This is a genomic window from Cohnella lupini, from assembly GCF_003386205.1.
GTDB lineage: Bacteria > Bacillota > Bacilli > Paenibacillales > Paenibacillaceae > Cohnella > Cohnella lupini.
Genome location: NZ_QRDY01000001.1, coordinates 634,388 through 749,730 on the forward strand (window position 1 = coordinate 634,388; position 115,343 = coordinate 749,730).

Below are 115,343 nucleotides of genomic sequence, written 5' to 3' on the forward strand. Positions count from 1 at the left end.
GCTTTGCAAAATGCTTGAATATCCCGATGCGTCTTGGAGCGGAGCGATCGCCGACGCAAGGTTCGATGTCAATCCGGAGCGTTTGCGGGCTGGCGGGGTAGGCTTGCAGGTGTTCGCTTTGTATTTGCCCGATGAAATTCCGTCCGATCCGGAATCGATATTCCGCGCCGCCGAATTGTTTTGGAGCGAAGTGCTCACGGTTCGAGGGATAAAGCTCGTTCGTAGAGCGGGAGATATCGAAGCCGCCATTCAAGAAGGGAAAATCGGCGCGATCCTGTCGCTTGAAGGTGCCGATGGGCTTCAAGGAAAACTGTGGGCGCTTCGTCTGCTGCATAAATTGGGTTTACGTCTATTGGGTCCAACATGGAATCATGCCAATTGGGCGTGCGACGGGGCATTGGAGCCTCGCGGAGCGGGATTCACGAAAGCCGGACGACAATTGGTTACGGAATGTGAAAATTTGGGTATCCTATTAGATGTATCTCATTTATCGGATCGGGGCTTCTGGGAGTTGGCGGATCGCGCCAAACGCCCTTTTTTCGCGTCGCACTCCAACGCCCGTTCGATTAAAGACAATCCTCGAAACTTAACGGACGAGCAAATAGAAGCTATCGTATCGGCGGAAGGGATCATCGGGGTTACTTTCGTCCCCTGGTTCGTGACTTCGCGGGAACCGGCAACGATAGATGACGTCCTGCGCCATGTGGAGCATATATGCTCGCTCGGGGGGGCGGGGCATATCGCTTTCGGCTCGGATTTCGACGGAATCTCCCGGCATGTACAAGGGCTGGAGCACCCGGGCCGATACCCGGATCTGATCGAAGCGTTGTTGAAACGATATCCGGAGAGTTTCGTAGAAGATATGGCAGGGAAAAACGCCATCCGTTTTTTTACAAGAAATCTATCTAAGTGAACTGTAAGCCTGACATCTATCTCGATAAGGCATTGATTTCATCTCAAAGTGTTATGCGTCGGTTACACGAATATGTCTTGCAATTTACGTTTGTAAAACATAATATTTATGAGGGTAATAAAAAATATTATTAGATTATTCTGTCGAAATCGAACGAACCAGAGATTAAGAGGAGATGGGCACTGTGATCAGTCAACTGTCATGGAAAATTGGCGGCCAACAAGGGGAAGGCGTGGAAAGTACCGACCGTATTTTCTCCACCGCTTTGAACCGACTGGGTTACTACCTGTATGGGTACCGGCATTTTTCCTCGCGGATTAAAGGCGGACACACGAATAACAAAATCCGCATCAGCACGAAGCCGATTCGAGCGATTTCCGATGACCTGGATATTCTTGTTGCATTCGACCAGGAAAGCATCGATTTGAACGCAGGAGAGCTTCGTCCGGGCGGAATCGTCGTGGCCGACGCGAAATTCTCGCCGACGATCCCGGATGGCGTGCAAGCGCGGCTTTTCGCGGTACCGATTACAGCCATAGCAGAAGAGCTTGGCACCTCCCTCATGAAAAATATGGTCGCTTCCGGTGCATCCTGGGGGCTTCTCGGTTTACCGATGGAAGTATTCAATAAAGCTGTAGAAGAAGAATTCGGACGGAAGGGTCCGGCTATCGTAGAGAAGAACGTCGAAGCGGTTCGTCGCGGCGCGGAATTCGTCTTGGATCAAGCCGGCGGCCCGCTTGACGAGTTCAAGCTGGATGACGCGGACGGGCAACAAAAGCTATTCATGATCGGCAACGAGGCGATGGCGTTAGGTTGCGTCGCGGCAGGCTGCCGACTGATGGCCGCTTATCCGATTACTCCGGCGTCGGAAATCATGGAGTATTTAATCAAGAAGCTTCCTAAGTTCGGCGGCACCGTCGTTCAAACGGAAGATGAAATAGCCGCGGTAACGATGGCCATCGGTGCCAACTACGCTGGCGTTCGCACGATGACGGCCTCGGCCGGGCCGGGTCTGTCTCTCATGATGGAGGCGATCGGACTTTCGGGAATGACGGAGACTCCTTTAGTCATCGTCGACACGCAGCGCGGCGGGCCTTCCACGGGGTTGCCGACGAAGCAGGAGCAATCCGACATCAACGCGCTGATCTACGGCACGCACGGCGAGATCCCGAAGCTGGTCGTCGCGCCGAGCACGATCGAAGAATGCTTCTATGATATGATAGAAGGCTTCAATATCTCCGAGCAATATCAAATTCCGGTTATTATCGCGACGGATTTGCAATTGTCTTTAGGTAAACAAACTTCGGAAGCGCTTGATTACGACAAAATCGTGATCAACCGGGGGAAGCTATTATCGGGAGAATTGCCTGCCAACGAAGATAACCGTTTGTTCAAGCGTTACGAGCTGACGGAAGACGGAGTGTCTCCGCGCGTGCTCCCGGGAATGAAGAACGGAATTCACCATGTTACCGGTGTAGAGCACGATCAAGAAGGCAGACCTTCCGAGAACGCGTTGAACCGCGAGAAGATGATGGACAAACGTTTAGGCAAGATCAGCGAGCTTCGCGTCACGAACGCGATCAAAGCGGATGCGCCGAACGCGAAACCCGACCTGCTTATTATCGCGATGGGATCTACCGGCGGAACGATCGAGGAAGCGCGCGCCCGCTTAACGGCGGAAGGGATCACGACGAATCAGATCATGGTTCGCCAGATGCATCCGTTCCCGGCGGAATTGCTGCAGCCGCATCTAGACGCGGCCAAACAAATCGTCGTCTTGGAGAACAACGCGACAGGACAATTGGCTAACTTGATCAAACAGAACAACGGATCCCATGACAAGATCCGCAATCTCCTCAAATATGACGGAACGCCGTTCTTGCCTTCGGAAATTCACAAAGCCTGTAAGGAGCTGAACTAAGATGGCTACATTCAAAGAGTTTCGTAACAATGTAAAGCCGAACTGGTGTCCTGGCTGCGGCGATTTCTCCGTGCAGGCGGCGATTCAGAGAGCGGCGGCGAACGTCGGACTCGAGCCCGAGCAGTTGGCTGTCATTTCGGGAATCGGCTGCTCCGGCCGGATATCCGGTTACATCAATGCGTACGGACTGCACGGGATCCACGGCCGTTCGCTGCCGATCGCGCAAGGCGTAAAGCTGGCTAACCGCGAGCTTACCGTTATCGCTTCCGGCGGAGACGGAGATGGCTTCGCGATCGGCATGGGACACACGGTTCATGCGATTCGCCGTAACCTCGACGTCACGTACATCGTCATGGATAACCAGATCTACGGGTTAACCAAAGGCCAAACTTCCCCGCGCAGCGCGGAAGGCTTCAAGACCAAATCGACGCCGGAAGGCTCGATCGAAACGACGCTATCTCCGCTGGAGATCGCATTGTCCGCGGGTGCTACGTTCGTCGCTCAATCGTTCTCGAGCGATCTGAAGCAATTGACGATGCTGATCGAGGAAGGCTTGAAGCACAAAGGCTTCTCGCTGATTAACGTGTTCAGCCCTTGTGTAACGTTCAATAAAGTGAACACCTACGATTGGTTCAAAGAAAATATCGTTAATCTGGAGCAATTCCCGGATTACGACCCGTCCAACCGGATCGCGGCTATGACCAAGATCATGGAAACGAACGGCATGGTTACCGGTCTGATCTACCAGAACAAAGCACGCAAAGCCTACGACGAATTGATCGTCGGATTCAAAGAGGAAGGGCTAGCTAAGCAAGATATCCAGCTATCCCGCGCAGACTTTGACAAACTGTTGATGGAATTCAAATAAGCATCCCATACGTGAGGCGCGCGGGTTTGTCCCGCGCGTCTCTTGCGCTATACTGGGAGTAGGAAACTAAACAAAGGTTGGGATAACGATGTCTTCATCTTCGACGGAAAGCAAGAAAGTCCCAGTAGGCGTTTCAGCACGCCATATCCATCTCACTCAAGAGCATGTCGAGCTTCTATTCGGAGCCGGCGAGTCGTTAACGGAATTCAAGCCGTTGTCCCAGCCGGGGCAATTCGCCGCCAACGAAACGGTTGCCGTATACGGACCGAAAGGTTCTTTCCCTAAAGTACGCATCCTGGGTCCGGTCCGCAAAGCGACTCAGTTAGAGGTGTCCCGGACGGATGCCTTCTCGTTAGGACTTCAGCCGCCCCTGCGCGAATCCGGCAGCATCGATGACACGCCGGGCATTCGCATTGTCGGGCCAGCGGGGGAAGTTAACGTGGACAAGGGCGTTATCGTCGCGGCACGCCATATCCATTTCCACACATCGGACGCGGTACGCTGGGGGATCACGGACAAGCAGCTGCTCAGAGTTCGCGTAGGCGGCGAGCGTGGAGTCGTGTTCGAGCAAGTACTGGCTCGCGTCTCCGATCAGTTCGCGCTTGACATGCACATCGACACTGATGAAGGCAACGCCTCCGGCGCAAACACCGGCGACTTCGGTGAGATTATCGAGTAGTCTTGAAAATGCATCATGCGAGCAGAGAGAACTCGAGTACAACAATCGGCGGAGATCCTCCCGATTTTCGCGGTATATTCACGTTTGAAACCGCTGTTTCCCCAATAGCGGGGAATGGCGGTTCATGATATAATACGAAGGATTGACTAGGAGTGGGCGGGAATTCCCCGTGTTTACTTAGGAGGGGAAATGGAAATGGCCAAAGAATCCAAGGATTTCAGTAAATACTTCGATTTCTCCGGTGCCAAAGTCATTTCCGAGGACCAAAGCGGCAAAACGATCCGTCTGAACGGACGGGATATTCATATCGTCTCCGAGCCCGATTACAGGCAGGAGAAGCAACGGGGCAAAGAAGAAATTCAAGTCCATTATGAGAATGCCGTTCCGGAAGAGCTGAAGCACCTCGGAGTTGGGAAAAAATATTTGATTTATACTTACGGCTGTCAGATGAACGAGCACGACACCGAGGTTATGCGCGGTTTGTTCGAGGAAATGGGTTACGTATCGACGGAAGACCGCATGCAAGCGGATGTTATTCTCTATAATACTTGCGCGGTAAGAGAGAACGCGGAAGATAAGGTATTCGGCGAGCTCGGACACATGAAGGTGCTTAAGCAGCAGCGTCCCGAGCTCATCCTCGGCGTCTGCGGATGCATGTCTCAAGAAGCGTCGGTCGTGAACCGGATCATGCAGAAGCACGCGCATGTCGATATGATTTTCGGAACGCACAATATTCATCGCTTACCCCACTTGCTGCAGGAAGCGCATTACGGCAAGGAAATGGTCATCGACGTGTGGTCCAAGGAAGGCGACATCATCGAGAACTTGCCTAAGAAACGCACGGAAGGCTTGCGCGCTTGGGTGAATATCATGTACGGCTGCGATAAGTTCTGTACGTATTGCATCGTTCCCTATACGCGAGGCAAAGAGCGTAGCCGGTTACCGGAGGACGTCATCGCGGAAGTTCGCGAGCTCGCGCGCCAGGGCTTCAAGGAAATTACGCTGCTCGGACAGAACGTCAACGCTTACGGCAAAGATTTCACGGACCGCGGTTATCGTTTCGGCGACTTGATGAACGACATCCATAAGATCGATATTCCTCGCGTTCGGTTTACGACTTCGCATCCGAGAGATTTCGACGATCATCTGATCGAGGTTCTCGCTAAAGGCGGCAATCTAGTAGAGCATATTCATCTCCCCGTTCAATCGGGCAGCACGGAAGTGCTCAAACGGATGAGCCGCAAATATACGCGCGAGCGCTACTTGGAGCTGGCCGAACGGATACGCAAGGAAATACCGAACGCGGTGCTGACGACCGACGTAATCGTCGGTTTCCCGGGCGAAACGGAAGAGCAATTCGAGGATACGATGTCGCTCATGAGAGAAGCCGGTATTACGTCGGCTTACACGTACATCTACTCTCCGCGGGAGGGTACGCCGGCGTACGATATGACCGACGACGTTCCGCTCGAGGTCAAGCAGAAACGGCTTGCCCGGTTAAACGCATTGGTGGGAGAGTTGTCCCTTAAGCATCATAACGAGTTAATCGGACAGGTTATAGAAGTGCTGGTAGAAGGCGAAAGCAAAAATAAATCAACCGTGTTATCCGGCCGTAGCCGCTCGAACAAGCTCATTCATTTCGAAGGAGACAAGGAATGGATCGGGAAGTTCGTGCAAGTGAAGGTGACGGCGGCGCAAACCTGGTACGTGAAAGCGGAAGTCGTTAGCGAGCCGATGGCGGCTAGCTTTGCAGGATAAAGAACGAGTAGATCGGGAGGAATAAGCAAATGTCAGCACATGCACATGACCATGATCACGACCATAACGAGGATGGCAGCGGAATGCCGTCGTTCGATAACCGCGATCTGATCGTTCGCGAGGATATATTAGCGAGAGCCAAGGAATTGGCGCAGTTGATTACGACGTCCGAGGAAGTCGAAATGTATCAGCGCTCGGAGAAGCTGATCCAGACTCACGACCGAGTCCAAGGGCTGATCGCGACGATCAAGAAAAAACAAAAAGAGCTCGTCGCGTTCCAGAATACGTTCAAGAATCCGGCCATGGTGGAGAAAATCGAAGGCGAGATCGATACTATCCAAGACGAGTTGGACAATATCCCGATCGTGCAGCAGTTCCAGCAGAGCCAAGTAGACGTGAACTACTTGCTGCAATCCATCGTATCGGTCATCCGCGATTCGGTTGCAGAGAAGCTGGACGTCGAGGCCGCTTCGCCGGCCGAAGATCCGGAAGAGTGCGATTAAGCAAAATTTAGATAACAAAGAGAGGGCCACGCGGTTCGCGTGGTCCTCTCTTTGTTAAACTATCAGAAGAATATATACTCATCTGATAGCTCGATACAAACGCATAATTCACAACGGTCCCAAAGAAGTAGAAGGCCTATTTACTTGCGGAAAGGCTATTACCGGCTATTCGACGATGCCGATGCGGTGAGGCTCAAAGTGAAATTCCTTTGATCGAATTGCAACTGATGCTGGTGATTGGCATTCAGCTTCCACTTTTGCAACCATAAAGAAGGCAAGCGAATGCGATCGTCCGATAAGTTGGCGGGGATATGCAGGCGGAAGCGAGCGATATTCCTGCCTTGCCGGACTTTTATGATCGTTCCTTGTCGTTCGGGAATTCCGAGTCTGGATAACAACTCATAACCGACGGATAACGTTCCGGCTCCAAGCGTGCTAGTCATGAGTATCGAGGTCGTCTCGCTAAGAGGCGAGGGCTTGACGGTGAGCGATTGATCGCTTGGATTATAGGTAAGGGTATATCTGCGTAAAGCGGTAAGTTGGAAACGGCGAGCTAGCGAGAAATTCATTTCCATGAAGTCGGCGAAGCATTCCCTGCCTTCAAGGAACTGAAGCTGGATAGCTTGTTTGATCGTCCCGCGTTTCAACGTAATCGTCGCATTACGAGGGATGGCAAGCAATTCCGATGCCGAATCGAAGCAATTAAGAGTTAGTACGACAGTATTAACGGGTAGCTTGGCGATAAACAAATCTAATTGTCCGCTTGCCATAGAGATGGGACACACTCCTTCAAGGCAGATGAATCTCAGAATCCTTCTACTTTATGCGAGGCGTGCCGAGCTTGTTTGTACCATCGTCCTGCACGCGCAAAAAGGACTCCCCGCGAAAGAGGGAGTCCTTAGAAGATGTCCGTTTATGCTTCCGTTTTATTTTTCTTGATCCGAGGTCGTATGGCGGGAAGCATGGGCCGAATAGAAACGATAACAAGCGTAGCCACAACGGCTTTAATGGCATCCCCGGCAAGGAACGGATATAATCCCGCCTTCAGCGCACCGGATAGCGTATCGTACTTGGCATCGTCTACCGCGTGAGCGAGCCAAGGAATGCCCGTCGTATACAGAATCAGAGACCCGAAAACGAAAATGCCGAGAAGCAGAAGTCCTTGCTGAGCTCGAGTAAGCGTTTTGCGTTTGGCGAACAAGTAGTCGCTTACTAGCCCGATGAGAAACGCGGCAACCGGGTACATCCATATGTATCCTGCCGACGGGCCCGTGAGCTTGGCGATGCCGCCGCTTCCTCCGATGAACGGAAGGCCGGTCGCGGTTAGGGCTACGACGATGAATATGCTCCAGAAACCGTATACGGCACCGAGTAATCCCCCGGCGAGCATAATGGCGAACGTTCCCATGGAGATGGGAATCGGCGTGAACCCCAAAGGGATCTTGATCAGAGTCGCGACGATAAACAAAGCGCCGAATAAGGCAGTGTAGACGATGCCTCTGATCCATTGATTGTTGGTTCTGCTTACGGATTGCGTCGGTACGGAAGTGGATGAGTTAGTCATTGTCAAAAAGCCTCCTAAATGTTAACCTGTAATCAGGATAATGGTTAACAATTGAGATTGTAGCACGTGATGGACGGATTGAAAAGAGGGATTTTGCAAAATGAGGGTAGCGGAGCCTGAAAATATCGTGTTGAAAGACGTATCGGTATTCGGAGACAATACGGATGGCGAACTATCGGTTCGTCTGGAAGATATCAATCTGGTTATGGCGCCGGGAGAGTGGCTATCCGTCGTAGGCGTGAATGGAAGCGGCAAATCGACGCTTGCCAGATTGCTCGCGGGTCTTCAAGCGGACCACGTAACCGGAGAAATAATAAGAGGATTCGCCGGACAGAGTTGTCCGATCGTGCTGCAGCAGCCTAAGTCTCAGTTATTCGGAGAGACGCCTCGCGAAGAGGTCGTATTTGCTTTGCAGTGGCGGGGCATTGCGTTAGAGAATATAAACGCTTTAGTAGAGCGAGCCTTAAATAGGACGGGATTAACCGCCGTTGCGGATTCGACGTGGGATCGGTTGTCCGGCGGACAGCAGCAGCTTGCGGCCATCGCCGCGGCTACGGCTGGAGAAACGAAGCTGCTTGTATTGGACGAAGCGACATCGATGTTAGATGATTCGAATCGGGATGCGGTTATGCGGATAGCTCGCGATTTAAATAGGAACGGAACCGCCGTTGTATGGGTGACGCAGCGATTGGATGAGCTTGAACCGGATTCTCGCGTTGTGGCGATCGGCGGGGGGAGCGTTATTTTCGATGGGGAATCTCGCGAATTTCTCTATGGAATATCGGAAGAGTTGGTAGAAGCGAAAGAGGCGAGAGGACGAAGGTCGGTATCCCCTTGCCTCAGGGCGGGTTTAAGATTGCCATACCTGGCTGCCATGGCGATGGAGCTCAGAGATATAGGGAAACTAAATGATCCGTTGCCGATGACGGCGTTAGAGTGGGGAAAGGTGTTGGAGAACGTTGGCGACGAGGGGAAATAGAGAGAATCAAGATCACTCGGCATCGGAAACCTTGCAGCTGGACGGGATCCGTTGGCGTAGAGGAGCGGAGAAAGAGGAGTATAGTCGTTCAACGGGCTTGCGACTCGCGCCGGGGACGATAACGTTAATCATGGGGCCGAACGGTGCGGGAAAATCAACCTTGTTAGAGAAAATAGCGGGATTGAGACCGCCCGAAGGATTGCAAACGATTTACGGTACTGAGGCTTTGTGGATATCGGGATGGACCGGGAGAAAGCGTCTTAACGAGCTGGCGCTTCGTCGGTATGGCTATGCGTGCCAATCGCCGGAAGAAGGATTATTTGCAAGGAGCGTGCGGGAAGAGCTCGATTATTCGCTGAAACCGTACAAAGTAGCCGAGGAAAAGAGAGAGGAATTACGAGATTCGGCGATAAGGGCGGTCGGTTGGGAACCATCGGGTTGGTTGACGAGAGATCCCTACCAAATGAGCGGCGGGGAGCGTCGCAGATCCGCTCTGGCTTCGGTATTCGTTACGCCTAGCCCGTGGCTTCTGTTGGATGAGCCGACCGCCGGTCTCGACGGAGCGGGACACGAGACGGTTGCCCGCGAATTGGCGAATTTGAGAGAGAGCGGCAAAGGAATCGTGCTCGTCTCGCATGACTCCGATTGGGCGATGGCCCTGGCGGATGGCGTCTTGCTATTAAGCAGAGACGGATCGCTTCGATTCTGCAGCCGCAATGAACTGCTCGAGCATCCGGAATGGCTGGAAGACACGGGGATGAGCATACCGGAATGGCTGCGCGTGGCGAATCTGTTATGCAGAAGCGGAGTTTCTTCGGATAAAATATGGAATCCCGCGGCAGTGGCAAAAGCTTGGCCGACTGCTCCGATCAGGAGCGAGGGGATGTTGGAAAAGGTAGAAGAGGAGGCTTCTAGACAGAGTGAGACGGTAGTGCGCGCGGAGAAAAAGAAATCGCATCGCTTGAAGGGGTTCGATCCTCGTTCGGTTTGGTTATCGTATGTGCTTATTTCGACCGGGCTTCTGGCGTTGGCGGATTGGGTCGCGTTAGGCGTTGGCGGTCTGATCGTGTGTTTGCTTCTATACGCGGGACGAGTATCGCTTAAACGCTGGCATTCGATGATTTTGAGCTTCGTGATTTTCTCGGTGCTGACTTCGGCGATTTTTGCTTGGGGCGCCAGCGGAGAGGGCGGAGCGTTCGAAGGCGGAGCTTTCTTGGCAACGTTGCTCACTTTCACGAGAACGCTGTTTATCCTATTGCTGGGGCTGGCGATTCCGCTCGTTATGTCTCCGTTGTCGTTAAGAAGAGCGCTGGAACAGCTGCTAACGTTCAGAGGAAAGCTGCCGAAACGGGCGCAACAATTGACCTTGATAGTCGCGCTTATGATGAGATTCGTGCCCGTATTGCTGGAGCTGTGGGAGCGTTTCGTGCGGATTTTCTTATCGCGAGGGAAGTCTATCTCCCGTAACCCGATAGCGATCGGAAGGAGGCTTCGGGATGTGTCTATCCCGTTCCTGCTTGCCTTGTTCCGATTAGGAGACGAGGTTACGCTAGCTCTGGAAAGCAGGGGAGTCGGCTTGGACGCTCGGCCGACTCAGGGGACGAGGCTGAGATGGAAGAAGAGGGACTATGGATTCGTTCTCGGAGCGTTAGTCCTAGCAGTTGGCTTGTGGGGGTTCACCAATCGCTAGGTTGATGCGGCGCCGATTGGCTGTCTAGTTCTGTGTTGGCGCGGAACCGAATAGGAATTCGGTTTCGGCGGGTTTGTTCTTAAGTATCGGATAACCGTCGTATGATCTCTTAGTGTAGAATAGGGATGAGAAAAGACGGAACGGTTCTCGAGATTCATTTTTCCGGAGGGAGCGGCTCGGATGTCGGTAAAGAGAAAGTGGGGCGTCGTTATCGCGCTTGCGGCATTGATCGGGGTGTCGGCATATTTCTATGCTTTCCGCGTGATGGCGGACGAGGTCGTCGTGTATGCGGTGACGGAGCAAGGGGAACAGGTTCAGGGCTCGAAACGAGTCTTCACGGACAAGGAAACGGTCAAAACCTTCACTTACGCCGCTAGATTCGCTAATAAGCAGCCAGGAAAAGTCGACATCGCGGCACCGGATTATCGGTTCTATCTGAACGATAAGAAATACAACCTGTGGCTCAGCGAAAGCTACCGGAAAGGCACGCTCATGAAGCTGCCTAATTCAGGAACGATCTATACGATAGGCGAAAAGACCGCAAACAAACTCAAGAAAATTCTCGGGGTCGGGAAGTAGCGATGGTTGGAGCGGGAGAGGCAGTAGGCGGAGCGGGGAAACATGGGATGAGAGAAAGATTATACTATGGCTGCGCGATCGTTGTCGTCGTTATTCTGGGAATAAGCTCGCGGGAGTTCGCGGCGGAATTACCGGTATTCGTTGCCGAACATTTCGGGGATGGCTTGTGGGCGAGTATGGTTTATCTGGGGTTTCGGATGCTTGACGTTCGGCGGAGTAGGATGTGGGCACTTGGGTTGAGCGCCGCGTTCTGTTGCGGAGTGGAAGTCAGCCAGCTGTATCAGGCGGAGTGGATTAACGAGATTAGAAGCACGACATTAGGTGCGTTGATCCTGGGGCAGGGCTTCCTCGCCGTGGATTTCGTGAGGTATGGTTTGGGGATTGCGGTGACTTTTTTAGTAGATTGGTTTATGAGAGTCGGGCGGGATTAGTTGCAGGGAAGCTTGAAGAGCCGATTTGGTTGCGAAAGAAATGAACAAAAATAAGGAGTATCATCGTTGGGAAGCTGAGGTAGACGCGAGGAAGATGGCAGTGCTATGATCGAAGAAGGACATACTCCGAAAGAATCGTGAGGTCATTCCTATCCAAAGCGATAGGTGGCCTCTTTTGTTTTTAAATAGTTGCAGAAGGATGGGGGAGATTCGGGTATGGAAATTTGGTTGGGAAAGAGGAATGAGCGGGAATTGGTGGTGCGATTCGGTTATCACGTGGAGTGGTGGAATCGAATGGTCAGGTTTGGTGGGAGCCGGTGGCTTCCGAAGGAGCGGGTGTGGATTATTCCGTATACGATGCAACAAGTCGAGCGGTTCATTGATTTATTTAGAGATGTGGAAGTAGGAGTAAGCCAGGATTTACAAGCGGAATGTTATCTATTAAGTCCTAATAGTCGAAACAAAGAGGTTATGGATGAGGATCATCGTAAAGTAGATTTGGAAAATTCACATTGGAGCTCTTACGTGGAAAGCAAGCTGATTTTCGAATTGAAAGTCCGCGGGTATAGTATGAGAACGATCAGAGCCTATTGCGGACATGTCGAGAGGTTCTATAGGTATTACGAACAGAATCGGAAGCTATCCTCGCTCGACTTGATGCCGTCTTATAGCCATCATTTATTAAGTGATGAATTATCGCATTCTTATGTAAATCAAGCTATTAGCGCGATAAAGTTCTACCTCGATAAGGTCTGCGGCATGCAAGGTGAAAGCTTTCCATATGTTCGTCCGAAAAAGGAGCAGAAGCTACCGAATGTTTTAGGACAAAACGAGGTTCTGAGGTTGTTATCCGTCGTGGAGAACAGAAAACACAGAGCCATTTTCTACATCATATACTCCTCCGGATTACGCGTGGGCGAAGTTGTTCGACTAAAAGTAGCTGATATGGATCGGGAGCGCAAAACCTTGCATATTCGTCAGGGAAAGGGCAAAAAGGATAGGATTACTATTTTGTCGGATGCGGCAGTGGAAGTTATTAACCAATATATTCTAATGTATAAACCTGAAGTTTGGCTGTTCCCGGGTCAGGACTCTAAAGGACATCTAACCGAGAGAACCGTCCAGAAAGTGTTCGAACAAGCTGTTAAAGCTTCAAAGATCGATAAAGCCGTGAGCGTGCATTCGTTGCGGCATTCTTTTGCCACTCATCTCCTCGAAGAGGGAATAGACATTCGCTATATTCAAGAGTTGCTGGGACATAGAAGCATTCAAACGACCGAAATCTATACCCATGTAGCGGTGAAGGACGTTCGTAAAATCGTGAGTCCCTTGGATCGAATCATGAAAAAGCAGGATAATTAGTGCAAATGTGGAACAGATAAGGTGGCTAGAATAAATTGGGATCACTTGAGTGATGTAAGTGACATGAACATATTCGCACACTATGTATTCGCGAAGTACGCAAACATATGATGCGGTAAGAGTTGTTGAAGTTCGTAGAAGAGAAGTTATGCGAAACCACTTTCTAGCTGGGGGGGGGTTGAAATGAGTAGAATCGGTATACTCTTCGTACTCTTTATTATTTTTTCAAATCAGAATGTATATGCAGATTGGGAACATAGATTTGTTGTTTATTCAGGAGATTTATATGTTGTTACCGATGACAAGATTGAGGGAGAAAAGATTGAAAAGAAGATAGGTAAAGTGACAAGATATTCAGATCGTGAGGGAACCTATAGGGGAAACTTCTCAAATGTATATCCTAAAGGCACGGAGTATTATTCAATTATAGGAATAGGTACAGGGACGGAAATTGCAATAAAAACAGAAAATGGATTCGTCAAAGCAATAAATAATGGAAAATATGAATCAATAAATCTAATTGATGATTTATATTTTTGGATAAAAATAATTTTTGGAATAGCTGGATTAACCATAATAATATTCATTTACAAGACATTAAGACTTAAACAATCGTAAGTGAAAGTGGCATCGCATAACACAATATTCACGCTTCGGGGCATTCGCCCCTCGGTCCGGACCGGAGTTAGAAGAGGATTCGGGGTAGTAATTGGCAGTAACAGGGAAGCATAATCAGCCGGACACATCCCACCACCTAACCGCATCGCGGCCAGTCGCTTCGCTCCTTTAAGGTGGTAGGACGTCGTGAATACACGAACGTTAGACGAAACTCTTGTAAAGCCTTTAAAAATCAATATAGATAATTCAATTTCTAGGAGGATATCTTGAAGAAGCCTTTAATAATTTCAATTGCAGCAGTTTCAGGCGGGGGAAAGACTACTGTAATACAACTTCTTAATAACGAATTAGCCAATTCAATAGCTTTATTTTTCGATAATTATGATTTTGAAGGTCCTGATAACCTAATTGAGTGGGCTCATCAAGGAGGAGATTATAATGAATGGAAATTGTCTCCCTTAATTAACGATTTAAGAATAATATTAGATAATAAAGACACTCAAAATGATTACATATTACTTGACTATCCATTTGCGTACTTAAATAAAGAAATGAATGAATTTATTGATTTGACTATTTTTATTGATACCCCTCTAGACGTTGCAATGGCTAGACGGATTTTGAGAGATTTTAATTACTCAAGTGCCGAGGAAATTAGGCTTGATATGCAATCATATTTGTCTGGAGCAAGAGAAGCATACCTTGCCATGTTAAATTCAGTGAAACCAAACTCCGATGTGATAATTGATGGTACTCAAGGAAGGAATGAATTGGTAGAGAGTATTAAACAACAGATCACGAACCATTTGAAAGTAACTCATTGAAGCCAAGAGCTTCGTCTAACACCGTATTCACGCATCGGGGCATACGCCCCTCGGTCCGGCAGAAGTTAGGAGTGTATTCGATGAGGCAATTGGCAGAAGCAGGGAAGTAGATTCAGCCGGACACACCCGCACCACCTAACCGCATCGCGGCCGGTTCCTTCGGAACCTTAAGGTGGTGGGGCGTCGTGAATACAAGAACGTTATCGGAAATCTCCGAGTGCGAAAGAGCAATTGAAAGAATAAAATAAAGACAAAGAAATGAATAAACAATCTCGCCAAAGAATAATTAAATCAATACTAATCAAAGTAACTAAATTAGTCGCGAGTGATCCGAAGATCAGAGCAACCTTCGGCGCCGCGGCTTTTTATGATGAACTAGATAGAAGAACTCAAAGAGAAATGAAGAGCAGAAATTGAAGGACTGGGTTATAATACCAATTAAGACCGTAATTAAGACCGTAATTAAGATCGTAATTAAAGAGCAATATTGAAGATATGAAGAGCGAACTGTAAGTTGATCAAGAAGTCGGAGACATCCGATAACACCATATTCACGCTTCGGCAGACGAGCTGCCTCGGTTCGCCCCAAGTGGAAAGTGCTGTTAGTGGAGTCAGGCGAACACACCCGCACCACCTAACCGCATCGCGGCCGGTCCTTCGGACCTTAAGGTGGTGGGGCGTCGTGAATACAAGAACGTTAGCTGAAATCTCTGGTAATTGAAATGAGGGATAAAATGAGGAAAGTACTTAGATTATTTAGTTACTACAAATACAAGTACAAACGACCCCGATTTTTTATTGTCTTTTTTAGTTTTTTTTGGATCATTATTATAGGCATGACATTAGTTTCATCCATATATAATAAAAACGTTTTAATTTTTTTGAATGGCAGTATTTTATTAATTATTTATCCATTCCTAATAAGGTTGCTAGTTTATATAATTGCAAAGTCGAATGGTTGGAAATAGAAGAACTTGAATTAAAGGACTTGAATTAAAGGACTTGAATTAAAGGACTTGAATTAAAGAACTTGAATTAAAGAACTTGAATTAAAGAAAGTGATTTGAATTATTAATATTTAGAATTGAAATTGTATTTGGTAGTAATTCAGAGAAGTCAGAGACTTCAGCTAACACCATATTCACGCATCGGGCCATTCGGCCCTCGGTCCGGCCGGAGTTAGAAGCGGATTCGGGGAGGCAATTGCAGTAGCAGGGAAGCGGAATCAGCCGGACACATCCAACTCCCTAACCGCATTGCGGCCGCCCTTCGGGCTTAAGGGAGTTGGACGTCGTGAATACAAGGAACGTTATCCGAAAGATTCGAGAGGGATGATTAAGATCAAATTAACAGTCTGGACAATTTGAAAGCCTTCAATTGCTCATATTCAAAACAGTATTTGAAGACCGGAGATCAAGAGCGTATTTGAAGACCGGAGATCAAGAGCGTACTTGAAGACCGGAGATCAAGAGCGTATTTGAAGACCGGAGATCAAGAGCGTATTTGAAGACCAGAGATCAAGACCGTATTTGAATGACAAAGAAATTAAGACCGACCACAATTGATAGACAATAATAGCAGTTACCTTAAATCGAGATGACAGGATCTTTTGTAAGTAGCTCGAGAGGTCGAATCCTTCGGATAACACCATATTCACGCTTCGGGACATTCGTCCCTCGGTCCGGCAGAAGTTAGAAGTGAATTCGGGGAAGGATTTTCAGTAGCGAGGAAGCGGAATCAGCCGGACACACCCGCACCACCTAACCGCATCGCGGCCGCCCTTCGGGCTTAAGGTGGTGGGGCGTCGTGAATACAAGAACGTTATCCGAAACCACCTTTAATAAAAAGGAATGATTTTAACTATGATTTGGGAGTCATCTTACTGGAAAGATGATTTGTTAGCATTGTCTAAGAAGCTAAATAAAGTCTATAAAACTAAAGAATATGATGAACATCTAGCTGCTCGTTTTGAAAAAGATATAATGCTTGCGCTTTACTCGGTAAGAAAACTATCCGAGGCATCAAAACTCTCGGTAGGAACCATTGAAAAGAATATTAAAGTCAAAGCCTATAAAAATATTAAAAACGTAACGAGAATGAATTGGCATAGAATTGAAGAACTTTATGATTTACAGAATCCAATGAAAGAAGATATCGGGATTCAGAAATTATATAATCAAGTGATTCATAGTTATATATTTTTTATATCAACAGATGATAATCAAATAATTAATGGGTTTTTCTTTAATTCGGATAAAACTCGAAATGACAAGTTATATTATCTTGATTTAACTGATTTTGATAACCTAATTACAATGGTAGGTAAAGATTATCCAACTGAAGCAAATTTCATTTATGATGAGAAGATTAAAGATTATAAAGTAAATTCAAAATAAATACAGCAAAGAATATTTAGTAAATCGAAGAAGAGGTGGCATCGGATAACACCGGATTCACGCTGCGCGGCTACGCCGCTTGGTCCGGACCGTAGTAATCGAAGCGGATTCGATTGAAGTATTTCAGCAGCAGGGAAGCGGAATCAGCCGGACAACCCTGCACAGCCTAACCGCGTCGCGGCCGCTCCCGATGGTCGCTTAAGGCAGTGAGGGTTCGTGAATCCAAGAACGTTAGATGAAATTACTGCTAAATGCTAAATAAAGAAAGAAATGGTGAGTAATAATGTCGGTTGCTAACTACAAACTAAATAGTTTATTTCAACAGTTAGAAATCATCAAAGAAAGTTATGTTGATCTTAGTTCTTCAAGCTTAAATAAGGAATCAATAATGCCCTGGACAGAACATAAAAAGACTTATGAAGAAATTGGACAACACATAAGTGAAGAAAAGTTTAGTCGAATGCAATCTGAAATAATAGAAGAAGTAATTTGTTCAATTCTTGAAATGATTGATGGATATAAGGACTTAAATTTCAAGGCAGACATAATCGATAAAGAAACCGGGGAATCAATAATAGCTGGAATTCAACTGCATGATAAATATAGGGATTATATAGAAACCAAAGAAAGTTGAGGGTCAATCAAGAAGGCAGTAACTTCATCTAACACCATATTCACGCATCGGGGCATTCGCCCCTCGGTCCGGCAGGAGTTAGAAGTGGATTCGGAGGGGAGCTTTCAGTAGCAAGGAAGCGGAATCAGCCGGACACATCCCACCACCTAACCGCATCGCGGCCGCCCTTCGGGCTTAAGGTGGTAGGACGTCGTGAATACAAGAACGTTATATGAAATTACTGCAAAAACCTTTAATAAATCATCTTAGGAGATATTTAAATGTTTGAAAATTTCAATTTTAAACCAGGTACAGTAACTTACAATCCCTATAAATTAAGCCCTGACGAGATGACAGATATTAAATGGTTAACTGAAGATATGCTGCAAGTTAAATATCCAAATAATTATATAATAGATGTAGGATGGTACGGCAAATCTTTTACACTCAATGGAGTATTTATTATTTATATTATAAAAGATCAAAAATGGGATAACCCCGTATTCAAACAAGATTATAGATCAGTGACAGAACTATATGAAGGAATGAAAATAACTATCCAAAGAATTACACAATTAATGAACCAATAAGAAATAAAAACTTGCTTGAAATCTCGAAGAAGGCAGTAACTTCATATAACACCATATTCACGCTTCGGGCCATTCGGCCCTCGGTCCGGCAGAAGTCAGATGAGGATTCGAAGAGGGATTTCAGCAGCAGGGAAGTAGATTCAGCCGGACACATCCCTCCACCTAACCGCGTCGCGGCCGCCCCTCCGGGGCTTAAGGTGCAGGGACGTCGTGAATACAAGAACGTTAGCTGAAATCAATGTACAGTTCAAATAGAAAAACTTAATTGAAGTGATTCAGATTTTTGTTTTTACCTAAATTGGTTATTGTTGTAATCTCGAGTAGAGGTGATGATAATGACAACTAATTTTGGGAATGTCTCGAAGGACTATGCAAAGTATCGTGATCGCTTACCGGAGATCTTATTTGAACAACTTCAAGCCAAAGATGTTCAATTCGGAAATAAAGATGTAGTTGAGTTAGGCTCTGGAAGCGGGATCTTCAGCAGGGACTTAGTGAAATTAGGAGCACGAGTAATTGGAATTGAGCCATCACAAGAGCTGATTAAGGAAGCTGAAGTTCTGGATGAAGAAGAAAATATTAAATCAATAACTTACATAAGAGCGCAGGCTGAGGATTTTAATATTGAAGGTAAGTACAAGTTGTTTTGTGTGGTAAGAGCCTGGCACTGGTTCGACAGGATAAAAGCGATTCAGAATATTAAGACAAAAATGCAGCCAGAAGCAGAGCTAGTTGTAATTAATTCAATATTTTTACCGAATTCGAAAGTTGCACAAGAAACCTTTGAGGTACTTACAAATAACCATATCGAATTAAAGCCTGCCGGATCAAATGCTGAAGTGAAAGAGCGTAGAAATGGCTTTCCAATAAACTGGTTTCAAGAATGGAAGAATAATTCATTACAACTAATTGATGAATGGCAGCACGACTATAATTTAATATTTACTCCTGAAGAATGGTGTGGAAAGATTCGATCAATTTCATGGCTAACAAACGAATCAGAAGAGACTAAAAATAGAATTACTAATGAATTAATGAAGAAGTTTGAGAGTACAGTACATCAATTAATAATTCCACATAGATATTCGGTAGTGATATTAAGGCTAGTGTAAGCGATTCAAGGGATGACATTGACTTCAGCTAACACCATATTCACGCATCGGGACATTCGTCCCTCGGTCCGGCCGGAGTTAGAAGTGGATTCGAAGTTGAGAATTTCAGAAGCAGGGAAGCGGAATCAGCCGGACACACCCGCACCACCTAACCGCATCGCGGCCGTCCCTTCGGGACTTAAGGTGGTGGGGCGTCGTGAATACAAGAACGTTAGAGGAAATTCCCGCAAGAGCTAAAGTGCAAATTAAATAATAGACCAAGCATGTTAAGTCACAAGAATAATAAGTTCAAACATCATAACTAAGCATTATAAGACCAAGCATCATAAGACCAAGCATCATAAGACCAAGCATCATAAGACCAAGCATCATAAGACCAAGCATCATAAGACCAAGCATAATAAGAACAAAGCATAATAAGAACAAAGCATAATAAGAACAAAGCATAATAAGAACAAAGCATAATAAGAACAAAGCATAATAAGAACAAAGCATAATAAGAACAAAGCATAATAAGAACAAAGCATAATAAGAACAAAGCATAATAAGAACAAAGCATAATAAGACCTATATACAATAGATTCTATGAAGGTATTTCAAAGAAGGCGAGAACATCCTCTAACACCATATTCGCGCTGCGGGCCATTCGGCCCTTGATCTGCCCGAGGCATTTTCGAGGAAGTGAATCAGGCAGATACATCCATTCCCCTAAGATAAGAGCTATCTAAGGGGAATGGACGTCGCGAATACACGAACGTTATAGGAAATCGGTGCAAACAGATAAAACTAAAGGAGATTTTATGCTTACAGAAAACAAAGTTCGCATTGTTAGATTTGCAAATGAAGGTTTTGATATTAAGAGAGATACAGGTGCATTCTCATTTTATGATTTGGAAGTAACCGATTATTCGCATGATTACACTTTAATTAGAAATAGAGATCGAATTCATAGTCAGTCAATCGATGGCTGTTATTGTCATTTTTATAAGTTCAATGTTCAGAGTATTCAGGATGGCGGGATACTCGCAAGTCGTCAAGGACACAAAATTAATATTGGATATTTAGCTTTGGATCATGCAGTTTACGCAAGAAATATGAGACCTGATAAAGATAAAACTAGAATAGTTAGAGTGAATAAGGAGATTAGAGACCCATCGAATGGAAATACCCATACTTTTCAAGATGATTCCTACATGGACTCGTATGCTTGGGTTCGAATGAAACTATCATTATTAATAGAAAGAACTAATGAGTATCTAAGAACGAATAAAACAGACATTGTGCCAGAGCACTTAAGTGAAATTTTTCTTACCGGAGATGATCAAAGATCTATGGAAATCAAATGAAATTAAGATTCAAATTCCAAATAGGATGTAAAGCTTTAATTAAATAGATTTTGCAGTAATTCAGGAAGGCACCGACATCCTATAACACCATATTCACGCATCGGGGCATTCGCCCCTCGGTCCAGCCGGAGTTAGAAGTTGATTCGGAGGGGAACTTTCAGTAGCAGGGAAGCGGAATCAGCCGGACACACCCGCACCACCTAACCGCATCGCGGCCGGTCCTTCGGACCTTAAGGTGGTGGGGCCTCGTGAACACAAGAACGTTATCTGAAAGTGTGAAGCAAGATTAGAACCAATAAAAATCTTAAGTGCGAGGGAATCATATGAGTTGTATCTTTTTCAGAATTATTGCTAGAGAAGAGCCAGCAGAGATTATATATGAAGATGATGATGTGATTTCATTTTATGGACTTCATGATATGGCGCCGGTGCACGCTCTTGTAATACCAAAGAAACACATAGAGAACATAATGGATATTGAAGATCACGATGAAAGCATTATTTTTAAGTGCCATATAGGAATAAAGAACGTGGCAAGAAAACTCGGAGTTGATCAAGCTGGATTTAGAATAATAACGAATACAGGAAAGCACGGGCAACAAGAGATTTATCATCTGCACTATCATTTGATTGGCGGTAGGGAATTAACCTGGCAGATGTAAAGAACAAGAATTATCTAAAGTTCTAGAGATGAATAAGAGAAAAAGATATCATTTTGAAGAAATAAGAGATTTGTGGGTAACTCAAGAGCACCTTCAGATAACATCTTATTCACGCTTCGGGGCATGCGCCCCTCGGTCCGGCCGGAGTTAGAAGCGGATTCGGGAAGGCAATTGGCAGTAGCGAGGAAGCGGAATCAGCCGGACACACCCGCACCACCTAACCGCATCGCGGCCGCCACTTCGTGGCTTAAGGTGGTGGTGGGGCGTCGTGAATACAAGAAACGTTAGATGAAATGGCCAAGAGCGGAGGAAATAAATGTCTAACATACAACTTCAAAGTCAGTTGGATTTACTTAAAGGATCATTGGTTACAGAAATTAATCCGCTTAATCCAATAATTATTTTTAACGAAGAAGCTGATGGTTTTAAGTCATTAGTAATTGAATCTGCTTGGAGACTTACAAAAGATCAAGAAATTCTTATTGGTTATTATGAATATAATCATGAACAAACTAAACAATTATGTATCAATAATTTTAAAGAATATTTGATAGGAAAGAGGATATTAAATATTGACTTGAATGAAATAATAGGAGATATCTCAATTAAATTTGAAGGGGATTTAAAACTAGAATTATTTCATACAAGCTCAATGTTTGAAGGATGGCAGCTTTATGGAGAGAATGGATTCTTACTTCTTTCATTACCTGGAGGAAGAATAACTTATACAGAATAACGTGTCTTTGGGTATTCAAAGAAGTGGCCACTTCATCTAACACCATATTCACGCATCGGGACATTCGTCCCTCGGTCCGGCCGGAGTTAGAAGCGGATTCGGAGGGGAGCTCTCTGTAGCAAGGAAGCGGAATCAGCCGGACACACCCGCACCACCTAACCGCATCGCGGCCGTCCCTTCGGGACTTAAGGTGGTGGGGCGTCGTGAATACAAGAACGTTAGGTGAAAGCTCCGAAATTCCTAATCCTATCTTGAATGGAGTTGTAACTAGTTATGGATCTTCATTTATTTGAAGAAGCTCTTAAAGCATTACAATTTCCAAAATCAAGCGAAGGATTATCCTTGAATATAAAGGCGTTTTTTATTAGTAAGAAAATTCCCAATCATATTATTGAGTTTTATGAAAGATTTTCTTTTATACATTCAATAAGATTTGGTTCCAACTTTTTTTATAAAGCCAACGATTTAGATGAAGAGAATAAGGACATGCCTAACAGTAAATGTATAGAGTCAGGACTATTAATTATTGGCCATGGACTGAATGGTGATTATATAGTACTAAATTTGAAAAGCAGTCATATAGGATTTATTTATCATGATGAACTATATGAGAATGAAGAATGTAGAATTGAAAATATTTATATAGATATGGGATTAAGCTTAGGAGAATTTTATAATAAATCATTTAATGAAAAAGGCTTTCCAGTAGACGGATATCAGGCAGAAATTTATAAGAATAATCTGGTGTAATTCGAAGAAGCGGGGCCATCACCTAACACCATATTCATGCATCGGGACATTCGTCCCTCGGTCCGGACCAGAGTTAGAAGTGGACTCGGGGATGAGCATTTCAGTAGCAAGGAAGCATAATCAGCCGGACACATCCCTCCACCTAACCGCATCGCGGCCGCCCTTCGGGCTTAAGGTGGAGGGACGTCGTGAATACAAGAACGTTATGTGAAACCTTAGAAAGAATTAGTAATCATTTAGAAATCTATACAAGAAATCAAATTTCCGTTCTGAAAGGGAGTAAGCATGAAACGCTGGAGAATTATTATATTATTGGTGACGTTCTTTATGATATGTGGAATATTTTATTTTTTAGATACAAGAATTTGGATAAATAAATATGGAATGAAAGGCAATACTTTAGTATTTGAGAATAATGTTTATTTGCTTAAAGACTCACTTTCAGAATCAGATACTAGCAATCATGGCAAGACAATCGGAATTGCAGTAAACGAAAAAAGGTCTATCACAAATTACATTTGGCCGAATTGGATTTTAGAGTATAAAAATGATAAATATCATAACCATATTTTTGTAAGAGGCATAATGGACATGGGGAACGTTTACATAAAACAGGCCTAATCAAAAGCTATAAACTAAGTAATATAATGATAATATTTGGGTCTATTCAAGATGTCTGAGGCATCACATAAACCAGCTAATCAAAGTCAATACAGAGGGTTCCTGCGCAATCGTATGACACAAAATGACGCACTCAAATAAGCCTTCCCGGAAATAGAAGACATATGGTAAAATGTTCCTTATATCTACTTGCCAGATGTGTTAAATGGCGTATTTCCGCTCCAGACGCCGAAAATCATGCGTAAAAGCTTGTTTGCAGTAGCGACTTTTGCTAGCTTGCCTTGTGAGCGTTTTAACTGGTAATATCGCGATAGAATTTCATTTCTCGGACCGTTAACTTGCTTCGAGATTCCGGCAACGGTAGCTTGAAACAAAGCGGTACGGAGGTACGTTGAGCCCCTCTTTGAAATGCGATTCTGATTGGCCTTAAAGGTTCCCGACTCGTAAACAGATGAATCCAGCCCGGCAAAAGCGGTCAACTGTTTAACGGAAGGGAACCTTTTTATATCGCCAATCTCGGCTTGGATGGTAGCCGCTGTGAGCGGGCCAACGCCTGGAATGGAGCGAAGTAACACATGCTCAGGAAAGGAAGAAGCGAGCTGCAGCATGTGTTTTTGAATGTCCGCTAGTCCAGCTTGATGCGCTTGTATCAGAGAAATGTAGTTCTTCATCCCGATCAAATGAGCACCAGAAGCCTGAGGATCCGGTAGACTTTCACTTGCAAGAGTAAGGAGAGCAGTTAGCTTCTTTTGGTTCCAGGCGAGCCCTCGGCGATTGTGCAATAGAATGCTCAGGATGTCGGCGTGACTGGCATCTAACAGGGCTTTGGGTGTAGGGTAAGCAGTTAATAATTGAAGTGAAGTTGGGTTACATAGGTTCTGAAAAGCCTTGTCATATCCGGGGAAAACGAGATCCAGAACAGAGCGGAAATGCAGTTGAACACTGCCATACAAGGACATGCATTGGTAATGTTGTCTGCACAAGGCGCGGAGTTCAAGTATTTTTGAGTCAAGTTCTTGAACCGGAGAAACCTCCTCCAGGTAGAAGGCTTGGGCAATCCGCAGGGCATCGATGGGATCTGTTTTGACCTTACGTGTGGCCTTCTTCTTCAGTTGATAAGTCAGAAGTGGATTCAGCACAACAACGGGATATCCTTTAGCCGAGAAGAAAGAAACAAGCGGCTTGGAGTAATTACCGGTAGCCTCGAGCACAACGTGAGGACGTTGCTGAGTCATCTCCTCGAGCTGATCTAGTAAGGGGAGTAACGAAGAAACGCCTTGAGGCGAATGAGAAAAAGGAAATGGTTTACGAACGATGGCACCATAAGCAGAAAAGGCAGCGGCAACGCTTTTGTCTTTGGCCACATCAATGCTAAGAATAGGCTGTTGCATATAACCTCCTTGTTAACCAACTAGGACCCGGCGTAATCGTTCTCCACAGGTTGGCACGGTGATACGGGCTCGAAGCCCAACCAGCTAAATCGGGGTATGAACGTTACTTAGGCTGAAACACTTTATGCGAAGAGATCTAAGTCCCAACACCGCATACGTTTTTACCCAGTGGTGATTTTCTTAGTATAAAAGAAAAAGCTCAACCCCGACTTGCTGGGATGAGCTTAATATACCAACACCATATTCACGCATCGGGGCATTCGCCCCTCGAAGCGGATTCGGGGATGAGAATTTCAGCAGCGAAGAAGCGGGATCAGCCGGACACACCCGCGCTACCTAACCGCATCGCGGCCGTCCCTTCGGGACTTAAGGTGGTGGGGCCTTGTGAATACAAGGAACGTTATGTGAAATTCTATCTAGGGCTTTTGAAACTAAAAAATGATAAAATGAAATCAAAAGTCGTTTGGAGGGATCCAACGTGAAATGGAATGACGTTCAAAACATATATCCAGATCAATTTGTTAAGTTTGAAATTTTGCATTCCATAGAACATGACGATAAAGAAATTATTGATGAAGTTGCATTGATCGGGCCGGTTAAAGACGAGGATGCTACTCGTGAACTTCTCAATTGCAAGAATAGAACTCTGGTTTATCACACATCTAAAGACAAAATAGAAGTCATTATAAGGAAGAACATAGGATTGAGGAGATATCTTTAAATGCAAATTGAATTTAGAGACGGGCTCCTTTTTACTGAAGTCACGATTCAATATCAAGGCCAAAGTAAATTAATTAAGAATGTAGTCATTGATACCGGTGCAAGTCACTCATTAATTTCTCAAGACGCTGTAGATGACATTGATATAAGGGCAACTAAAGATGATCATTTCATTACAAGTTTTGGAATTGGCGGGGAAGAACATGCCTTTATTAAGAAAATCGATTCTATAGAAATCGGAGACTTTGTGGTCAAAGATTTAGAGATCGATTTTACTTCTTTTAAATATCACAATATAAATGGACTATTAGGCCTGGACATCTTACTTGAAGGCAAATTTAATATTGATTTATTCAACTTAGAGCTAAAACGTCTGCAATAGTATTGCAGATTTTTTTGTTGGTATTTCAATGGAGAGATAGAACTTCACCTAACACCATATTCACGCATCGGGGCATTCGCCCCTCGATCCTGCCAGAGTTAGAAGCGGATTCGGGGGTGAGATTCCAGTAGCGAGGAAGTAGATTACGTTAGATGAAAGACACGCAACTGATAATTCAATCCAATCCTAATAAGTAGGTGAAGTTATGAATTGCAAATTATCGGATCTTAATTTCGTTTTTGTAGGTTTTAAGTTTACGGGATTATTTTCAGATTACCCTAAACTCATTCCTCAAGGTCTAAGTGAAATTAAAGATAAAGAGCAACAAATTATTAATCGATTAGATAAAACCATAATTCTATATGAACCTTGTAAAGGCGAAGACCATAAGATCGGATATTTTTATCTTGGATGGATCATGACCAAAGAACAATTAACATTGCCTGATGAAGCCAATCTAATAAGAATCAATGGGAAATATGCAACATCGTCAGGAACAATAGATCAAATGGAAGAGATATATTCTAGAATTAATAACTGGATTAGGGAGAAAGAATATAAGCCTATCTGGCCAGAGACTTTATATATTGAAATATACGAAACACCATTAGGACCTGAAATTACATTGAGAGAAGAAGTACAAGTTTACTTACCTATTGAATAATGCAGATTGGAAGCGAATCGAGGAGGGCATGTCCTTCATCAAACACCATATTCACGCATCGGGGCATTCGCCCCTCGGTCCGGCCGGAGTTAGAAGTAGATTCGGGGATGAGCATTTCAGTAGCAGGGAAGCATAAGCCGGACACATCCTTCCACCTAATCTCATCGCGGCCGCCCTTCGGGCTTAAGGTGGAAGGATGTCGTGAATACAAGAACGTTATATGAAATCGTGCAAGTGCTAATTAATGAGGTGATTCGGTGAAGTATTTTATATCAGATGATCATTGGGATATCGATGGTTACTGGAAACAGTTAAGAACTTTATCTAATAGATTCTCTAAGGAAACATTTGAATTTATAAGTACACATTCTTTTCACGATGCAAGCGTGGTTGAGTTAAACATTAGTAATACCTCTTTGATAAGAAGAACATTAGATCCTACATTGGGGCAAGTGCTTATTAAACACATTCTGAGGGAGCAACTTCGATGAAAATTGGATTTTTAGTTATTGATATGCAAGCAATTCACCTAGAGGACATAGAAAAGAAAATCATAAGTAGAGCTTGCGAATATATCAATTATGTTTCGGATTTAATTCGTGAATCAAATCATGTTGTTATACATATTCAAGACATCGAAGGTATGACAGAGTCGAATAAAGATTTATACGATACAATTCCAGATATTCATATCAGGGATAAAGATTTAACTTTAACTAAAGAAAATTCAAATGCATTTTGGAAGACAGAACTTGAACAAATTCTAATAAATCAAGGTATTGAATGTATAATTATAGCGGGAAACGCTGCGGAGCATTGTGTCTTGTTTACCTATAATGGGGCTATAGAAAGAGGATTTAATGCTGTAATTTTACAAAATGGAATATTAAGTACAAAAAATGATGCAATAACTTCAACGTACAGAGATAGAAATATAATCTCGTATCCAGTAATTAAATATTTAATAAATAAATGAAATGTGAAAGTAACTCAAGATGGCCCCAACAGCATATACTATATTCACGCTTCGGGCCATACGGCCCTCGGTCCGGCAGAAGTTAGAAGAGGATCGGAGAAGTATTGGCAGTAGCAGGGAAGCAGATTCAGCCGGGCACATCCTTCCACCTAATCGCATCGCGTCCGCCCTTCGGGGCTTAAGGTGGAAGGACGTCGAGAATATAAGAACGTTATGCGATATGCCTCAATTTAAGGAGTACAGGAACTTGCACATAATTGAACAACTAAAATCTCGAAGTGTCTTTTTTGACAAAGGGCTAACCGATAACGAAATTGAAAATATTCAGAAGAGATTCGAGATTCAGTTTCCACCAGACCTTTTAGAATTCCTATCTACTGCTTTACCGATCTCAAATGGATTTATTAACTGGCGTAATAGCTCGATTGAAAATATAAATGTAATTAAAGACAAGCTTAAATTGCCTCTTGAAGGAATTCTTTTTGATATTGAACATAATTCATTTTGGTTTGAAGGATGGGGAAGCAAACCGAATAATTTGTTGGAATCGTTGGAGATATGTAAAGAGAAGATGAATCAAGCCCCCCAATTAATACCAATTTATTTCCATAGATTTATACCCCAAAATCCGTTTGAAAGGAATAATCCAATTTTCTCTGTCCATCAAACAGACATAATATATTACGGAGAGAACTTATTTAATTATTTGGAAATAGAATTTGGCATTAAGGGCTATAAAGATATCGATTTTGAATCAATAAAGACGATACCGTTTTGGACAGACATTGTGGGGTAAAGTAAGAGGCACGTCGCATAACCATATTCACGCCTCGGGGCATTCGGCCCTTGGTCCGCCAGGACATCGGATCTTGCTAGCGCAGATCCGAGCGGACACACCCGCACCGGCTAATTGCGCAAGCGCAGCCGGACCTTCGGTCCTTAAGTCGGTGGGGCGTCGTGAATACAAGAACGTTAGATGAAATTGACCGGAAGGCGTGATGGACATAAAAGACAATTTTAAACCAATATTGAGTTTGATAGGATTAGGTTTATTCATAATGACTCTTGCAACTCATCTAAGTTTTAGATTTGCAAATATATCGGATGTAGGATTAGGCATGATGCTCTCTCTTGCTAATGCACTATTGTTAATTCTCACATTGTTATGGAGCGTAATGGGGATAATAGAATTTCGGATATTGATGAGGTCGCGCAAGGATATCAAAGCTAAATTTGATAACGGAAGAATAAATAAAGATGAATATACGAACATATCGAAAAGACATAAATTTAATTTAGCTATAAACATCAGTTATTTATTAATTGTCACATCTCAGTTGGGATATGTTATTAATAACTGGAATGAAGTAAACATATAAATTCAAGCATTTGGAATGCAAATCAATTAAGTGGTCAACATCAGCTAACACCATATTCGCGCATCGGGCCTTCGGCAGTGGGATTTCGGAGAAGTCAAAGCAGCCGGACTCAACTATTCCCCTAAGATAAGAGCTATCTAAGGGGAATGGACGTCGTGAATACAATAACGTTATGTGAAATCTATGCTAATGGAAGTGATGATCTTGAAAATCTTAAAGAGCCTAATGATATTGTCTTTATTAATATTATGTTTAGGCTGTTTAAATCAAAATGTAACAAGCGAAAATATGGGAAGCAATGTGTCTGAATTATATATTGAAGCCTATGAGTCAATCATGTCCTTAGATTCTGCACTTAGTGAAAACATAAAATATATATCACTTAACATGGATAATTTAGAATCGATTACAGACATTAATAGAAAAGAAATAAATGACTATTTTAAGGGGAAATATAATATTGAAATATTTAATTCCTCATTCAAAGCACTTGAGGAGAAAGGATTTGTGAAGGAAGGTAATTATATCGAAGGAGTACTCCTAAATATAGATTCTGTTGATTATAAATCTAATACATCCGTTAATATATCTGGATCAAAGTTTAGGTCAGGCTTAGGGGCAGTAGGAGTTGAAGTAAAGTTGAATTTTAGGAATGGCAAATGGATATCAGAAACAAATAGTACCTGGATTAGCTAACTCAAGAAGGCATAGACTTCACATAACACCATATTCACGCATCGGGTCGACTTCGTCCCCCCTCGGACCGGCCGGAGTTAGAAGAGGATTCGGGGATGAGAATTTCAGCAGCAAGGGATTTAGCCGGACACATCCTTCCACCTAACCGCATCGCGGCCGGTCCTTCGGACCTTAAGGTGGTGGGGCGTCGTGAATACTAGAACGTTATCTGTAATGCCACAAGAGTCGAATTTCGAAATGAGGAATAATAATGATCCTTGATGAATCATCTTATCAATTAGTCAAGAAGATAAAGGATGGAGATATTAAACAACATCCTTTATTCATCGAACTATCCAATTGGATGAATCAAGAGTTTGGTTATAATATCCTTTGTTGCGGTTACCATCATGAGAAAATAGATTCGAAACCTCCATACATGATAAACCGACTAGATATTTATTCGAACGATAATGAGGCTTTAATTAGAATGCAGCAAGATGGCTTCAATATGAGAGAATACGGAAAAAACTATCCAAATGAAGAGAAAACTCTAAGCTACTTTTTGAATCTAGTCAGTAAATATAGTATTCCAAAATTTTCTTTTTTAAGAAGACCAAATTATTATTCAACCTTAGATAAGACTGAACGGGATAAGATATTTATTGAAGAAGATAGATTATTTGTCATTGGTCACTCATTTGAAATGGCATATAGAGAAGAATTAATTTCAAGTTTTTCGAAGCAATTAGAAGAAGAAATCTTCAAGCATTTTACCAGTATAAAGATTTTCAAGATTGATTTCTTCTTTGGCTCCATATATGTCTTTTATAAATCTATTGAAGATAAAGAAAAGTATGATATGGACAAAACCTCAGAGGAGATAAAGGAATGTTGTTTTCAATTTATCAAGGACAAAGACGAGTATAAGTACATTTCATATGATAATTTATCATTTGTCACTGATAGTGATGAACTAGTACAAGCAAAGCACAATGGTTATTTAAATTATTATAGATGATATATTTAAGCGCTGAATGTTATTCAGGAAGAGTGGCACTACAGATAACACCATATTCACGCATCGGGGCATTCGCCCCTCGGTCTGACCGGGGTTAGAAGTGGATCAAAGGTTGAGATTCCAGTAGCAAGGATACAGATTCAACAGGACACACTCGCACCACCTAACCGCATCGCGGCCGCGGACCTTAAGGTGGAGGGGCATCGTGAATACAAGGAACGTTAAGGGAAATTGCCCAGGAGAAAAACCATGTGGATACCGTACGAACAAATTAAGAAGCATCCACCTGATTTTAAGGTCCAATATAAGTTGTATTCTTTTGATGAAGGTGGAAGGAGAAATTTACCACTTCAAGGATATAGATCTGATTTTTCATACGATGGCGACAATATTAAAGATACAGGGATATTTATGATTCATCCTGAGTTTGAAGATGATAATAAAGAAGTGGTATTAGATAATAATATCTTTGTTCCTAAAGTAGGAACGGCAAGAATGTGGATTATTATTCCGGAAATGAGAAGACAAGTTCATCAATATAGAAGGAAGGATCTAAGAGAGTCGGAGAAATGCAAGTTACTGAAATTATTGGACTACATATAAATACTCAAAAATTGATATAAGAACATTTAAGAACAAGGCAACTTCGCCTAAACCATATTCACCCATCGGGGCATTTGCCCCTCGGTCCGGCCGGAGTTAAAAGTGAATTCGGAGAGACAATTGGCAGTTGCAAGGAAGCATAATCAACCGGACAACACCCGCACTACCTATCCGCATCGCGGTCGTCCCTTCGGGATCCCTGAGAACTCATATTAAGGAGCAATCCAAGATGCCTTATACTAAGCCAGTGATACGAGAGCCTTACTATGATTGCCCTGTATGGATTGAAAGCGAATTAACTCGAAATGAAGTTACTTATTTGACTTCTGAAAGTAGTAAACATGATGTGGAACTATTCTTATTACACTTGTTTGGATACAACAATATAGACATTAGTCAATCCATACAAAGTTCGTTTGAAGAATTGTTTATGCTAGATGAAGTTGCCATCTTGGGTGGAGTTGCTTTCATTAAGGATGAAGAAATATTTATCATGCCCAGCTGTTGTTGTGGGCTGGAAGATTGGTCAAAAGTAATTGAAGCAATTAACAATAGAGAAAGTCCATGGTTGGGACACGATCCTACACCAGGGATTACGTATCATGAAGATTATTTACTTGTTTGGTCAGATGATCCTCAGACAGATAATAAGGACAAGTACAACATTCGGTTTACCTTTTCTGAGATTATGGACAGTCTTGAAATAACCAGGGAAGATCTTCGTGGATTTATTGAACGACCATTATTTCAGTGGCTTGAAAGAAGAGATAAAGAAATAGCAAATAATATGAAATCTAAAATGTATAAATGGTTCTTAATGACTTGATGTTGAAAGTGAATCAAGAGGTCAGGAACTTCAGCTAACACCCTATTCACGCATCGCAGCCTTACGGCTGCTCGGTCCGGCAGGAGACCGATGTCGATTCGATGAGGCATTTCAAGCAGCAGAGAAATATTTTCAACCGGACACAGCCGCACCACCTAACCGCATCGCAGCTGCCACTTCGTGGCTTAAGGTGGTAGGACGTCGTGAATACAAGAACGTTATCTGAAAGATAGGTAAACCTTTAGAAATAACAGAGCAAAGGATGAGAAAAAATGGATGAAGTTTATTTTTTAAGACACTATATATCGACTCTTAAATATCGGAGTTCAAAAGCAATTTTGAATACACCAATAAATTATTACAATTTTGATCTAGGAAGTGGAGTCAGAACGCCTATAGAAATTTTGAAACACATGTCGGATGTCATTAGATATGCTCAAACCGTATTTGATGATCGAATACAAATGGTCGAAGAAATAAGTACTTGGGATGACGAAGTTAATATATTCTTTAAAGAACTTTCCAAACTGGATGAATTAATTGAAACAACGGGGATACCTCAAAGAGAAAGAATTATTGAACAACTTATACAAGGGCCTTTATCAGACGCCATGACGCATGTCGGACAATTATCAATGATAAGAAGGATGGCTGGAGAACCGATACCAAGAGAGAATTTTATTAAGGCTGAAATCAGAGTTGAATAAATAAGAGATTGTATGACAACTCAAGAAGACCGATCCTTCAGCTAACACCCTATTCACGCTCCGAGTAGTCGGCTCTCGGTCCAGCGGGAGTTAGAAGTGGATTCAGGGATACAATTGGGGCAGCAGCATGGTAGTTGATTCAGCTGGAAACATCCGCACCACCTAACCGCATCGCGGAAGCCCTCCGGGCTTAAGGTGCAGAAACCGGTTAAGTGCATTTGAAACATTTATAGGGGGGGTATAAGTGAATTATATTATTAAACACTTAGTTTCCTTTTTATTACCAGCCACAAATGCAGTCTTAATTCCATATCTAATTATTGGGGATTCAATAAATTCAGACTTAAATCTTAAGTCTGTTCTTGGGGGCTTAGTAGTAATTACAGGTTTGATTATCCTAGTGTCTACGATCCGGACTTTTATTCTTATCGGTAAAGGCACATTAGCTCCATGGAGTCCAACTATTGAGTTGATCGTCGGAGGGATATATAGCTATGTAAGAAACCCAATGATCTCTGGCGTATTATTCATTCTAGTTGGGGAGAGTTTGGTTTTTAACTCACGAGGACTAATGATTTGGTCATTACTCTTTTTTATAATCAATCATATCTACTTCATTGCTTCAGAAGAGCCTGGATTACATAAAAGATTCGGAAAAGAATATCAAATTTATATGGTAAATGTACCTAGATGGATACCAAGATTTAAACCGTGGAAGCCTTAATAAGATCTACAAGATATTGAGAGTTTATCGAAGACCGGCATCTGATAACACCATCTTCACGTTTCGGGACTTTCAAAGACAATTAGAAGGGAGCCAAGTCCATGACAATTTCTTCAGAAGTCGAAATTATTCAAATGCCTGAATTGAAGTTTGTTGGAATTCCAGTAACATCAGTATTTGCGAATCATGAACCAGAAAGAATTGAAAGAGCAAAGCAAGCTTTCATGGAACGGACAGAAGAGATAAAGAGAATTGCGAAGGCTTCTGAATATGTTTGTTTGAGTTTTGTCTCCGAAACGTTATTTACATATTTGATTTGCATAGAAGTAACGGAATTAAAGGAAGTTCCAAATGACATGATAGGGTTTATAGTCCCAGCTCATAAATATGGGAAAGCGAGATCAGATGGAGATACGTATTCAGTTATACATCAATATTTGAAAGAACAGGGGTTGAAAAATAATAAGAGAGCATTGGCAATGGAGATTTATAAATTTGAAGATCCACAATGGCCAAATAAAGTAGATGTTTATATTCCAATAGAAGAATAATTTTTGATAGGTGTTCAAGAGGGCAGCTACTTCAGCTAGTAACCGCTCGCAGCCGTTCCTTGTGAACCTTAAGGTGATGAGGCGTCGTGAATACAACAACGTTATGTGAAATATCGCAAGAGAGAAGGGACGACAGGAATGCAATTATTCATATTTATAATGGGAATTATTGTATTGGTTTTCGGAATATTTTTTGGCTTTGCTAGTGGAAACTTAACTTTACTATTGGCAGGATTTGTAGCGGGGCCATTACTCTTAGGTATTGCAAAGATCATACAGATTCTTGAAGGGTTAGATCATAAATTGCTTCGAATCCCTTATAGCTTAGATCAAGTATGGAAAGTAATTAAGTCTTCAACGATATACGAAATGGAGTCAAAAGATTTTGAAGTCCATCCAAACGTAAAAGGCAATACACAGTTTCCACTAGTCCTATTAGATGATGAATATTATTTGAAAGCTAGAGTTTTTAAGAAATATTTTAAAGAAGAAGAGAATGAATATCTTTTTGAACTGCCGAAGCAAGAGCCAATAACACTTCAAAAATCATATTCTTATTATCCAGGTGTAGAACTATTTGATTTTCGAGATCATTTATATGTATTACTTAAGAAGATTAATGTTTATCCGAATATAGAAGGTAACAAAGTGACGCTTGAGTATTTCAAAGATGAGCGATATGTCAGCTAACTCCGTACAAACGCCTGGAATCGAGCAGAAATAAATCTATCTAAAGGAGTACGAGTAAATGGGGTGGAGTGAATTGAGAAGAATTCCAAATGAATATGATGAAACAATAAAAGAAATGGATGAGAAAATCATTGACTTAATTACTTCTCATCGATCTTTAACCCAAGGCAGAAGATTTTTTCCATCAATCGAGCAAATAAAAGAATGGTCATTAAGATTTCAAATGGATGAATCTCAAATTAGTTTCTTAATTCATAATTTACAAGATCAAGTTAGACCCCTTATTCCGGATGAACTGGGTGAACTTCAAAACGTAATATCAATTATGAAGAAGTCGATTGTAGAGTTCTGTGAATATACCCTAACGCATTCAATGCAATATAAGAATGTGAGCATTGTCTTTGTGGACATTAGGCTTCAAAATGCGGATGAACGTGAAGTTCATCTTAAGCCTAATTTATTACTCGAGATTATAAGTGATCAACAATTTGTAGTTCGAAGATATGGTAGCCGTGGGGGAGGTGCACAAACTGAGATGCAATTCATTATATCTCCGCCAATACCAGAATCCCTTGTTAACTTAGAATTCTCCTTAGTTCCAAGTGCAGTTTTCTTGGAGAGAAAAATACAAGAAATAGTTCTGGATAGACAAATTGATTTTTATTAAAAAGGTGATTTATGAAGCAATTAATTCGTTGGACTCTTTCGATTCTGATTATAGTATTCGTTATTGCTATTCTAACTTGTCCCTCAAAGAAAGATTATTTGGAATGGCTTTCAGATAAATACAATATTTCTTGTACGTCGACACCAGAGGTTATTGTCTGCCAGGAGAACTCAAAGAATATTGAAATACATTCAAGACATATAAGAACTGCCGGAATGTATATGAAGGTTGAAGATATTTATTCAAGATCAAACACACAGTATGAAATTAAAGTAATAGGATTATTCAATATTTTTATAGATTATTCACGCATAATTATTCGGGACTAAATCGAAGAAAATTCGAAGAGGACATCACCGGAACGGGCGAAGTTCGGAGGAAAACATTTCAATTTTATAAGGAGCCAATTCGATGAGTCCTCCCAAGCATATTGTTTCAGCTGCAGCAGTTGTTATTAATAATCAGAATGAAATATTACTTATTAAAGGGCCAAGAAGAGGCTGGGAGATGCCTGGGGGACAAGTAGAAGAGGGCGAGTCTTTAATTCAAGCCGCAATAAGAGAAACAAAAGAAGAATCAGGAATAGACATAGAAATCATTAAGTTCTGCGGTATTTTTCAAAACATCGGAAATTCAATTTGCAACACATTGTTTTTGGCCAGACCAATTGGTGGAGAGTTGATACAAACCTCAGAAAGTTTAGATTCCGGTTTCTTTCCGATAGAAGAAGCTCTCCAAAAAGTAGAATGGAAAAATTTTAGACAACGGATAGAATTATGTTTACGACCTGAAAATCATCTATTTTGTATTGTGTTTAATGATGATAAGAACATTTGAATGTATTCAAGAGACACCCGCACCATCTAACCACATCGCGGACGCCCTTCGGGCTAAAAGTGCTGGGACCTCGTGAATACAAGAACGTTAGATGACATCACCGAATGCTATTTTGTGAAAGTAGGAGATCTATGGAGTCATTCGAGATCCAAATCAATAATAAAATTATGGAACACGAAGTGCCAAATTTACGAGAGTCAGTTGGATGGGATAGAAGAGAAAGTGACTATCCTTTACTGTTTGAAAGATGTTTGTTCTGGGGGAGTTTACGGAATGAAGAAGGGGAATTAATTGCTTTCGGGTACATTGCAGGTCCTGGAATTGAACATGGATATTTAGAAGATGTGATTGTACATCCAGATTATCAAGAAAAAGGTATAGGAAACAGTTTAGTAAAGACCTTGTTACAAGAGGCTCATATATATGGAATCTCAATAATAACAGTGACGTATCAAGACAAGCACAAGGCTTTTTATGAAAATTGTGGGTTCACCGCCTGTGCGGGTGGTGTTTGGAGAAGAGAGTAACCGCATCGCGGCCGGCACTTCAGACCATAAGGTGGAAGGTCGTCGTGAATACAAGGTTATTTTGAAAGAGCTGAGATTGTTAAAAAGACAGTTAGGGGGGATCTAGATAGATGCTAGCGGAGGTACAATATAAAGTCCTAACCTTGTGTATGATCCAAGATGGAAATCAAGTATTACTTCTAAATCGTCCAAAACATTTGGGGTTTCCAGGTTACCTAGCTCCTGGAGGCAAAGTGGATTTTCCTGAGAGTATAGTTGATGGGGCAATCCGAGAAGTTAAAGAAGAAACAGGATTAATTGTTAAAGAAATTATCTATAAGGGATTGAATGAGATTTGTGAAGTCAATTCGGGACTTCGATATATGGTCTTTAACTATCTCGTGACTTCCTTTGAGGGAGAATTACTTGAAAATCCTCCAGAAGGGGAATTAGTTTGGATAGATAAGGATCACGTTAGTGATCTTCCAATGCAGGATTGGTTTCGAAAGCGAATACCATTGTTTTTCAAGCCAGGAGTTTTTGAACAATCTACAATATGGGATGAAAAAAATAATAAGGAGTTAAAGAAAACCGATAAACATTATTTTGAGGGTCAAATCGAAGGAGTCAGCTCCTTGAAATAACACCATTTTAACGCTCGGAGTATTCGCCCCTCGGTCCGGACCGGAGTTAGAAGTAGAAATAAGTTCCAAATTTGAGGTGGTTAATTTGTTGACAGAGAAAATCAGTGCAAAGGGTATACTGCTTATTCTTTATTCAGTAATAATTTTCTTTGTTGGAATAATTTTTGTTCCAACGGATTTCCTGTTTTATATGAAATTGATTATTCGAGAATTCTTTATAGCATAGGAGTAATAACAATTATTACAATTGCAATTTGGATTCTATTAAATACATGGGATAAAGAAGACCATTCCAAAAAGGCTAAGTAAGTTACTTAGGGACGACATACAAGCTAGGGCTTTCCGGCCCCAGGTCCAGACTGGATTTAGATGTGGACTTGGGAAGGCAATAAGGAGGGTATTCATAGGTGCAGAGGATAAAAATTAATTACAATTTATACTCATTTTGTTTGGTCTTAATGTGTATTTTAAGTTCTTCTTATTCTCTGTATTCTAATATTCATAATACTTGGTTAATCACCCCTCCTAATTACATGATATTGATTTTATGTATTCTTGCGTTCGTGTTTGGTATTAAAGGCTTCAAGAATAATACAAAGTGGTGGCAAAAGACGGGGAGTAGTATATCGGTTCTTCTATCATTTGTAATGTCAATAATTCTATTATTGGTAATTCTTTTTACTTCATATTTTTCCAGCGGGCAGAAAATCATTAATACAATTCACTCACCTGATAATGAATTTACTATTGTGTTTTATAGTTGGAATGCCGGTGCGATGGGGACCTTTGGAATAAGGGGAGAATTATTAGGTCCTCTTTGGTTTAAGAAAAGAATCTATTATCAAGTGAGGACAGAGAAAGTTGATGTGGAATGGATAAATGCCCATGAAATATCCATAAATAATTATATATTAAATTTAGATAAGGGTGAAACCTACGGATATTCTAATTCATGAATATAAGAACGTTAGATAAAACCGATGCAAAGGATGAAGATCATGGAAAGATGCGTGTATATTATCTCTGGCCCTGCAGGTGCCGGTAAATCCACAACATCCAAGATTATCGCAGAGCGACTAACCAGAAGTGCATATATTGAGGGTGACTTGATCGATCACATGGTAATTGGCGGCCATGAAATGCCGTGGTTAAGTACATATCATAGTGATCTGATTTGGTTGAATATTTCATCGTTAACCTTGAATTATTTAAAGCATGACCATGATGTTGTGATTGATTATGTAGCATTCTTCAGTAATGCAGACATGATCAAGAAGAAGATAAACGATAGAAAAATAACAATTAAATTTGTTGTCCTCATCGTTGGCGAAGAAGAACTACTTGGTAGAGATGCTGAACGAATTCCGGAACATCAAATGGGCCAAAGATGTATTGAAGGATTAAAAGAGATTTTACAATCAAACCCTCCTGAAAAACATTTAATAACAACAACGGATATGGAAGTTGAGGATGTCGTGAATGAAATTATGAATAACCCAAGATTTATTGTAAAAAATTAAAAGATATACTCAGCCGATAGAGACATTTATGAAGATAGAGGGATGATGGAATGAATCCAATTTTATTAGACTTTCCAACTCAATTTACAACGGACAGGTTACTAATTAGAATGCCCCTCCCTGGTGACGGTAAGATTGTGTACGAAAGTACGATCTCATCCATAAATGAGCTTAAGGAATGGTTGCCTTTTGCACGGAATGAACAATCTGAACATGGCAGCGAAGCAAATATAAGAGAAGCACATGCAAAATTTTTAAAGAGAGAGGATCTCAGACTTTTAATTCTTCATAAAGAAACAAACCAATTCATCGGTTCCTCAGGGCTACATTTGCCGGATTGGAATATACCTAAATTTGAAATCGGATACTGGATAGATTCCCGAATGAGCGGTAAAGGATTTATGACAGAAGCGATTCAAGGTATAACTGATTTTGCTTTTAATGAACTGAAAGCAAGAAGAATAGAAATTCGGTGCGACAACTTAAATGAAAAGAGTAAAGCAATCCCACAACGATTAGGCTTTCAATTAGAAGGGACATTAAGAAATGATGGGTTCTCTGCTGATGGAAGTAGACTAAGGGATACTCTTATCTATGCGCAAATAAATAAAGAAAAAAGTTAAATAAAGGCTGTGATAGAGATGGAAATATCATTTGTTGAGAGAGTGATTACTGATTTTGTTTATAAAGCGATGATCTATGATGTCATCATTTTAAGTCAATATCAGGGTAGAGGATTAGGAAGATTATTATTTGAAGGCATAGTAAACCATCCGCAAATTAAAGAAATTGAAAGAATTGAATTATATTGTTCAGGTGACAAAGTAGAATTCTATAATAAATGGGATTTCAATAAAGTAACTGAAATGACGAATTTCATGAGAAGAATAAATAAACCAATGTGAAACTATTCAAACTTCGGGGACAATCAGGTCCTCAATTTCTTGGTATGTGGCATCCACCAATGACATAAACTTACTATATCTGATTAAATGTGCAAACCCTGAGGAGGAACCAGGCGCATGGAAACGTTCGGTAGAGGATGTCTCTGGCTTATTCTTGGTGCTATTGGATTGCTGGTTCTCGCCTTTATCACACAAAGTACTATCAACATTCCATGGTTCATCTTTATCCCAATTGTGATACTTGTCTTCTGGATGGCATCGAAGAAAAGAAAAAAATGAATTTGGGAAGTCTCTATTGCAATCCGGTTAAGCTAATACAATCACAACTACCATTACCATTTTTTAGGGGGTGATGGTATATTTGTTTTACGAGTGATTTGAAAGAGGAAAAAGAGGTGATTTCTGTGAGAATTTCAGTCCTTTTAATGGCAGTATCGTTCATTTTCCTAAGTGCTTGCGATTCAAGAACAATGAAAATAACTGATCCATCAAAAATAAAATTTCAAATGCAGAAAGTGTTCAAATTTTATATAGTTTTCCTGCGATCGGTTATACTATGATGCCCGAAGGAACGAAAACGGGTTCGATAATTATTGAGAACTGGTTAGAGGATGGAACCTATCGATTGGTTAAAGTTTTTTCTTACCATGTTGAGTCTGAAAAATCTGATTTTTATCTAAGTAGCAATGAGTTTGAAGTACGTTAATACACGGTATGGCAATTCAATACAAATTCATAAGAGAGCTCATTAGGAAAAGAAGGGATTGAATAATTGATGCATCAGAGTGATAAGAATTCTGAAGATTCAATATCCTGGTTTCTTGAAGAAAAGCAGTTTGAAACTATTCGAGAGGCACACGAATGGGTTTATAGTGGTGCTTATAACGAGATAGGCTACTTATTTGATGGATATAAGACCAAGGACTCTAAATTGGCTTATGCACTGTTGTTTGAATTAGTAAGATTAAACACATTTCATGGACATCGACAGGATGTTTATTGTGACCAGGAATATTTAGCGGGTTCAATGATCTATAAAGTCTGGGTTAAGAATAAAGCATATGACTTCCCTAAATAAAGTCGAAGGTAACCATAATTACGATTATTAAATAGGAGGGGAAGAAATGAAGCTTTTCATAACAAGCATTCTCACTTCATTATTAATAAGTTTGACTTCATATTTTATTGGTGGCGAATCCCTGACTTTGAAAGTTAACTTCTATATTGGAATTAGTTTGTTGGTAATCGCAATGATAATGTCGGGATCATTAGTAAGTGGTGATCGCATGAGGGCAAATTTCCATACAAGTACTCCAGAAGACAGGAAGCAAAACAACAAATGGACAGGGCGATTAATAATAATTTCAATTCCATTCATTACTGTTTCAGTACTCTTATATTTTCTCTAAATAATTGAAAGATATAAAAGATTGTTCATAAGGAGAGTAAATTATGGCTACTTGGGTAACCCATTTTAGGATTGCTGAAGAATTTATAAAAAGGGATCTTCCGATTTCAAAAATTGAATTCTTAGTTGGTAATATTGGACCAGATTGTGGACTGATCGGCGAGGACGGTAACCCTAATCCTCCAAAAGAAATTACTCATTTTAAGATTGAAGGCAAGATAGATGCTGAGTCATTTTATAATCAGTATCTTATAGAATCCACAAGAATTACAAATTCAAAGGAGTCCTATTATTTAGGATATTATTTTCATTTAGTTACGGACGAGGAGTGGATAAAACTCACAAAATATAAGAAGAAGGAGAAAGTATTTCAAAATATTTTAAATACACCGGAATATACTTCACTGGTTAAGAGAGATTGGTATGGATTGGATTTTTTGTATCTTAAGAAGAATAAAGACAGTATATTTTGGACTGACTTTCAGTCGATCAAAGAATTTCCAGAATACATGAACTTTTTTCCTTTTGGGCAAACGAGTAAACAGATCAAAAATATTACCGAATTTTATCAAAATAGTTCAATCTCCGGAGATCATGATTTTATTTATCTCACAGCAGATGAGATGGATAAGTTTGTTGAAAATACAGTTCGAGTATTAAAAGAGAAATTGATACGGAAAATGAACATAAATATATTTTGATTATGAAGCAAATACATAAATACGCAATCAAGAGGCGCTGACATATGAAGCGAATTAGAATAATTGGATCGTTCGGTAGCGGCAAGACAACGCTTGCTCGGTTAATTTCTGAAGAAGCGGATATTACGTATTATCAATTGGATAATATCGTTTGGGATCGAAGCGAAGAAGTACAGAAGAGATTTCCCGAAACAATAAGAGACGGAAAATTGAATCAAATCATTAATTCAAGTAGTTGGGTGATTGAAGGTGTTCATATTAAATGGACTCAAGAAAGCTTTAATGACGCGGATTTAATCATTATTTTGATACCCCATGTTTTCTTAAGAGATTATAGGATTATTAATAGATTCATTAAAACTCGCATAGGGTTGGAAGAATCAAATTACAAGCAAACCTTTAGGAATTTATTTAGAATGATATATGCTTGGAATCATAATTATGATATGGATGGCGTTCTTAAGATTACGGAACCATACGCGGATAAACGGATTTTCATAAAGAATAGTAAAGATGCATTAAATTACATAAAGCAAATGATGCTAGAACGCCATGAATTCGAGAAAGTAACGTGTACAGCTAAATAGTTTTTGGAGGGAAGCACACTGAAAAAGGGAATCTATTTTATAATCGCAACAGTCTCGGCTCTATTTATATTATCAAACAATCATTTAGACCATTCTCTTGGAGATCGTATTTTTAATATTTTAGGTATATCTCCTTGGACGGAAAAAAACCAAAGTGGCTTACATTTATCCGTACTATTAGGGTTTATTATATTGATCGTGGGGGTTGTAGGTACCACTAGATACTATCGCCCAAGATACCCAAAGGTTCTGAGTCGAATAATCATTGGCTGCATCGCCTTTGTATTTGTTTATCCGATTGCAACAGAGAAAGTTATGCTTCTAATTAAATACAATACAAGCGGAATAGAATCAGTGGATTATTCTAAAAAAAATAGTCGATGTAACTTTCAATCGGAAGGTGATAGCGTGAAAGCTAATTGTTCTTTTACTATTTATAATTACGGCGATGAAAATAGAATTACAATTAGACCAATATTAACGGAAGTTGACTTCGAGTCAAGGGAACTATCTATCCCAACTCATTCTAAAATTAATATCGGAACAGAATTTTATGGTAAGCAGCGCAACGGAACAGGATTTGCTGGATCTTCTCAAGATATAGCGGTTGAAATTGAAATGAGCGGAATAAAGAAAAAGTATAAATAGTATCCGTAGAAGACTGGACTTCACCTAACAACATATTCACGCTTTTGATCAGCTGCCCATAGAAGGGAAGAGCTCATGAGACACGGTGAATTGCTTGGAATGGGTAACACGGCCAATGTATATCGTTGGGGGAAAACGGAAGTCATTAAAATTTTTCATAATCCGGACAAATCATGGAATGAAGCAAGTAAGGAAGCGGAGAACGCAGAGATCATTAACGACTTAAACCTGAGAGCACCTAGATATTCGGGCACGGTGGAGTATGAGGGAAAGTCCTGCCTGATCTATGAGAGAATTGACGGACAGACGATGCTAATGCGAATAGAACCGACGGTATTTAGTATTTCTTATCACGCCAAACAAATGGCGCAACTTCAATATGAAATTCATCAAGTCAAAGTCAAAATTCAGCCGAATCTAAGAAATGAATTATTCAATAAAATATCTGCTCAAGAACTAATTACCGACGATGAGAAAGATATGGTTAAACGCATTTTAGACCAACTACCTGAGAGTAATCACATTTGCCATTATGATTTTCACCCTGGAAACATTATTTTATCTTCTAAAGGACCGGTCATCATTGATTGGTTGAATGCCCTGATTGGTTATGAGGCAGCAGATGTCGCAAGAAGCTCGATGATGCTTCAATCTCATGCTATGCCTCCTGATGCTCCTGAAATGTTGATAAGAAGAGAGTACCGAGAGTTGTTCCACGAGGAGTATTTGAAAGAGTATTTAATGTTATCTGGTAAGAATCATGAAGAGATAAATGATTGGATGGCGCCAACGTTAGCCTATCGAATCGATGAAATGGAAGGTTCTAATCAATTTGAAATATTGACGAGATTACGATCGTTATTAAATAAATAAGGCGGAGAACCCATGACGGAAAAAATCAATATTTACGAAATAACGAAAAATATTAATGAATATGCGAATTTTATTATTGGTGAAGTAAATGATCATGTTGTTCGGGCTGCAGTCATTGATGGAGACTTTCATTGGCATAAACATGATAATTGCGATGAATTATTTATAGTAGTCGAAGGAGAATTGTTTATAGATTTCGAAGATAAGACGATTTCATTAAAGCCCGGCGATGTCTTTACGGTTAAAGCGAATATCATGCACCGGACAAGATCAACGAGAAAAACGGTAAATTTATGTTTTGAGAAAGCCGAGAATGAAATAAACGGAAACTGAAAAAATGAGAGGAAGTAAGCTTTGGGTTATATTATGGAGCTTAGGAAGATCGTCGGTACAAGGCCTTTAATAATGACAGGAGCATGCACAATAGTAATCGATGAACATGACCGCATTCTTTTACAACTTAGAACGGATAATGGTTTGTGGGGGTTACCTGGTGGATCACTAGAGCCTGGAGAGTCTATGGAAGAAGTGGCGAAGAGAGAACTATATGCTTTTGAAGTATTCAATGTTATAGTCGCTTATATTTGCAGGGAATATCAAGGCGATATTTGCTTGGACGAAGAAGAAGTAAAGGAAATAAAATTCTTTCCTATTCAAGATATACCGAATGAAATAAGTCCTCCCGATTTACCGGTTCTCAATAAGTTCTTGAAAACATTGACAGGGGGATCTCAATGAAGTTCATTGTATCTGCAAGCGTAATTGTCCTTAATGAAAATCATGAGATTTTACTGATGAAAGGGAGAAGAGGCTGGGAAATGCCTCAAGGATGTATTGAGGAAGCGGAATCAATCCGACAAGGAGCCATTCGAGAAGTCAAAGAGGAAACAGGAATAGATATTGAATTGCTTAAGTTTTGCGGAGTCTATCAGAATATTTCGCGGGGAGTTTGTAATCATATTTTTACAGGAAGGCCGGTAGGAGGGACGCTTGCAACAAGCAATGAAAGTGAAGAAGTTGGCTTTTTCACACTGGAAGAAGCTAATAAGATGATTACCTGGGGAAATTTTAAGGATAGAATTCAAAGAGCTTTGGATGAAAAAGAACATCCGTTTCTAATTGAATTTTTGGAATAATAAGTTAGACAGATCCGAATCGAGCCCTGACTTCGCTTATAACGAGGTCGGGGCTTTTTGCCGTTCAAATCGCTCGTCGATCGCGGCATCTAATAAACATACAGGTAATGCGAAGGGTGTAGGGTGCCATCTTAGGGCGAATGTCATTATCATGACACTATAACGAACGATGTTCGTTACGCAAGACTAGCAAAAGAGAAAACTATCCCGATGGGAGCGTGATCCGGCAAATGGAACAGACGTCAATCATGGTCGAGGAAACCCGACTTCGGAGAGTGAAGCAGGCTTTGCTTGGTATGCAGCGCTATTCCTGGGAGCAGGGAGTTGCCGCGCAAGCGATGCTCGAGCTCGGAGATGAAGAAACGGCTTATCTGTTGGCGCGGGATGCGGTCATTCGGCAAGATTCTTCAGGCAAGCTCGGCGTCATGAACGATGCCTATTCCGTTACGGATTCGGCGGCGAACGGGGAAGCCGTGCTGAGAATCGCGCAGACTACAGGGGATTCGTTATTCGCTTCCGGTGCTGCCAGAATGCTTGATTGGTTAATAAAGACGGCGCCGCGAACGGATGATGGCGCGTTGTATCATGTCGTGGATAAACCCGAGGTGTGGGTCGATTCTTTCTATATGGCTCCGCCGTTCTTGGCGTACGCGGGTTATCACAACCATGCCGTTCTGCAAATGGAGGGTTACCGAACTCGGTTATGGAATCCCGATGCCAAGCTGTTCGCCCACATCTGGGATGACGGGGAGAAGAAGTTCAAACGCGACGCGCATTGGGGAGTCGGAAACGGGTGGGCTGTCGCGGGTATGGTCAGAGTACTGGCAGAGCTGCCGGATAGCATGCAAGCGGATAAGGACAGGATTACGGGATACTTGAAAGCGACGATCGACGGATGCCTTGTCCATCTTCGCGAGGACGGGCTGTTTCACGACGTATTGGATGACCCTGAATCGTTCGTTGAGACGAATACCGGCCAGATGATCGCTTACGCCATCTATCGCGGAGTGAGCATAGGAGCGCTAGATGTAACGTATACGGCTCATGCCGAACGAATGAGAAACGCGGCGATCGCGAAGGTGGACGATCGCGGATTCGTGCAAGGCGTGTGCGCGGCACCGTTCTTCGATCGGCCGGGCACGGCGCCGGAAGGTCAGGCCTTCCATTTGCTAATGGAAAGCGCGGCGCGGAAAGGAATGAACCTATGAGCATGGACGTCATTTGTCTGGGAGAGCTGTTGATCGATTTCGTGTCGACGGCCAAGAACGTTTCCTTGATCCATAGCCCCGGTTTTGTTAAAGCGCCCGGTGGGGCTCCGGCCAATGTCGCGGTGGGAGTCGTTAAGCTCGGCGGCAGCGCCGGGTTTATCGGCAAGGTGGGGCAGGATCCGTTCGGCCACTATCTGAAGCAAGTGCTGGATCAATTGAACGTGGACACTTCTTATTTGGCGTTCGATGAATTCGCCAGAACTACGTTATCGTTCGTAGCGCAAAATCCGGAAGGGGACCGGGATTGCATGTTCTACCGGAATCCGGGAGCGGATATGCAATTAACGCCGGCGGATATCACGGAAGATTACATTCGGTCGGGCACGATCTTCCATTATGGGTCGATCAGCTTCGGCAGTCCGAGTAGCAGGGAGGCGACAATACGAGCGCTGGAGATCGCGCGAGCAAGCGGGCTCTATATCTCGTACGATCCGAATCTGAGAATGGATCTGTGGAAGGACCATGAAGTTGCTAAACGGGACATCAATGCGGGCTTCCAATATGCCGACTTGGTCAAGATCAGCGAGGAGGAGTACGAGTTTATAACCGGATGCCGCAGCGTGGAGGAATGCGGAAGCTACATTCTCGGTCAAGGCGCCAAGCTTGTCATCGTTACCATGGGCAAAGACGGCTGCTACTTCACGAACGGCAACGCCAGCGGTTACGCGGACGGCTTTCCGGCGAACGTCGTCGAGACGACGGGAGCGGGAGACGCGTTCGTCGCGGCGATGCTGAGTCAAATCGGAAAACTCATTCGATCCGGCGAATCCAAGAAAATAGAGTCGGAGTCCGAGCTTCGCGGCATGCTGAGGTTCGCGAATGCGGCTGGATCGATCGCGACGACGGGGTTCGGGGCGATTCCGTCCTTGCCGACGCTTAAGGAAGTTGAAGAATTGCTAGGCTTGTGAATTGCCGATAGGGGAGCGAAAGCCATGAAAAGCCTGATCGTTGACGCAGAAGGGAACCTTTCCGTCCGGGAGATCTCAAAGCCGCAATACGGAGAGTACCAGGCGCTCGTGCGCATGGTGAGCTGCGGAATCTGCCGCGGTACCGATACGAAGCTCATTCACCGTGAATTCAAGGGCTTCGTTGCGTATCCCGCCGCGCTAGGACACGAGGGTGTCGGCCGTGTCGTCGAGCTCGGCGAGAAAACGCGATACCTTAAGAAAGGCGACCTGGTGCTGCTTCCGTTCCTCGAAAAAGAGACCGACGGCGTGTTTCCGGGTTGGGGCGCGTTCTCGGAGCTCGCCGTCGTTGCCGACTCTCGGGCGATGCTCGAGGATGGCAAAGGACCCGGAGATCCGGCTTTCTCGGAAGCGTATTACGCCCAGCAAGTTCTGCCCGCCGATATCGACGTCGTCTCCGCTCCGATGATCGTTACTTTCCGGGAGGTGCTTAGCGCTTGCCATAGATTCGGGTTCCGGCCGAACGCGAGTTTGATCGTCTATGGAGCGGGACCAGTCGGATTATCGTTCTTGAAATTCGCCAAGCTGCTCGGTCTGGGGCCGATCATAGCTTCGGTAACTTCGGATGCGAAGGTTGAGGAAGCGTTAACTACCGGGGCGGATTATGCGTTCAATAGCAGGAGCTGCGATATCGTAGCCGAAGTCAGGCGCATTTGCCAGGGCGGGGTCGATTTCGCCGTCGATGCGGTGGGCAAAACCGACATTATCAACCAGAGCATGGAGCTGCTTGCTCCATATGGGCATATCGGCGTTTACGGAATCTCGCCCAACACGAGCATGGCGCTCGATTGGAGCAAAGCCCCATATAACTGGCATCTCGATTTTATCCAATGGCCCTCCAAGCTGGAAGAAGCCGAAAGCTATCGTCAAGTCATGAACTGGATTGAGCTCGGCGTGCTTAATCCCCGAGAATTCGTATCGTCCGTGTTCGGATTCGATCGTATTCAGGAAGCGTTCGAGCAAGCCGAACAAGGCAGCGGGCTAAAGAAAACGATCATTACGTTCGATTGACGGATTTACATTCATGCAGATAACGACAAATCGAGGAGGAATTATTATGCCGACTTCCCAACTATTCGCCGTATTGCCCGAGGACTTCGTAACGACTCCGGATGCGATGGGTATTCATCCGGAGAGCGGGGATCTGGTCGTCTCTTGTCCGAACTTCGCGGATCAGTCCCGCCCGGGTTGTTTGATTCGGATCGATCGGGACAGGAACGTGAGTAAGTGGATTGAGGTGCCCGTGCATCCGGATACCGGCGTCGCTTGTCCGATGGGAATCGCCTTCGGACCGGACGGGGACTTGTATATCTGCGATAACCAAGGCTGGTCGGGCTCCGAGAACGGAAAGTTCAAAGGAAGGCTGCTTCGCCTGCGCATCGAAGGCGACCAAGTCGTCAAGACGACGGTCGTCGCGGAAGACATGGAGCATCCGAACGGCGTGCGCATTCGCGGTTCTCATATGTACGTCACGCAAAGCACGCTCAATTTAGTGAAAGATCCGACGGGCTTGCTTCTCAGCTGCGTGTATAAGTTCGGATTGGACGAGGAAGGCATTCAAATTACGAACACGCTGGCTGATCCTCATATGCTGACGACATTCTTGACGCTCAACGAGAACGATCAATATGGCGCGGACGGCATCGAATTCGACTCCGAGGGCAATCTCTACGTCGGTAATTTCGGCGATGGAGCCGTTCACAAAATTACGTTCCATCCGGACGGAAGCGTGAAGGACAACGTAGTATGGGCCAAAAACAACGAGCAGCTGCAAACGACGGACGGCATGGTTATGGATTCGGCGGGTAACCTGTATGTCGCCGACTTCTCCGCCAACGCGATCGCGAAAATCTATCCCGACGCGACGATCGAACGTTACGCGGTAAGCCCCGATTCCAACGGTCTGAAGGGCGAGCTTAACCAACCGAGCGAACCGATTATCTGGAACGGAACGCTCGTAATTTCCTGTTTCGACCTGGTCAGGGGACCCGGTAAAGTAAATACCGGACACGAACTACCCGCCACCCTGTCCGAATTGAGCCTATAAGGGAGACCCTCATGAAAGCCAAAATATTAATTACTCCCAAATCATTTGCCAATTACAAAGATTCGGTTTATCCGGACATCGTCTGTCAAGGCTACGAGATTATTGAAAACCGTCTAGGACGCACGATGACGGGAGAGGAGATCGTAGAGCTGGCGTCGGAAGAAGTCGTCGGGATCATCATCGGCATCGACCCCTTGCCTGCCGGTGTATTGCGCCGCTGCAAGGATTTGAGAGCCGTCTCCAAATATGGCATGGGAACGGACAATATTGATTTGGACGCGGCTCGAGAGTTGAACATCGAGGTTCAGATCGCCGCAGGAACGAACAACGTTTCCGTCGCCGAGCATACGATCGGCCTTCTATTCGCGGCTGCCCGCCGTATTCCCAAGAACGTAGCCGAGGTGAAGCTTGGCCACTGGGAACGGATGATGGGCATCGAGTTGACCGGCAAGACGATCGGAGTGGTCGGAGGCGGACAGATCGGACGCGAGGTCGCGATTCGGGCGAAGGGAATCGGCATGCGAGTGCTCCTGTACGATCCGTTTCTCCAAGCCGACGCCGAAGCCTATTTGACGAGCAACGGAATTCGGCGAATCGAGCAGCTTGAGGAGCTGTTGGCTCAATCCGACGCCGTCTCCTTGCACGTGCCTTATACGCCGAACACGAAACATTTAATAAATGCCGAAACCATTAACCGGATGAAGCACGGGGCTATGCTGATTAATACGTCGAGGGGGGAACTGGTGGACGAGGAGGTTCTATACGAGGCTCTCTTGGTGAACCGGATATCGGCTGCAGCCCAAGACGTATTCTCGGTCGAGCCTCCCGAGATAGGTAACAAGCTTGTCGGATTGGACAATTTTTTCCTGACTTCCCATACCGGAGCATATACGAAGGATGCCGTCGAACGGATGGCCACCGTATCGACGCGTAATCTGCTCGAAATGTTAGGTCGAACGACAGAAAGGAGACTCTGACGGGATGCTAAACTTGACGAAAGCCGATCGGCCGACGCTTTATTTTATCGGAGTGACGACGGGTCAATCCTCGATTATGAAATTGTTCCCGCTCTGGGCAGAAGCGCTCGGAATCGGGAATGCCGTCATTAAAGGCATCGATATCGGAATTCACGCGGATCCGGCGATATACCGGGAAGCCGTGACTTTTATTAAGAACGACGAGTTAAGCCTGGGCGCGCTCGTCACAACGCATAAGATCGACCTGTATTATGCGGCGAAGGATTTGTTCGACTACTTGGATCCGTATGCCGAGATGTTCGGAGAGCTATCTTGCATTTCCAAGAAGGACGGGAAATTAGAGGGTTATGCCAAGGATCCCATCTCCAGCGGCTTGTCGCTTGAAGCCTTCGTGCCCGAACGCTATTGGGAAAAGCACGGAGGAGAACTGTTCGTCATGGGGGCAGGAGGCAGCGCTATTGCGATCTCCGCCTATTTGCTAGATCCGCGCAAAGCTAGCCGACCGTCAAGACTCGTCGTTACGAACCGCAGCAAGCCGCGGCTGGATGAAATCAAACGAATTATGGATACCGTTGCTCCAGACGTTCCCGCGCAATACTTTCTTACGCCGCAAGCGACGGACAACGATAATGTCATGATGACGGTGAAGCCGCACTCCCTTGTCGTCAATGCCACAGGTTTAGGTAAAGATCAGCCCGGTTCGCCGATTACGGACGGGGCAGCCTTCCCGGCCAACAGCTTGGCATGGGAGCTGAATTACCGAGGGGCGCTCGATTTCCTGCATCAAGCGAAGGCGCAGGAAGCCGCGCAACGTCTGTACGTGGAAGACGGCTGGATCTATTTCATTCACGGTTGGACGCAAGTGATCGGCGAAGTTTTCCATCTCGAATATACCCCCGAGAAGTTCGCCGAGCTGGAACGAATCGCCGGCGGACTTCGATAATCGATTGCGCCAAGAGGAGGCAGACAGATGAGTCAAGCTAATGAAAAAGCCAATAGGATAGCGACGCTTCCATTCTCGGCCCATTTCGATCTCGCGAGCGGGCTGTCGAACGATTATTCGTCGACGAAACGCCCGCTCTCGAAAATGTTGGGCATGTACTCGGACGCTGAAGCCTTTCAAGTTCTTGTCGAAGCGGGCGATCCGGACGTGTACGAATTTTACGAGCTTACGATGCCCGATTCCGCGAATGAATTGCTGTTCGGCACGAGCATCGTTTATCCCGGCCGAGTCGGACGGGAATATTACATGACCAAAGGCCATTTCCATACGATCCTGGATACGCCGGAGGTGTACTACTGCCTCAACGGCCAAGGCTACATGCTGATGGAAAATCCGGAAGGCGACTGGAAGGCCGAGCGTTTCCTCCCCGGGCAAGCCGTATACGTACCGCCGCGTTACGCGCATCGCAGCATCAATACCGGAGACGTGCCGCTCGTAACGTTCTTCGTATATCGCGCGGACTCGGGGCACGATTACGGAACGCTCGAGACGAAAGGGTTCCGCAAGCTGATCGTCGATCGGAACGGCCAACCGGAGATCGTCGATAACCCGAAATGGAGCGGAGAAAGGTAGGAGACGATCTATGGAATATACGTACTTGGGAAGAACGGGAATGAAGGTTAGCAGGCTGTGCCTGGGAACGATGAATTTCGGCGTGTCGACGGACGAGAAGGAAGCGTTCCGTATGATGGACGAGGCGCTCGACGCGGGCATCCAGTTTTTCGATACGGCAAATATCTACGGTTGGGGGGAGAATGCAGGCGCAACGGAATCGATCCTCGGACGCTGGTTCGCGCAAGGAGGAAACCGACGGGAGCGGGTTGTACTCGCGACGAAGGCCTATGAGAAAATGAGCGATCCGCTGGATGGACCTAACGACTGTAAAGGCTTGTCCCTCTACAAGCTTCGCCGCCATCTCGAAGGTTCCTTGCGCAGGCTTCGGACGGATCATATCGAGCTCTTCTATATGCATCATATCGATTGGCGAACGCCGTGGGAGGAGCTTTGGGAAGCGCTGGAAGGTGCGGTCCGTCAAGGAAAGGTCGACTATATCGGCTCCAGCAACTTCGCGGGCTGGCATCTGGTCAAAGCCCAAGCCGCGGCGAAAGAACGGAAGTTCATGGGATTGGTCGCGGAGCAGCATATTTATAGTCTTCTGAACCGAACGCCTGAGTTGGAGGTGCTGCCTGCGGCAAGCGATCTCGGCCTCGGGATCGTCGCTTGGAGTCCGCTTGCGGGCGGAGCTCTAGCAGGTAACGCGTTAAACCCGAACGTAAGCCATCGAACTTCGCAGCAGGCCCATGTGATCGCTAAGCATCGGGCTAGCTTGGAAGAGTACTCCGCCTTATGCCGGGAACTCGGCGAGAAGGAATCCAACGTCGCGCTGGCGTGGGTGCTCGCGAATCCGGCCTTAACCGGCCCGATAATCGGCCCGCGCACGGTAGAACAGCTTCGCGACGCGATCCGCGCGACGGAGATCCGGCTTGCCGCGTCTACGCTTCAAAGATTGGAAGAATTGTTCCCGGGACCGGGAGGAGCGGCTCCGGAATCGTATTCCTGGTAGTATAATAGAGAGAAAAGCCGACTGCCGGGGGGACAGCTTATGCTCGCTAGCTTGAAAAACGGGTACTTGGAGCTATCCATCCGATCTAAGTTTCAGCTATGGTTTCTTCCGCTGCTGATCATCACCTCGGGGAGCATCGGTTTTTTCTCCTATAAGACCGCGTCCGATCAAGTGTTGCAGAAGGTGTCGCAAGCGCAGGATAACATATCCTCTCAGACGATTTCCCATTTGGACTACTTGGCCAAGGATATTTACGATATTTACAACTACCTGTCTCTATCCTCGGAACTGCACGACCTCCTGTCTCCGGAGCCCAACTTCAATTCCGGAATCATCGTGAATAACATGATCAACCGGCTCCTTAGCACGCGGCAATTTTTCCAATCGCTGCTCATTTTCTCGGAAGGCTTTCCGACGATCAAATACAATAGCTTGAACAATAACGAAATCATCAGCTTTAAGGATTATAAGAAGAGCGAGATCTACAGGGATACCGTAAATGCCGTCGTTAAAGGAGCCTGGGGGGTAGAAGAAGGCTCTTTCAAGCTATTTATCGGCGATGAGCGGCGCAAGGTGTTTTACAGCAAGGTGCTCGTCAACCCGGGAAACTTCAACAAGGAAGGACTATTGGTCATCGGGATGACGGAAGCCGATTTCCGCCAATCGTTCGGCCGCGCGAAGGATAACGTGGAGATCGTCGTCGTGAACGGCGACGGCACGATTTTGTCGGATTCCGGGGGCAAATGGAGCGGACGCTCTTTCTCGGAGCTTCCCTATTACGATCATCGCGGGATCGAGCAGGTGAATTGGAACGAACATGACGACGAATGGCTGATTTCGCACTCCTCCTCGGAGGTTACGGGCTGGCACGTGCTTGTCATTCAGCCCCGAACGGAAGAGCTTATGCAGTTGAATTCGATTCGTTGGCTGACGATCGGATTTGTTCTGCTTATTCTGCTCATTAACGCTCCGATCAGCTGGACGATCTCGAGGTTGTTTTTGAAGCCGCTGAAGAAAATCTTGAAGTCGATGCGCGAAGTGCAGGCAGGCGATTTCAACCAACAGGTCGACGTGAAGCTGAGGGACGAGATCGGGCAGCTCGGCAAAGGCTACAATATTATGGTTTCGAAGATCAGGGAGCTAATCCAAGACGTGTATAAGTCGGAGCTCTCTAAGAAGGAATCGGAGCTGAGGCTGCTTCAATCGCAGATCAACCCGCATTTTCTCTACAATACTCTGAACTCTATTACATGGATGTCCTACCGGGAGGGCGCCGATAAAACCGCGGAAATGATTCAGAAGCTGTCGGACTTCTTTCGCTACAATCTCAGCCAAGGCGCGGACATCATTACGCTAGAGAAGGAAATTACGATCGTAGAAAACTATTTGTACTTGAGCAAAATTCGATTCGCCGACAAGCTCACTTATTCCATAGAGGTCGACGAAAGGCTGGCGGAGACGCCTATTCCCAAGCTGATCCTCCAACCGATCGTAGAGAACGCGGTCGTTCACGGCATCGAGCCGTCTGACGAGCAAGGGTACATTCACGTTAAGGTTTCTTTGTCCGGCGAATCGTTGCTTATCGTCGTTACGGACAACGGAATCGGGATCGTTCCCGAGACGCTGGCAAAGCTACGTAACTCCATTCAGGCTAAGGCAAATCCGAGTAGCATCGAGGAGGAAGGAAGCTTCGCTCTGCGTAATGTTCGGGACCGACTCTACCATCATTTCGAAGAGGGAGTCGAGATTGATATCGTAAGCAGACGGAACGTCGGAACGACGGTCAAGATGCTCATTCCGATTCGCAAGTCAGACGAAGCAAGGGGCGATTGCGATGTTTAAGCTGCTGATCGTGGAAGACGAAGCGTCCTTTCGCGAGGCCATTCTGACGATGATAGATTGGGAATCCGAAGGAATTCGCGTGATCGGAACCGCGTCGAACGGCCGGAAAGCGATTGAAGCGATGGAGGAAGAGAAGCCTGATATTCTGTTGACGGATATTCGTATGCCGATGATGTCGGGTCTGGAGTTAATCGAGGAAGCGAAGGCGCGCGGAATCGACTTGATTCCCGTTCTACTAACCGGATATAGCGAATTCGAATATGCCCAGAAGGCGCTCAAGCTCGGAGTGTTCGATTATATTTTGAAGCCGTGCAATCCGAAGCAGGTCAAAGAGGTTATCGGTAAGGTCAAGGACGAGCTCGTACGCGAACGCAGCAAGGCAAATCAGGTGGACCGGCTGGAGCGGCAATGGACGGCGAACGCAAGAATGGTTACGGAGGACAAATTGCTTAAATGGTTAAGAGAAGCTCCCTGGAACGGAGAGGAGAGGCTCGCGGAGATTAAGGAGTACGGAATTCGTCTGGAGGATGCTTCCTCGCTGGCGATCGTATTCCGCTTCGATTCCAAGGAGCTTAACGTACTGGCTTACGGGGATAAGGACTTGGGACTTATCCGTTACGCTGCCTCCAATATTATAAAGGAGAGCATCGGATACCGATTCGAAGGCAGGCATGAGCTATTGACGCTCGACGATCGGTTTGTTCTTCTCGCTAACGTGCCGAACCAGTTGGACAGGGTAGAGCTGCAGGATAGCTTGGAGACCGTGCAACGCAACTTAAGCTCGTTCTTGAAAGTAACCGTGAGTATCGGCGTCGGCTCCGTTACTGCCTTGCCCGACCTTCATATTTCTTACAAGGAAGCGCTTGAAGCTTTGACGAGAAGGTTTTTCCACGGAGGCAGCGGGTTGTTCGTTGCCTCGGAGCAATCGAGAGAGTCTTCGAACCAAGCGGAGGCGTCCAAGTTCCGATCGGACTTCGCCGAGCTGGAACGGGAAATTCGTCGGCATATCGCCGAAAGCAATTACGCGGAGTTCGTCAGCGAGGTGGAGGAGTGGCTGGATAGCTTCCGGGAACAGGAGCTGTCCGTATCGCGCATCCATCTTCATACGTATTCGTTGATCGATAGCCTAATGAAGGAGATCGGTTCCAGTCCCGACGAGAGGATCCGGTCGTGCGTAGGCCAATTCGAAGCATGCGTGGATCAGGTACAGAAGCTGGAAACTTTCGAAGAGCTGTCTACGTTGATTACTCGGGTCATCCAGAGGTTCGTGGAGCTGATGAACTCGAAGAAAGCGGTACACAAAACGATTCAGTACGTAATCAATCTGATCAATGAGAAATATAGCACCAATCTAACCTTGAAATCCATCGCGGAAGAAGTATTTATATCCCCTTCACATCTCTCTACTTTGTTCCGCCAGGAAATGGGCATTAATTTTCTGGATTATTTGCACCAGCACCGGATCGACAAGGCCAAACAACTGCTCAAGGATTCGGGCGAGAAGGTCTATTCCGTCGCCCGCAAGGTCGGCTACTACGACGAAGCCCATTTCGTGCGGTTTTTCAAGAAATGGACGGGATTGCTGCCCTCCCAGTACAAAAAACAGAACGGCTTCTAATAAACGTACAGCTATACAAAGTAATGACGGGTTATTCGTCGAATACGCCTAATTTATACTGAAGTAGCAATCCGTTATCACATTACGATTAGGTGGAGGGGTTCATCTTGAAAAAGCATTTGAACGCGCTTGCATTGATTATGGTTATTGTCCTGGTCGTATCGGCTTGCGGGAATAACAACGGCAATTCGAATTCAAGCCCGAGCAAGGCTTCCGATCCGGCCACAACGGCCACAACGGCCACAACGGCAACTACGGAAACGCCCGACAGCAACAAGAAAGTAGAATTCAAGTTCTTCAGCAATAACCCGGACCGTACGGGCGGGCAAGGCTTGGCGGAACAGAAGCTGATCGACCAATACATGAGCGAGAATCAGAACGTGAAAATCACGGTCGAGACGCTGTCACCGGATCCGCAATTCCAAGACAAACTCAAAATCTATAACGCGTCCGATAACGTTCCCGACGTTACGATGATGTGGGGCCAGAAGCGTTACCTTGATCCCCTTGTCAAGAATAACGCGCTCGTTACGTTCACGAAAGAAGACTTCGCGGGCCAAGGCTTCATCGATGCCGCGTTCGACAGCTTTACGCTCGACGGCAAAATCTACGGAATTCCGAAGAATACGGACTTCCTCGTACTGTTCGTGAATAAGAAGCTACTGGCGGACAACGGTCTTGAACCGCCGAAAACCCAAGGCGACCTGTTCAAAATCACGGAGAAGCTGAAAGGTACGGATATCGTGCCAATGGCGCTTGACGGACGGGATTCCTGGCCGCTTGCGTTGTTGTTCGACGCCGTAGTGGCTCGTCAGTCCGGCGGATTCGACTTGTACCACAAAGCGATTGACCGTACGGGCTCGTTCAACAACCCCGACGTCGTCGCTTCGGCCAAGACGATCCAGGAAATGGTCAAATCGGGCATGTTCGGCGAAGGCTTCCTGAATCTCGATTACGGCGGAGCGAGAAACTTGTTCGGCCAAGGCAAAGCCGCGATGTACCTGATGGGAGAATGGGAAATGGGCATTTCGTCGGATGCTAACTTCCCGGAAGACGTTCGCAACAACATGATTGTCATCCCTTGGCCGGCTTCCGACGACGGTAAGGGCAAGACGACCGACCTGCTCGCATGGTTCGGCGGCGGTTATAGCGTAGCCGCCAAGACGGAGAACTCGGCCGAAGCCAAGAAGTTCGCGATCTGGCTATTCAAGAAGGAGAATTGGGCGAAGACCGTATGGCAGAACGGTATCACGTTCCCTGCGCAAAATTACGACGAGTTCAAGACGGGTAAGGAAACGCAAGTGCAGAACGATCTAACGAATATTTTGGGTTCTGCCACCATATTCAGCGGCGCGAACTCGCAGGATTTATTCTCGACTTCAACCGCTAAGAGCTACCTGGATGCGATTACGGAAATGATGGCTTCCAAATCGACTCCGGAGAATTTCGCGGAGAAAATCGACGCTATCGCCGATAAATCCTACAAAGAAATGAACCCGTAACACGATCTTCAAGAAAAATCGGAGCAAAACCACTCAGACGTTTTGCTCCGTTTTTCAAAAGGAATGGTGAGCATGAACAAACTATGGATGGAAAAACGGAATATCGCGGTGTTGATTGCTCCCGGCTTGTTGTTCATCATTGGCATGGTTCTATTGCCGACTGCCGTTGCTTTGTATTTAAGCTTCACGAATTACGACGGCGTCGATTATAATCTGTTCAACTTAAGCAACTACAAAGAAATTTTTCTCCATGACTCTATTTTCTGGGACGCTCTTCGAAATTCGATTCTGCTCGGCATTGCTTTTGTCGTCCTGCAGCATCCCATCGCTGTTCTGATGGCCATATTGACGACGCACGCGGGGAAATGGGAGAGACCGCTGCGGATATTAATCTTTATCCCTTCTATTATCTCTACGTTCGTAACCTCGCAAATGTGGGTAAGCTTGCTGAACGTACAGTTCGGATTATTAAATAGAATGCTAACGGCGGTAGGGCTGAGCTCATGGAAACAGGATTGGCTCGGCAACCCCGATATTGCTATATACTCCATTATTTTCGTCGCGATGTGGCAAGGCTTCGGGTATGCTTATTTGCTTTACTATGCCGGTATCAAAGGAATTCCGTCCGAGCTGTACGAAGCGGCGATCGTCGACGGGGCTAACAAGTGGCGGTATGGCCGAAGCATTATCCTGCCGCTCCTGATGCCGGTCATCCGCATTAACTTCGTTCTGGCAATCGTGGCAGGCTTTAAGCAGATGGAAACCGTATTCCTGATGACGGGAGGAGGGCCTTCCAATAGTACGCAGTTCCTTGGAACCTACTTGTACTCTAGGGCATTCCGCGACGGCCTCTTCGGTTACGGTAACGCCATTTCGATTCTATTCATCGTTTTTTGTCTCGTCGTTACGTTGATCATGAACCGTTTGTTGAAGAAAGACGTAGGTGAATTCTGATGGTAGCTTCTATGTTTAACGCCGGGGTTCTTCGCAGGACGATTCTCGTCCTTGGTTTATTGATCATCGTCGTGCTGCAGCTGTTTCCGCTCGTATGGCTTGTAAACTTCTCTCTATTGAAGAGCGGCGATTTCTTCGGTAGCGACGTCTTAAAATGGCCGAATCCTTTCCAGTGGGTGAACTATAAGAACGCGTTTACGCTCGGTCATGTCCCTGCTTATTTGCTGAATAGCGCCATCGTCGCCGCGATCGTCATCGTAGTTACGGTCATCGTATCCCTTATGCTTAGCTACGTCATCGCGCGTATCCAGTGGAAAGGGAACGTCGTATTGTCGGGGCTCGTCATGGTCTGTCTCATCGTTCCGATCTATTCCACGCTGTTACCGAACTTCTTCATCTTTCAGAAAATTAATCTAATAGACAATTACTTGTCGCTCATCCTGCCTAACATCGCGTTTCTGATTCCGATCAGCGTATTCATCTTCATCGGCTTCCTGCAGACGACGCCTCGAGCAATCGAAGAAGCTGCGGTCATCGACGGGTTAAGCCTACTGGGGATCGTGTTCCGGATTATTATGCCGATCTCTAAGCCGGTTATCGCTTCCGTCGGCGTCTTGGCTTTCCTGAACACGTGGAACGAGTTCATCATGGCGATCACGTATATCAGCTCGGACAAATACAAGACGCTTCCGTTTTCGTTGATTCAATTCACCGGGCAATACGCATCCAATTACGGAGCTCAGTTCGCGGTCATGACGCTGATCGCTTTGCCTTCCGTCGTCCTCTACATGCTCTTTACCGATCAGATTACGAATAGCTTGACTGCTGGCGCGGTTAAAGGGTAGTCGGCTGCGGAAACTCGTTTGGGTTTCGGATCAGGGGGTATTATCTATAGCGAATAGGACCGCGGTGTTTGCCGAGCGGTCCTGTTTTTTTATCCTTATCTGATAGCTCGATACTAATGTATACTGCCGTCCCAAAACCCCATCCATTTCAAATTACGATGTGTTTCAATGTACTTTTGGAGTACGTTCAAGAATTAAGCTGGATAAAGATGTTTTTTATTCCTATTGGTCTCCGATTGTGCTATTCCTTTCCTAAATACGATCAATAGTGATGTTCTTCATCCTACTTTGATTGCAAAAGTGCTCAATAGCTCCAATAACGATGATTACCATTCGTATTACCTTATTTTCACCTTTTGATAGCTCACTTTTGAGCAAATCATATCCCAGGGCATGCATTAATATCGAAGCAAGGACGGCGAAGCTGTTTTGATTAGGCAAAACTTGGAATAAAGTGTATTGACATCCATTCCGTTCCGCGCGATCATTAATATAGATGGTAAAAGTTTGTAAATTGGAAGGGGGAAATTGATATGAAGGTTAGCTCAAAGCATTTATTTTTATTGTTTGTAGCAACCATCTCGATCGTTCTTGGAATAGTTTTCATTATGAATAGTGCGAAGTGGGGCTTTAATAATGCTGAGATATTCTTAGTAAATCGAGGTGGTATGGATACAAACCAATTTAACATTATTATTAAGAGCAAGATAGAATCATATGAATACCTAGGAGCGATTTTCACATTATTGGGCGGAATGTTCTTGTTGTTTACAATTTTAAGCAAGGACTTTGTCATTGATAAGATTAATACTGATGAAACAAATAACGAAGGGAATTTAAATGTTAAAGAAATTGAAGAGTAATAAAATAGATCGATGGACTTCGTTATTACTGTTTAAGGATGATTAGATGATAAGATATAGAAAATATCTGATTTTTATCGGAATACCCCTCATTTTAATCATGCTCTATGGACTTACATACATCCCACATAAAATCATAAATATGGAGCCATCAAAAGTCTCCAGCATTATAATTTTTAACGGTGACTCGGGTTATGAAACAGAAATATCGGATAAAGAAGCGATTCAACATATTATCAATAACTTAAACGGAATTACATTTCAGAAAGATAAATGGGCTTTTATATATACGGGTTATAGCTTTAAAACAACGATCTTTAATAATAAAGGGAAGCCGATTAGAAAGCTGACAATTAATTCATCGGATACAATTCGGTATAAAGGTTTTTTCTATAAGACTAGAGGACGTCAAATTGATTATGAATACATTAGAAACTTAATTGAAAGCCTGCCTAAGAAAGTGCCTTGAAAATTGGGAAATGATAAATCGCAGGAGGTATAGGATAATTGATTCTATGGATTAATGGCGCATTCGGAGCTGGAAAAACGACAATCGCTTATGAATTAAATAGAAGAATTCCTAACTCGTTTATTTATGATCCTGAGAATGTTGGATACTTCATAAGAAAAAACTCTCCTAAACAAATATTGAAAGATGATTTTCAAGATCACCTTATTTGGAGGGAATTTAATTTCTCCATGCTCCAAATGATATACAAAGAATTTCCAGGAACCATTATTGTACCTATGACTCTTGTAAACCCTGTTTACTTTGATGAGATCGTAAATAAGTTAAGGATGGATGGAATCGAACTTAATCATTTTACATTACTTGCGGATCGAGAAACTTTATTAAAGAGATTGAAAAGTCGCGGAGACGATAGTCATTCTTGGCCGGCGAAACAAATAGATAAGTGTATAACAAGCTTGACTCAGGACATGTTTAGAAATCATATACATACAGATCACTTAACACCTGAAGAAATACTTGTTCGAATAGGTGTAGAACTCGTTAAGGAGCATAATTATGTCTGACTACTATTGGGACAATCAAATTGATTATCTCAGAAATACGCGTTGGTTATATTACAATGATGATTATCTTGAATTTCTAATACATAGAGTTTGGAAAATTAACGAACCCGTTAAGATTATCGATTATGGTTGCGGATATGGCTATCTCGGTCTTAAATTGCTTCCGATGTTACCTGAAGGTTCAACCTATACCGGGGTAGACAAAGGTAAAGACTTGATTAATAAAGCAATTGAATTATTTACTAATCTACCGTATCACACTGAATTTATTGTAGGGGACGTTGAAGAATTAAATATAGACTATAAGTATGACATTGCGATGTGCCATGCTTTTTTATTACATATGGACGAGCCAAAATCTATTCTTAAGAAGATGATTCAAAGCGTAGCTAATAATGGGAAAATAATATGTTTTGAGCCCCACTGGATTGCTAATATGGCCAATTTCGGATTTGATGGATTAGCTCAATCTAAAGTAATTCATTTAGGGATACTTCAGAAATTGTTTGAAGAAGATGCTAAACAAAGTGGTAAGGATGGAAATGTCGGAATGAATGTACCGATACTGCTAAGCCAATTAGGAATAAAGAATATAGATTGTAGAGTTAGTGATCGAGTTAATTTTTTGGATCAGAACATGGAGAAATTTAATAAGGAAAGACTGTACCATTCTCTAAGGGAAGAAGGGATTGGTCAAGCGCCAGGTGATTATAACGAAACCGTTGATAATTTGAAGAAGCGGGGATTGGCCGGGGAAGAAGCAGAAAAACAATATGAAGCTGAATTATTATTATCTCAACAATTCGGTGAGAGTTCATGGTTAACTTATGCTCCGAATATGAAAATATCGTTTGGAACCGTTATGAGATAGTGGAAGAGGATATGATAAAGTTGCGGTAGCAACTCTGGCTTATTGGGAGACATTTCGCATACAGTGTTACTGGATTTTCGTGAAAATATATGTAAGTTTGATTAGTAAACGATATTCAACATCAATTGTCAAAGTAGGTGGAACCCATTAAGGAAATTCATCCATTACAACTCTGCTTCGATAAAGAAAGACGTGAAATTGAAGTGCTGGATGTAGTGATTATGGATACTGATACATTGTTAATCGAGGAGAATCCGATCTTCAGCGAGCAAGTTTCATTTGGAGACATCATTAAAGTCAGGCAGGAGGAAGAAGTATATTATTACATAGAAACCTTACGAAAGTCGGAGCTGATCAGACATTCTTGGTTACTAAGTCAAGAGATTAGCGATTCAGCGGAATTAGTCGTTATTAAGGATCGAATAAACGATATTAAAGGAAGAACCGAGCAAGTCTTCGGGGGCTTACTTGTCATAAATATCTCGTTAGAGCACGAAAGTGAAATCGTTGACGAAATAAATAAGCTAATAAAGAAATTTGACCGATAAAACGACCTGGGGGAAAAACATGATAAACATGAATAATATCTATCTTATTTCGGACATTCCTGGTTATACGCCTCAAATCAGCCGGTTGCTGTCGATGATGAATTATGCAAGGTACACAACGTTAGAGTCCGCAAAAAATTTATCCGTCGATCAACTGGATTTTTTATTAGATGCCGAGAGCAATTCCATAGGCGCATTGTTATTGCATTTCGCCGGAGTTGAATATGCCTATCAAGTGGCAACTTTCGAGAAAAGAGAACTGAACGAAGAAGAGATGTCGATCTGGGGGCCGGCGCTAGATCTTGGTGCAGCAGGACGTGAAAAGATTAGAGGAAATGAATTAAGTTATTATGTGGATAAGCTAAATGAAGTCAGAGAGCGAACATGCGAATTATTCAATACCGTCGATGATGAATGGTTATATAAGCAGGAGGAGTTTTGGCATAAAAAACAAGCTAATCATTATTTTATGTGGTTCCATGTCTTTGAAGATGAAATCAATCATAGAGGTCAGATCAGATTGATCAAGAAGAGACTGAAGGTATAAAAGAAGTCTAGTAACTATTGGGGCTGATTACACGGCAAGGTCTATCCTGAAGTTCGATGATGTTTTATCAAAGAATGCATTGAAAAATATAAAAAGAGTTAAACGGTAAGTCGCGAATCCTAGGAAAGTTCTTCCCTTCGAGTCGCGACTTTATTTCTATTCACTTGAGAGCAGAATTAGAAAGTTTGGGTTATACTACCAATTAAGAGGTGACCCGAATGGACAAGTTTACTAAGGTTCACGAAACGCAACCCGACAAACCTATAGTTCCAAACGACGCTAATGTCGACAATTTATTAGCCGGATACCAAAAAATCGAAGCCGGCGGCCCCATAAGGAAGATCGATTTCCAAGCCATGCCTGCTCCGGTTAGATACTTCGGTTATTTCTTCTTCACAGTGATTATCGTAGCGGTTCTCTTCTTCATTGGAATTAGTATTTTTAAGTGAAGAACGGGACCATGAAGGGATGAACTATAATGAGGATTAGATATGCTATTGAATCTGTATTGTTTGGGATATTGATTTTCGTAGGATCGGTAATCTGGAAGGTTGTTGGCGGATATATCCGTACTAAAAACGATGTGCCAGACATTCTCAGCAGCTATGTAAACACTGATCAATTAAACCATACAGCTACCGTATCATTTGGAGAAATTAATAAAATGGATTCGATTTACGCTGTAGGCGGCGCTGTTGTAATTAGCGGAATTTATTATGTAACGAGATTGTTGCTTGCCAAGCAATTAAGGAAACGGTAAAGTCCGATAAATAAAAGCCACTTCTGTGAGGTGGCCATTAGAAAATATCGGTTAGGCGTTTAATCGCTTCTGATTATGATGCGCGACTGTTACAAGGGCTACGTAAATCGGTTGGACGTTAAACTTCTTGCCGAATTCAAACTTATAAGTCGTTGTCTGAACATTATTCGTTTTGTGAAAGGGCGAAGTGATGTAATGAATCGTTATTTCACTGTCATCGAATCCGGTGCCTCCCGTCTCCATCTTAACCTCATAAATAGAATCAAGGTGAATCGAGGCGACTCTTGTCTTCTTGCCGGTGACGCCTTGATGATCAATGAGAATCAACCTATCCTCGGTAAACATAAACGTATCGCGGATTAGTCTGAAACCCATCTGAATTTTCTCTTGCGGCATAAGATATGAGCCATATTGAGTCGTTAGTTCCTGTACAGATACTTCGGAATAATTACCAAACATTCCGCTTAGAAAGCTAGCCATTTCGAATTCCCCCTGATATATTAGCGTTTAATTAAGACTATTCCCTATCTCACTAATACATTTCGCTAATAATATTAATTATCCTTTATATGGAACTGTAACGGAAGTGAAAAGGAGGGGTAAAATGGTAATAAGAATAATCCCATTGATGATTCTGTTGCTTGTAATAACTACCGGCTGTAGTGAAGGCAAGAAAGCACCGAAGTCTTCAATAGCATCCATTACACTGGAGTGTCCTCAATCAAAGTCTAATCAATCGTGTGGGAACAAATCCTTCAGCGATCCTCGGTCCATTCAAGTTTTTGAAGTTGCATTAGACAGTAAAGTCGAATTACAAGGCGAACTAAACTACGTTGCTGAATTCGATATGACCTTAGAGATGTCGGATAAAACGAACAAAAAATATCATTTATCGTTAGGTTCCAATAGATCCAATAACGCCTTGCTGGTTGACCAAGCGAATACAAATCAGGGTTATGAAATCCCGGTGAAAAACGCGAATGAAATAAGAGATCTGTTAGAGTGAAGTATAGTTCAATATGAGAGTGAAGCGGTGAACAATCGTATGGATCAATTCGAGCGGGCCAAAGAGCTATTCATTTTATATCATGGAAACACTTTTCAAATGTACCGTGAAGGGGTTTTGGAAGAATATAAGCAGTTCGACGTGCAGCAACCATTGGAGAAGCAATGGTTCGAGGAACTGGTCGAGAAGTATACTAAGGAATTATCGATAAGAGACTGGACGGCGGCAGACAATCTAGCGCAACTTGCAAGTAGTTATAAAGATAAAGCCATACTCGAGAACGTGGTTTCTTTTGTCTCCAGACATCTCATGAGCTCTGACAGCATCGTGAAATTAATGTATGCCGAACGTATCGTCGAAATAGTCAAAAAGATGAAGAAGGAAATCGCAATCGAACTCGTTCATAAAGCTTATAAAGCAGCTGCGATCATTCTGGAGGACATCATGATTAAGCCGCTGATCGTCGATCCGGGACACGAATTAGCTAACTATAATCTAACTGATAAAAAGTCGCTAAATAACCGAGCCAAGAAAAGCATCGAAGAAATTAAAAATGACTTGAACTGAACGAAAAATGAGACGAATAAGGAGCGTGTTAATATGCTGTTTTTTATTATTATATTAATTGCCGGATTAGCTGGAATAATAGGAAATCAATATTCGGGGAACAAAAGAATGGAGTCTATTCAACGATCATTGGACGATATCAATCAGAAATTAAGAGATTTGAATCCGCCATCCAACAACGTCATCGACATTGGCACAAAGCTGAAAAAGGACGACTGAAGCGATCCGAAGCATCCCTAAGGAGTCAATAGATAGCGATGAAAGATCCAGTAATCATTGAACCCTATAACGAGGAATGGCCGGAAGCTTTTACTCGACTTGGCGGCCGTATGAGACAAGTCATAGGACAGTCAGCGATAAGAATCGATCATATCGGTTCAACGGCCGTTCCCGGATTGGCTGCCAAACCGGTACTGGACATTCAGATTTCTATAGTCCGTTTTGACGAAATAGATTCCGTAAAGACTGCTCTTGAAGAACTAGGGTACCGTTATCGACCGGAAAATGATGACCTTACAAAGAGGTATTTTCGAGAGACGTAAGGAATGAGTAGAACGCACATTCATGTCAGAGAACATGGAAGCTGGTCCGAACAATTTAATTTGCTATTCAGGGATTATTTGAGAACTCATGAGATCGAAAGAAATGATTACGCCCAAGTTAAAATAGATCTAGCAAAGAAGTACAGAGATCAAAGAATCGCCTATGTTGAAGGAAAGACCGAAATGGTATGGCATATCATGCAAAAAGCCAATGTATGGAGTCAGATTTCCGGCTGGAAGCCGGGAATATCGGATTGTTGAGAAGTCTTAAAGAATAGAAGGTGACTATTTGCTTTATCACATAAGCGAAGAACCTGATATCGAGCAATTTGTTCCGAGGGAGTCCGGAAGTCTTCCGCATTTGTCCCCAGTCGTCTGGGCGATGGATGAAGATCACATCATCAATTATCTGTTCCCGAGAGACTGCCCGAGGATCGTATATTCGCTGTCGCCAGAGGTAAATGACGACGACCGCAAATTATTTTTCGAGCACACTCTATCTCAAACGATTATCGCAGTCGAGAACAGTTGGTATGAACGAATCAGAAACACTGGGATTTATAAATATGGCTTTGATCCGTTTGGATTTGAACTGCTGGATCGGAATGCGGGATACTATATTGCCAAACAAACCGTAAAACCGATATCAATCGAACGAATAGATGATCTGATCGGTACGATTATTTCGCTCGGAGTCGAATTGAGATTTACGCCAAATCTGTGGCCGCTTAGAGACGCAATACTCACATCTACGATAACTAAATTCTCCATCATCAGATTTAGGAATGCTCTCCCTTTGGAATCCGTCGATTGAGAGCTCAAGGAGGCTGGTATTGAATGCTCCATTCTATTCGCAAGGCGGAAGAACATCATCTAGCCGGACTTTCGGATTTGTTTGTCGAGTTTATTGACGCAGAATCCAATTTAACGGCAATGAAGAAGCAATTAGACCTCATTTCAACAAATTCGGACTATTATATAGCGGTAGCCTGTGACGATAAGGAAAAGGTCATCGGAACATCGATGGCGATAAAATGTATGGATTTGGTCGGGAATTGCAAACCGTTTCTCGTCGTAGAAAATGTTGTCGTTGCTCCCGGATATAGAGGAATGGGGATAGGTAAGTCGTTAATGGAAGCAGTCGAGGAATTCGGCCTTCAAAACGATTGCAATTATATTATGCTTGTATCCGGGAATAGTTGGTCGCAAGCTCATGATTTCTATAGATCGATCGGATATTCAGACGAACATGCAGGATTTAAGAAACGGTTGATATACAGTTGAGTTGGGCTTAAGTTCATAGAGGAAATGGCATATCCTTTGAAGGCGAGGCTAACCGTATGAGTAACACGGATAAGAAGAATAAATTCGAAGAAGAGATTTTTACGTACAGAGTCACTAAGGATCAGAAGGTGTTTATCAGTTGGCAAGGGAAGCAGATCATGACACTCGCGGGCAAAGCCAGCGATAAATTCATAGCCAAGATTCAATTGGCTAGCTTCAAAGAAGCGCAATTAATAATGGCGAAGGTCACGGGCAATTTCAAGCACGGAAACGAGAAGTGAATGGGGATGGGGATTTGAATGCGGAATTGGCTTCGCAAAAATAAAACGCCGTTCTATTATATTCTCATCTTTGCGTTGGTGGTTTACTTCTTATTCTTCCCATCCTTAACTCCGGAACTCGCAGTAAGAAAGAGTCTATTGGTTTCCCATCCGATACACGCGGTTTCGGCAAAGGTTGATAAAGGGAAAATCGATGACGATCCTCGCTACGGGGATTTGTATTATGTCAGTAAGGCCGAATTGTCTTTTGTTTACGTGAAGAAAAATCGGTTAGGCTGGTACGTCACGACAAGCGGAACTGGGCCTTGAGGTAACCGTGCATTGTGAAGGGAGCTAGAGATGCTCATCTATCTTATCTTTTTCGTTTGCTTTATTTTCTCTTTGATTGCCGTATTCAATCATCTGGATGAAGAGTACTCGAAACAGTTTCTAATGACCGTAGTTGTGTATTCCGTATTATTGAGTATCGCCAGATTGAATTCCAACCTCCATCTCGTAATGAATTCTTATAGCTCGACGCCGGTTCTTATCCTGGTTATGGTCGCATTGGCAGCTTACATGGTCAATCAATATCGCCAGACGGACATCCGTTGGAGATGAAGGCGCTAGATTTACAAATAAAGTAATTTACACGCGAACAAATGTTTGGTAAACTATGTTTGGATATAAATTCCAATCATGGAGGCTGACTTAAAATGGGAAGAGTCGTATTGTTCGAGATGAACAGTCAAGACCCGGAACGTGCATCGAATTTCTATTCCTCCGTGTTCGGATGGAAGATTGCGGAACCGAATTGGGGGTATCATTCGGTAACCACCGGCGACGATGCGAAATCAGGTATTAACGGCGGGATATCTAAAGGTCCTAACGACTATCCACATGGTATCAGAGTCCAGATCGAAGTTGACGACATAGACACGGCTATCGCCAAGTCCGTTGAAGCAGGTGCGCAGATCGTAAGGGATAAGATGGATTTCGACGGATTTTATCTTGCGTATCTAGTGGATCCGGTCGGTAACGGAATTGGACTAATTCAGAATAAATGAGTTAACCGACAAGACGGATAATGCGAATGCGAGGTGCTTACAATTGATTACTTATATCGCTTTACTGCGGGGGATCAACGTCGGCGGAAAAATGATTAAGATGGACCAATTGAGGCAAGTATTCGAATCGTTGAAATTAAACAACGTAAGAACGTATATTCAGAGCGGCAACGTTTTGTTCGAGTCGCAGGAAGATCGCGAGCAACTGATCCGTTCGATCGAGCAGGCAATCGAGAAGTCCTTTTTCCAGGTTACGGTCGTACTCAGAACGGTTAAGGAGCTCGAAGAGGTCGTCTCCGATACTCCTTACCGTGTAACCGATTTAGCGGAAACGGATTCGCTCTACGTCACCTTCTTAGCGGAGAATCCATCTGCCGAAGCTATTGATCGTTGCTATTCATTCAAGAACGAGGTAGACGAATTCACCATCGTCGATCGTGAAGTCTACATTCTGATCCACAAGAGCTATGGCACTTCCAAGTTCTCGAACAACTTTTTGGAATCGAAGCTGAAAGTAAAGGCTACGACCAGAAATTGGGCAACGGTTAATAAATTAATCAGTATGGGTAAGGAATAAACGGAACAGGCAATAATAGTACATTGTTAATAAACCGAAACCGAGTACCGGGTTACCGCTCTTCTGCGGGTAAGCCCGACTCGGCTTTTTTACGTGCACGGAAACGGCGAACCTTCATCAGATTGCCGCACATCTTGTCGTCGCAATATCGTTTGGAACGGTTACGGGTATCATCATAGTAAACCCAGAGGCAACTCGGGTTATCGCAGATTCGAATACGCGAGGCTTCTCCTTCAGTCAGCAAACGCGCGAAGGAAGCGGCGATCTCGGCTTCGATTTGCTTCCAGTGACGTTCGACCGGGGCATAGCTTAACTCGTAGCTCCCGTCTTTGCTGGATAGTTGGCGGATGACCGCTCCCTTGCCCATAATATTGTTCAATGCAACGAGATCTTCGGGGCTTGGCGATTGATGATCTACGAAAGCTTGCACCATGCGATGCAGAAAACTTCGTAATCGCTTGAGGGATTCTAGTTCTTCTGGAGAAGGCGACTGGTCAACGATAAGCCGGTGGGCGTTCACCCATTGATTCAACCATTCCGAATTGTCTAATCGGTCGTCAGCGGTTCCGTCACCTCGCCAGTCATGATGCAAGCTATTCAAAAAGTCGTCCCACAGCATTGTTATGACCCCTTATCTATAGTCACGATCAGCAAATGGCTTCTAGTGTGCGTTTTCTCATTGTAACACCTGTAATATTGTTTTGCTAGTTACTTGACCTGACTAGATACTCGTGATAAATTACTTTCGTAACCATTTAAACTAAAATTGATAGTTACCAAATTAAAGGAGGCAGACGTATGACTAAACTCGAATTATTGATGCAAGGCTGGGACGCCATCTACGAGAAGGAAGATTGGTATCCACCGTTAAAGGACGCATTAGATGGCGTTACTTCCGAGCAAGCCGTCTGGCGACCGGCGGGGGAGCATGTAAACACGATTTGGGAATCCGTCAATCATCTGACTTATTACAAGGAACGATTACTTAAGCGTTTGACCGGAGAGGAAAGCGAATATCCGCCGGGCCTAACGAACGATGATACTTTCAGGGTGCCATCTACTTCCGAGGAAGATTGGCGGAAAGCCTTGGCTAAGCTTAGAGCGGTTCATATCGGAATCCGGGAAATCATTTCGAACATGAAGGAAACGCGTTTAGAAGAGAAAATCCCCCGTACACCGATTGGTTCTTGGATTCATAGTCTGATTCTGCATGGCGCTTATCACACCGGACAGATCGTATTCCTTCGCAAGCTTCAAGGTTCGTGGCCTTCCCGTCGGTCCTTCGAGTAAAGGAAGGCGCCAAGCTTAACGAAATTTTAGCAAAGAGATCAAAGCCACGCAGACTAAAATCACTCGAGACGCAATAAGTTGTTCTATAGGGATTTATTGCCAAGAGGAACATTAAAATTAATTAATGAATGTGCCGAAAGCATGAAACTTTCTGTTTAGCCCTTTCGTCTAATGGCTAAATGGAAAGTGAAGGCTGCCGTAGCGGCCCCTGAAGGAGAGAATGCGGTTATGTTAAACAAAATGCTAATCAGCTTCGCCGCCGTATTATTCGGGTTCATGTCTCTCGGATTTATTAAAGCCAATACGACCGATTATTCGCCTGTTCCGAGAGATTCGGATACTCGTGCCGCTTACGTCGATAGAATCTATCAAGAGAACGGTAAAACCTATATCGACGCCGATTTCATAGATTGGTACGAAGGCGAAGAAGCCAATAAGGTATTCCGGGAGAGAGAGCAAGACCCGGAGATGACCGAAACGCCGGACGGTTATTACATCGTTAACGACGATACGAAACTTACGAAGCTTGAGATCGCGGACGACGCGAAAGTGTTCATGCAATTATATAATCGAACAGGAAATATCGAAGAAGCGGATATCGTATGGAACGAGAAGATTACCGCCGACAAATTCTTATCCTTGTTCGCGGATGATTCCGAAATGGACATGAAACAATTCCCATATCATCTGACGGTCGAGAACGGCATTATCGTCAAGATCACGCAACAATATATTCCATAATATGTGCACATAAATAAGCCAACGCCTGAAACCTGGGGTGTTGGCTTTTATTTATAACCAGTTATAATGGGTAATATAGGGATTTTATTTGAAAAAAGGATAGGAAGTGAAAACATGGAATGGTTAATTTGCGGTACTTTAATATCGATTCTCTTCTACTATGCCTTTAGAGCGTTTCGTTCGAAGAAAAAATGCGGTGAAATTCTTGCGTCTTTCGCCGAGGGAGTGAACATCAAAGTTATGTTGCTCGGGTCTCTCCTGTTCTCTACGTTTAATTATTTCGTTATCCCGCTTTTCAATAACCATTATTGGATAGCCATATTGCTAAGCGGCGCCATATTTATTCCATTTTACTTTATATTCGAGAAAAACTACTTGGGTAGTCTAGGGTTCAAGGTTGGTTACCGGTTCATTCCGAAGGATGATATAAGTCATTATATCGTTAGCGAGAAGAGATGGATCGAGATTGAATTCGTTACGAAGAGCGGACATAAGAACTTCGTCATGCTGAAGAAAAGGAAGGTAAAGGCGGATATCGTAAAAATATTGCAGGAGCATTATCAACATGGGCAAACAAGCATTAGCGCTTATTAATTTGGATGGATGAATGACCTAATTGCACCGCGACCTGCAACAAATGATCCTCTAAGGCGTCTAACCATACAACGCCTCGCGGCCATGCGAGGAGAATAACCTCTGGAGGATTTATTGATATGAAGCTTTTGCATCGAACTTGGGTTATTTTATTGTCGATAGCCCTATGCGTGACCCTGCTCGGAACATCTATCTCTTATGCCGCTAAGCCCGCTTCTATCAGCATCTATCTAGACGGAAACAAGATCGATTCGGACGTACCGCCGTATATTATTCCTAAAGCGAACATCACGATGGTGCCTCTAAGCGTAATCAGCAAAAACCTCGGAGCGGGAGTATCTTGGAAGCAGAGCACGAAGACTGCCACGATTACGAAGACCGAGCTGGTGCTGAACATGACCATCGGCCAGAAGTTTGCTTTAGTGAACGGGGAACGCGTAGATCTGGATGCAACCGTACAGGCGATAAACGGTCGCGTTATGGTTCCCTTGCGATTCGTGAGCAAACAGATGAAGCTGAACGTCACTTGGTATCAGTCCGCCCAAACGATCAAACTTCAGACTTTGGGAGGACTGTCGGATAACGCGTTGAAAGGTGCTTGGGTTTCGACCGTATACAATTTGGACTGGCCATCTGACAAATCTTATGGAAATTCGGAACAACAGAAGCAGGAATACGTTCAAATGCTGGATGAACTTCAGGCCATGGGCATGAACACCGTATTCGTCCAGGTTCGTCCTGCCGCGGATAGCTTCTACCCTTCGAAGTTGGTGCCATGGTCAAAATACTTGACTGGCAAACAAGGACAACAACCGGATTACGATCCGTTGGCGTTCATGATCGAGGAAACGCACAGGCGCGGAATGGAGTTTCATGCCTGGTTCAATCCCTTCAGGGCGAATACGGGCGAGAAGGGAATAGCTGATTTCGCGCCTAACCACGTCGCGGTAACCCATCCGGAATGGATCGTGCAATCCGGCTCCAAGATGTATATCAATCCGGGAATACCGGCAGCGAGACAGCATATTATCGATGTCATTATGGAAGTCGTCGATAACTACGAAATCGACGGCGTTCACCTGGACGATTATTTCTATCCGTCAGACGGCGTCTTCGCGGATGATCCTACTTATCTCGCCTATAACGAGAAGAACATCTTGGACAAAGCCGATTGGCGGCGCGATAATATCAATCAATTCGTGGAGCAGTTGGGAGTGGCGATCCATTCGGCCAAACCGCAGGTTCGGTTCGGAATCAGTCCGTTCGGCGTATGGCGCAATCTCTCGAAGGATTTCTCCGGATCGGATACGAAAGCAAGCGTCAGTGCCTATGACAGCATGTATGCCGACGTACGCACATGGATTAAACAAGACTGGATCGATTACGTCGTTCCGCAGATTTATTGGAGCATGACTTTGGAGATAGCCAGATACGACAAGCTGGTCGATTGGTGGGCGAACGAAGTTAGGGGAACGAACGTTGATCTCTATATCGGGCACGCGCCTTACAAGCTCGGGACTCCGGAAATAGGCTGGAGCAAGCCGGAAGAAATCATCGATCAGCTTAAATTCAATACCAATTATTTCGAGGTGAAGGGTGATCTGTTTTTCAGTGCCAAGGATCTTCGACGTAATCCGCTCGGACTTATTCCATTGCTTCAAAGTTATTACCAAGTAAAATGATTTAACGACATCGCGCGAAAACCCCTGAATCTATCTCCCGACAAGGCTGTCGAGGGAAATCATTCAGGGGTTTATTTTTTATTGCTAACTACTTCAGCTTCATCTCCAACCATTGCCGCATGACCGCGAATACTTCTTCCCGCCGGGTTTCGTTATGCAACTCATGCTTGAAGTCCGGCCATTCCCGCCATTCGGCCAAGGCGCTCGTTCGATCCGCGAACTGTTTGCTGGCGTGAATGGACGTGACCTTATCATCGCCTCCGTGCATGAGCAACAGAGGCACTTTCAATTGGGCGGCATTCGATAAGGCCCATTTGCCCGCGCCTTGTACGCTGAAGAAAAATCTGGCCGTAATTTGTCCGTGTCCAAGCTCGTCGTTTAAGTAACGTTCGATCATGGCCGGGTCCGTCGTTAAATTCCCCGAGTTGAGAGGGCGATTGTTCGTAAATGCCGGGTAGAATTGCTCGACGATTTTGCCGATAACCGCTTGCAACGTTGGCGGCTTGAATGCGAGCCTCAACCAAGGTCCAGTGACGATGGCACCTGCGATGTCGGGTTGTTTTCTGAGCAAGTAGTTCAGAGTGACGTTTCCGCCCATGCTGTGCCCGTATAAGAATAGAGGGATGCCGGGGTATTTGCGCTCGGCTTCCGCAAGGAGCAGATCGATGCCCTCAAGCAGGCTCTCATAAGTAGGAGTGTGGCCGCGTTTACCTGTCGTAAGTCCATGACCTCTTTGATCGAATCCGATCATAGCATACCCTTCTTCGATAAGCATCTCCGCAACATGGGAATATCTTGCCGCATGCTCTCCCATTCCGTGCACGAGACCAATGACAGCCTTCACCTCGACCGAGGGTTCCGGAGACCACTCGTAGGCATGCATCGATGTTCCATCCGCCGTAATCCACTTCATGCTGTTGCTAATCATGCCAAGAGTCCTCCTTGCAGATCTGTCGATATGGGAACGAACGAAGCCGTTACACCCATCATAAACGATAGCGATTGGAATAGGGAACGAATTTTGTTTACAATAGAAAGAGTAAGTTTGCCTAATGGTTCAAGGAGGAGGAACGATATGGAAAACAATCAACAAAGCTTGCGATCAGCTACTTTTGCCGGCGGATGCTTCTGGTGCATGGTAACTCCGTTCGAGGAATTGCCGGGCATACACGGAATCGTATCGGGATACACGGGCGGGCATACGGTTAATCCCACATACGAAGAGGTTTGTTCGGAGACGACAGGGCATGCGGAAGCCGTTCAGATCAGCTACGATCCCGAGATTTTCCCATATGGCAAGCTGCTCGATATTTTCTGGCGTTCCGTCGATCCGACGGATGCGGGCGGACAATTCCACGATAGGGGCTCGTCGTATCGTCCCGCGATATTTTACCACGACGAAGAGCAGCATAAGGAAGCGTTAGCTTCCAAGGAACAATTGCAGAAGAGCGGAAGATTCGATAAGCCGATCGTGGTGACGATCGAGCCGGCAAGCGTCTTCTATCCGGCCGAAGATTATCATCAAGGTTATCACCATAAGAACCCTTTAAGATACAAGTATTATCGCCAAGGCTCGGGAAGAGATGCCTTTCTTCAGCAGAGTTGGAATACGCCCAAGGACAAGGAAGAGCTCCGCAAGAAGCTGACGCCGATGCAATTCGAAGTCACGCAGAACAAAGGCACGGAGCCTCCTTTCCGCAATGAGTACTATAACAATACGGAGCAGGGTTTATACGTGGACATCGTGTCCGGCGAGCCTCTGTTCAGCTCCAAGGACCAGTTCGATGCCGGCTGCGGTTGGCCGAGCTTCTCGAAGCCGCTTCATGGCGGTAACGTCAACGAACATCAAGACTTCTCGCATGGAATGTCGCGCGTCGAAGTCAGAAGCCGCGAAGCGGATTCGCATCTCGGACATGTGTTCGATGACGGACCGATGCCCGGCGGATTGCGCTATTGCATTAATTCGGCCGCGCTCCGGTTCATTCCGAAGGATCGGTTGGAGCAAGAAGGCTACGGAAGATATTTGCCGCTTATCGAAGTAGAATAATTGACGGTAAAAGACGCGAATCGGTTGCTTGCAGCCGGCTCGCGTCTTTGCGTTCTCCTTCAGAAAGTATAACAATGTTTGACCATTATACTCGCTATATAGCTCGATTTGCGTTTATTAATGTTCCAAAACCGGCGGAGACGTTTTATCGGAACGATCAAATTCTAATACGATGTTTTTCATTGTATTGTTGAATAACGATCAAGAATTAGACTGGATAAAGATGTTTTTTATTCTAATTGGTCTCCGTTTGTCCATTTCTCTTCATAATTTAGATCAATTGTGATGTTCTTCAATCTACTTTAACTAGAAACATGCTTAAAACATCCAATAACGATGATTACCATTCTAATTAATTTGATTTCACCTTTGACAGCTCGCTTTTGATCAAATCGTATGGCACGGCAAGCTTTAATGTCGAAATGACTGACGGAGAAGCCGGTTTTCTTACTGACGATCAATCAAGCTCGAATATAGCTCAATATAGCACGCGCCAAAGATAGAACGTCGCATAGGCTTCCCAGTTCGCCCAGCCGGCGGATAATTCGCGAATATGCGCAACGGTAGGCTTCTTGTCCATCTCCAGCACCGATTTAATTGCGTTATGCAATCCAACGTCGTCGATCGGGAACGCAGCGGGGTAACGCAAGCATCTCATCAGCACATAGTTCGCCGTCCAAGGTCCGATCCCGCGAATAGCTACCAGCATTTTTTCCGCGTCTTTGAAGCTCGCGGCTTTCAATAGTTTGTCTTTGCTGATCTCCCCATCTACGAGCAATCGGGCGACTCCGATGAGGTATTCAGACTTCTTAGTCGTCATCTTCAAGTCTGCGATATCGCTAACCGATAACGACGCGATATCCTGCGGGGTCGGGAATAACCAACAAGCGAAGTCGCCATGGCCAACCTTCCTGCCGAAGGACTCCACGAAACGCCGTTTAAGCGTATATGCGAACGCGAGGTTGATCTGTTGCCCGATTATTCCCCAGCATAAAGCTTCGAATAAATCCGGGATTCCCATATTGCGAAGCCCGTACAAGCGATGGACGACTCCGTTCAAGATATCGTCCGTCCGGGATAAGTCATAGAAGGGAGTAAGATCGTTGTCCAGATCGAACCACTCTCTCACGTATGCGGTAATCGCACCCGAAATCTCCTCGTTCCAATCGATATCGCCGTCCATAGAGCGCACGACGAGGTAACCGGTCTCGTCGCCGGATACCTCGAATAAAGGGGTCTCACTCCCTACGGGAATGCTTTTGTAAAGCTTGCCGTCTTTAATCCTATATAAGCATTCGTTCGGCGATCTCGCTAAATAATCCAAATTGACGGAGAAGTCGAATTCCTTAGGCACCGGAATTCGAATAATTGAAACCAAATTCATAGATCGTGCACTCCTTTTACCGACTGTCTCTACATTAGTTGTATCACAAATCGTCCGAACGGACTTTGGTAATCTTGCGCTTTCATTCCGAAAAGCTAACGCGAGACGGGAGTTGGAGGTATACTAAAGGCCAGAGGTGATACCGATGAACGATGAAGCCTGGAGGGCGATCGTCCTCAGCGACCCCGACTATGACGGCAAATTCTATTACGGCGTTAGGACGACGGGCATTTATTGTCGGCCGTCCTGCAAGTCGAGAGTGCCCGTCAGAGCGAACGTGAGGCTATTCGAGAGCAGCATGCAAGCGGTAGCGGAAAATTTTCGTCCCTGCAAGAGATGCAAGCCGGATGGAGGAAGGTTGCCTAACGAGGAATGGGTGGCGCAGATGGCGCAAGTGATCGAGACGCGATTCAGCGAGGAGCTGACGCTCGGGAAGCTTGCGGATATGTTCCACGGCAGTCCGTATCATCTGCAACGAACCTTTAAGCGAATCCACGGCATTTCGCCATCCGAATTTCTGCTCCGGACAAGAATGAAGAACGCTCAAACGCTTCTGGCTAACTCGGATCATTCGATCATGGATATTGCTTCCGCCGTGGGGATCGCGAATACTTCCCATTTTTCGACCCAATTTCTCAGACAGACGGGTAACACGCCGACTCAATATCGCAATGCGGCAAGAAGGACTGACCAAAGAGAAGCTGCGCCGCGCTTGAACGACAAATAGGAATGGAGCGTCGATAAGATGGCAAAAAAAATCGAGTGGAGTTATCTCGTTCATGGAGAAGAGCGTCTCGTGATTGCGGCTACCGACGAAGGCTTATGTTACGTCGGCGCATGGAACGAGCCCTATGACGTATTCGAGGCATGGGCGGGCAAGCACTTTGCCGGAATCCCATTGGTTCAGGATGAAGAAGCAATGAGACCTTTCGCGGAACAGCTAACGGAATATTTATCGGGTGAACGGACTTCGTTTAGCGTATCTTTGGATTTGCGCGGAACCCCGTTCCAACAATCCGTGTGGGAAGCGATGAACCGAATCCCTTATGGACGGACGGCGAGCTACCAGGATATCGCTTCGGCTCTCGATCGGCCGAAAGCCGTACGAGCCGTCGGAACCGCAATCGGAAGAAACCCGTTGCTCATCGTCGGACCCTGCCATCGAATCGTCGGCAAGAACGGCGGGCTTGCCGGCTATCGCGGCGGACTCCCGATGAAGGAACAACTGCTTCGGCTTGAGGGTTCGGCTGCCAGAGGTTGAGAAATGATCTCGGGAATACCCAACTAACTTACCCGATTTTCTTGCTAATGCCTATTCTTTTGCGGTATAATTTTCTCGCCAAAATAAGAGATGAGGAGCAAGAAAATGAGCAAAGTATTGATCTTCGGTCACAAAAATCCGGATACGGATACGATTTGTTCCGCTATTGCCTATGCAGATTTGAAACAGCAGCTCGGAGAAGAAGTCGAAGCGGTTCGACTGGGCTCCGTGAGCGGCGAAACGCAATTCGCGCTGGATAAATTCGGTGTTCAAGCTCCGCGTCTCGTCGAGACGGTTGCCAACGAAGTAAAAGGCGTTATTCTCGTCGACCACAACGAGCGCCAACAAAGCGTATCCGACATTGATCAAGTAACCGTGCTGGAAGTTATCGACCATCACCGTATTGCGAATTTCGAGACGAGCGCTCCGCTCTATTACCGTGCCGAGCCGGTCGGTTGCACGGCTACCATCCTTAACAAGCTGTACAAAGAAAACGGGAAGTCCATCCCTAAAGATATTGCCGGGTTGATGCTGTCCGCGATCATCTCCGATTCCTTATTATTCAAATCTCCGACTTGCACGGCTCAAGACGTCGCCGCGGCCAAGGAACTTGCCGAAATCGCCGGCGTCGACGCTCAAACGTACGGATTGGACATGCTCAAAGCAGGCGCCGATCTTAGCGACAAAACAATCGCGCAGCTGATCTCCCTGGATGCGAAAGAATTCCAAATGGGCAGCGCCAAAGTTGAAATCGCGCAAGTGAACGCGGTAGACGTCAACGACGTCCTGTCCAAGCAAGCCGAGCTCGAAGACGCGCTTACGAACATCATCAACGAAAAAGGACTCGATCTGTTCCTGTTCGTCGTAACGGACATTCTGAACAACGATTCGGTCGGCCTTGCGTTAGGTAAAGCGGCCGATGCCGTCGAGCAAGCTTACGGCGTGAAGTTGAACAACAATCAAGCCGTCATGAAAGGCGTCGTTTCGCGTAAATCGCAAATCGTACCCGTTCTGACTGATATTTTCAATAAACGTTAATCCTAGTTAAAGGCCCGCGAACGTTGCGGGCTTTTTTGCATAAGACGCGACGGGATGGAGGAGGCTTCAGACAACCTATGAAATTAAGCGTGCTCGATCATTCGCATGTCAATGAAGGAAGAACCGTTAGAGACGCTTTGAACGAAACGGTCAAACTTGCCCAAGAAACCGAGAAGATGGGTTACCATCGCTTCTGGGTTTCCGAGCACCACGGCTCCCAAGCGTTAGCGTCGTCAAGTCCCGAGGTTCTCATCGCTCATATCGCGGCCCATACGGAATCCATCAGGGTCGGGTCTGGCGGAATCATGCTCCCCCACTACAGCTCCTATAAGGTTGCGGAGAACTTCAAGCTGCTTGAAGCTTTGCACCCTGGGAGAATCGACGTGGGATTAGGGCGCGCTCCTGGCGGCTTCCCGATCGCTTCGCGCGCGTTGCAGGAGCACAAGCGGGTGGACATCGACCTGTATCCGCAGCAGGTTATGGATCTAAGGGATTACTTGCGGGACGAGAGTCCCGCCGACCACCGGTTTTCCGGATTGCGGGCGTTCCCCGAGACGGAAACCGAACCGGAGTTGTGGTTGCTCGGCTCTAGCGACGGAAGCGCCAAGATTGCGGCCGAGCTTGGAACCGCTTATGCTTTCGCGCAGTTTTTCGGAGCTGCCGGGGATGAAGCGCTTCAGCACTACCACTCGTATTTCCGTCCTTCCCAAACCCTGAGCAAGCCTCATTCGTTGGCTGCGGTCATGGTCATCTGCGGCGAGACGGAGGAGGAAGCGCGCCAGTTGGCCAAGAGCAACGAGTTGTTTTTCCTTAAGCTGTTAAGCGGACAGGAAATCGGCTTCCTCCCGTCGGTTGAGACCGCGGCTTCATACCCGTATTCCTCGATGGAGCTCCAGATGATCGATCAGATGCGATCGCGCAGGTTCATAGGCACTCCGGGGCAAGTAAAAGAGGGGCTAAAGCGATATGCGGAGAGAGTACATCTGGATGAGCTGATGATCGTCTCCCATATTCATGATTTCGAGAAACGCGTCTTGTCTTACCGGTATGTAGCCGAGGCTTTCGGCATATAAAACAGCATGAAGAAGACCGATAATTCCAGCCCGCGCGGAGGAATTACCGGTCTATTTTTTGTTATCTCGTGAGCAGTATAAACAGTCATTGCGTAAACTAATATCATTAGCTATATTGACACTAATGATATTAGTTTATGGAAGAGGGTGATTCAGTGATCTTTTTTCGATCGGTTGTTTGGTTGATTTTCTTCTTGATGGAATTATTCGCGTTGTTCAGTTACGGTTATTGGTGGTTTAATCTCGACTGGGGATGGGGGATTCAGGTGGTTCTCGGCATCGGTACGCCGCTGTTGGTCGCCGTCATGTGGGGAACGTACATCTCGCCGAAAGCCAAGTACCCGGTACCGATTCCCGCCAAAATCATGATTCAATCTGCCGTATTCTTCTTTGCTGCCGCAGCGTTGTACGCTAGCGGCCAGAGGGAGATAGCTTATATTTTCGCCGCGGTGGTTCTGATTGAGATGTTAATCGTCTATACGGTGAAGTTATAAATGCAAAGTAGAAAACGTAAAGAAGCAAGAATCGAAAAATGATAACAATCTGTCGTAAATGTTAAACGAATGGCGGGGAACGAATTGAGGCACGAATAAGTCCATCGCGAAAGCGGTGGGCTTTCTTTTTCTTTTATATATTGACTCGATATATAACGAACTGATATATTAAACAAGAGATCTCAACAGACAGCAAAAGGAGACGCCGCCGTGAACAGTCAAGACGTTATTCTAGGAATGCTCATGAGACGATCGATGACGGGTTATGAAATCAAGCAACTACTGGAGAATCTGTTCTCTTACTTCTATAGCTCCAGTTATGGAACGATCTATCCAATGCTTAACAAGATGGAGAAGGATGGACTTCTGACGAAGGAAAACGTGGTTCAGGACGGTAAGCCGAACAAGAACGTCTATACGCTCACGGATCAAGGAAAGGAACAGTTCAACAGTTACATGTACAGCCCGTTGGAGCTGGATTCCGTGAAGTCGGATTTGCTCGTGCGGTTGTTTTTCGGTAAATACGTCGGAACGGACCGCGTCATCGCTTGGTTGAAGCAGGTTCAAACGGAGGGTCTTAAGCAGCTACAAGCATTAAACGAACGTTACTCGATGCATAAGCATGAGATGCATCCGACGCAAGTCATCTGCATCCAGCTCGGGATTAAGTCTTACGAGGCGAAGCTGGAAGCGATCGCCGAAGGCTTGGAGCGAATGGAACAATTGGATCAAGAGGAGAGGATATAGAATGGCCGGAACGGGTTCGAGAAGAGGATTAATCATCGTCGCGATGGCGCTCGGGTTGCTCATGTCTTCGCTGGATAATACGATCGTGGCTTCGTGCATCAACAAACTAAGCGAAGACTTTAACGTTTTCGATAAGGTAAGCTGGGTATTCACGGCCTATATGCTGGCGGCAACGAGCACGATGCTGGTATTCGGCAAGATGTCCGACTTGTTCGGGAGAAAACGGTTCTACATGATCGGAATCGGAATGTTCCTAATCGGCTCGGCATTGTGCGGAGTTGCCCAGAACGTCGATCAGCTTATCTGGTTCCGCGTCGTGCAAGGAATCGGTTCCGGAGCGTTGTTTCCGATCAGCTTCACGATCATCTATACGATATTCAACGATCCGAAGGACGCGGCGAAGATGTCGGGAGTATTCGGGGCCATCTTCGGTCTGTCGTCCGTTGCGGGACCGCAATTGGGCAGCTACATCGCCGAGCACTTAGGGTGGAGATGGAACTTCTACGTTAACGTGCCCATCGGTCTGGCATCCATGCTGATTCTCATGATCGCCTTGAAGGAAACGCGTTCCGAGCATAAGCCGAAGGTCGATTACTTGGGAACGGTATTCTTGATCGTTTCGACCGTTTCTCTTATGCTTGCCTTGGAATGGGGCGGTAAAACCTACGCCTGGAGCTCTTGGCAGGAAATCGGATTGTTCGCGTTAGCGGCCGTGGTCGGAACTTTGTTTGTTTTGGTTGAACGCCGGGCGTCGGAGCCCGTGCTTCCGCTGAATATTTTCAAGAACAAGATGGTTCTCGGAACGAGCATCATTTGCTTCTGCCAAGGCGTGCTCATGTTCTCCGCCATCACGTACCTGCCAAGCTTCACGGTCGGGGTCTTAGGACATGATAATTCCAACGGAGTGTTGACTCCGATGATGGCCTCCTTGATCGCGGGAGCTATCCTGTTCGGATTCCTGCAATCCAAGTTCGCCTTCCGGACGTTGATGCTCTTCAGCATGCTGATGACGATCGTCGTGTCCATTCTGCTGACGGCGGTCGGCAGCGATGCGTCAAGCGGTTACATGATCTTGCTCATGATTCTGCTCGGCTTCGGAGCGGTCGGTCCGCTCATGAGCGTGGCGCAAAGCTCGATCGCGGCTAACGTCGATCTCAAGTACATGGGCGTAAGCTCGTCCATCGTCGGTTTCTGGCGTAGTATAGGCGGAGTAATGGGCGCATCGATTATGGCGACTATCGTGAATAACAATCTGCATACCTTAATACGAGACGGAGCGGGCGAAGCCGGAATCCCTGCCGATAAAATTAGCACATTAGCCAATCCGGAGCTGTTAATGCGTGCCGCCGACCAGATCGATCCCCAGATCCGCGAGTTTCTGCGGGATTCACTCGGCACGGCGATCAATCACGGATTCATCATCAGCATAGTCGCCGGCTCCATAGGTTTAATTACCGCGATGTTCGTCGGAGCTGGCAAGCTGGAGGCCGCTAAACAGGCGAAATCCGGTGCCGCGCATATGTAAATGAACTCAATTTCGACAGAATCGAGGTCGGTTGCGGATGAAAATCGTGGTCGTATCCGATACGCATATGCCCAGAATGAGCAAGAAGCTGCCCGAGAGGCTATTAAGCGAGCTATCGAACGCGGATGCGATTATCCATGCGGGCGATTGGACGAAGCAATCGGTCTACGAAAGTCTGGCGGCATATGCTCCGACTTACGGCGTGGCCGGAAACAACGACGGCGAAGATATCGTTCGCCGTTTCGGCTTGCGCAAGCAGCTTGTTCTTGAGGGAGTCAGAATCGGAATCGTCCACGGCCATGGCGCCAAAAGGCTGGCGACGGAATCCCACGCTATCGAAGCCTTTAAGAACGTGAAGCTGGATGCGATCGTCTACGGACATTCGCATGTTCCCGTCCTTCGTCGTCTCGAAGGAATGCTCGTTTTTAATCCCGGATCTCCGACCGACAAGCGTCGTCAGCCGCTATACTCCTTCGGAATATTCAATATAACGCGCGGGGAGCTTCAAGCAAAGCACATCTTCTATGGCGACAAAACATAGGATGAGATGGGGATGTTCCGCTTATGTTATAATAAGGGCAATTATTCTATTGGATCGACCGATTGGAGCCCCGAGCCTTGAAGACATTTAAGAAGTTCTACATCGAGATAACGAGCGTCTGCAATCTGGCATGCAGCTTCTGCCCGCCGACTAAGAGAACGTCGAATTTCATTAAAGTCGACGCCTTCACGAATACGCTGGATCAGATCAAAGGTCATGCCGAATATATTTATTTTCACGTGAAAGGCGAACCGATGCTTCATCCTAAGCTCGACGAGCTGCTCGACATCAGCCACGAGAAAGGGTTCAAGGTTAATTTGACCTCAAACGGAACGCTTCTGCACAAAGCCAAGTCCAAAATCCTCGGAAAGCCCGCGTTGAGACAGATCAACTTCTCGCTTCACAGCTTCGACGGGCATGAAGGTTCCGTGGATAAGGAAGGATATGTTTCCAGCGTCTTGGACTTTGCCAAGGAAGCGGTCGCGACATCCGATATCTTGATTTCCTTGCGATTGTGGAATCTCACTCCCGATAACGAGACCAACGTGCAGAACGACCGCAACAGGGAGATTCTGGAGAAGCTCGAGCAGGCTTTCGACCTCGATTTCAAGATCGAGGAGCGATTCGTTCGGGGCAAAGGCATCAAGCTTGCTGACCGAATCTTCCTGAACCACGAGGAAGAGTTCGTATGGCCGGATCTCAAGGAGAAGGAAGACGAGAGTAAAGGCTTCTGCCACGCGCTTCGCAACCAAGCGGGCGTGCTGGTCGACGGAACCGTCATCCCTTGCTGCTTGGACGGAGAAGGCGTCATCAATCTGGGCAACATCAATAAGACTCCGTTCTCGGAAATCATCGAAGGCGAACGCGCCACCAAGCTGTACGATGGTTTTTCTCGCAGAGAGGTCGTCGAAGAATTGTGCAGGAAATGCGGCTATCGCCAAAGATTCAACGCTTGATCCTAACCGCGGAAACGCGGTTTTTTTTGTTGATAGACCAAAAGTCCCGAGCCAAGCGCCTGCTTCAAGTGCTATGATTTGATTAAAAACGGTAGAGGATGAGTGGACGATGACGATTAACGACCGACCGCGGCAAGAGGAATACGGTACTTATTATGAACAGTATATCGGGTTGGTTCCTACCGGCAATATCGTCGAGTTTCTTGCCGACGTATTGAAGACGACTTCCGAATTGTTATCCGACATTCCCGAGGATAGAGGAAATTATCGGTACGCGCCGGACAAATGGAGTTTAAAGGAAGTTCTGGGCCATATTAACGACAACGAAAGAGTGATGGCCTATCGACTGCTTAGATTCGCCAGGGGGGATCGCACTCCGCTCGCGGGATACGACCAAGATGAATTCATGAAGGGAGTGTCGTTCGATTCGCTTAGCTTGACCGAGATCATCGAGGATTATATTTCCGTAAGGCGGTCCACGCTGACGCTTCTTCGCGGATTATCCGAGGAAGCGTGGTCGCGCAGAGGGATAGCGAACGATAACGAAATGAGCGTGAAGGCATTGGCTTACATCATTGCCGGCCATGAGCTTCATCACCTTAATATCGTCAAGGAAAGGTACATTGTTCGATAAACCTAAGTACATAAGGAGGAATCGGCGTTGACGAAGCAGCAATTGATGCGTTCGATTCGCGTACACGAATATGGCGGACCGGAGAATCTGAAGCTTGAGCAGGTTCAACGACCGGAGCCGTCGGAAGGGGAAGTTCTCGTTCGTATCGTCGCGGCAGGAGTGCTGCCGATCGATTGGAAAATCCGTCAAGGAATAATCAAGTTTCCGATTTCGTTTCCGTATACGCCGGGAACGGCTTTCTCGGGCGTTATCGAAGAGCTGGGATCCGGAGTAAGCGGATTCGAAGTCGGTCAGCGGATATACGGCAGAAGTACGAACGGGACTTACGCGGAGTATACGACCGCTTCGGTAGAGTCGATCGCGGTGCTTGCGGATACGATCAGCTTCGAAGAAGGAGCGGCGTTATTCGGCGGCGCAACGACGGCATGGCAAGCTCTCGTTAAAGAAGTCGAGCTGAAAAGCGGAGATCGCGTTCTCGTTCATGGCGCTGCCGGAGGAGTCGGCTTGTTCGCGGTACAATTCGCAAAGCGGAAAGGCGCGTATGTGATCGGAACGTGCGGGACGGACAACGTGGAATTCGTCCGTTCCTTGGGTGCGGACGAGATCATCGATTATAAGACGACCTCGTTCGACCAAGAGGTGCGAGACGTTGACGTTCTGTTCGATACGATCGGCGGCGAGACGCTCGAGCGCTCTTGGCCTCTCGTTAAACAGGGAGGTACTCTAATTACGATCGTGGGCATGCCGAATCCCGAGAAAGCGAAGGAGCTTGGCATTCATGCCATTAGACCGACCAACTTGGCATCCGGCGAGGATTTGGTCGAGATCGCAAGTCTCATGGAATCGGGCAAGGTGAAGGCTTCATTAGCCGATTCGTATCCATTGGAGCAAGCGAGCCAAGCCCATGAACGCAGTCAAACCGGACATGGACGAGGTCGCATTTTACTTGCGATCGCAAGCGATTAATCTTCTTGCAAATAGGTTTTCTTGTTCGGCCTGAGACTGGATTTACTCGTCTTGGGTCTGTTTGTTCTTTGATTGGCCTTGCCGGAGCTCGCCTGTTCCTTGCGAGCGAGATGAGCTAGCTCTCTTGCGGTTTTCCTGTAATTGGCGAACCGCTTGGGATCGAGCTCGCCCGTATTCATCGCTTCGACGACCGCGCAGCCCGGATCCGCTTCGTGGCGGCAATCGCGGTAACGGCATCGCTCCGCCAATGCTTCTATATCGGCGAAAGCGTGCTGCCAGCCTTCATTGGCGTCCCAGAGCTGAAGCTCGCGCATACCGGGAGTATCCATGACAAGAGCTCCGTTCGCCAGGAGGAACAGCTCGCGATGCGTAGTCGTATGCCGACCGCGGGCATCGTCTTCGCGGATTCCTTGAACCTCTTGCAAAGACTTCTCGGCCAGCCAATTCAGCAGCGTGGACTTGCCGACGCCGGAAGAGCCGGTAACGCCAATCGTGGAGCCGGATCGCAAGTATTCCGACAAGTCCTCTTTGCCCTGATTGAGCAGGGCGCTTATGAAATGTACGGGAACGCCGGGAGCGATGTTCTCTACTTGACGGGCGAACGTTTCCGGTTCCTCGCATAGATCCGCCTTCGTTAGAAGGACGACGGGTTGCGCTCCGCTTTCCCAAGCGGCAACGAGGTATCGCTCTATTTTCCTCAGGTTGAAATCTTGGTTAAGGGCGTTGACGATGAATAGGTAGTCCAGGTTCGCCCCGATAATCTGATCCTCGATGACGTTGCCTGCCGCTTTGCGAACCATGGCCGTCTTACGCGGCAATACCGCGTGAATGACGGAACGCGTTTCGCCGGGTAGATGCTCGACCAGCACCCAGTCGCCGACCGCGGGATAATCACCGCGCTTGGCGGCATTGAATTCGAACTTGCCGGTCACGACGGCGCTATGCTCGCCCGATTCGGTCATGATGTTGTAGGAATGGGAAAATTGGGCAACGACGCGCGCCGGCGAAAGACGCTTTATCGTTTGATTTTGCGCGAATAGGGCCGTTTCCCAGTATTCGTTCCAGCCGTAAGCTTGTAAAATTTGAACTTCGTTATTTGTTTTCAATCGAAAACTCCTCTAATGTGTATTGGTTGATTTGCTTTGGAAAAGCGAAAAGCCGCAGAGAGACCCTGCGGTTGTCAGGATGCGCATGTTGGAAATCGCGCACGAAAAAACCGCCAAGAAACCGGATGGTCTCTGGCGGTTCGATGATAACGAAGCCGAAGGATACGCTAATCTAGCGCATCACGTTCAACGATGTTTCACTGTAACCATTCCGTAGAGACCGACGACTATGAACACCCGTAACAATTAATGAGTTAGACATTTGACATCAGCCTCCTTGCCGTTGATTTATGTCGTTATTATAATAAGCCTCGTGACCATTGTCAACGTGCAAATATCTCGTTGGCTACAGTACATTTAGCGCCGTAGACGAAAAACGAAAAATACGTGTTACCAAAAGGAGAGTTACATACGATGCCCAAGCCATTGAAACCCGAATTAAATCGCGAATATATCGTGGATTTACTGCAGACTTTACTGTCGGTTCCAAGTCCTAGCGGCTATTGCATGGACATTATGAATCGAGTGCGCGAAGAAACGGACAAGTTGGGCTTCGATCACGAGACGACGCCGAAGGGCAACGTCATCATCACGGTTCCCGGAACGGAGTCCGTCGGCAATGATGTTCTGGCCTTGACCGCTCACGTGGACACGCTCGGAGCGATGGTTCGCTCGGTTAAACCGAACGGAATGCTTCGGGTGACGCCGATCGGCGGATACGCGATGAATACGATCGAGAACGAATACTGTCTGATCCACACCCGGGACGGTAGAAAGTATGAAGGAACGGTATTAACGACCAAGCCTTCGGTTCACGTCTATTCCGATGTTCGCGATCAGCACAGGGAAGAGGCGAATATGGAAATTCGTATCGACGAGAACGTGAAGACGAAGGAGGAGACGGAGAAACTCGGAATCTCCCCCGGAGATATCGTCTCATGGGATCCGCGTACCCGCATCCTCCCGAACGGATGGATCAAGTCTCGCCATCTGGACGATAAGGCAAGCGTTGCCGCGTTATTCGGGACGCTGGAATGGTTGAAGCGGGAAGGCCGGAGGCCGTCTAAGACGATAAAAGTGATCTTGTCCACGTACGAAGAAGTCGGCCATGGCAGCTCCTACATCCCTTCGGACATCACCGAGCTAATTGCCGTAGATATGGGCGCAATCGGCGACGATCTGTCTACGACGGAGCATGACGTTTCGATTTGCGCCAAGGATTCGTCGGGGCCTTACGATTACCTGATGACTTCGAAGCTGATCGATCTGGCTAAGCGCGAGAACATTCCCTTCGCCGTAGACATTTACCCGAATTACGGTTCGGACGCTTCCGCCGCGCTTCGAGGCGGAAGCAATATCCGGGCAGCGCTAATCGGTCCCGGCGTGCATGCTTCGCACGGAATGGAACGGACTCATGCCGATGCCGTCGTGAATACGGCCGCATTGATTCTGTCCTATCTTTTCTCCGAGTCAACAGGAGGAAAATTGTAGAAAATCCGGAAGGATGGTATATTTAGAAGCAAAATGGCTAGATTTGGAGGAATGATCAAGTGAATCCCGCAAACGAAGCTGCCGGCGCGCAGTACAAAGACTTGGAGAATATTAAGCGATTACCGATACTTATTACGCTAGTCATCGGCGCTTTCTTCTCCATCCTGAACGAAACGTTGCTCAACATAGCATTGGTCGATTTAACCGTCGACCTCAACGTTCCGTACAACACGATTCAATGGTTGTCGACGAGTTATCTGCTGGTCGTGGGTATTCTAATCCCGATATCGGCGTTACTCGTCCAATGGTTTACGACGAGACAGATGTTCATTGGAGCAATGGTTTTATTTACTCTTGGTACGCTAGTCTGTGCGATTGCGCCGAACTTTTATGTCTTACTAATCGGGCGTATAATCCAAGCGCTAGGAACCGGACTGATGCTTCCGGTCATGATGAATACGATCTTGGTCTTGTACCCGCCAGAGAAACGCGGCGCCGCTATGGGAAGCATCGGACTTGTCATCATGTTCGCTCCGGCGATCGGACCGACTTTGTCCGGTTTAATTCTCGATTCGTTTGAGTGGCGCTGGTTGTTCTACTTCGTGCTTCCGTTCGCGGTCATCTCCGTTATTATCGCCGCCGTGTATCTGAAGAACGTCTCGGACGTGACCAAGCCTAGGGTAGACGTATTGTCCATCATCTTGTCTACGATCGGATTTGGCGGAATCGTATACGGGTTCAGTAGCGCCGGCAGCGGTAGCGACGGTTGGTCGAATCCGGAAGTGTACCTCACTTTGATCGTGGGCGGAATATCGTTATTGTTTTTCGTATACCGCCAATTGAATTCCAAAGAGCCGATGCTTGATCTCAGGGCGTTCCTCTCGCCGATGTTCTCGCTGAGCACGGTGCTGATCATTATCGTCATGATGGCTCTATTTTCCACATTACTGTTATTGCCGATTCTTCTTCAACAAGGCTTGCTCATGACGGCTTTCACTGCAGGACTGGTCTTGCTTCCTGGTGGCGTTCTGAATGGTTTCCTATCCCCGTTAACGGGGAGGCTGTTCGATAAGTTCGGGCCGCGCGCGCTCGTCATTCCCGGATCCGCGATTCTCGTTCTCGTCATGTGGCTGTTCACCCAGATCGATCTGGATACGGGCAAGGGGACGATCATTCTCTATCACTGCATCATGATGGTCGCGATTTCCATGATCATGATGCCGGCGCAGACGAACGGACTCAACCAACTGCCGAGAAGATATTATCCGCATGGCACGGCGATTCTCAATACCTTGACTCAGGTTGCCGGAGCGATCGGAGTCGCTTTCTTCATCAGCATTATGTCGGCTTCGCAGAAGGATTATTTGGCGGGATCCTCCGATCCTACCGCGCCGCACGAAATGGCCGAATCTTTGAGCGCCGGCGTGCAAAGCTCGTTCTCCGTCGGGATGATTTTCGCGATCGTGGCCGTGGTGTTATCCTTCTTCGTTCGCCGGGCTAAAGCCCCGCAGGAGTAATTTAGCTGCTCTTATTCCACCACGTAGACAAACCGCGGCGTTTATCGCGCGGTTTTTTGCGGTTTAATAAGGGGTATTGGAACGTAATCGGGTATAATGAAACGATAAGCATACCATTCTTTTACATAAACGAGGTCGACTATCATGAATACGAGATATATAGCGGGTTTATCCTTGGTAACGATGGGGGTCGGTTTCGTTACGACGCTGTTCTTGCCCGAGAATCCTTATGTCGAATTGCTGAAAGGCGGCTTCGAAGCGGGCTTGGTCGGGGGATTCGCGGATTGGTTCGCCGTCACGGCATTGTTCCGCCATCCGATGGGCATCCCGATTCCCCATACTTCCTTGCTGCTGAAGAACAGGGAGAAGATCGCGAATTCTCTCATCTCCGCGTTGGAGAACGAGCTGTTGAACAAGGAGAGCATTACGAAGAAGCTGCAGAAGTTTCAGTTGATGAGAGTTGCCGGTTCCGCATTGGTTAAGCTTGCGGGCAAGAAGCGCAACCGGATCAGCGTCTTGGACTTCTCGCAGGCATTGCTGGCCAGGCTGCCGCTCGAAGCAATGGTGCCATATCTTCAATCCGGAATCGCATCTATTATACGCAAGACGGACGCGCAGGCTCTCGCGGAGAAAGCGGTAGACGCGGCGATACGGGGAAGCTGGGACGAGAAAGCTCTGGATTATGCGCTCGACCAAGGGCGAGCTTGGGCGAGCAAGCCGGAAACCGGATATATGCTAGGTTCGATCGCGCAACAGAAAATAACCGAAGCGAAGGTCGGAGGCTTAATGGGCTTCGCGGTCCAAGCTTTCGCGGGGTTCATGAACGAAGAGAAGCTCGGGACGATGATTCAACAGCTTCTGTTGTCGGGTATTCAGGATCTAATCCAACCGGGCAACGCGAACCGAGAAAGATTGCTTGCGGAGATCCGTAACCGATTGTTGTCAGTCGCGGGAGACGAGGAGATGCTCGCTCGCGGCAAAGAATGGCTCGCGGACAAAGCCTTGCAACCGCAAACCGAGCAATTCTTAGTGGAGCGGTTGGAGGAAATACGCGGCGCGTTAATCGAGGCGTTGGAGAAGGAGAAGCTGAGCGGCGGGAAAATCGTCGTTGCCGCTCTTCGTTTCGTTATCCGGAAGCTGCAAGCGGAGCAAGAAATGGCCGAAAGCGCGGAACGCAAAGTATTGTCGTTCATCGTCGACTTCGTCGAAGCGAACCATTACCGTCTAGGCGTTCTGCTTAAGGATAATCTCGACCAGATGAACGATAAGGAGCTCGTCCGGATGCTGGAGGAGAAGGTCGGAGGAGATCTTCAATGGATTCGCGTCAACGGAGCGTTATGCGGTTTCCTGATCGGCTTGGTATTGACTTGCATTCAGTGGTTATAAAATCATGCGTTTAATAGTTCAACGTTTGTATGCCTATGGTCTAATTCCGCGCTTGTAACCTCCCGGAGTCGTCGACGCGATCTTCTTGAACACGCGATGGAAATGAGGGAGACTCTCGAAGCCGCAACGCTCGGCGATCCGGCTGACCGTGTCGTCGGTTTCGACCAGCAACTCTTTGGCTAGCACGATTCGTTTGGCGTTCACGTAATCCGTGACGTTCATGCCGGTCAGTCGCTTGAAGACGCGGGAGAAGTGCGCGCCGGTAACCGAGGCTTGACGCGCTAGCGAGGTCAAACCGAGATCGGCATGAGGGTGGCTGGCGATATAGAGCAGAATCTCTCTCATCCATAACGGGCCGATTCCGGCATCCTCGGGATCATCGGAGCGCTCGATCAACGATTGACGATTAACGAGTAGCAACCACCTTTGAAAAACCAAGGAGACGGCTTGACGATAACCGGACTTCTTCAGTTCGAGCTCTACTTGGATTTCGCTGAGCGCGTCTTCCGTTCGTTGCATTAAGGAGCCGTCGAGCTCCATTTTGTACAGTTTTCGTTTTCTGGAAAGCTCGAAGCATCGTATCGCATGGTAGCTGTCGTCGAACGAAGGCTGGGCGACGAGGCTCGGCGCGAAGAACACGGCGGAAGAAGTAACGGTGTCCAACGGGTCGGGGAACGCGCGATGGATCGAGTTGCCCGGTATGATGAAGAGGTCTCCTTGCCGCATGTCGTAGAAATTTTGGTCGATGAAGAACGTGCCTCTGCCGGAGTGCACGTAAACGAATTCATAGCGGTCGTGCAGATGGTCCGGAAGCTCTCGTTCCGGGCTTTTCGTGTCTTTATAGACAAGCTCGAAGGGGAATAAGGGGTCGTTGGAGAAAGGTTTGCGAATAGGGCTCATGAGATGAGAAGCAACTCCGTTCATTGTCGTCCTGTAAATATCAATATAGAGTACATTTAAGCAAAAATCTACTCTGTTCCTGTTTGAAATAGCTGTTAGAATAAGGTTATACGCAAGTGAAAGGGGAGACGCTCTTTGACGAGGATAGATGCGCACCAGCATTATTGGAAAATAGACCGCAACGATTACGGATGGATTACGCCGGAGTTGCCGGTGTTGTTTCGCGATTATTTACCCGAGCATCTGGAGTCGCATTTGAAAAAGCATAAGCTCGATGGAACGATCGTCGTGCAGGCGGCGTCTACGTTGGAGGAAACGGAATATTTGCTTGAGCTAGCCGATCGTTCTGCTTCGATTCTAGGCGTCGTCTGCTGGTTGGATCTTAACGATCCGGAGCATTTCTCCCATTACGAGCGCTTCCGAGCGCACCCGAAATTCGTCGGGTTTCGGATGATGATACAGGAAATGCCGGATGCATCGGCCATCCTTGATCCGCAATTCGTGAAAGCGCTTCGCCTTTATGCGGAGCTGGACGTTCCGATCGATCTGCTCGTCGTCTCGCATCAATTGGAATCTCTCGTCAAGCTTCTGGATGAAGTGCCGGGCGTGAGGGGCGTCATCGATCATATTGCCAAGCCGCGGATCGCGGAAGGCATTATGGAGCCATGGCTAAGCCAGATGCGAGCCATTTCGAAGCATTCGAATATCTATTGCAAGCTGTCCGGAATGGTAACGGAGGCCGATCACGAGAACTGGGAGCCGGAGAACTTCGCGCCGTATATCCGTCATGTCATCGAGCTCTTCGGTGCCGAGCGCGTTCTATTCGGAAGCGACTGGCCGGTGAGCTTGCTAGCAGCCAGTTACGACCAGTTGGTAGATGTACTTGAACAAGCCTTGCCCGACGGTTGGGACGAGCATGAACGCGAACGGTTATACGGAGGAAACGCGAAGGAGTTCTACAAGCTGTAAGAGCTTGGACTCCATCGAGACTAAGCGCCATGAACTATGAATCGTTAGTGATATTCGATTAGGACGGAGTGAATTCGCATATGCAATATCGCAAGCTCGGGAAAACGGGTTTGGACGTATCGGTTTTAAGCTTCGGAGCCTCCTCTCTCGGTTCCGTGTTCCGGGAAACGGATGACGCGGAAGCGGTGCGCACGGTACATTCTGCGCTGGATTCGGGAATCAATCTGATCGACGTCTCTCCCTATTACGGACTGACGAAGGCCGAAACGGTCTTGGGAAAAGCGATCAAGGAACAGCCGCGAGATAGATTCTTCCTATCGACGAAAGCCGGCCGTTACGGGGCGGAAGAGTTCGATTTTACCGGCAAGAGAATCGCGGCAAGCGTGGAAGAAAGCTTCGCCAGACTCCATACCGACTATATCGACATTTTGTATTTGCACGATATTGAATTCGTTCCTTCCGCAATCATATTAGAAGAAGCGATTCCCGCGTTGCAAAGATTGAAGGCGGAAGGCAAAGTTCGACATATCGGCATTTGCGGACTTCCGATGCAACTCTTCGAGACGATACTCCCTCAAGTGGAAGTCGACGCGATCATTTCCTATTGTCACTATTCGCTAAACGATAACTCTCTGCTCGGGTTGCTACCCTTATTGGAGAGTAAGGGGATCGGACTCGTCAACGCTTCGCCTTTATCCATGGGGTTGCTCAGCACCCGCGGCACGCCGGACTGGCATCCCGCCAGCGCCGAGTTGAAGGCCGCATGCAAACGGGCGGCAGAGCTGTGCGAGAGCCGAGGCTACGATATCGCGAAACTAGCCGTACAATATTCGACCTCGAACGATCGGATTCCTACGACTCTTGTCAGCACGGCCAATCCGGATAATATAAGGAAAAACGCGGCGTGGACCGACGAGCCGATCGATGAGGAGCTGCTCAAGGACGTGCTTGAGGTTCTCAAGCCGGTTCATAATGAAACCTGGGTAAGCGGTAGGCCGGAATATAATGAACGATAGGAGCCGATGACGATGAAAGGCATCGTATGCCAAGAGATTGAACGGTTCGAGCTCGTAGAGCTACCGGAACCCGTAATGGGAATAGGCGAAGCCATAATTCGAGTGAAACGCGTAGGCATCTGCGGAACGGATTTGCATGCGTTCAAGGGCAATCAGCCTTTCTTTAGTTACCCTAGAATTCTCGGCCATGAATTGTCGGGTTTCGTGGAACAGGTTGACGATTCCGTCGAAGGCATTGCCGTAGGCGACCAAGTCAGCGTCATCCCTTACATGCATTGCGGAAAATGCGTTGCCTGCCGGAACGGCAAAACGAATTGCTGTACGGCCATGCAAGTACTCGGCGTACATATCGACGGGGGAATGCGCGAGCGAATTTCCGTTCCTGTTACCCACTTGATCCGCACCAACGGTTTAACGTTGGACCAGTCCGCGGTACTGGAACCGCTGGCCATTGGAGCTCACGCGGTGAGGAGATCGGGGCTGCGGAAAGGGGAAACGGCGCTCGTGATCGGCGGCGGACCGATCGGTCTTGGCGTTATGGCATTCGCCAAATACGCGGGAGCTCGGGTTATCGCGATGGATATCAACGAGGAACGGCTGGCATTCTGCCGTAAGTGGGCGAAGGTCGACGAGACGGTCAATGCTCTCGAAGGTTCGAAAGAGAAGCTGGAGGAGCTGACGAACGGAGAATATCCGACCGTAGTATTCGATGCGACGGGGAATGTCAGATCGATGACGGATGCTTTCGGATTCGTTGCTCACGGAGGCACCTTGGTGTATGTCGGATTAGTGAAAGCGGATATCGCGTTCAACGATCCCGAGTTTCATAAGCGCGAGCTAACCCTCATGGGCAGCCGTAATGCCACGAAAGAAGATTTCGATCATGTGCTGGGAGCGGTGGAAAGCGGGAATGTAGATATCGGAAGCTATATTACGCATCGTTCCACATTGCAAGGGATGATAGGAGAGTTCGAAGCTTGGCTGAAGCCGGAAACCAAGGTTATTAAAGCGATGATGGAGTTGTAAAAATCGGAAAAAGGCGGACGACGGAAGAGCCTGCAGCCTGCAGGCTCTTTTTTGCGATGACCGGGAAAAGAAGGCAAAAAGGCGGACAAGGAGGCGACGAGAATTTCCATGATTCAACAATTGGGAATGGTGGGTATTGATACCTAGAGTCGTTGAGGCGGTGCCTTGGGCTCGGCGCCATGCCCGGGGGGGCGTTGCATCGATTGAGGCTCGTACGATAGACGAGAGCTAGCCCGTTACGGAGAGTTGCTTATTAAAGGAATTCGAGGACTGGAGAGTATTAGAGATCCCAAAGAGCAGTGCAACATTCCGAATATCGGAAACGTCAAGAAGATTGTAAGTTAAGCGGCTTCGGCTTTTGCGCCGGAAGTAACGGAATATTCCGTTCGCAAGTAAAGCAGAAGTCCCAAGATGATGAATGCCCCCCCTAAAAGTTGAAAAGCGGAAACCATTTCTTGGAAGATAAATATGCCGAGAATGCTTGCGCCTACCGGTTCCGCGAATACCGACATGGAGATCGTCGTCGGCTTCACGTACTGAAGTAACCAATTGAATATCATATGTCCGAATACGGTCGGGACGATGGCGAGCAATAGGAACAAAAGCCACTCCGTCCCAGGATAGGCAGTCAACTCGTACCCCAACGACAGATTATATACAGCGAAACATACGAACGCAACGGCAAACACGACCAAGCTATACAAATAAGAAGATACTCGCGTCAGAATACGCTTGGCAATCAGCATGTTGACGGCCACTGCCACCGTTCCGAGTAGCGACAGTAAATCGCCCTTGAACGCGGTGCCGGACATTCCGATATCGCCGGAGCCGACGCAGAACGCGCCTGCGATCGCTATCGCAAGGCCGACCAAGGCAAGCTTGCTCATTCGGTCCTTGAACACGAAATAAGCTCCGATCATAACGAACACGGGCTCGAGAGACAGGATTATCGTAGAGCTGGCAATCGAAGTGTAGTTGAGAGAAGCCATCCAGAGGAGGAAGTGCAACGCCAAGAAGAAGCCGGCCAATCCAAGTAACATCCAATCTTTTCCCGTAATCGAGCGAGTTGCCTTTAGAGGTTTGATGCCGAACGGCAGCATGAGAATTACGGTGAACAACATTCGATACATCCCTTGGACGGATACCGGAGCATCGGAGAAACGTACTAGTATAGGAGCGAATGAGATCGCTATCATCGCGATAATGAGCGGTATTACGGGCGAGATCGGCGCGGGTGACTTGTTCATGGCAGGAATCCTTTCTCTTCTAAAGGGCAATTAGGACATTGTAATGCCGAAGCGTCAAAAGATCAACAGCTTTGCTAACGAAAAAGTTTACAGCATGGAAACAACTCGATATGATCTCGATACAATCGACCCTTAATCTTAGAGCAAGATTAATAAACCACACCAAATGAACATAGCCATGACCATAGAAAATGATCATACCGAATGACCATACCGAATGACTCATAACAAAAGGAGAATGTATATGTATAAACAATCCCGCAGAACGAAAACAATGACGATCGCCGCGATTGCCGCTCTTGCGTTCACGTTTCAAGCGATTCAAGTATCGGCAACCAGCCTTTCTAATTCCTATGCAAGGTCGGTGGAAACAGTCGCGGCCACTTCTCCGACTTCCATCGTCAATCAATTTGAAGTTTACCTGAAGCAAGGCCAGATTTCGAGTGCGTTCTCCTATTTGGAAGCACACATTAAAGAAGTCAATAGATCGCAGGCTACGCTTATGACTCTTCATTTGGAGAATGCCGTTAAGAAGCAGCTGCCGGCGATACAGAAACGTTTCGAGGCATCAGCCGTGCAGAAGGCCATTGGGAAAGTTTACAAAAAAGGAGACAGCTTCGACAACGTGATCAGCCGGACGAAAGATAAGACGCTGAAGGTCATGTTCATGTCGGCGCGCGATAGCGGTTATCAGTTAGAAACCGCCGAAGGGTTCTTCTTCCCGGTCATCAATTATACGAGCTTTAAGTCTTTTGCGGACTGGGTGAGCTCGGACATTTCAACTTATATCGATATTATGTCCATGGAATCGGAACATCCTTCTCTCAAGGATGCGGCGCTTTTGATTGGCTATCAGCAGTTGGTTAACCGGGCATTATACCAAGAAACATTCCTATCGAAGTTCCCTCATTCCAATCGTGCCAACCAAGTCAGCAATTTATTTCTTAAATATCGTACATTGACCTTCTACGGGGCGAACAATACGCCGTTGTTCGGATACGATAACAAGCTGATGCATCCGAACGCTCAGAAGGCTTACACGGCGATGCTGCAGTGGAACGATCCGAAGTCCAGCGCTTATCTAAACCTTCTTCAAGAATTTATGTACGTGGTGGAAGAGAATAATTACTTGCTAAATGACGAAGTCGAAAAATACCGTGCGGAAAAAGTTCCGAACAAATAAAATGCCCGAATAAGTGCCCAAATAAAGAGGTACTACCGAAACGCCTTGCGAGCAATGATATATAGATAAAAGGTTGGAGAACCCCGATGCGAAGACATCGGGGTTCTTTGCTGTTCTGGACTGCTGGCAGGTCAAATATCAATCTGAAATTAAAATACCGTCAAAGTTCTCCGGACCAACTCTGAGCGTACCGAGCGCGCTGGAAGCAACAAAGACTGTGTACGTCAATAGTGGTGTAATCGGCGGATCGAAGTCATTGGCTGAAAAAGTAATGAGTTGGGTATCAAGTGCAGGGCTAAAGGTTTGTAAAGCGGAATAAACAAGCGGGTCAGTAGACAAGGTGCCTCTGACAATTGTTATTGTTATGCTAACAGTCCCCTCTGGCGGTAGGAACGCAATCGAACCTTTTAGTTGAACGCGGGGTACCCCGGTCGTTCCTTCCGTTACCAACCCGATTTGCCCAAACAATTGAGGTGTGTCGACAACGAGAATGGGGATTGCGATTGAGTTCGCGTAACTCGCATTTTGCGAAGTTCTTCCATCTATAAAATTACCCATCTTTTTCACCTCCTGTTGTGATATATATTCTATTCCGGAAATAGGATATGGCTTGGACGATTTAGCTTGGACTGGTACAAGGCTGTCTGCCGCCGCAAGTCATGCCAGTCTGAGAAAGCACAATGAGCAGTTGCAGGAATAGGGGCACGGTACGTGGTGCTGCTGAGCGAGCGAGAATGGCGAGCGGGCAACATTTCCTGACCGAATGGGACAGTGGCTATAACGATAATTTTATAGACAAAAATAAAAATTGTTTGTATATTAATAAACGTAAACATTATTCGTTTATTAATTATATCGCAAGGAGTGGTTTGCATCATGTGGAGTAACCGTTATGTCCGTACGATCATTTTGTCCAGAGTGCTGCTGCAGTTAGGCGTCTGGGTTAGGAACTTCGCTATCTTGCTTTACGTGACTGATGTGACGGGAGACGATCCGCTGTACGTATCGCTTATCTCGGTGGCCGAGTTCGCGCCGATTTTCTTGTTCGCGATCATCGGTGGAACTTTCGCGGATAGATGGAAGCCGAGACGTACGATGATCGCAAGCGATTGGCTGTCCTCCGTCTCCATCTTCGTCGTGTTGATCGTAGTAGCTAATGGCTCTTGGCACGCTTTATTTTTCGCGACGCTCGCGTCCTCGATCTTATCTCAGTTTTCCCAGCCGTCGGCGATGAAGCTCTTCAAGCAGCATGTTCCCGAAGAGCAGCTGCAGGGAGTCATGGCCATGTTCCAGACATTGATGGCATTCTTCATGGTGATCGGCCCGATCGTCGGCGCGTTCGTATATTCGCAGTATGGAATCGAAGTTTCTTTGGCTTCCATGGGAATATTGTTCATCGGTTCGGGGATCATCTTAATGACGTTGCCGCGTGATCCGGAGAAGAAGGAAGCGTCCAAGGCAGCCGGAAGTTTTATGCGACAAATGAGCGAGGGGTTCGGCTACGTTTACTCGAGTCCCGTTCTTCGAAAACTCGGCGGTACGTTCGTCGCGGCCGGACTAGCGGTCGGTTTGATTCAACCGCTCTTGCTGTTCGTGACGATCGAGAATCTGGGTCAGGATAAGTCTTTTCTTCAATGGCTATTAATGTCGAACGGAGCAGCGATGCTAATCGGAGGCGCCGTGGTCATGGGCATAGCCAAGAAGGTCAAACCGCAAATGTTGCTGGCGATAGGACTGCTGGTCAGTACGGTCGGTACGTTCGGAATCGGCTGGTCAACAAGCATTCCTGTAACGATCGGTTTGCAAGCATTGAACGGATTATGTTATCCGCTCATCCCGATCGGTATCAATACGATATTGATGCGGAATACGCCGGGGGAGTTTATCGGGAGAGTGGGCGGCGTGCTTACTCCTATGTTCATGGGAATGATGGTGGTCGGAATGACGGCGTCGGGGGTGTTGAAGGAGTCTTTATCGTTGTTTGCCGTGTATAGCCTGGCGTCGGTTCTCTTCCTAACGGGGGCGATATTGATCGGCAAATTGCGAACAGGAAGCGTAAATGCGACTAACTAAGAGGACTGAGTAAATGGACTAAGTGGATGGTCCGTAATCTCGAATAATGGATGGTCACAAGGGGGGATAAAAGAGTTAGAATGAGCACAAAGGAAGGTGCTGCTGGATGAGTACAAATGTTTTGTTAATCGCGACTGTCATTATAATGGCGGTAGCCGTCGTGCTGACAGTCAAGGTCGGCTCGTCTTTGGGGAATAAGGAAGGGCAAAGCACTTATTCGGTCAATCCCAGCAAGAAGCTTATTCGATTGTTTTCTATTTATCTGGTCGTAATCGTGGCCGTTCTGATCGTATTTCTTGCTTTGATGAAATAACCGACTACCGGGACGCGGACAAGGTTATCTGTTACCGACATGTCATCCGGTAAGCCTCCGCGAATTTTCGGATGCCCGGCGCGATCAGATCGTCCTCCACCTTGCTGAAAGTTAACCGGACATGACTCTTGGACGTTCCTAATGTACTGCCTGGCGTAAAGACGACTCCATTGTCGATGGCCGCATTAAACAGACGTTGCTCATCGAACGTTCCGGCTAATTCGCACCATATATGTATGCCTCCTTGCGGGGTCAAGAAACGCGCTTCGGAGCCTAACTCGCTTCGAAGCGCGTTCGCCGTCAAGGCTAATTTATGGCTCAGTCCGACTCTAAGACGCATAAGATGGTCGTCCAGTTCCGGCGATGCAAGTAATCGCGCCGCGATCCATTGCGGAATATTGGAGTGCCCGAAATCCATCTGCTGCTTCGCGTCCGTCAATCGTTGGATGACGGATTGAGGTCCGGCGATCCAGCCGATTCTCAATCCGGAAGAGACGATCTTGGACAGGGAGCTCAAGTAGAGCACCGAGCCGTTCTGATCCATGGATTTGAGCGTGGCGACCGGTTGCTGGTCAAAGCTTGTCAGACTATAGGGATCATCCTCTACGATGGCGATTCCGTAATTCGCGGAAATCTCGAGCAATCGTTTTCTTCGTTCATAAGATAGCGTCGTCCCGGTGGGGTTATGGAAGATCGGATTTACGAATACCATTTTGATTCTGTGTTTTTTGTATAGCGGGATAATTTGCTCGGGATCGATCCCTTCGTTCTCGACGGGCAATAGAAACGTCTTTAAACCTGCCGAATGGAAAATAGGCAAGGAATACGAGTAGGAAGGATCCTCGATTGCTACTCCGTCCCCCGCCTTCAATAGACACTGGATGATCAGGTGGATCGCTTGCTGCGCGCCGGAAGTCACCAAAATAGACGATGGCGAGGAAGAAATGCTCCGGTGGGTATCCAGATGATTCGCGATGCTCTCGCGCAATATCGGATTGCCTTGAATATGCTCGTAGCCAAGGTACTGACTCAGTTCCAACCGGCTATGGGCTTCTTGCATGAGCGCGGTCGGAAATAGATCGGCGCTTAGTTCGCCTAGCGCGAAATTGATGTAGGGTTTGTCCGAACCGACGATCTTATGGATGCGACGCGTGATCGGGTCGTTGAGCTGCAGGAATCCGCCCTTGGCGTATTGCTCCCAATTCGGAATTCGTTTCGCTTCGCTTCCATCCGGAGCGCTTGAGGTGACTACCGTGCCGAAGCCCTTGATTCTCTTGACCAACCCAAGGGCGTTCAGTTGCTCGTAAGCGGAGACGATCGTGCTCCGGTTAACGTCGAGCAGAGCTGCTAATCCGCGCTCGGACGGCAAGGAGCTGCCGGAGGGATACTCGCCGTTCCCGATCCGGGTTTCGAAATAGTCGGCAATCTGTCTGTATACCGGGATTTGCAGCGATTTGTCCGGTTTCCAATCCATAGAGATGCGGCGCCTCCCGGGTTTTAGTTTATAGACCGAATAACCGAAATGAAATTAACGTAACCCCGGTAGCGACGGCTGCTCCGGCGACGGCTTGCATCGCCGTGTGAGCCTTTAATCGCCATCTTGCCCAGCCGACGACGACAACGAGCGGAGTTAATAGATAGAGTGTCGAAGAGATCAATAAGCCTAAGGTCAGTACTGCGCCGGTAACGCCGATGAGATGCAGACTGATTTTCCAGCTTGCCCATTGGGTAATGAGGAGAGCGACTACGATCGTGGCCAGCATTCCGGTAAACGTAGCCAGTAATTCGATCGAAACGTCCAGGGCAAGCAGCACGACGAGCGCGATGGCTAAGCATGCCAGGGTAAAGAGGAAGGGGAGCAGTCTTTGCTCTCTTCGGCTAACGTCATGATCCGTGAATTTCCCTTTCGCGACGCCGCGCCGAATGAACAAGATTGGGGCTAGAGACACTCCCAAGCTAATGACGAGCCACCATGCTAAGCCTTCGCTTAGGTTTGCAGCGGTATGTAGCGCAACGATTAAGTAAAGAGGTACGGCGATTAATAAAGGGTTGAATAGAAACGAGATCGCATAGGCGATTTTGTCGCCCGCGGATCGCGCTTGCGTGTCGGTCGAGCTTGTAGCCATGTAAATCGCCTCCCATCCCATTGATTATAGCATAGGCACAACTTGCCAAGCAGTCCTCAACATTGATGTGAACAAATCTAACATTGTTATTGACTTTCTGTCTCCGGAAGATATAATTAAGTTCAGGTAAGCCGATTATTGATTAAAACATTCAATTGAATATAGGTTCCCTAACATGAGATGGGAACAAAATTCTGTCTAGGGTTCCGTTGACTTCGCGTCAAGTCTGGTCCAAGAGACGGGGATACGCGAGCGGCACCGGTAATCCGGACGGCAAACGTATATACACGGAAGGATAAAAGCCTGGGAGATGTTCTCCCGGGCTTTTCGTTATATCCATTTTACTCAACGGGGGTCATTCGATGAACAAAGTTTGGAGCACGGTCTTGTCGGCTGGAGGCAAATGGGCGGGAACGGTGAGCAAAGGGAAGACGATTCGGTTTACGGCGATGGAAAGCGGGGCGAACGTATCGATGCTGCTCTTCAATTCTCGCGATTTAACGGAACGGTATAACATGCCTGACACGTTGAAAGCCCAATATACCTCGCATCTGACGAACGGAAACGTTCTGATGAGCGACAACGGACTCGCCATGGCGAGCTTCGTGGAGGATCGGTTGGGGTGGCACGACACGATAAGCGGTTACGCCTCGCGCAAGGCGACGGACTTGAAATACGGAGAGACGACCTATCAGAATTTGCGGAACGAATGGCTTCGCAGCGGAGAAGAGAACCTTGCCGTTGAGTTGGTCAGAAACGGATTAGGCGTTCGCGATCTTGGACCGGTCGTTAATTTGTTCTCGAAAGTGTACTGCGACGATCAGGGGACGATGCGCTTCGTCGTAGGTCATTGCCCGAAGGGAGCTTCCGTCACCTTGCGTACCGAAATGGACGTCTTGCTTATATTGTCCAATACGCCTAACCCGTTAGACCCGAGCGTAGCCTATCCTTCCGTCCCCGTGACGGTGGAGATTAACGCCGCAGCTCCGGTTGATGCTTCGTCCGATGTCTGCGTCAACCATAGGCCGGAAAATCGCCGCGCATTCGAGAATACCTGGAGCTATCATACGTTGCTTTCAATATAGTCCTACAACGAATATTCAAGGAGGAATCATAATGGCCGTATTCAATCGAGTCGAAAGCCACCGCGCCGCGGAGGATGCCGTATATAACGAGACGATCCTTGCCGGCGACGGATGGATGCATGAGCTTAAGCCCGGTCAAGTGCTAAGAATCGTGGACTTGGAAGGCAATCAAGCGGCGGACACTTTGTTCTACGATACCGTTAACCCGGAGGATCACTATAGCGCGGTTCAAACGATTACCGGTCAAAGCAACATTTACTTATCGACGGGATCCATCCTTCGAGCGGAGTCCGGCAACGAGCTCCTGACGATCGTCGCCGACACTTGCGGACGCCATGACACGATCGGAGGATCTTGCTCCGCTCAAAGCAATACGGTTCGATATGCGCACGAGAAGCTTTCGATGCACAATTGCCGCGACACGTTCATGCTCCAGTTAGCCAAGCACGGGAAAGGGAATTACACGAAGCGGGACCTTGCGCCGAACATTAACTTCTTCATGAACGTTCCGGTAACTCCGGAGGGCGGATTAACTTTCGCCGATGGCGTATCCGCGCCTGGCTGTTACGTGGAGCTGCAATCCAAAAGGCATACGACGGCTCTTATCAGCAATTGTCCTCAATTGAACAATCCCTGCAATGCCTATAACCCGACGCCGATTCAGGTGCTCGTGTGGGATCGATAACGGAAGGAGAGGTCGCCATGTTCGATAAAATATTAATCGCCAATCGCGGCTCGATCGCCGTTCGAATCGAACGTACTCTTCGGAAGCTAGGCGTGAAATCGGTCGCCGTCTATACGAAAGCCGATCAAGACAGCCTTCACGTGGATCAGGCGGACGAAGCCTTGCTGATCGGGGATGGGTCTGCCAAGGACAGTTACTTAAATACGGAGCTAATCTTGAAATTAGCTAGAGAAACCGGAGCGCAGGCGATTCATCCCGGTTACGGCTTCTTGAGCGAAAATGCGGATTTCGCGCGAGCTTGCGAGTCGAGCGGCATCCGGTTCATCGGCCCGACCGCCGGCCAGATGGAGTTGTTCGGGCTGAAGCATTCCGCGCGCGAGATCGCCGAGAAGGCCGGAGTGCCTATGCTTCCGGGGACGGCTCTGATCGATAGACTGGAAGTCGCGGTCATCGAAGCCGAGCGAATCGGATACCCGGTGATCCTGAAGAGCACGGCTGGCGGAGGCGGTATCGGCATGCGGGTATGCCCTGACGAAGGCGTCCTGCGATCGGCGTTCGAAGCGGTCGGTCACTTGGCGGAGACGAACTTTAAGAACGGCGGCGTGTTCTTGGAGAAATATATCGCGCGCGCGCGGCACGTAGAGGTTCAAATCTTCGGCAACCGGTTCGGCGAAGTCGTCGCGCTCGGGGAACGGGATTGTTCCGTTCAGCGCCGTAATCAGAAGGTTATCGAGGAAAGTCCTGCTCCGAATTTTCCGTCCGATGTGCGTGCGAGCATGCTGGCATCCGCCAAGCGGCTGGCGGAAGAGGTCGGCTATCGAAGCGCGGGAACCGTCGAGTTTCTGTACGATCCGGTAACGTTCGAATTTTACTTCCTGGAAGTGAATACCAGATTACAGGTCGAGCATGGAGTAACGGAAGAAGTGCTCGGCATCGATTTGGTCGAATGGATGGTCCGGGAAGCGGCCGATGATCTGCGGGATTTAGCAGCGCTTGTGCCGGTAGCTCAAGGACATAGCCTTCAAGCGAGAATATATGCCGAGGATTGCTTCCATCAATTCCGCCCGAGCGCTGGCCAACTGGATAAAGCCGAATTCTCGGATCAAGCGAGGATCGAGACTTGGGTTCGCGACGGTATTAACGTAACGACCTTGTACGACCCGATGCTTGCCAAGATTATCGTTCACGGAACGGATCGGGCGGATGCGATCGACAAGCTGACGCGGGCGCTCGAGGAAACGCGTCTGTACGGATTAACGACCAATCTGCAATATATTCAAGCTTTATTGGAAGAAAACATATTCAAAGAAGGGCAAGTATTCACCCAGATGCTGAATGCTTTCGATCCGGCGGAATCCGCGATCGAAGTGCTGGACGGCGGAGTGCAGACGACCGTGCAGGATTGGCCGGGGAGAACCGGCTATTGGGACGTCGGCGTTCCGCCGTGCGGTCCTATGGATCCCTACTCCTTCCGTATCGGCAATAAGCTGCTTGGCAACGAGGATTCGGCTCCAGGGTTGGAATTAACGCTCCGAGGAGGTTCTTACCGCTTCAGGCAAAGTCTATGGTTCTGCCTGACTGGCGCGGATATGAAGGCGGAGTTGGACGAAGCTCCGATTCCGCTCTACAAGCCGATTCATGCGAAGCGAGGGCAAGTGTTAAGCTTCGGCGAAGCCGAACGGGGAATGCGCGCTTACGTGCTCGTGCAAGGCGGATTCGATATGCCCCGCATCCTGGGCAGTTCTTCGACCTTCACGTTGGGCGGATTCGGAGGCCATGGAGGCCGCGCGTTAAGAACCGGGGACGTATTGCGCGTTGTCGGCGGCGGCGGAAAGCCATCGGAGCTAAGGGAGCTTGCCCCGGCTTACCGTCCCGTCACATCGGAGGGTTGGACGATCGGAGTTATTCCCGGTCCTCACTGCACGGAGGAGTTTCTCAGTCCCGAATACTTGAATCAATTAACGGAGACGGTTTGGGAAGTGCATTTCAACAGCTCCAGAACGGGAGTTAGATTGATCGGACCCGCACCTCTATGGAGCCGGGAAGACGGGGGAGAAGCCGGGCTTCATCCTTCGAATATTCACGATAACGCGTACGCGATCGGAACGCTGGATTTAACCGGGGACATGCCGATCCTGCTCGGTCCCGACGGTCCAAGCTTAGGGGGCTTCGTATGCCCGGTGACGACGGCTTCGGCGGAATTCTGGAAAATCGGACAGCTGCATCCCGGAGATAAAGTCCGATTCCGATTGATGACCCTTGAAGACGCGCAAACGCTGCGCGACTTGCAGGAGCAAGCCCTTCTGGCCATCGGCAACGGTGCGGAAGAGGAACTGGGCGAGACGGCCGCGGGAGATCGACTTTCGGCGGAACGAACGTGGTCTCCCGCCTATCCGATACTCGTACGGGAAACGGAGGGAAGAAGGTTCCCGATATCGATTCGCTGCAGCGGGGATCAGAACCTGCTCGTGGAGTATGGAAGCATGGAGTTGGACCTGCTGCTGCGTTTCCAGGTTCATGCCTTGATGCAAGCCGTCGAGGAAAACACCGATATCCCGGTATTGGATTTGACGCCGGGTATCCGGTCGCTGCAAATTCATATCGATCCCTCGCGAATGACCGTTGTAGAAGCGAGCAAGCTCGTATTGAACATAGACCGCCAACTGCCTCCGCTTGAATCGATACGCGTTCCTTCCCGGATCGTAAGGCTCCCGCTGTCATGGGACGATCCGGCAACCCAGCTCGCGATCGACCGATATCAGCAGAACGTTCGCCCGGACGCCCCTTGGTGTCCTAGCAATTTGGAATTCATTCGCCGGATGAACGGGCTTGGAAGCATGGAGGAAGTCAGGGAAATCGTATATAACGCGAACTATCTCGTGCTTGGGCTTGGCGACGTTTATTTGGGAGCTCCCGTTGCTACGCCAGTAGATCCGAGGCACCGGCTCGTGACGACGAAATACAACCCCGCGCGGACTTGGACGCCGGAGAACGCCGTCGGGATCGGCGGAGCATACATGTGCGTATACGGAATGGAAGGGCCGGGCGGGTATCAGTTCGTAGGCCGCACGATTCAGATGTGGAATCGCTTGCGCTCGACGGAAAGCTTCCAACCCGGCAAGCCATGGCTGCTGCGCTTCTTCGACCAAATTCGGTTTTATCCGGTTACGGCGGACGAACTGCTCGTTCTTCGCGAAGATTTCCTTCGCGGGCGTTACGAAGCGGACATTACGGAGACGTCATTCGACTTAGGCGAGTACTTGGCCTTCTTGAAGGAGATCGAAGACAGCGCGCAAACGTTCAAGAATACCCAGCAAGCGGCTTTCAAGGGTGAAAGGGAAAGCTGGAAGGAGCTTGGGCTCTCGGAGTACGTGTCGGAACAGGAAACGGCCGCGGACAAGGTCGAAGAGGATATTCCGGAAGGCGCCTTAGCGGTAAGATGCTCGGTTCCGGGCAGCGTGTGGAAGGTCAACGTGAACGGCGGTCAAGAGGTCAAAAAAGGGGATACCTTGATCATCGTCGAGAGCATGAAGATGGAGTTTTCTCTGCAAGCCCCTTGCGATGGTTACGTACATTCCGCTTATGTCAATCCCGGAGATGGCGTACATGCCGGACAATTGCTCGTAAGCATCATGAAGACGAGCGTCAGAGAGGAAGTGAGCCTATGACGGCGGCCGGGAATTTCATTCCGAAGCAGTTGACTGTGGAATGGCTGAAGGAAAAGTACGCAACGGGTAAAATAACGCCGGAGGAAGTCGTAGATCAACTGATTGTCCGTTCCGTCGAGGATGCCGACATGAATATTTGGATAACCGCGCCTTCGCGGGATTGCATTCAACCGTACTTGGATAGGCTTGCGGATCTTGATCCTAACGATGCGCCGTTATGGGGGGTACCGTTCGCGATTAAAGACAACATCGATTTGGCTGGCGTTCCGACGACGGCAGCTTGCGCGGAATTCGCGTATACGCCCGAGGAGCATTCGGTCGTCGTGGGCAGATTAATCGCCGCGGGAGCAATTCCGATGGGCAAGACTAACCTGGACCAATTCGCTACCGGATTGGTCGGGACCCGAAGTCCTTACGGGGAAACGCATAACGCTCTGAACGGGGAACTGATCAGCGGTGGCTCTAGCGCGGGCTCGGCGGTCGCGGTCGCTCGCGGCCAAGCCGTTTTCTCGCTAGGCACGGATACGGCAGGCTCGGGGCGCGTGCCCGCCGCCCTGAACGGACTCGTCGGATTCAAACCGAGCCTTGGAGCGTGGCCGACCAAAGGCGTCGTGCCCGCATGCGCGAGCTTGGATTGCGTAACCGTCTTCGCGCATAACGCCGGAGACGCGCTTATCGTAGACAAAGCGGTCAGAGGGGTTGAACCTACGGATCCGTGGTCTCGCGATTACGAGCCGCCGATCGGCCATATCCCTTCCAAGCTGGCGCTGCCTCGCGGAGAGCTTGAATTTTACGGCCCATATGCCGAACAATATCGCTCCGCATGGCTGTCCGCTGTCAAGCGAGCGGAGGGCTTGGGGCTTCCGGTCGAATACGTGGATATGGATATTTACGAGCAAGCGGCTTCGATCCTGTACGAAGGTCCGTGGGTAGCGGAGCGTTGGGCTGCATTGGGCGATTTCGTCGAGGCTAATCCCGGAATTACGTTTCCCGTGACGGAAACAATCCTCAGAGGCGGGGCAAGCGATAAATATCAAGCCGCTTCCGTATTTCGCGCGATGCATAAGCTTCAAGCCTATAAGGCGGAAACCCGCGGATTGCTTATGGATACGGTGCTAGTGCTGCCAACGTGCGGAGGAACTTGGACAAGAGAGCAGGTTAGAGAGGATCCGATCGTCACCAATCGCGATATGGGCAAGTATACGAACCACTGCAATCTGCTGGATCTGTGCGCGATCGCGATACCCTCAGATGATGCGGCTCCCGAATTGCCTTTCGGAATTACTTTGTTCGCGCTTGCCGATCGGGAGGATCTTATTGTAGGAGCGGAGAGACTGTTCGCCGGAGAAATCGTGCCGACACCGACGGACTCGGAAGCGGATACGACGCTGGTCGCCGTGTGCGGCCTGCACATGAGAGGGCTTCCGCTGGAAAAACAAATGAACGCGTGCGGCGCGACTTTCGTTCGCGAGACGGACTCGGCTGCTAAATACCGAATGGTGAAATTGCCGACGGAGCCGGCCAAGCCGGGAATGATCAAGCTTTCGGAAGGCGGCGCGTCGATCCGGCTTGAAGTATGGAAGATGCCGCTGTCAGCGTTCGGGGGATTCGCGGCGGCGATTCCGGCGCCTCTTGGAATCGGGAAAGTCGAGCTCGACGATGGCTCCGAAGTGCCTGGCTTCGTATGCGAAGCTTACGCCGCAACCGACGCGGAGGATATCACTTCCGCCGGCGGCTGGCGAAGCTATATAGCGAACGGTTGATGAATGACGATAAGCAGCTATTGTAACTTGAACCGAACAAAAAAGCCCGAGAAATCCGCTGCCGGATCTCTTGGGCTTTTTTGTCGCGGAGCTTGTTAAAGTTGAATCGCCTTCCACAGGTACTGTCCCATAAGCATGCGAGCATGTTACTACTCAGGTCAGTAAAAGGAAGCTCTCTTGGGTATATATCCAATAGAGATGTAAATCAATGTAATTTCAATGCCTGATCAAAATATAAGCTGCATAAGGATGTTTAATATCGCTATTGTTCTAAATTTATGGTATCCCTTCCGAATATTCGATCAATAGCGATGTTCTTCATCCTACTTTGATTCCAATATGGCTCATCGGCGTGAATAACGATGATTACCATCGTACTGGACAAGCCAAGCGGGCACCTAAGTAGTTACTGCGAGCATCCTTAAATCCCTCGTTGACCAATTGTTCCTTGTTGTTTGAAATAGTTGAACGCTTACGGATGAAGCACAAGCGTCCAAGCGAAAGCCGGATTCTCATTATAGGATCCGGCTTTTCTTTGTGTTCTTCGAACTACTCTTCCTGCTCATCCGGCATGATTACGTCTAAAATCGTAGTCTCGAAGCTGACGATAAGCGGAGTCCTTTGCTGTGTCTGTTTGCCGGGATAGGCGAACTGCACGCGATAGTTGCCGGGATCTAAACCCGAAACGCCATATTGTCCGGTAAAGTTAGTAATGACTTGGCGGAGTAAGAGATCGGATGCGTTAAATACCTGAACAAGCACGCGATATATCGGCACGAGACGCTCATCGCGGACCGTCCCGGCTAAGTTACCCGGAACGGGGCTTAGACTTAGATTAACTTCCGCGGTTCCGCCGGTAGTTATATTAAACGCCCTTGAATCCGAACCGAAGCTTCGGGCTGATACGGCTACTATGAATGAACCGCCATCCAAGCCTTTTATTGTATAGTTGCCCGTTCCATCGCTTGCCGATACGAAGATAGGAATTAAATTTAAGCTGAGTACTTGAACGATCGCTCCCGCGATGGGACGAATGCTCTGCTCTTCCAGTACTTGACCCGTTACTTGACCGGGATTGGAAGGCAGAACGACAGTTATCTGTTTTTGTACGCTATTGGTAAGAAAAAGTTCTTCATCGCCGTTCGCGAGAACCGAAGCGGTTGATACCACGGTATATTCCTCTTGAGAGAGACCGGTTGCCAGGAAAACCCCGCGCGCGTCCGATTGACCTTCCTGTACCGTAACGCTGGTCGTATCTACTACCCTTACGGTTGCTCCCGATACAGGTCTGCCGGTGGAGTCGGTGGGAATAATAACAATGCTCGCGGGGTTCAGTTGCAATTCAAAATTAATGGCTTGTCGTTGCCCTGCTTGGGTAACGGCGGTGGATGTAATCATGCTCTGATAGCCGGTCAATTGCCCGGTTAGGGTGTAATTGCCCAGCGGTATTCCATCCAGTACATAGCTGCCGTTTGCTCCGGTAATCGCCCTAATCAACGGATCTCCGAACGTATTGGCTTCCCTCAGTTCGATAGTGGCACCGATCAGGGGGAGATTAGACTCCAATTGCGATACCGTACCGCTTATTTGCGCAGGTAAAGATGTGAGTGTGAAGCTGGTGGATACGGTTTGATCGGAGAGAATTAAGAAGCCTCCGCGCTCGGAACTGAAATCATTCGCTTGCGCGACGGTCGTATAATTGCCTGGCGTTAACCCAGGCGATAAATAAAATCCTTGGTTATTGGAAAGGACCGTCGTTACGATGCCCTTAGACTCGTTAATGATTTGTATGGCGGCTCCCGAGATCGGGGAACCGTCGGGGAAGCTTGTTACAAACCCGGAGATGAATCCCGGATTTGGCGTTAACTCGAGTTCTGTAGTGGTTGTATTGCCGGCGGTCATCAATACGCCGATAGAAGAAGCTCCGAACTTATCCGACAATGCAGTCAGATATAAACTTCCCGAAGGTAATCCTTCGATGGCGAAGAAGCCGGATGAGTCAGAGAAGCCTCTACCTAAGATGATTCCAACCGTGTTCTTAACCGTGACGAGGCTTCCTTGTAAACCTATCCTAGTTACGGTATTAAGAACTCTTCCGTTTATGGATGCGGGAGAAGCGGGAAGACGGATAACCGCTTGCGCATTTTGTCCGCCGATTACCTGTACGGATGTGACCGTAGTTATAAATCCATCCGCTGAAGCGCTGAGAATATAGTTTCCGGGAAGCAGATTGTCAAGAGTAAAGGTTCCGTCTTGATTCGCTATTAATGTCGTTATAATTAAACCTGCGCGTGTGAGAACCTTAATCTGCACATTAACGGAGATAGGCGCGAAAGTATCCGTTGTTACCGTACCGTTGACGTTGCCCAAGGTAAGGTCTAGCGAGACGTCGGCGCGCACGCTCTGTTCGCTCAGGACAACAACGCCGATCTGATGAGAGGCAAAGCCTTCAGCAGCAGCAAGGAGCACATAGGGTCCAGGGGCTAAATCGGACAAGACGAAATTTCCAAAAGGAGAGGACGTCGTGTTCTTGACCTGAAGACCGGTCACGTCCGATGCGCGAAGGACAACGGATGCGCCGGATATCACTTCCCCGGTCGAAAGGTTCATTATCTGACCCGTAATTGAACCAGGGTTAGGCGTCAAGGCAAAGTTTACCCCGGTGACTGTTCCGCCAGGAGCAAGAGTAATGCCTCCATTTATATTGCCGAATCTTGGAGCCGAAACCATAACGGCTTGATTTCCCGGTCGAAGATTCCCGATACTGTAGTTGCCGAAAGCGTTAGTACTACCTATACCTAGCAGGCTGTCGTTAATATCGGTAACTCTAACTGTGGCATTAACAATAGGTTCCGTGTCTTCGCCTGTTATAGTTCCTGTTATCGTGGCGGGGTTAGGCAACATTGTAATGAAAGCCGAAGTTTCCTTCTCCGCCGTAACTCGAACCCCCGTCCTTCCTTCCGCGAAACCGGGTGCTATTGCAGATAAGCTATAGTTGCCCGGGGCAAGGTTGGGGAATAAGAAACCTTCTTGCGGGTTGGAGGCGACTGTGGCGATAAAAGTGTGATTGGCGTTATAGAGTTGAATCACGATACCGAATACGGAAGGCTCGATATTTCCTCTAATGGAGCCGGGGTTTGCCGTTAACGCAAGAGGCACGGTCGTCGAAATATTCGATAGAACAACGGCGCCGTTTAATCCCGTCCGATACAGACTAGCGGCAGCAACTACGGTGTAATTACCCGGAGGAAGACCGGTAACCAAGAAACCGCCTTGCAGATCGGTAATTGAACGGCCGATAAGCGTACCATCTTCGGCAAGAACCTGAACATTGGCTCCGGGAATGGGAAGGGCTGTTATGGCGTCGGCAATAAATCCGTTTAGAGAGCCCGGTTCAGGCAATAGAGCGATATCCACAGACAACGGTTCATCCGATTTGACGATGGCGCTGGCGATGCCCGTCTGGAATCCGGAATTGGTAACGACAATTCCGTAAGATCCAGGTGCGAGACCCGGCGTAAGATAACGGCCGCTCTGATCGGTGAACACGCTTCCTACGATAACGCCGAATAAGTTCAGTATTCGCACTTCGATCGCTTCCGCCGTAAGGGCTTCCCCGCTCTGAGCATTCGTTATTAACCCTGTAACGGTCCCTGGATTAGGTTCCAATATAATGTCGCAGTTCTTGGTTATATCCGATTCGATGGACGTCCCGCAGAAGTTGCTCTGAAAGCCGGGAGCCGCGGCGACAAAAGTATAATTACCGGGAGCTGCTACATTCGGGACTAGATAACGTCCGTCGCTATCCGCAATCGCCTTAAACACGACTGGTCCTTGCGCATTATCCGCGCGTACCGTAATTACGGCGCCGGGTATGGGTTGGTTAGAGGTGCTTGTTACCGTGCCCGTAAGTCTTCCGGGATTGGGGACTAGCCGGAAATCCACCGCGGTGGTTAATCCCGGATTCACGATGGCTCCCAGCAGTTTGTTCTGAAATCCTAAGGCTGTTCCTATTGCCGAGTAGGTGCCTGGGGAAATGGAGGGAAAGGTGAAGAAGCCGTTCTGATCGGTCGTAATGAAGCCGACAATCGTGCTGTCCGTATAAATGCGAACAGTGCCGCCGGCAATGGCAATTCCAGCCTGCGTGAATAAAGTCCCGCTTACCGTACCGGCAAGCTTGCTCAAAGCGACTTGAAGGACGGATTGAATATCGCTTCGAATGGTTAAGCCCAAGGTTCGACTAGAATAGCCCCCGCTAACGAAGTTAATATTGTACTGGTCGGGCGGTAGGGATTGAAGAGAATAGTTGGCCATTCGTATCCGTTAAAGCAGCGACTAATGTAACACCTGCGCTATTCACGATGCGTATGCTTGTGCCAGCCAGAGGTATACCGGATGTCTCATCCGTTACCGTACCTATAACGCTTCCTTGATTCGGCACTAGGGAAGGGTTAACGGAAATGGTCTCACCGGGCAGAACCGTGAACGCAACAATTATCGTGCCGAATCCCGGAGCGCCGACACGGAGTCCATACGTACCGGGGGCAATGCTGTTAATCGTATATAAACCAACGTTATTCGCGGTAGTTGTTGCGACGATATTGGCAACTCCGCTGATTACCTCTACGGTTGCTCCAGGCACGACTGCATTTGATCCCGTCCTTACCGTTCCCGTAACCGTGGACGGATTGCCCTTCAATTGAAAGTTAATCGTGTTAGTCAGACCCGATACAGCGGTGACGGCAGTAATCTGAGATTGATACAGATTTGCGCTAACCGTTTCCATATAACTGCCCGGCGTTATCGCAGGGAACAGATAGAAGCCTGAAGCGGAGGAGAGAGCTTCGGCGACTACGGCCTCGTAAGGATCTTTTATCCGTATGGCGGCTCCCGCAATCGGATTGCCCGACGTGTCCGTAATCGTACCTTGTATGACGGAGGGTACTGGCTTAAGAATAAGGTTGGAGGTGACAATCTGTTCGGAGGCTATAACAATCGGAGAAGATGCGCTCGAATAGTTCGCGGCCGCGGCAGATAAAGTGTAGGTT

128 protein-coding genes, 1 pseudogene and 1 riboswitch (2 of these 130 running past the window's edge) are annotated in these 115,343 nt (G+C 46.7%); of the genes and pseudogenes, 114 read left to right on the forward strand and 15 right to left on the reverse strand.

The window, feature by feature from the left end:
- From DFP95_RS02985 to DFP95_RS03010, 6 genes are all read left to right on the forward strand, one after another.
- Positions 1-913 carry the 3' portion of a dipeptidase gene (locus DFP95_RS02985; RefSeq protein ID WP_115991055.1) on the forward strand. The gene continues 32 nt to the left of window position 1, outside the view, so 913 of the gene's 945 nt are visible here — the last part of the coding sequence; the start codon falls outside the window, past its left edge; it ends in the stop codon at positions 911-913.
- A gap of 184 nt (positions 914-1,097) precedes the next feature.
- On the forward strand, positions 1,098-2,834 hold the full coding sequence (locus DFP95_RS02990; protein ID WP_115991056.1) for a 2-oxoacid:acceptor oxidoreductase subunit alpha: 1,737 nt from the start codon (positions 1,098-1,100) through the stop codon (positions 2,832-2,834).
- A gap of 1 nt (position 2,835) precedes the next feature.
- Positions 2,836-3,702, forward strand: coding sequence for a 2-oxoacid:ferredoxin oxidoreductase subunit beta (locus tag DFP95_RS02995; protein ID WP_115991057.1), 867 nt, complete (start codon positions 2,836-2,838; stop codon positions 3,700-3,702).
- Positions 3,703-3,790: 88 nt separating this feature from the next.
- Positions 3,791-4,381 (forward strand): phosphate propanoyltransferase, encoded by a 591-nt coding sequence (locus tag DFP95_RS03000; protein ID WP_115991058.1) that lies wholly within the window; start codon positions 3,791-3,793, stop codon positions 4,379-4,381.
- A 195-nt stretch (positions 4,382-4,576) separates the two neighbouring features.
- Positions 4,577-6,139: a tRNA (N6-isopentenyl adenosine(37)-C2)-methylthiotransferase MiaB gene (gene miaB, locus DFP95_RS03005; protein WP_115991059.1), complete on the forward strand. Its 1,563-nt coding sequence runs from the start codon at positions 4,577-4,579 to the stop codon at positions 6,137-6,139.
- Positions 6,140-6,168: 29 nt separating this feature from the next.
- On the forward strand, positions 6,169-6,642 hold the full coding sequence (locus DFP95_RS03010; protein WP_115991060.1) for a YlbF/YmcA family competence regulator: 474 nt from the start codon (positions 6,169-6,171) through the stop codon (positions 6,640-6,642).
- 158 nt (positions 6,643-6,800) lie between these two features.
- Here DFP95_RS03010 and DFP95_RS03015 read toward each other — a convergent pair whose 3' ends face one another.
- Together DFP95_RS03015 and DFP95_RS03020 are read right to left on the reverse strand one after the other, a co-directional pair.
- On the reverse strand, positions 6,801-7,412 hold the full coding sequence (locus DFP95_RS03015; RefSeq protein ID WP_115991061.1) for a hypothetical protein: 612 nt from the start codon (positions 7,410-7,412) through the stop codon (positions 6,801-6,803).
- 143 nt (positions 7,413-7,555) lie between these two features.
- Positions 7,556-8,206 carry a biotin transporter BioY gene (locus DFP95_RS03020; RefSeq protein ID WP_115991062.1) on the reverse strand — a complete coding sequence of 217 codons (651 nt, stop codon included), beginning with the start codon at positions 8,204-8,206 and terminating at the stop codon, positions 7,556-7,558.
- Positions 8,207-8,306: 100 nt separating this feature from the next.
- Between DFP95_RS03020 and DFP95_RS03025 the strand changes: the two genes are divergently transcribed.
- The 16 genes from DFP95_RS03025 to DFP95_RS03105 all read left to right on the forward strand — a co-directional run bounded on the left by DFP95_RS03025 (position 8,307) and on the right by DFP95_RS03105 (position 23,515).
- Positions 8,307-9,185, forward strand: coding sequence for an energy-coupling factor ABC transporter ATP-binding protein (locus tag DFP95_RS03025; protein WP_115991063.1), 879 nt, complete (start codon positions 8,307-8,309; stop codon positions 9,183-9,185).
- Positions 9,166-10,875 carry an ATP-binding cassette domain-containing protein gene (locus DFP95_RS03030; protein WP_115991064.1) on the forward strand — a complete coding sequence of 570 codons (1,710 nt, stop codon included), beginning with the start codon at positions 9,166-9,168 and terminating at the stop codon, positions 10,873-10,875. Before DFP95_RS03025 ends, DFP95_RS03030 begins: the two co-directional genes overlap by 20 nt.
- A gap of 180 nt (positions 10,876-11,055) precedes the next feature.
- The gene (locus DFP95_RS03035) at positions 11,056-11,454 is read left to right on the forward strand and encodes a YhfM domain-containing protein (protein WP_115991065.1); all 399 of its coding nucleotides are present in this window, start codon (positions 11,056-11,058) and stop codon (positions 11,452-11,454) included.
- Positions 11,455-11,501: 47 nt separating this feature from the next.
- Positions 11,502-11,885 (forward strand): ribosomal maturation YjgA family protein, encoded by a 384-nt coding sequence (locus tag DFP95_RS03040; RefSeq protein WP_115991351.1) that lies wholly within the window; start codon positions 11,502-11,504, stop codon positions 11,883-11,885.
- 216 nt (positions 11,886-12,101) lie between these two features.
- Positions 12,102-13,247: a site-specific tyrosine recombinase/integron integrase gene (xerA, locus tag DFP95_RS03045; protein ID WP_220376309.1), complete on the forward strand. Its 1,146-nt coding sequence runs from the start codon at positions 12,102-12,104 to the stop codon at positions 13,245-13,247.
- Positions 13,248-13,430: 183 nt separating this feature from the next.
- Positions 13,431-13,865 carry a hypothetical protein gene (locus tag DFP95_RS03050; protein ID WP_245987304.1) on the forward strand — a complete coding sequence of 145 codons (435 nt, stop codon included), beginning with the start codon at positions 13,431-13,433 and terminating at the stop codon, positions 13,863-13,865.
- Between the two features lie 263 nt (positions 13,866-14,128).
- Positions 14,129-14,689, forward strand: a complete 561-nt coding sequence (locus DFP95_RS03055; RefSeq protein ID WP_115991066.1) for a nucleoside/nucleotide kinase family protein — start codon at positions 14,129-14,131, stop codon at positions 14,687-14,689.
- A gap of 1,862 nt (positions 14,690-16,551) precedes the next feature.
- Complete coding sequence (locus DFP95_RS03065; protein WP_115991068.1) at positions 16,552-17,085, forward strand: hypothetical protein; 534 nt, start codon at positions 16,552-16,554, stop codon at positions 17,083-17,085.
- 283 nt (positions 17,086-17,368) lie between these two features.
- Complete coding sequence (locus DFP95_RS03070; protein ID WP_115991069.1) at positions 17,369-17,719, forward strand: hypothetical protein; 351 nt, start codon at positions 17,369-17,371, stop codon at positions 17,717-17,719.
- A gap of 260 nt (positions 17,720-17,979) precedes the next feature.
- A complete protein-coding gene (locus DFP95_RS03075) occupies positions 17,980-18,288 on the forward strand; it encodes a hypothetical protein (RefSeq protein ID WP_115991070.1) in 309 nt (102 codons plus the stop codon).
- Between the two features lie 335 nt (positions 18,289-18,623).
- Entirely contained in the window at positions 18,624-19,400 is a 777-nt protein-coding gene (locus DFP95_RS03080) for a class I SAM-dependent methyltransferase (RefSeq protein ID WP_115991071.1), read from the forward strand.
- Between the two features lie 800 nt (positions 19,401-20,200).
- Positions 20,201-20,746: a hypothetical protein gene (locus tag DFP95_RS03085; protein WP_115991072.1), complete on the forward strand. Its 546-nt coding sequence runs from the start codon at positions 20,201-20,203 to the stop codon at positions 20,744-20,746.
- Between the two features lie 323 nt (positions 20,747-21,069).
- Complete coding sequence (locus DFP95_RS03090; protein ID WP_115991073.1) at positions 21,070-21,408, forward strand: HIT domain-containing protein; 339 nt, start codon at positions 21,070-21,072, stop codon at positions 21,406-21,408.
- A 316-nt stretch (positions 21,409-21,724) separates the two neighbouring features.
- Entirely contained in the window at positions 21,725-22,144 is a 420-nt protein-coding gene (locus DFP95_RS03095) for a hypothetical protein (protein WP_115991074.1), read from the forward strand.
- Between the two features lie 273 nt (positions 22,145-22,417).
- Positions 22,418-22,894: a hypothetical protein gene (locus tag DFP95_RS03100; RefSeq protein WP_115991075.1), complete on the forward strand. Its 477-nt coding sequence runs from the start codon at positions 22,418-22,420 to the stop codon at positions 22,892-22,894.
- 285 nt (positions 22,895-23,179) lie between these two features.
- Positions 23,180-23,515, forward strand: a complete 336-nt coding sequence (locus DFP95_RS03105) for a hypothetical protein (protein WP_115991076.1) — start codon at positions 23,180-23,182, stop codon at positions 23,513-23,515.
- A 185-nt stretch (positions 23,516-23,700) separates the two neighbouring features.
- Here the strand turns inward: DFP95_RS03105 and DFP95_RS03110 are convergent, their stop codons facing one another.
- Positions 23,701-24,906 carry an IS110 family RNA-guided transposase gene (locus DFP95_RS03110; protein ID WP_115991077.1) on the reverse strand — a complete coding sequence of 402 codons (1,206 nt, stop codon included), beginning with the start codon at positions 24,904-24,906 and terminating at the stop codon, positions 23,701-23,703.
- Positions 24,907-25,384: 478 nt separating this feature from the next.
- Between DFP95_RS03110 and DFP95_RS03120 the strand changes: the two genes are divergently transcribed.
- The 53 genes from DFP95_RS03120 to DFP95_RS03375 all read left to right on the forward strand — a co-directional run bounded on the left by DFP95_RS03120 (position 25,385) and on the right by DFP95_RS03375 (position 64,465).
- Positions 25,385-25,627, forward strand: coding sequence for a hypothetical protein (locus DFP95_RS03120; RefSeq protein WP_115991079.1), 243 nt, complete (start codon positions 25,385-25,387; stop codon positions 25,625-25,627).
- Positions 25,628-26,008 carry a retropepsin-like aspartic protease gene (locus DFP95_RS03125; RefSeq protein ID WP_115991080.1) on the forward strand — a complete coding sequence of 127 codons (381 nt, stop codon included), beginning with the start codon at positions 25,628-25,630 and terminating at the stop codon, positions 26,006-26,008. It abuts the gene before it with no gap.
- A 205-nt stretch (positions 26,009-26,213) separates the two neighbouring features.
- Positions 26,214-26,672: a GyrI-like domain-containing protein gene (locus tag DFP95_RS03130; protein ID WP_115991081.1), complete on the forward strand. Its 459-nt coding sequence runs from the start codon at positions 26,214-26,216 to the stop codon at positions 26,670-26,672.
- A 487-nt stretch (positions 26,673-27,159) separates the two neighbouring features.
- The gene (locus DFP95_RS03135; protein WP_115991082.1) at positions 27,160-27,648 is read left to right on the forward strand and encodes a cysteine hydrolase family protein; all 489 of its coding nucleotides are present in this window, start codon (positions 27,160-27,162) and stop codon (positions 27,646-27,648) included.
- 247 nt (positions 27,649-27,895) lie between these two features.
- Entirely contained in the window at positions 27,896-28,444 is a 549-nt protein-coding gene (locus DFP95_RS03140; RefSeq protein ID WP_115991354.1) for an SMI1/KNR4 family protein, read from the forward strand.
- Positions 28,445-28,646: 202 nt separating this feature from the next.
- Positions 28,647-29,027, forward strand: coding sequence for a hypothetical protein (locus DFP95_RS03145; RefSeq protein ID WP_115991083.1), 381 nt, complete (start codon positions 28,647-28,649; stop codon positions 29,025-29,027).
- Between the two features lie 204 nt (positions 29,028-29,231).
- Positions 29,232-29,723: a peptide ABC transporter substrate-binding protein gene (locus DFP95_RS03150; protein WP_147304122.1), complete on the forward strand. Its 492-nt coding sequence runs from the start codon at positions 29,232-29,234 to the stop codon at positions 29,721-29,723.
- A 250-nt stretch (positions 29,724-29,973) separates the two neighbouring features.
- Positions 29,974-30,723, forward strand: coding sequence for a hypothetical protein (locus DFP95_RS03155; RefSeq protein ID WP_115991085.1), 750 nt, complete (start codon positions 29,974-29,976; stop codon positions 30,721-30,723).
- A 249-nt stretch (positions 30,724-30,972) separates the two neighbouring features.
- Entirely contained in the window at positions 30,973-31,326 is a 354-nt protein-coding gene (locus DFP95_RS03160; RefSeq protein WP_245987306.1) for a hypothetical protein, read from the forward strand.
- 229 nt (positions 31,327-31,555) lie between these two features.
- On the forward strand, positions 31,556-32,152 hold the full coding sequence (locus DFP95_RS03165; protein ID WP_115991086.1) for a hypothetical protein: 597 nt from the start codon (positions 31,556-31,558) through the stop codon (positions 32,150-32,152).
- Positions 32,153-32,424: 272 nt separating this feature from the next.
- Entirely contained in the window at positions 32,425-32,859 is a 435-nt protein-coding gene (locus tag DFP95_RS03170; RefSeq protein ID WP_115991087.1) for a hypothetical protein, read from the forward strand.
- 244 nt (positions 32,860-33,103) lie between these two features.
- Positions 33,104-33,583, forward strand: a complete 480-nt coding sequence (locus DFP95_RS03175) for a methyltransferase family protein (protein ID WP_115991088.1) — start codon at positions 33,104-33,106, stop codon at positions 33,581-33,583.
- A 101-nt stretch (positions 33,584-33,684) separates the two neighbouring features.
- On the forward strand, positions 33,685-34,134 hold the full coding sequence (locus DFP95_RS03180; RefSeq protein WP_115991089.1) for a GyrI-like domain-containing protein: 450 nt from the start codon (positions 33,685-33,687) through the stop codon (positions 34,132-34,134).
- A gap of 138 nt (positions 34,135-34,272) precedes the next feature.
- Positions 34,273-34,824 carry a hypothetical protein gene (locus DFP95_RS03185; RefSeq protein WP_115991090.1) on the forward strand — a complete coding sequence of 184 codons (552 nt, stop codon included), beginning with the start codon at positions 34,273-34,275 and terminating at the stop codon, positions 34,822-34,824.
- Between the two features lie 58 nt (positions 34,825-34,882).
- On the forward strand, positions 34,883-35,491 hold the full coding sequence (locus DFP95_RS03190) for a hypothetical protein (RefSeq protein WP_115991091.1): 609 nt from the start codon (positions 34,883-34,885) through the stop codon (positions 35,489-35,491).
- 411 nt (positions 35,492-35,902) lie between these two features.
- Positions 35,903-36,328 (forward strand): NUDIX hydrolase, encoded by a 426-nt coding sequence (locus DFP95_RS03195; protein WP_115991092.1) that lies wholly within the window; start codon positions 35,903-35,905, stop codon positions 36,326-36,328.
- A 131-nt stretch (positions 36,329-36,459) separates the two neighbouring features.
- Positions 36,460-36,855: a GNAT family N-acetyltransferase gene (locus DFP95_RS03200; RefSeq protein WP_115991093.1), complete on the forward strand. Its 396-nt coding sequence runs from the start codon at positions 36,460-36,462 to the stop codon at positions 36,853-36,855.
- A gap of 110 nt (positions 36,856-36,965) precedes the next feature.
- Positions 36,966-37,478: an 8-oxo-dGTP diphosphatase gene (locus tag DFP95_RS03205; protein WP_115991094.1), complete on the forward strand. Its 513-nt coding sequence runs from the start codon at positions 36,966-36,968 to the stop codon at positions 37,476-37,478.
- A gap of 533 nt (positions 37,479-38,011) precedes the next feature.
- Positions 38,012-38,434 (forward strand): DUF5412 family protein, encoded by a 423-nt coding sequence (locus DFP95_RS29210; RefSeq protein WP_281273391.1) that lies wholly within the window; start codon positions 38,012-38,014, stop codon positions 38,432-38,434.
- A gap of 42 nt (positions 38,435-38,476) precedes the next feature.
- Positions 38,477-38,998 carry a nucleoside/nucleotide kinase family protein gene (locus DFP95_RS03215; RefSeq protein WP_115991095.1) on the forward strand — a complete coding sequence of 174 codons (522 nt, stop codon included), beginning with the start codon at positions 38,477-38,479 and terminating at the stop codon, positions 38,996-38,998.
- Positions 38,999-39,048: 50 nt separating this feature from the next.
- Complete coding sequence (locus DFP95_RS03220; protein WP_115991096.1) at positions 39,049-39,621, forward strand: GNAT family N-acetyltransferase; 573 nt, start codon at positions 39,049-39,051, stop codon at positions 39,619-39,621.
- An 18-nt stretch (positions 39,622-39,639) separates the two neighbouring features.
- Positions 39,640-39,903 carry a GNAT family N-acetyltransferase gene (locus DFP95_RS03225; RefSeq protein WP_115991097.1) on the forward strand — a complete coding sequence of 88 codons (264 nt, stop codon included), beginning with the start codon at positions 39,640-39,642 and terminating at the stop codon, positions 39,901-39,903.
- Between the two features lie 117 nt (positions 39,904-40,020).
- The gene (locus tag DFP95_RS28770) at positions 40,021-40,182 is read left to right on the forward strand and encodes a hypothetical protein (protein ID WP_181907222.1); all 162 of its coding nucleotides are present in this window, start codon (positions 40,021-40,023) and stop codon (positions 40,180-40,182) included.
- A 496-nt stretch (positions 40,183-40,678) separates the two neighbouring features.
- Entirely contained in the window at positions 40,679-40,981 is a 303-nt protein-coding gene (locus DFP95_RS03230; RefSeq protein WP_115991098.1) for a hypothetical protein, read from the forward strand.
- Between the two features lie 46 nt (positions 40,982-41,027).
- Positions 41,028-41,312, forward strand: coding sequence for a DUF5316 domain-containing protein (locus tag DFP95_RS03235; protein WP_115991099.1), 285 nt, complete (start codon positions 41,028-41,030; stop codon positions 41,310-41,312).
- 43 nt (positions 41,313-41,355) lie between these two features.
- The gene (locus DFP95_RS03240; RefSeq protein ID WP_115991100.1) at positions 41,356-42,012 is read left to right on the forward strand and encodes a hypothetical protein; all 657 of its coding nucleotides are present in this window, start codon (positions 41,356-41,358) and stop codon (positions 42,010-42,012) included.
- Between the two features lie 44 nt (positions 42,013-42,056).
- Complete coding sequence (locus DFP95_RS03245; RefSeq protein WP_115991101.1) at positions 42,057-42,599, forward strand: P-loop NTPase family protein; 543 nt, start codon at positions 42,057-42,059, stop codon at positions 42,597-42,599.
- Positions 42,600-42,602: 3 nt separating this feature from the next.
- The gene (locus DFP95_RS28610; RefSeq protein ID WP_147304123.1) at positions 42,603-43,247 is read left to right on the forward strand and encodes a hypothetical protein; all 645 of its coding nucleotides are present in this window, start codon (positions 42,603-42,605) and stop codon (positions 43,245-43,247) included.
- 75 nt (positions 43,248-43,322) lie between these two features.
- A complete protein-coding gene (locus DFP95_RS03255; protein ID WP_115991103.1) occupies positions 43,323-44,120 on the forward strand; it encodes an aminoglycoside phosphotransferase family protein in 798 nt (265 codons plus the stop codon).
- Between the two features lie 12 nt (positions 44,121-44,132).
- Positions 44,133-44,453 carry a cupin domain-containing protein gene (locus DFP95_RS03260; protein ID WP_115991104.1) on the forward strand — a complete coding sequence of 107 codons (321 nt, stop codon included), beginning with the start codon at positions 44,133-44,135 and terminating at the stop codon, positions 44,451-44,453.
- A 21-nt stretch (positions 44,454-44,474) separates the two neighbouring features.
- Positions 44,475-44,858, forward strand: a complete 384-nt coding sequence (locus tag DFP95_RS03265) for an NUDIX domain-containing protein (protein ID WP_115991105.1) — start codon at positions 44,475-44,477, stop codon at positions 44,856-44,858.
- Complete coding sequence (locus DFP95_RS03270) at positions 44,855-45,256, forward strand: NUDIX hydrolase (RefSeq protein WP_115991106.1); 402 nt, start codon at positions 44,855-44,857, stop codon at positions 45,254-45,256. Before DFP95_RS03265 ends, DFP95_RS03270 begins: the two co-directional genes overlap by 4 nt.
- A gap of 230 nt (positions 45,257-45,486) precedes the next feature.
- Positions 45,487-46,464, forward strand: coding sequence for a glycoside hydrolase family 88 protein (locus tag DFP95_RS03275; RefSeq protein WP_220376312.1), 978 nt, complete (start codon positions 45,487-45,489; stop codon positions 46,462-46,464).
- Positions 46,461-47,432, forward strand: coding sequence for a PfkB family carbohydrate kinase (locus DFP95_RS03280; protein ID WP_115991107.1), 972 nt, complete (start codon positions 46,461-46,463; stop codon positions 47,430-47,432). The genes DFP95_RS03275 and DFP95_RS03280 overlap by 4 nt, the downstream gene beginning before the upstream one ends.
- Positions 47,433-47,456: 24 nt before the next feature.
- On the forward strand, positions 47,457-48,500 hold the full coding sequence (locus DFP95_RS03285) for a zinc-dependent alcohol dehydrogenase (RefSeq protein ID WP_115991108.1): 1,044 nt from the start codon (positions 47,457-47,459) through the stop codon (positions 48,498-48,500).
- A 46-nt stretch (positions 48,501-48,546) separates the two neighbouring features.
- On the forward strand, positions 48,547-49,536 hold the full coding sequence (locus tag DFP95_RS03290) for an SMP-30/gluconolactonase/LRE family protein (RefSeq protein ID WP_115991109.1): 990 nt from the start codon (positions 48,547-48,549) through the stop codon (positions 49,534-49,536).
- 11 nt (positions 49,537-49,547) lie between these two features.
- A complete protein-coding gene (locus DFP95_RS03295; RefSeq protein WP_115991110.1) occupies positions 49,548-50,513 on the forward strand; it encodes a phosphoglycerate dehydrogenase in 966 nt (321 codons plus the stop codon).
- 4 nt (positions 50,514-50,517) lie between these two features.
- A complete protein-coding gene (locus DFP95_RS03300) occupies positions 50,518-51,456 on the forward strand; it encodes a shikimate dehydrogenase family protein (protein WP_115991111.1) in 939 nt (312 codons plus the stop codon).
- Between the two features lie 27 nt (positions 51,457-51,483).
- Complete coding sequence (locus DFP95_RS03305) at positions 51,484-52,089, forward strand: glucose-6-phosphate isomerase (protein WP_115991112.1); 606 nt, start codon at positions 51,484-51,486, stop codon at positions 52,087-52,089.
- Between the two features lie 10 nt (positions 52,090-52,099).
- The gene (locus DFP95_RS03310; protein WP_115991113.1) at positions 52,100-53,080 is read left to right on the forward strand and encodes an aldo/keto reductase; all 981 of its coding nucleotides are present in this window, start codon (positions 52,100-52,102) and stop codon (positions 53,078-53,080) included.
- Positions 53,081-53,119: 39 nt separating this feature from the next.
- Positions 53,120-54,922, forward strand: coding sequence for a sensor histidine kinase (locus DFP95_RS03315; RefSeq protein WP_115991114.1), 1,803 nt, complete (start codon positions 53,120-53,122; stop codon positions 54,920-54,922).
- The gene (locus DFP95_RS03320) at positions 54,915-56,540 is read left to right on the forward strand and encodes a response regulator (RefSeq protein ID WP_115991115.1); all 1,626 of its coding nucleotides are present in this window, start codon (positions 54,915-54,917) and stop codon (positions 56,538-56,540) included. Before DFP95_RS03315 ends, DFP95_RS03320 begins: the two co-directional genes overlap by 8 nt.
- Positions 56,541-56,647: 107 nt before the next feature.
- Positions 56,648-58,042 carry an ABC transporter substrate-binding protein gene (locus DFP95_RS03325; protein WP_115991116.1) on the forward strand — a complete coding sequence of 465 codons (1,395 nt, stop codon included), beginning with the start codon at positions 56,648-56,650 and terminating at the stop codon, positions 58,040-58,042.
- A 72-nt stretch (positions 58,043-58,114) separates the two neighbouring features.
- Positions 58,115-58,996: a carbohydrate ABC transporter permease gene (locus DFP95_RS03330; protein WP_115991117.1), complete on the forward strand. Its 882-nt coding sequence runs from the start codon at positions 58,115-58,117 to the stop codon at positions 58,994-58,996.
- The gene (locus tag DFP95_RS03335) at positions 58,996-59,841 is read left to right on the forward strand and encodes a carbohydrate ABC transporter permease (protein WP_115991118.1); all 846 of its coding nucleotides are present in this window, start codon (positions 58,996-58,998) and stop codon (positions 59,839-59,841) included. Before DFP95_RS03330 ends, DFP95_RS03335 begins: the two co-directional genes overlap by 1 nt.
- Before the next feature lie 533 nt (positions 59,842-60,374).
- Positions 60,375-60,704, forward strand: a complete 330-nt coding sequence (locus tag DFP95_RS03340; RefSeq protein ID WP_115991119.1) for a hypothetical protein — start codon at positions 60,375-60,377, stop codon at positions 60,702-60,704.
- Positions 60,705-60,750: 46 nt separating this feature from the next.
- On the forward strand, positions 60,751-61,173 hold the full coding sequence (locus DFP95_RS03345; protein ID WP_115991120.1) for a hypothetical protein: 423 nt from the start codon (positions 60,751-60,753) through the stop codon (positions 61,171-61,173).
- A gap of 38 nt (positions 61,174-61,211) precedes the next feature.
- Positions 61,212-61,739 (forward strand): AAA family ATPase, encoded by a 528-nt coding sequence (locus DFP95_RS03350; protein WP_115991121.1) that lies wholly within the window; start codon positions 61,212-61,214, stop codon positions 61,737-61,739.
- Positions 61,732-62,610, forward strand: a complete 879-nt coding sequence (locus tag DFP95_RS03355; RefSeq protein WP_115991122.1) for a class I SAM-dependent methyltransferase — start codon at positions 61,732-61,734, stop codon at positions 62,608-62,610. Before DFP95_RS03350 ends, DFP95_RS03355 begins: the two co-directional genes overlap by 8 nt.
- Positions 62,611-62,831: 221 nt before the next feature.
- Positions 62,832-63,158 (forward strand): hypothetical protein, encoded by a 327-nt coding sequence (locus DFP95_RS03360; protein WP_115991123.1) that lies wholly within the window; start codon positions 62,832-62,834, stop codon positions 63,156-63,158.
- Between the two features lie 19 nt (positions 63,159-63,177).
- Positions 63,178-63,705, forward strand: a complete 528-nt coding sequence (locus DFP95_RS03365; protein ID WP_425453224.1) for a DinB family protein — start codon at positions 63,178-63,180, stop codon at positions 63,703-63,705.
- Between the two features lie 218 nt (positions 63,706-63,923).
- Positions 63,924-64,154: a hypothetical protein gene (locus DFP95_RS03370; RefSeq protein ID WP_115991124.1), complete on the forward strand. Its 231-nt coding sequence runs from the start codon at positions 63,924-63,926 to the stop codon at positions 64,152-64,154.
- 29 nt (positions 64,155-64,183) lie between these two features.
- On the forward strand, positions 64,184-64,465 hold the full coding sequence (locus DFP95_RS03375) for a hypothetical protein (RefSeq protein ID WP_115991125.1): 282 nt from the start codon (positions 64,184-64,186) through the stop codon (positions 64,463-64,465).
- Between the two features lie 51 nt (positions 64,466-64,516).
- On the opposite strand, the gene DFP95_RS03380 is transcribed toward DFP95_RS03375, so the two are convergent.
- Positions 64,517-64,945: a PH domain-containing protein gene (locus DFP95_RS03380; protein WP_115991126.1), complete on the reverse strand. Its 429-nt coding sequence runs from the start codon at positions 64,943-64,945 to the stop codon at positions 64,517-64,519.
- 124 nt (positions 64,946-65,069) lie between these two features.
- Between DFP95_RS03380 and DFP95_RS03385 the strand changes: the two genes are divergently transcribed.
- The 10 genes and pseudogenes from DFP95_RS03385 (at position 65,070) to DFP95_RS03435 (ending at position 69,768) form a co-directional block, all read left to right on the forward strand.
- A complete protein-coding gene (locus tag DFP95_RS03385; protein WP_115991127.1) occupies positions 65,070-65,471 on the forward strand; it encodes a YhfM domain-containing protein in 402 nt (133 codons plus the stop codon).
- A gap of 27 nt (positions 65,472-65,498) precedes the next feature.
- A complete protein-coding gene (locus DFP95_RS03390; RefSeq protein WP_115991128.1) occupies positions 65,499-66,038 on the forward strand; it encodes a hypothetical protein in 540 nt (179 codons plus the stop codon).
- Positions 66,039-66,295: 257 nt separating this feature from the next.
- Positions 66,296-66,841: pseudogene (locus DFP95_RS03400) on the forward strand (GrpB family protein).
- Between the two features lie 28 nt (positions 66,842-66,869).
- Positions 66,870-67,394 (forward strand): DUF6886 family protein, encoded by a 525-nt coding sequence (locus tag DFP95_RS03405; RefSeq protein WP_115991130.1) that lies wholly within the window; start codon positions 66,870-66,872, stop codon positions 67,392-67,394.
- Positions 67,395-67,417: 23 nt separating this feature from the next.
- On the forward strand, positions 67,418-67,864 hold the full coding sequence (locus tag DFP95_RS03410; RefSeq protein WP_115991131.1) for a GNAT family N-acetyltransferase: 447 nt from the start codon (positions 67,418-67,420) through the stop codon (positions 67,862-67,864).
- A gap of 56 nt (positions 67,865-67,920) precedes the next feature.
- On the forward strand, positions 67,921-68,145 hold the full coding sequence (locus DFP95_RS03415) for a hypothetical protein (protein WP_115991132.1): 225 nt from the start codon (positions 67,921-67,923) through the stop codon (positions 68,143-68,145).
- 18 nt (positions 68,146-68,163) lie between these two features.
- Positions 68,164-68,454 (forward strand): hypothetical protein, encoded by a 291-nt coding sequence (locus DFP95_RS03420; RefSeq protein ID WP_115991133.1) that lies wholly within the window; start codon positions 68,164-68,166, stop codon positions 68,452-68,454.
- A gap of 30 nt (positions 68,455-68,484) precedes the next feature.
- Positions 68,485-68,745 carry a hypothetical protein gene (locus tag DFP95_RS03425; RefSeq protein WP_115991134.1) on the forward strand — a complete coding sequence of 87 codons (261 nt, stop codon included), beginning with the start codon at positions 68,485-68,487 and terminating at the stop codon, positions 68,743-68,745.
- Positions 68,746-68,840: 95 nt separating this feature from the next.
- Positions 68,841-69,191 (forward strand): VOC family protein, encoded by a 351-nt coding sequence (locus DFP95_RS03430; RefSeq protein WP_115991135.1) that lies wholly within the window; start codon positions 68,841-68,843, stop codon positions 69,189-69,191.
- 43 nt (positions 69,192-69,234) lie between these two features.
- Entirely contained in the window at positions 69,235-69,768 is a 534-nt protein-coding gene (locus DFP95_RS03435; protein WP_115991136.1) for a DUF1697 domain-containing protein, read from the forward strand.
- Between the two features lie 52 nt (positions 69,769-69,820).
- Here the strand turns inward: DFP95_RS03435 and DFP95_RS03440 are convergent, their stop codons facing one another.
- On the reverse strand, positions 69,821-70,387 hold the full coding sequence (locus tag DFP95_RS03440; RefSeq protein ID WP_115991137.1) for a CGNR zinc finger domain-containing protein: 567 nt from the start codon (positions 70,385-70,387) through the stop codon (positions 69,821-69,823).
- A 179-nt stretch (positions 70,388-70,566) separates the two neighbouring features.
- Between DFP95_RS03440 and DFP95_RS03445 the strand changes: the two genes are divergently transcribed.
- From DFP95_RS03445 to DFP95_RS03460, 4 genes are all read left to right on the forward strand, one after another.
- Positions 70,567-71,058, forward strand: a complete 492-nt coding sequence (locus tag DFP95_RS03445; RefSeq protein WP_115991138.1) for a DinB family protein — start codon at positions 70,567-70,569, stop codon at positions 71,056-71,058.
- A gap of 228 nt (positions 71,059-71,286) precedes the next feature.
- Entirely contained in the window at positions 71,287-71,799 is a 513-nt protein-coding gene (locus DFP95_RS03450; RefSeq protein ID WP_115991139.1) for a hypothetical protein, read from the forward strand.
- 114 nt (positions 71,800-71,913) lie between these two features.
- Positions 71,914-72,393 (forward strand): hypothetical protein, encoded by a 480-nt coding sequence (locus DFP95_RS03455; RefSeq protein ID WP_115991140.1) that lies wholly within the window; start codon positions 71,914-71,916, stop codon positions 72,391-72,393.
- Positions 72,394-72,512: 119 nt separating this feature from the next.
- On the forward strand, positions 72,513-74,075 hold the full coding sequence (locus DFP95_RS03460; RefSeq protein ID WP_115991141.1) for a family 10 glycosylhydrolase: 1,563 nt from the start codon (positions 72,513-72,515) through the stop codon (positions 74,073-74,075).
- 88 nt (positions 74,076-74,163) lie between these two features.
- Here DFP95_RS03460 and DFP95_RS03465 read toward each other — a convergent pair whose 3' ends face one another.
- On the reverse strand, positions 74,164-75,003 hold the full coding sequence (locus DFP95_RS03465; RefSeq protein WP_115991142.1) for an alpha/beta hydrolase: 840 nt from the start codon (positions 75,001-75,003) through the stop codon (positions 74,164-74,166).
- Positions 75,004-75,150: 147 nt separating this feature from the next.
- Between DFP95_RS03465 and msrB the strand changes: the two genes are divergently transcribed.
- Positions 75,151-76,122, forward strand: a complete 972-nt coding sequence (msrB, locus tag DFP95_RS03470) for a peptide-methionine (R)-S-oxide reductase MsrB (RefSeq protein ID WP_115991143.1) — start codon at positions 75,151-75,153, stop codon at positions 76,120-76,122.
- A gap of 478 nt (positions 76,123-76,600) precedes the next feature.
- On the opposite strand, the gene DFP95_RS03475 is transcribed toward msrB, so the two are convergent.
- Positions 76,601-77,506, reverse strand: coding sequence for a DNA-3-methyladenine glycosylase family protein (locus DFP95_RS03475; RefSeq protein WP_115991144.1), 906 nt, complete (start codon positions 77,504-77,506; stop codon positions 76,601-76,603).
- A 145-nt stretch (positions 77,507-77,651) separates the two neighbouring features.
- On the opposite strand from DFP95_RS03475, the gene DFP95_RS03480 reads away from it, so the two are divergent.
- The 11 genes from DFP95_RS03480 to DFP95_RS03530 all read left to right on the forward strand — a co-directional run bounded on the left by DFP95_RS03480 (position 77,652) and on the right by DFP95_RS03530 (position 86,741).
- Positions 77,652-78,233, forward strand: a complete 582-nt coding sequence (locus tag DFP95_RS03480) for a bifunctional transcriptional activator/DNA repair enzyme AdaA (protein WP_115991145.1) — start codon at positions 77,652-77,654, stop codon at positions 78,231-78,233.
- Between the two features lie 18 nt (positions 78,234-78,251).
- A complete protein-coding gene (locus DFP95_RS03485) occupies positions 78,252-78,767 on the forward strand; it encodes a methylated-DNA--[protein]-cysteine S-methyltransferase (RefSeq protein WP_115991146.1) in 516 nt (171 codons plus the stop codon).
- A gap of 105 nt (positions 78,768-78,872) precedes the next feature.
- Positions 78,873-79,805, forward strand: coding sequence for a manganese-dependent inorganic pyrophosphatase (locus DFP95_RS03490; RefSeq protein WP_115991147.1), 933 nt, complete (start codon positions 78,873-78,875; stop codon positions 79,803-79,805).
- Between the two features lie 77 nt (positions 79,806-79,882).
- Positions 79,883-80,878 carry an LLM class flavin-dependent oxidoreductase gene (locus DFP95_RS03495; RefSeq protein ID WP_115991148.1) on the forward strand — a complete coding sequence of 332 codons (996 nt, stop codon included), beginning with the start codon at positions 79,883-79,885 and terminating at the stop codon, positions 80,876-80,878.
- A 155-nt stretch (positions 80,879-81,033) separates the two neighbouring features.
- A complete protein-coding gene (locus tag DFP95_RS03500) occupies positions 81,034-81,372 on the forward strand; it encodes a YrdB family protein (RefSeq protein WP_181907223.1) in 339 nt (112 codons plus the stop codon).
- A 210-nt stretch (positions 81,373-81,582) separates the two neighbouring features.
- On the forward strand, positions 81,583-82,119 hold the full coding sequence (locus tag DFP95_RS03505; RefSeq protein ID WP_115991150.1) for a PadR family transcriptional regulator: 537 nt from the start codon (positions 81,583-81,585) through the stop codon (positions 82,117-82,119).
- Between the two features lies 1 nt (position 82,120).
- Positions 82,121-83,644, forward strand: a complete 1,524-nt coding sequence (locus DFP95_RS03510) for a DHA2 family efflux MFS transporter permease subunit (protein WP_115991151.1) — start codon at positions 82,121-82,123, stop codon at positions 83,642-83,644.
- A gap of 37 nt (positions 83,645-83,681) precedes the next feature.
- Positions 83,682-84,185 carry a metallophosphoesterase family protein gene (locus DFP95_RS03515; protein ID WP_115991152.1) on the forward strand — a complete coding sequence of 168 codons (504 nt, stop codon included), beginning with the start codon at positions 83,682-83,684 and terminating at the stop codon, positions 84,183-84,185.
- A gap of 77 nt (positions 84,186-84,262) precedes the next feature.
- Positions 84,263-85,141, forward strand: coding sequence for a radical SAM/SPASM domain-containing protein (locus DFP95_RS03520; protein ID WP_115991153.1), 879 nt, complete (start codon positions 84,263-84,265; stop codon positions 85,139-85,141).
- Positions 85,142-85,256: 115 nt separating this feature from the next.
- Complete coding sequence (locus tag DFP95_RS03525; RefSeq protein ID WP_425453233.1) at positions 85,257-85,775, forward strand: DinB family protein; 519 nt, start codon at positions 85,257-85,259, stop codon at positions 85,773-85,775.
- 27 nt (positions 85,776-85,802) lie between these two features.
- Positions 85,803-86,741 (forward strand): NADP-dependent oxidoreductase, encoded by a 939-nt coding sequence (locus tag DFP95_RS03530; protein ID WP_245987308.1) that lies wholly within the window; start codon positions 85,803-85,805, stop codon positions 86,739-86,741.
- On the opposite strand, the gene rsgA is transcribed toward DFP95_RS03530, so the two are convergent.
- A complete protein-coding gene (rsgA, locus tag DFP95_RS03535; RefSeq protein WP_181907224.1) occupies positions 86,738-87,847 on the reverse strand; it encodes a ribosome small subunit-dependent GTPase A in 1,110 nt (369 codons plus the stop codon). The two genes, DFP95_RS03530 and rsgA, sit on opposite strands and share 4 nt — an antisense overlap.
- 414 nt (positions 87,848-88,261) lie before the next feature.
- On the opposite strand from rsgA, the gene DFP95_RS03540 reads away from it, so the two are divergent.
- From DFP95_RS03540 to DFP95_RS03550, 3 genes are all read left to right on the forward strand, one after another.
- Entirely contained in the window at positions 88,262-89,338 is a 1,077-nt protein-coding gene (locus tag DFP95_RS03540; protein ID WP_115991155.1) for a M42 family metallopeptidase, read from the forward strand.
- Between the two features lie 59 nt (positions 89,339-89,397).
- Positions 89,398-90,855, forward strand: a complete 1,458-nt coding sequence (locus DFP95_RS03545; RefSeq protein WP_115991156.1) for an MDR family MFS transporter — start codon at positions 89,398-89,400, stop codon at positions 90,853-90,855.
- Positions 90,856-90,999: 144 nt separating this feature from the next.
- On the forward strand, positions 91,000-92,241 hold the full coding sequence (locus tag DFP95_RS03550; protein ID WP_115991157.1) for a DUF445 domain-containing protein: 1,242 nt from the start codon (positions 91,000-91,002) through the stop codon (positions 92,239-92,241).
- Between the two features lie 33 nt (positions 92,242-92,274).
- Here DFP95_RS03550 and DFP95_RS03555 read toward each other — a convergent pair whose 3' ends face one another.
- On the reverse strand, positions 92,275-93,141 hold the full coding sequence (locus DFP95_RS03555) for an AraC family transcriptional regulator (protein ID WP_115991158.1): 867 nt from the start codon (positions 93,139-93,141) through the stop codon (positions 92,275-92,277).
- A 135-nt stretch (positions 93,142-93,276) separates the two neighbouring features.
- Here DFP95_RS03555 and DFP95_RS03560 point away from each other — a divergent pair, with 135 nt between their 5' ends.
- From DFP95_RS03560 to DFP95_RS03570, 3 genes are all read left to right on the forward strand, one after another.
- Positions 93,277-94,110: an amidohydrolase family protein gene (locus tag DFP95_RS03560; protein WP_245987310.1), complete on the forward strand. Its 834-nt coding sequence runs from the start codon at positions 93,277-93,279 to the stop codon at positions 94,108-94,110.
- Positions 94,111-94,190: 80 nt separating this feature from the next.
- Positions 94,191-95,126, forward strand: a complete 936-nt coding sequence (locus tag DFP95_RS03565) for an aldo/keto reductase (RefSeq protein WP_115991159.1) — start codon at positions 94,191-94,193, stop codon at positions 95,124-95,126.
- Between the two features lie 12 nt (positions 95,127-95,138).
- The gene (locus DFP95_RS03570; RefSeq protein WP_115991160.1) at positions 95,139-96,152 is read left to right on the forward strand and encodes a zinc-binding alcohol dehydrogenase family protein; all 1,014 of its coding nucleotides are present in this window, start codon (positions 95,139-95,141) and stop codon (positions 96,150-96,152) included.
- A gap of 341 nt (positions 96,153-96,493) precedes the next feature.
- On the opposite strand, the gene DFP95_RS03575 is transcribed toward DFP95_RS03570, so the two are convergent.
- Positions 96,494-97,399 carry a DMT family transporter gene (locus DFP95_RS03575; RefSeq protein ID WP_115991161.1) on the reverse strand — a complete coding sequence of 302 codons (906 nt, stop codon included), beginning with the start codon at positions 97,397-97,399 and terminating at the stop codon, positions 96,494-96,496.
- Positions 97,400-97,643: 244 nt separating this feature from the next.
- Between DFP95_RS03575 and DFP95_RS03580 the strand changes: the two genes are divergently transcribed.
- Positions 97,644-98,582, forward strand: coding sequence for a hypothetical protein (locus tag DFP95_RS03580; RefSeq protein ID WP_115991162.1), 939 nt, complete (start codon positions 97,644-97,646; stop codon positions 98,580-98,582).
- A gap of 138 nt (positions 98,583-98,720) precedes the next feature.
- Here the strand turns inward: DFP95_RS03580 and DFP95_RS03585 are convergent, their stop codons facing one another.
- Positions 98,721-99,140, reverse strand: a complete 420-nt coding sequence (locus DFP95_RS03585) for a hypothetical protein (RefSeq protein WP_115991163.1) — start codon at positions 99,138-99,140, stop codon at positions 98,721-98,723.
- Between the two features lie 318 nt (positions 99,141-99,458).
- On the opposite strand from DFP95_RS03585, the gene DFP95_RS03590 reads away from it, so the two are divergent.
- Complete coding sequence (locus tag DFP95_RS03590) at positions 99,459-100,655, forward strand: MFS transporter (protein ID WP_115991164.1); 1,197 nt, start codon at positions 99,459-99,461, stop codon at positions 100,653-100,655.
- Between the two features lie 106 nt (positions 100,656-100,761).
- Positions 100,762-100,968 (forward strand): hypothetical protein, encoded by a 207-nt coding sequence (locus tag DFP95_RS03595; protein WP_115991165.1) that lies wholly within the window; start codon positions 100,762-100,764, stop codon positions 100,966-100,968.
- Between the two features lie 31 nt (positions 100,969-100,999).
- On the opposite strand, the gene pdxR is transcribed toward DFP95_RS03595, so the two are convergent.
- Entirely contained in the window at positions 101,000-102,442 is a 1,443-nt protein-coding gene (gene pdxR, locus DFP95_RS03600) for a MocR-like pyridoxine biosynthesis transcription factor PdxR (protein WP_115991166.1), read from the reverse strand.
- A gap of 28 nt (positions 102,443-102,470) precedes the next feature.
- Positions 102,471-103,094: a hypothetical protein gene (locus tag DFP95_RS03605; protein ID WP_115991167.1), complete on the reverse strand. Its 624-nt coding sequence runs from the start codon at positions 103,092-103,094 to the stop codon at positions 102,471-102,473.
- 187 nt (positions 103,095-103,281) lie between these two features.
- Positions 103,282-103,406: riboswitch (guanidine-I (ykkC/yxkD leader) on the forward strand.
- Between the two features lie 50 nt (positions 103,407-103,456).
- On the opposite strand from DFP95_RS03605, the gene DFP95_RS03610 reads away from it, so the two are divergent.
- From DFP95_RS03610 to atzF, 4 genes are read left to right on the forward strand one after another with little or no spacing between them, the layout of a single operon-like run.
- The gene (locus DFP95_RS03610) at positions 103,457-104,179 is read left to right on the forward strand and encodes an urea amidolyase associated protein UAAP1 (RefSeq protein ID WP_115991168.1); all 723 of its coding nucleotides are present in this window, start codon (positions 103,457-103,459) and stop codon (positions 104,177-104,179) included.
- A 31-nt stretch (positions 104,180-104,210) separates the two neighbouring features.
- On the forward strand, positions 104,211-104,864 hold the full coding sequence (locus tag DFP95_RS03615; RefSeq protein ID WP_115991169.1) for an urea amidolyase associated protein UAAP2: 654 nt from the start codon (positions 104,211-104,213) through the stop codon (positions 104,862-104,864).
- A 17-nt stretch (positions 104,865-104,881) separates the two neighbouring features.
- Positions 104,882-108,532 carry an urea carboxylase gene (uca, locus tag DFP95_RS03620; protein ID WP_115991170.1) on the forward strand — a complete coding sequence of 1,217 codons (3,651 nt, stop codon included), beginning with the start codon at positions 104,882-104,884 and terminating at the stop codon, positions 108,530-108,532.
- Positions 108,529-110,295: an allophanate hydrolase gene (atzF, locus tag DFP95_RS03625; RefSeq protein WP_115991171.1), complete on the forward strand. Its 1,767-nt coding sequence runs from the start codon at positions 108,529-108,531 to the stop codon at positions 110,293-110,295. The genes uca and atzF overlap by 4 nt, the downstream gene beginning before the upstream one ends.
- A 549-nt stretch (positions 110,296-110,844) precedes the next feature.
- Here the strand turns inward: atzF and DFP95_RS03630 are convergent.
- Both DFP95_RS03630 and DFP95_RS03635 read right to left on the reverse strand, forming a co-directional pair.
- Complete coding sequence (locus tag DFP95_RS03630; RefSeq protein ID WP_115991172.1) at positions 110,845-114,609, reverse strand: MSCRAMM family protein; 3,765 nt, start codon at positions 114,607-114,609, stop codon at positions 110,845-110,847.
- On the reverse strand, positions 114,560-115,343 hold the final stretch of the coding sequence (locus DFP95_RS03635; protein ID WP_115991173.1) for a carboxypeptidase regulatory-like domain-containing protein. Its footprint extends 1,214 nt past the window's final position; only the last 784 of its 1,998 coding nucleotides appear in the window; the start codon falls outside the window, past its right edge; the stop codon is at positions 114,560-114,562. The genes DFP95_RS03630 and DFP95_RS03635 overlap by 50 nt, the downstream gene beginning before the upstream one ends.

Bases quoted from the DNA above. Each gene is read 5' to 3' on its own strand.
- DFP95_RS02995 (WP_115991057.1), top strand. From the start codon at position 2,836: ATGGCTACATTCAAAGAGTTTCGTAACAATGTAAAGCCGAACTGGTGT.
- DFP95_RS03000 (WP_115991058.1), top strand. From the start codon at position 3,791: ATGTCTTCATCTTCGACGGAAAGCAAGAAAGTCCCAGTAGGCGTTTCA.
- miaB (WP_115991059.1), top strand. From the start codon at position 4,577: ATGGCCAAAGAATCCAAGGATTTCAGTAAATACTTCGATTTCTCCGGT.
- DFP95_RS03010 (WP_115991060.1), top strand. From the start codon at position 6,169: ATGTCAGCACATGCACATGACCATGATCACGACCATAACGAGGATGGC.
- DFP95_RS03015 (WP_115991061.1), bottom strand. From the start codon at position 7,412: ATGGCAAGCGGACAATTAGATTTGTTTATCGCCAAGCTACCCGTTAAT.
- DFP95_RS03020 (WP_115991062.1), bottom strand. From the start codon at position 8,206: ATGACTAACTCATCCACTTCCGTACCGACGCAATCCGTAAGCAGAACC.
- DFP95_RS03025 (WP_115991063.1), top strand. From the start codon at position 8,307: ATGAGGGTAGCGGAGCCTGAAAATATCGTGTTGAAAGACGTATCGGTA.
- DFP95_RS03035 (WP_115991065.1), top strand. From the start codon at position 11,056: ATGTCGGTAAAGAGAAAGTGGGGCGTCGTTATCGCGCTTGCGGCATTG.
- DFP95_RS03040 (WP_115991351.1), top strand. From the start codon at position 11,502: ATGAGAGAAAGATTATACTATGGCTGCGCGATCGTTGTCGTCGTTATT.
- xerA (WP_220376309.1), top strand. From the start codon at position 12,102: ATGGAAATTTGGTTGGGAAAGAGGAATGAGCGGGAATTGGTGGTGCGA.
- DFP95_RS03050 (WP_245987304.1), top strand. From the start codon at position 13,431: ATGAGTAGAATCGGTATACTCTTCGTACTCTTTATTATTTTTTCAAAT.
- DFP95_RS03065 (WP_115991068.1), top strand. From the start codon at position 16,552: ATGATTTGGGAGTCATCTTACTGGAAAGATGATTTGTTAGCATTGTCT.
- DFP95_RS03070 (WP_115991069.1), top strand. From the start codon at position 17,369: ATGTCGGTTGCTAACTACAAACTAAATAGTTTATTTCAACAGTTAGAA.
- DFP95_RS03075 (WP_115991070.1), top strand. From the start codon at position 17,980: ATGTTTGAAAATTTCAATTTTAAACCAGGTACAGTAACTTACAATCCC.
- DFP95_RS03080 (WP_115991071.1), top strand. From the start codon at position 18,624: ATGACAACTAATTTTGGGAATGTCTCGAAGGACTATGCAAAGTATCGT.
- DFP95_RS03085 (WP_115991072.1), top strand. From the start codon at position 20,201: ATGCTTACAGAAAACAAAGTTCGCATTGTTAGATTTGCAAATGAAGGT.
- DFP95_RS03090 (WP_115991073.1), top strand. From the start codon at position 21,070: ATGAGTTGTATCTTTTTCAGAATTATTGCTAGAGAAGAGCCAGCAGAG.
- DFP95_RS03095 (WP_115991074.1), top strand. From the start codon at position 21,725: ATGTCTAACATACAACTTCAAAGTCAGTTGGATTTACTTAAAGGATCA.
- DFP95_RS03100 (WP_115991075.1), top strand. From the start codon at position 22,418: ATGGATCTTCATTTATTTGAAGAAGCTCTTAAAGCATTACAATTTCCA.
- DFP95_RS03105 (WP_115991076.1), top strand. From the start codon at position 23,180: ATGAAACGCTGGAGAATTATTATATTATTGGTGACGTTCTTTATGATA.
- DFP95_RS03110 (WP_115991077.1), bottom strand. From the start codon at position 24,906: ATGCAACAGCCTATTCTTAGCATTGATGTGGCCAAAGACAAAAGCGTT.
- DFP95_RS03125 (WP_115991080.1), top strand. From the start codon at position 25,628: ATGCAAATTGAATTTAGAGACGGGCTCCTTTTTACTGAAGTCACGATT.
- DFP95_RS03130 (WP_115991081.1), top strand. From the start codon at position 26,214: ATGAATTGCAAATTATCGGATCTTAATTTCGTTTTTGTAGGTTTTAAG.
- DFP95_RS03135 (WP_115991082.1), top strand. From the start codon at position 27,160: ATGAAAATTGGATTTTTAGTTATTGATATGCAAGCAATTCACCTAGAG.
- DFP95_RS03145 (WP_115991083.1), top strand. From the start codon at position 28,647: ATGGACATAAAAGACAATTTTAAACCAATATTGAGTTTGATAGGATTA.
- DFP95_RS03155 (WP_115991085.1), top strand. From the start codon at position 29,974: ATGATCCTTGATGAATCATCTTATCAATTAGTCAAGAAGATAAAGGAT.
- DFP95_RS03160 (WP_245987306.1), top strand. From the start codon at position 30,973: ATGTGGATACCGTACGAACAAATTAAGAAGCATCCACCTGATTTTAAG.
- DFP95_RS03165 (WP_115991086.1), top strand. From the start codon at position 31,556: ATGCCTTATACTAAGCCAGTGATACGAGAGCCTTACTATGATTGCCCT.
- DFP95_RS03170 (WP_115991087.1), top strand. From the start codon at position 32,425: ATGGATGAAGTTTATTTTTTAAGACACTATATATCGACTCTTAAATAT.
- DFP95_RS03180 (WP_115991089.1), top strand. From the start codon at position 33,685: ATGACAATTTCTTCAGAAGTCGAAATTATTCAAATGCCTGAATTGAAG.
- DFP95_RS03185 (WP_115991090.1), top strand. From the start codon at position 34,273: ATGCAATTATTCATATTTATAATGGGAATTATTGTATTGGTTTTCGGA.
- DFP95_RS03190 (WP_115991091.1), top strand. From the start codon at position 34,883: ATGGGGTGGAGTGAATTGAGAAGAATTCCAAATGAATATGATGAAACA.
- DFP95_RS03195 (WP_115991092.1), top strand. From the start codon at position 35,903: ATGAGTCCTCCCAAGCATATTGTTTCAGCTGCAGCAGTTGTTATTAAT.
- DFP95_RS03200 (WP_115991093.1), top strand. From the start codon at position 36,460: ATGGAGTCATTCGAGATCCAAATCAATAATAAAATTATGGAACACGAA.
- DFP95_RS03205 (WP_115991094.1), top strand. From the start codon at position 36,966: ATGCTAGCGGAGGTACAATATAAAGTCCTAACCTTGTGTATGATCCAA.
- DFP95_RS29210 (WP_281273391.1), top strand. From the start codon at position 38,012: ATGATATTGATTTTATGTATTCTTGCGTTCGTGTTTGGTATTAAAGGC.
- DFP95_RS03215 (WP_115991095.1), top strand. From the start codon at position 38,477: ATGGAAAGATGCGTGTATATTATCTCTGGCCCTGCAGGTGCCGGTAAA.
- DFP95_RS03220 (WP_115991096.1), top strand. From the start codon at position 39,049: ATGAATCCAATTTTATTAGACTTTCCAACTCAATTTACAACGGACAGG.
- DFP95_RS03225 (WP_115991097.1), top strand. From the start codon at position 39,640: ATGGAAATATCATTTGTTGAGAGAGTGATTACTGATTTTGTTTATAAA.
- DFP95_RS28770 (WP_181907222.1), top strand. From the start codon at position 40,021: ATGGAAACGTTCGGTAGAGGATGTCTCTGGCTTATTCTTGGTGCTATT.
- DFP95_RS03230 (WP_115991098.1), top strand. From the start codon at position 40,679: ATGCATCAGAGTGATAAGAATTCTGAAGATTCAATATCCTGGTTTCTT.
- DFP95_RS03235 (WP_115991099.1), top strand. From the start codon at position 41,028: ATGAAGCTTTTCATAACAAGCATTCTCACTTCATTATTAATAAGTTTG.
- DFP95_RS03240 (WP_115991100.1), top strand. From the start codon at position 41,356: ATGGCTACTTGGGTAACCCATTTTAGGATTGCTGAAGAATTTATAAAA.
- DFP95_RS03245 (WP_115991101.1), top strand. From the start codon at position 42,057: ATGAAGCGAATTAGAATAATTGGATCGTTCGGTAGCGGCAAGACAACG.
- DFP95_RS03255 (WP_115991103.1), top strand. From the start codon at position 43,323: ATGAGACACGGTGAATTGCTTGGAATGGGTAACACGGCCAATGTATAT.
- DFP95_RS03260 (WP_115991104.1), top strand. From the start codon at position 44,133: ATGACGGAAAAAATCAATATTTACGAAATAACGAAAAATATTAATGAA.
- DFP95_RS03270 (WP_115991106.1), top strand. From the start codon at position 44,855: ATGAAGTTCATTGTATCTGCAAGCGTAATTGTCCTTAATGAAAATCAT.
- DFP95_RS03275 (WP_220376312.1), top strand. From the start codon at position 45,487: ATGGAACAGACGTCAATCATGGTCGAGGAAACCCGACTTCGGAGAGTG.
- DFP95_RS03280 (WP_115991107.1), top strand. From the start codon at position 46,461: ATGAGCATGGACGTCATTTGTCTGGGAGAGCTGTTGATCGATTTCGTG.
- DFP95_RS03285 (WP_115991108.1), top strand. From the start codon at position 47,457: ATGAAAAGCCTGATCGTTGACGCAGAAGGGAACCTTTCCGTCCGGGAG.
- DFP95_RS03290 (WP_115991109.1), top strand. From the start codon at position 48,547: ATGCCGACTTCCCAACTATTCGCCGTATTGCCCGAGGACTTCGTAACG.
- DFP95_RS03295 (WP_115991110.1), top strand. From the start codon at position 49,548: ATGAAAGCCAAAATATTAATTACTCCCAAATCATTTGCCAATTACAAA.
- DFP95_RS03300 (WP_115991111.1), top strand. From the start codon at position 50,518: ATGCTAAACTTGACGAAAGCCGATCGGCCGACGCTTTATTTTATCGGA.
- DFP95_RS03305 (WP_115991112.1), top strand. From the start codon at position 51,484: ATGAGTCAAGCTAATGAAAAAGCCAATAGGATAGCGACGCTTCCATTC.
- DFP95_RS03310 (WP_115991113.1), top strand. From the start codon at position 52,100: ATGGAATATACGTACTTGGGAAGAACGGGAATGAAGGTTAGCAGGCTG.
- DFP95_RS03315 (WP_115991114.1), top strand. From the start codon at position 53,120: ATGCTCGCTAGCTTGAAAAACGGGTACTTGGAGCTATCCATCCGATCT.
- DFP95_RS03320 (WP_115991115.1), top strand. From the start codon at position 54,915: ATGTTTAAGCTGCTGATCGTGGAAGACGAAGCGTCCTTTCGCGAGGCC.
- DFP95_RS03330 (WP_115991117.1), top strand. From the start codon at position 58,115: ATGAACAAACTATGGATGGAAAAACGGAATATCGCGGTGTTGATTGCT.
- DFP95_RS03335 (WP_115991118.1), top strand. From the start codon at position 58,996: ATGGTAGCTTCTATGTTTAACGCCGGGGTTCTTCGCAGGACGATTCTC.
- DFP95_RS03340 (WP_115991119.1), top strand. From the start codon at position 60,375: ATGAAGGTTAGCTCAAAGCATTTATTTTTATTGTTTGTAGCAACCATC.
- DFP95_RS03345 (WP_115991120.1), top strand. From the start codon at position 60,751: ATGATAAGATATAGAAAATATCTGATTTTTATCGGAATACCCCTCATT.
- DFP95_RS03355 (WP_115991122.1), top strand. From the start codon at position 61,732: ATGTCTGACTACTATTGGGACAATCAAATTGATTATCTCAGAAATACG.
- DFP95_RS03360 (WP_115991123.1), top strand. From the start codon at position 62,832: ATGGATACTGATACATTGTTAATCGAGGAGAATCCGATCTTCAGCGAG.
- DFP95_RS03365 (WP_425453224.1), top strand. From the start codon at position 63,178: ATGATAAACATGAATAATATCTATCTTATTTCGGACATTCCTGGTTAT.
- DFP95_RS03370 (WP_115991124.1), top strand. From the start codon at position 63,924: ATGGACAAGTTTACTAAGGTTCACGAAACGCAACCCGACAAACCTATA.
- DFP95_RS03375 (WP_115991125.1), top strand. From the start codon at position 64,184: ATGAGGATTAGATATGCTATTGAATCTGTATTGTTTGGGATATTGATT.
- DFP95_RS03380 (WP_115991126.1), bottom strand. From the start codon at position 64,945: ATGGCTAGCTTTCTAAGCGGAATGTTTGGTAATTATTCCGAAGTATCT.
- DFP95_RS03385 (WP_115991127.1), top strand. From the start codon at position 65,070: ATGGTAATAAGAATAATCCCATTGATGATTCTGTTGCTTGTAATAACT.
- DFP95_RS03410 (WP_115991131.1), top strand. From the start codon at position 67,418: ATGCTCCATTCTATTCGCAAGGCGGAAGAACATCATCTAGCCGGACTT.
- DFP95_RS03415 (WP_115991132.1), top strand. From the start codon at position 67,921: ATGAGTAACACGGATAAGAAGAATAAATTCGAAGAAGAGATTTTTACG.
- DFP95_RS03420 (WP_115991133.1), top strand. From the start codon at position 68,164: ATGCGGAATTGGCTTCGCAAAAATAAAACGCCGTTCTATTATATTCTC.
- DFP95_RS03425 (WP_115991134.1), top strand. From the start codon at position 68,485: ATGCTCATCTATCTTATCTTTTTCGTTTGCTTTATTTTCTCTTTGATT.
- DFP95_RS03430 (WP_115991135.1), top strand. From the start codon at position 68,841: ATGGGAAGAGTCGTATTGTTCGAGATGAACAGTCAAGACCCGGAACGT.
- DFP95_RS03440 (WP_115991137.1), bottom strand. From the start codon at position 70,387: ATGCTGTGGGACGACTTTTTGAATAGCTTGCATCATGACTGGCGAGGT.
- DFP95_RS03445 (WP_115991138.1), top strand. From the start codon at position 70,567: ATGACTAAACTCGAATTATTGATGCAAGGCTGGGACGCCATCTACGAG.
- DFP95_RS03450 (WP_115991139.1), top strand. From the start codon at position 71,287: ATGTTAAACAAAATGCTAATCAGCTTCGCCGCCGTATTATTCGGGTTC.
- DFP95_RS03455 (WP_115991140.1), top strand. From the start codon at position 71,914: ATGGAATGGTTAATTTGCGGTACTTTAATATCGATTCTCTTCTACTAT.
- DFP95_RS03460 (WP_115991141.1), top strand. From the start codon at position 72,513: ATGAAGCTTTTGCATCGAACTTGGGTTATTTTATTGTCGATAGCCCTA.
- DFP95_RS03465 (WP_115991142.1), bottom strand. From the start codon at position 75,003: ATGATTAGCAACAGCATGAAGTGGATTACGGCGGATGGAACATCGATG.
- msrB (WP_115991143.1), top strand. From the start codon at position 75,151: ATGGAAAACAATCAACAAAGCTTGCGATCAGCTACTTTTGCCGGCGGA.
- DFP95_RS03475 (WP_115991144.1), bottom strand. From the start codon at position 77,506: ATGAATTTGGTTTCAATTATTCGAATTCCGGTGCCTAAGGAATTCGAC.
- DFP95_RS03480 (WP_115991145.1), top strand. From the start codon at position 77,652: ATGAACGATGAAGCCTGGAGGGCGATCGTCCTCAGCGACCCCGACTAT.
- DFP95_RS03485 (WP_115991146.1), top strand. From the start codon at position 78,252: ATGGCAAAAAAAATCGAGTGGAGTTATCTCGTTCATGGAGAAGAGCGT.
- DFP95_RS03490 (WP_115991147.1), top strand. From the start codon at position 78,873: ATGAGCAAAGTATTGATCTTCGGTCACAAAAATCCGGATACGGATACG.
- DFP95_RS03495 (WP_115991148.1), top strand. From the start codon at position 79,883: ATGAAATTAAGCGTGCTCGATCATTCGCATGTCAATGAAGGAAGAACC.
- DFP95_RS03510 (WP_115991151.1), top strand. From the start codon at position 82,121: ATGGCCGGAACGGGTTCGAGAAGAGGATTAATCATCGTCGCGATGGCG.
- DFP95_RS03515 (WP_115991152.1), top strand. From the start codon at position 83,682: ATGAAAATCGTGGTCGTATCCGATACGCATATGCCCAGAATGAGCAAG.
- DFP95_RS03540 (WP_115991155.1), top strand. From the start codon at position 88,262: ATGCCCAAGCCATTGAAACCCGAATTAAATCGCGAATATATCGTGGAT.
- DFP95_RS03550 (WP_115991157.1), top strand. From the start codon at position 91,000: ATGAATACGAGATATATAGCGGGTTTATCCTTGGTAACGATGGGGGTC.
- DFP95_RS03555 (WP_115991158.1), bottom strand. From the start codon at position 93,141: ATGAGCCCTATTCGCAAACCTTTCTCCAACGACCCCTTATTCCCCTTC.
- DFP95_RS03565 (WP_115991159.1), top strand. From the start codon at position 94,191: ATGCAATATCGCAAGCTCGGGAAAACGGGTTTGGACGTATCGGTTTTA.
- DFP95_RS03570 (WP_115991160.1), top strand. From the start codon at position 95,139: ATGAAAGGCATCGTATGCCAAGAGATTGAACGGTTCGAGCTCGTAGAG.
- DFP95_RS03575 (WP_115991161.1), bottom strand. From the start codon at position 97,399: ATGAACAAGTCACCCGCGCCGATCTCGCCCGTAATACCGCTCATTATC.
- DFP95_RS03580 (WP_115991162.1), top strand. From the start codon at position 97,644: ATGTATAAACAATCCCGCAGAACGAAAACAATGACGATCGCCGCGATT.
- DFP95_RS03585 (WP_115991163.1), bottom strand. From the start codon at position 99,140: ATGGGTAATTTTATAGATGGAAGAACTTCGCAAAATGCGAGTTACGCG.
- DFP95_RS03590 (WP_115991164.1), top strand. From the start codon at position 99,459: ATGTGGAGTAACCGTTATGTCCGTACGATCATTTTGTCCAGAGTGCTG.
- DFP95_RS03595 (WP_115991165.1), top strand. From the start codon at position 100,762: ATGAGTACAAATGTTTTGTTAATCGCGACTGTCATTATAATGGCGGTA.
- pdxR (WP_115991166.1), bottom strand. From the start codon at position 102,442: ATGGATTGGAAACCGGACAAATCGCTGCAAATCCCGGTATACAGACAG.
- DFP95_RS03605 (WP_115991167.1), bottom strand. From the start codon at position 103,094: ATGGCTACAAGCTCGACCGACACGCAAGCGCGATCCGCGGGCGACAAA.
- DFP95_RS03610 (WP_115991168.1), top strand. From the start codon at position 103,457: ATGAACAAAGTTTGGAGCACGGTCTTGTCGGCTGGAGGCAAATGGGCG.
- DFP95_RS03615 (WP_115991169.1), top strand. From the start codon at position 104,211: ATGGCCGTATTCAATCGAGTCGAAAGCCACCGCGCCGCGGAGGATGCC.
- uca (WP_115991170.1), top strand. From the start codon at position 104,882: ATGTTCGATAAAATATTAATCGCCAATCGCGGCTCGATCGCCGTTCGA.
- atzF (WP_115991171.1), top strand. From the start codon at position 108,529: ATGACGGCGGCCGGGAATTTCATTCCGAAGCAGTTGACTGTGGAATGG.
- DFP95_RS03630 (WP_115991172.1), bottom strand. From the start codon at position 114,609: ATGGCCAACTATTCTCTTCAATCCCTACCGCCCGACCAGTACAATATT.